80 protein-coding genes, 1 tRNA gene, 4 pseudogenes and 5 riboswitches are annotated in these 86421 nt (G+C 57.6%); of the genes and pseudogenes, 8 read left to right on the forward strand and 77 right to left on the reverse strand.

What is annotated here, in order from left to right; genetic code table 11:
* The 5 genes from GFC01_RS19275 to GFC01_RS04745 form a co-directional block, all read right to left on the reverse strand.
* The coding region (locus GFC01_RS19275) for a response regulator (protein WP_243137254.1) at positions 1 to 1223 on the reverse strand (1223 nt) is incomplete at its 3' end.
* A 170-nt stretch (positions 1224 to 1393) separates the two neighbouring features.
* A complete protein-coding gene (locus GFC01_RS04730) occupies positions 1394 to 3658 on the reverse strand; it encodes a chemotaxis protein CheA (protein ID WP_152945494.1) in 2265 nt (754 codons plus the stop codon).
* 246 nt (positions 3659 to 3904) lie between these two features.
* On the reverse strand, positions 3905 to 4399 hold the full coding sequence (locus tag GFC01_RS04735; RefSeq protein ID WP_152945495.1) for a chemotaxis protein CheW: 495 nt from the start codon (positions 4397 to 4399) through the stop codon (positions 3905 to 3907).
* 169 nt (positions 4400 to 4568) lie between these two features.
* Entirely contained in the window at positions 4569 to 5366 is a 798-nt protein-coding gene (locus GFC01_RS04740; RefSeq protein ID WP_152945496.1) for a flagellar motor protein, read from the reverse strand.
* 25 nt (positions 5367 to 5391) lie between these two features.
* Positions 5392 to 6195: an OmpA/MotB family protein gene (locus tag GFC01_RS04745; RefSeq protein ID WP_152945497.1), complete on the reverse strand. Its 804-nt coding sequence runs from the start codon at positions 6193 to 6195 to the stop codon at positions 5392 to 5394.
* A 442-nt stretch (positions 6196 to 6637) separates the two neighbouring features.
* Between GFC01_RS04745 and GFC01_RS04750 the strand changes: the two genes are divergently transcribed.
* Complete coding sequence (locus GFC01_RS04750; protein ID WP_243137258.1) at positions 6638 to 7300, forward strand: tetratricopeptide repeat protein; 663 nt, start codon at positions 6638 to 6640, stop codon at positions 7298 to 7300.
* Between the two features lie 68 nt (positions 7301 to 7368).
* Here the strand turns inward: GFC01_RS04750 and GFC01_RS19940 are convergent, their stop codons facing one another.
* From GFC01_RS19940 to GFC01_RS04790, 8 genes are all read right to left on the reverse strand, one after another.
* A complete protein-coding gene (locus GFC01_RS19940) occupies positions 7369 to 8256 on the reverse strand; it encodes a methyl-accepting chemotaxis protein (RefSeq protein WP_341473754.1) in 888 nt (295 codons plus the stop codon).
* A gap of 109 nt (positions 8257 to 8365) precedes the next feature.
* Positions 8366 to 8563 (reverse strand): diguanylate cyclase, encoded by a 198-nt coding sequence (locus tag GFC01_RS04760; RefSeq protein WP_152945499.1) that lies wholly within the window; start codon positions 8561 to 8563, stop codon positions 8366 to 8368.
* 519 nt (positions 8564 to 9082) lie between these two features.
* Entirely contained in the window at positions 9083 to 9532 is a 450-nt protein-coding gene (locus tag GFC01_RS04765) for a type II toxin-antitoxin system VapC family toxin (RefSeq protein WP_152945500.1), read from the reverse strand.
* Positions 9525 to 9821: a type II toxin-antitoxin system Phd/YefM family antitoxin gene (locus GFC01_RS04770; protein ID WP_152945501.1), complete on the reverse strand. Its 297-nt coding sequence runs from the start codon at positions 9819 to 9821 to the stop codon at positions 9525 to 9527. The genes GFC01_RS04765 and GFC01_RS04770 overlap by 8 nt, the downstream gene beginning before the upstream one ends.
* Before the next feature lie 397 nt (positions 9822 to 10218).
* On the reverse strand, positions 10219 to 11235 hold the full coding sequence (splB, locus tag GFC01_RS04775) for a spore photoproduct lyase (RefSeq protein WP_152945502.1): 1017 nt from the start codon (positions 11233 to 11235) through the stop codon (positions 10219 to 10221).
* A 577-nt stretch (positions 11236 to 11812) separates the two neighbouring features.
* A tRNA-Val gene (locus GFC01_RS04780) sits at positions 11813 to 11887 on the reverse strand.
* Between the two features lie 138 nt (positions 11888 to 12025).
* Positions 12026 to 12862 (reverse strand): 2-phosphosulfolactate phosphatase, encoded by an 837-nt coding sequence (locus GFC01_RS04785; RefSeq protein WP_152945503.1) that lies wholly within the window; start codon positions 12860 to 12862, stop codon positions 12026 to 12028.
* Positions 12863 to 12873: 11 nt separating this feature from the next.
* Positions 12874 to 13776 (reverse strand): heme o synthase, encoded by a 903-nt coding sequence (locus GFC01_RS04790; protein WP_152945567.1) that lies wholly within the window; start codon positions 13774 to 13776, stop codon positions 12874 to 12876.
* A gap of 594 nt (positions 13777 to 14370) precedes the next feature.
* Here GFC01_RS04790 and GFC01_RS04795 point away from each other — a divergent pair.
* Entirely contained in the window at positions 14371 to 16047 is a 1677-nt protein-coding gene (locus GFC01_RS04795; RefSeq protein WP_152945504.1) for an ABC1 kinase family protein, read from the forward strand.
* A gap of 108 nt (positions 16048 to 16155) precedes the next feature.
* Positions 16156 to 16314, forward strand: a complete 159-nt coding sequence (locus tag GFC01_RS04800) for a DUF1540 domain-containing protein (RefSeq protein WP_152945505.1) — start codon at positions 16156 to 16158, stop codon at positions 16312 to 16314.
* A gap of 616 nt (positions 16315 to 16930) precedes the next feature.
* Here the strand turns inward: GFC01_RS04800 and GFC01_RS04805 are convergent.
* From GFC01_RS04805 to spoIVA, 6 genes are all read right to left on the reverse strand, one after another.
* The gene (locus tag GFC01_RS04805; RefSeq protein ID WP_152945506.1) at positions 16931 to 17749 is read right to left on the reverse strand and encodes a LysM peptidoglycan-binding domain-containing protein; all 819 of its coding nucleotides are present in this window, start codon (positions 17747 to 17749) and stop codon (positions 16931 to 16933) included.
* Positions 17750 to 17916: riboswitch (cyclic di-AMP (ydaO/yuaA leader) on the reverse strand.
* A gap of 155 nt (positions 17917 to 18071) precedes the next feature.
* Positions 18072 to 18383, reverse strand: a complete 312-nt coding sequence (locus GFC01_RS04810; protein ID WP_152945507.1) for a hypothetical protein — start codon at positions 18381 to 18383, stop codon at positions 18072 to 18074.
* A 176-nt stretch (positions 18384 to 18559) separates the two neighbouring features.
* Entirely contained in the window at positions 18560 to 19795 is a 1236-nt protein-coding gene (locus tag GFC01_RS04815) for an aspartate kinase (protein WP_152945508.1), read from the reverse strand.
* Between the two features lie 76 nt (positions 19796 to 19871).
* Positions 19872 to 20777 (reverse strand): homoserine kinase, encoded by a 906-nt coding sequence (gene thrB / locus GFC01_RS04820; protein WP_152945509.1) that lies wholly within the window; start codon positions 20775 to 20777, stop codon positions 19872 to 19874.
* 26 nt (positions 20778 to 20803) lie between these two features.
* A complete protein-coding gene (locus GFC01_RS04825) occupies positions 20804 to 22093 on the reverse strand; it encodes a homoserine dehydrogenase (RefSeq protein WP_152945510.1) in 1290 nt (429 codons plus the stop codon).
* A gap of 93 nt (positions 22094 to 22186) precedes the next feature.
* On the reverse strand, positions 22187 to 23665 hold the full coding sequence (spoIVA, locus tag GFC01_RS04830) for a stage IV sporulation protein A (protein WP_152945511.1): 1479 nt from the start codon (positions 23663 to 23665) through the stop codon (positions 22187 to 22189).
* 312 nt (positions 23666 to 23977) lie between these two features.
* On the opposite strand from spoIVA, the gene GFC01_RS19290 reads away from it, so the two are divergent.
* Positions 23978 to 24772 carry a C40 family peptidase gene (locus GFC01_RS19290; RefSeq protein WP_152945512.1) on the forward strand — a complete coding sequence of 265 codons (795 nt, stop codon included), beginning with the start codon at positions 23978 to 23980 and terminating at the stop codon, positions 24770 to 24772.
* Positions 24773 to 24857: 85 nt separating this feature from the next.
* On the opposite strand, the gene GFC01_RS04840 is transcribed toward GFC01_RS19290, so the two are convergent.
* The 28 genes from GFC01_RS04840 to GFC01_RS04980 form a co-directional block, all read right to left on the reverse strand.
* A complete protein-coding gene (locus tag GFC01_RS04840) occupies positions 24858 to 25916 on the reverse strand; it encodes an NAD(P)H-dependent glycerol-3-phosphate dehydrogenase (RefSeq protein WP_341473755.1) in 1059 nt (352 codons plus the stop codon).
* A 111-nt stretch (positions 25917 to 26027) separates the two neighbouring features.
* Positions 26028 to 26600: a glycerol-3-phosphate 1-O-acyltransferase PlsY gene (gene plsY, locus GFC01_RS04845; protein WP_152945513.1), complete on the reverse strand. Its 573-nt coding sequence runs from the start codon at positions 26598 to 26600 to the stop codon at positions 26028 to 26030.
* Positions 26601 to 26615: 15 nt separating this feature from the next.
* Positions 26616 to 27935, reverse strand: coding sequence for a ribosome biogenesis GTPase Der (gene der / locus GFC01_RS04850; RefSeq protein WP_152945514.1), 1320 nt, complete (start codon positions 27933 to 27935; stop codon positions 26616 to 26618).
* A 177-nt stretch (positions 27936 to 28112) separates the two neighbouring features.
* Positions 28113 to 29447: a DUF512 domain-containing protein gene (locus tag GFC01_RS04855; RefSeq protein ID WP_152945515.1), complete on the reverse strand. Its 1335-nt coding sequence runs from the start codon at positions 29445 to 29447 to the stop codon at positions 28113 to 28115.
* 70 nt (positions 29448 to 29517) lie between these two features.
* On the reverse strand, positions 29518 to 29697 hold the full coding sequence (locus GFC01_RS04860) for a capping complex subunit for YIEGIA (RefSeq protein WP_152945516.1): 180 nt from the start codon (positions 29695 to 29697) through the stop codon (positions 29518 to 29520).
* A 46-nt stretch (positions 29698 to 29743) separates the two neighbouring features.
* A complete protein-coding gene (locus GFC01_RS04865; protein WP_152945517.1) occupies positions 29744 to 30640 on the reverse strand; it encodes a YIEGIA family protein in 897 nt (298 codons plus the stop codon).
* An 11-nt stretch (positions 30641 to 30651) separates the two neighbouring features.
* A complete protein-coding gene (gene spoIIP / locus GFC01_RS04870) occupies positions 30652 to 31920 on the reverse strand; it encodes a stage II sporulation protein P (protein WP_152945518.1) in 1269 nt (422 codons plus the stop codon).
* On the reverse strand, positions 31920 to 32660 hold the full coding sequence (locus tag GFC01_RS04875) for a DUF1614 domain-containing protein (RefSeq protein ID WP_152945519.1): 741 nt from the start codon (positions 32658 to 32660) through the stop codon (positions 31920 to 31922). Before GFC01_RS04875 ends, spoIIP begins: the two co-directional genes overlap by 1 nt.
* Before the next feature lie 575 nt (positions 32661 to 33235).
* Positions 33236 to 35482: a bifunctional 4-hydroxy-3-methylbut-2-enyl diphosphate reductase/30S ribosomal protein S1 gene (locus GFC01_RS04880; protein ID WP_152945520.1), complete on the reverse strand. Its 2247-nt coding sequence runs from the start codon at positions 35480 to 35482 to the stop codon at positions 33236 to 33238.
* An 8-nt stretch (positions 35483 to 35490) separates the two neighbouring features.
* Positions 35491 to 36072, reverse strand: a complete 582-nt coding sequence (locus tag GFC01_RS04885) for a lysophospholipid acyltransferase family protein (protein WP_152945521.1) — start codon at positions 36070 to 36072, stop codon at positions 35491 to 35493.
* Positions 36072 to 36749, reverse strand: coding sequence for a (d)CMP kinase (cmk, locus tag GFC01_RS04890; protein WP_152945522.1), 678 nt, complete (start codon positions 36747 to 36749; stop codon positions 36072 to 36074). The genes GFC01_RS04885 and cmk overlap by 1 nt, the downstream gene beginning before the upstream one ends.
* 106 nt (positions 36750 to 36855) lie before the next feature.
* Positions 36856 to 38148: a 3-phosphoshikimate 1-carboxyvinyltransferase gene (gene aroA, locus GFC01_RS04895; RefSeq protein ID WP_341473756.1), complete on the reverse strand. Its 1293-nt coding sequence runs from the start codon at positions 38146 to 38148 to the stop codon at positions 36856 to 36858.
* A 78-nt stretch (positions 38149 to 38226) separates the two neighbouring features.
* Entirely contained in the window at positions 38227 to 39324 is a 1098-nt protein-coding gene (locus GFC01_RS04900) for a prephenate dehydrogenase/arogenate dehydrogenase family protein (RefSeq protein WP_341473757.1), read from the reverse strand.
* On the reverse strand, positions 39317 to 40351 hold the full coding sequence (gene aroF / locus GFC01_RS04905) for a 3-deoxy-7-phosphoheptulonate synthase (RefSeq protein WP_152945523.1): 1035 nt from the start codon (positions 40349 to 40351) through the stop codon (positions 39317 to 39319). The genes GFC01_RS04900 and aroF (GFC01_RS04905) overlap by 8 nt, the downstream gene beginning before the upstream one ends.
* Before the next feature lie 347 nt (positions 40352 to 40698).
* A complete protein-coding gene (locus GFC01_RS04910) occupies positions 40699 to 41337 on the reverse strand; it encodes an MBL fold metallo-hydrolase (RefSeq protein ID WP_152945524.1) in 639 nt (212 codons plus the stop codon).
* A gap of 206 nt (positions 41338 to 41543) precedes the next feature.
* Positions 41544 to 42419, reverse strand: coding sequence for a 3-deoxy-7-phosphoheptulonate synthase (aroF, locus tag GFC01_RS04915; protein WP_152945525.1), 876 nt, complete (start codon positions 42417 to 42419; stop codon positions 41544 to 41546).
* A gap of 186 nt (positions 42420 to 42605) precedes the next feature.
* On the reverse strand, positions 42606 to 43418 hold the full coding sequence (gene trpA / locus GFC01_RS04920) for a tryptophan synthase subunit alpha (RefSeq protein ID WP_152945526.1): 813 nt from the start codon (positions 43416 to 43418) through the stop codon (positions 42606 to 42608).
* Entirely contained in the window at positions 43415 to 44611 is a 1197-nt protein-coding gene (gene trpB / locus GFC01_RS04925) for a tryptophan synthase subunit beta (RefSeq protein ID WP_152945527.1), read from the reverse strand. Before trpB ends, trpA begins: the two co-directional genes overlap by 4 nt.
* Positions 44612 to 44756: 145 nt before the next feature.
* The gene (locus tag GFC01_RS04930) at positions 44757 to 45389 is read right to left on the reverse strand and encodes a phosphoribosylanthranilate isomerase (protein WP_152945528.1); all 633 of its coding nucleotides are present in this window, start codon (positions 45387 to 45389) and stop codon (positions 44757 to 44759) included.
* Positions 45390 to 45629: 240 nt separating this feature from the next.
* Positions 45630 to 46490: an indole-3-glycerol phosphate synthase TrpC gene (trpC, locus tag GFC01_RS04935; RefSeq protein WP_152945529.1), complete on the reverse strand. Its 861-nt coding sequence runs from the start codon at positions 46488 to 46490 to the stop codon at positions 45630 to 45632.
* Entirely contained in the window at positions 46487 to 47521 is a 1035-nt protein-coding gene (trpD, locus tag GFC01_RS04940) for an anthranilate phosphoribosyltransferase (protein ID WP_152945530.1), read from the reverse strand. Before trpD ends, trpC begins: the two co-directional genes overlap by 4 nt.
* 118 nt (positions 47522 to 47639) lie before the next feature.
* Entirely contained in the window at positions 47640 to 48281 is a 642-nt protein-coding gene (locus GFC01_RS04945; protein ID WP_152945531.1) for an anthranilate synthase component II, read from the reverse strand.
* A 331-nt stretch (positions 48282 to 48612) separates the two neighbouring features.
* Positions 48613 to 50409 carry an anthranilate synthase component I family protein gene (locus GFC01_RS04950; protein WP_243137256.1) on the reverse strand — a complete coding sequence of 599 codons (1797 nt, stop codon included), beginning with the start codon at positions 50407 to 50409 and terminating at the stop codon, positions 48613 to 48615.
* 280 nt (positions 50410 to 50689) lie between these two features.
* Complete coding sequence (locus tag GFC01_RS04960) at positions 50690 to 51130, reverse strand: universal stress protein (RefSeq protein ID WP_152945532.1); 441 nt, start codon at positions 51128 to 51130, stop codon at positions 50690 to 50692.
* 34 nt (positions 51131 to 51164) lie between these two features.
* Complete coding sequence (locus GFC01_RS04965) at positions 51165 to 52340, reverse strand: cation:proton antiporter (protein ID WP_152945533.1); 1176 nt, start codon at positions 52338 to 52340, stop codon at positions 51165 to 51167.
* Between the two features lie 65 nt (positions 52341 to 52405).
* Positions 52406 to 52466, reverse strand: a riboswitch (Fluoride riboswitch).
* Between the two features lie 324 nt (positions 52467 to 52790).
* Positions 52791 to 53330 (reverse strand): Chromate resistance protein ChrB, encoded by a 540-nt coding sequence (locus GFC01_RS04970; protein WP_152945534.1) that lies wholly within the window; start codon positions 53328 to 53330, stop codon positions 52791 to 52793.
* 103 nt (positions 53331 to 53433) lie between these two features.
* Entirely contained in the window at positions 53434 to 54603 is a 1170-nt protein-coding gene (locus tag GFC01_RS04975) for an MFS transporter (protein WP_152945535.1), read from the reverse strand.
* Between the two features lie 216 nt (positions 54604 to 54819).
* A complete protein-coding gene (locus GFC01_RS04980) occupies positions 54820 to 56001 on the reverse strand; it encodes an MFS transporter (RefSeq protein ID WP_152945536.1) in 1182 nt (393 codons plus the stop codon).
* Between the two features lie 142 nt (positions 56002 to 56143).
* Positions 56144 to 56205: riboswitch (Fluoride riboswitch) on the forward strand.
* Positions 56206 to 56257: 52 nt separating this feature from the next.
* On the opposite strand from GFC01_RS04980, the gene GFC01_RS04985 reads away from it, so the two are divergent.
* A complete protein-coding gene (locus tag GFC01_RS04985) occupies positions 56258 to 56395 on the forward strand; it encodes a hypothetical protein (RefSeq protein ID WP_152945537.1) in 138 nt (45 codons plus the stop codon).
* A 12-nt stretch (positions 56396 to 56407) separates the two neighbouring features.
* On the forward strand, positions 56408 to 56842 hold the full coding sequence (locus tag GFC01_RS04990) for a HEAT repeat domain-containing protein (RefSeq protein ID WP_152945538.1): 435 nt from the start codon (positions 56408 to 56410) through the stop codon (positions 56840 to 56842).
* Between the two features lie 222 nt (positions 56843 to 57064).
* Here GFC01_RS04990 and GFC01_RS04995 read toward each other — a convergent pair whose 3' ends face one another.
* From GFC01_RS04995 to GFC01_RS05050, 12 genes and pseudogenes are all read right to left on the reverse strand, one after another.
* Positions 57065 to 57835: a beta-ketoacyl-[acyl-carrier-protein] synthase family protein gene (locus GFC01_RS04995; RefSeq protein WP_152945539.1), complete on the reverse strand. Its 771-nt coding sequence runs from the start codon at positions 57833 to 57835 to the stop codon at positions 57065 to 57067.
* A 58-nt stretch (positions 57836 to 57893) separates the two neighbouring features.
* Positions 57894 to 58541 (reverse strand): annotated as a pseudogene (locus GFC01_RS05000) (AMP-binding protein); the annotation flags it as partial.
* A gap of 88 nt (positions 58542 to 58629) precedes the next feature.
* Positions 58630 to 59904, reverse strand: a complete 1275-nt coding sequence (gene eno / locus GFC01_RS05005; RefSeq protein WP_152945540.1) for a phosphopyruvate hydratase — start codon at positions 59902 to 59904, stop codon at positions 58630 to 58632.
* 200 nt (positions 59905 to 60104) lie between these two features.
* Positions 60105 to 60791 (reverse strand): DUF6062 family protein, encoded by a 687-nt coding sequence (locus GFC01_RS05010; protein WP_152945541.1) that lies wholly within the window; start codon positions 60789 to 60791, stop codon positions 60105 to 60107.
* Positions 60792 to 60956: 165 nt separating this feature from the next.
* Positions 60957 to 62969, reverse strand: coding sequence for a sodium-translocating pyrophosphatase (locus tag GFC01_RS05015; RefSeq protein ID WP_152945542.1), 2013 nt, complete (start codon positions 62967 to 62969; stop codon positions 60957 to 60959).
* 128 nt (positions 62970 to 63097) lie between these two features.
* Positions 63098 to 63160, reverse strand: a riboswitch (Fluoride riboswitch).
* An 18-nt stretch (positions 63161 to 63178) separates the two neighbouring features.
* A complete protein-coding gene (locus tag GFC01_RS05020; protein ID WP_152945543.1) occupies positions 63179 to 65086 on the reverse strand; it encodes a dynamin family protein in 1908 nt (635 codons plus the stop codon).
* Between the two features lie 59 nt (positions 65087 to 65145).
* Positions 65146 to 65207: riboswitch (Fluoride riboswitch) on the reverse strand.
* A 79-nt stretch (positions 65208 to 65286) separates the two neighbouring features.
* The gene (aroH, locus tag GFC01_RS05025; RefSeq protein ID WP_152945544.1) at positions 65287 to 65664 is read right to left on the reverse strand and encodes a chorismate mutase; all 378 of its coding nucleotides are present in this window, start codon (positions 65662 to 65664) and stop codon (positions 65287 to 65289) included.
* 42 nt (positions 65665 to 65706) lie between these two features.
* On the reverse strand, positions 65707 to 66126 hold the full coding sequence (locus GFC01_RS05030; RefSeq protein ID WP_152945545.1) for a HutP family protein: 420 nt from the start codon (positions 66124 to 66126) through the stop codon (positions 65707 to 65709).
* A gap of 230 nt (positions 66127 to 66356) precedes the next feature.
* On the reverse strand, positions 66357 to 66821 hold the full coding sequence (locus GFC01_RS05035) for a hypothetical protein (RefSeq protein WP_152945546.1): 465 nt from the start codon (positions 66819 to 66821) through the stop codon (positions 66357 to 66359).
* Between the two features lie 114 nt (positions 66822 to 66935).
* The gene (locus tag GFC01_RS05040) at positions 66936 to 67709 is read right to left on the reverse strand and encodes a pseudouridine synthase (protein WP_152945547.1); all 774 of its coding nucleotides are present in this window, start codon (positions 67707 to 67709) and stop codon (positions 66936 to 66938) included.
* Positions 67710 to 67867: 158 nt separating this feature from the next.
* On the reverse strand, positions 67868 to 68104 hold the full coding sequence (locus GFC01_RS05045; protein ID WP_152945548.1) for a HEPN domain-containing protein: 237 nt from the start codon (positions 68102 to 68104) through the stop codon (positions 67868 to 67870).
* The gene (locus GFC01_RS05050) at positions 68094 to 68639 is read right to left on the reverse strand and encodes a nucleotidyltransferase domain-containing protein (protein WP_207707580.1); all 546 of its coding nucleotides are present in this window, start codon (positions 68637 to 68639) and stop codon (positions 68094 to 68096) included. Before GFC01_RS05050 ends, GFC01_RS05045 begins: the two co-directional genes overlap by 11 nt.
* A gap of 275 nt (positions 68640 to 68914) precedes the next feature.
* Between GFC01_RS05050 and GFC01_RS05055 the strand changes: the two genes are divergently transcribed.
* Both GFC01_RS05055 and GFC01_RS05060 read left to right on the forward strand, forming a co-directional pair.
* Positions 68915 to 69061 (forward strand): hypothetical protein, encoded by a 147-nt coding sequence (locus GFC01_RS05055; RefSeq protein WP_152945549.1) that lies wholly within the window; start codon positions 68915 to 68917, stop codon positions 69059 to 69061.
* A 202-nt stretch (positions 69062 to 69263) separates the two neighbouring features.
* Positions 69264 to 70915, forward strand: a pseudogene (locus GFC01_RS05060) (IS1634 family transposase).
* A 145-nt stretch (positions 70916 to 71060) separates the two neighbouring features.
* On the opposite strand, the gene GFC01_RS05065 reads toward GFC01_RS05060, so the two are convergent.
* The 18 genes and pseudogenes from GFC01_RS05065 to GFC01_RS05145 all read right to left on the reverse strand — a co-directional run bounded on the left by GFC01_RS05065 (position 71061) and on the right by GFC01_RS05145 (position 85356).
* Complete coding sequence (locus tag GFC01_RS05065; RefSeq protein ID WP_152945550.1) at positions 71061 to 71273, reverse strand: hypothetical protein; 213 nt, start codon at positions 71271 to 71273, stop codon at positions 71061 to 71063.
* A gap of 226 nt (positions 71274 to 71499) precedes the next feature.
* A complete protein-coding gene (locus GFC01_RS05070) occupies positions 71500 to 71895 on the reverse strand; it encodes a hypothetical protein (protein WP_152945551.1) in 396 nt (131 codons plus the stop codon).
* Entirely contained in the window at positions 71850 to 72530 is a 681-nt protein-coding gene (locus GFC01_RS05075; RefSeq protein ID WP_152945552.1) for a helix-turn-helix domain-containing protein, read from the reverse strand. The genes GFC01_RS05070 and GFC01_RS05075 overlap by 46 nt, the downstream gene beginning before the upstream one ends.
* 100 nt (positions 72531 to 72630) lie before the next feature.
* Positions 72631 to 72948, reverse strand: a complete 318-nt coding sequence (locus GFC01_RS05080; protein WP_152945553.1) for a transposase — start codon at positions 72946 to 72948, stop codon at positions 72631 to 72633.
* 475 nt (positions 72949 to 73423) lie between these two features.
* On the reverse strand, positions 73424 to 73966 hold the full coding sequence (locus GFC01_RS05085) for a spore maturation protein (protein ID WP_152945554.1): 543 nt from the start codon (positions 73964 to 73966) through the stop codon (positions 73424 to 73426).
* 6 nt (positions 73967 to 73972) lie between these two features.
* Positions 73973 to 74563 carry a nucleoside recognition domain-containing protein gene (locus GFC01_RS05090; RefSeq protein ID WP_341473758.1) on the reverse strand — a complete coding sequence of 197 codons (591 nt, stop codon included), beginning with the start codon at positions 74561 to 74563 and terminating at the stop codon, positions 73973 to 73975.
* A gap of 58 nt (positions 74564 to 74621) precedes the next feature.
* Entirely contained in the window at positions 74622 to 75911 is a 1290-nt protein-coding gene (locus GFC01_RS05095) for an FAD-dependent oxidoreductase (protein ID WP_152945555.1), read from the reverse strand.
* A 275-nt stretch (positions 75912 to 76186) separates the two neighbouring features.
* Positions 76187 to 76408, reverse strand: a complete 222-nt coding sequence (locus GFC01_RS05100) for a DUF2283 domain-containing protein (RefSeq protein WP_152945556.1) — start codon at positions 76406 to 76408, stop codon at positions 76187 to 76189.
* Positions 76405 to 76665: a DUF4258 domain-containing protein gene (locus GFC01_RS05105; protein ID WP_152945557.1), complete on the reverse strand. Its 261-nt coding sequence runs from the start codon at positions 76663 to 76665 to the stop codon at positions 76405 to 76407. Before GFC01_RS05105 ends, GFC01_RS05100 begins: the two co-directional genes overlap by 4 nt.
* A 169-nt stretch (positions 76666 to 76834) precedes the next feature.
* Positions 76835 to 77215, reverse strand: a pseudogene (ytfJ, locus tag GFC01_RS19295) (GerW family sporulation protein); the annotation flags it as partial.
* Positions 77216 to 77677: 462 nt separating this feature from the next.
* Positions 77678 to 78736: pseudogene (locus tag GFC01_RS19300) on the reverse strand (recombinase family protein); the annotation flags it as partial.
* A 2-nt stretch (positions 78737 to 78738) separates the two neighbouring features.
* Positions 78739 to 78882 (reverse strand): hypothetical protein, encoded by a 144-nt coding sequence (locus GFC01_RS05115; RefSeq protein WP_152945559.1) that lies wholly within the window; start codon positions 78880 to 78882, stop codon positions 78739 to 78741.
* Positions 78883 to 79095: 213 nt separating this feature from the next.
* Positions 79096 to 79305 carry a hypothetical protein gene (locus tag GFC01_RS05120; protein WP_152945560.1) on the reverse strand — a complete coding sequence of 70 codons (210 nt, stop codon included), beginning with the start codon at positions 79303 to 79305 and terminating at the stop codon, positions 79096 to 79098.
* Complete coding sequence (locus GFC01_RS05125) at positions 79298 to 80047, reverse strand: EAL domain-containing protein (protein ID WP_152945561.1); 750 nt, start codon at positions 80045 to 80047, stop codon at positions 79298 to 79300. Before GFC01_RS05125 ends, GFC01_RS05120 begins: the two co-directional genes overlap by 8 nt.
* A gap of 59 nt (positions 80048 to 80106) precedes the next feature.
* Positions 80107 to 82233: a VirD4-like conjugal transfer protein, CD1115 family gene (locus tag GFC01_RS05130; RefSeq protein WP_152945562.1), complete on the reverse strand. Its 2127-nt coding sequence runs from the start codon at positions 82231 to 82233 to the stop codon at positions 80107 to 80109.
* Between the two features lie 406 nt (positions 82234 to 82639).
* Positions 82640 to 82789 carry a hypothetical protein gene (locus GFC01_RS05135; protein WP_152945563.1) on the reverse strand — a complete coding sequence of 50 codons (150 nt, stop codon included), beginning with the start codon at positions 82787 to 82789 and terminating at the stop codon, positions 82640 to 82642.
* Positions 82786 to 83907 carry a site-specific integrase gene (locus GFC01_RS05140; protein ID WP_152945564.1) on the reverse strand — a complete coding sequence of 374 codons (1122 nt, stop codon included), beginning with the start codon at positions 83905 to 83907 and terminating at the stop codon, positions 82786 to 82788. The genes GFC01_RS05135 and GFC01_RS05140 overlap by 4 nt, the downstream gene beginning before the upstream one ends.
* Before the next feature lie 255 nt (positions 83908 to 84162).
* Positions 84163 to 85356 (reverse strand): hypothetical protein, encoded by a 1194-nt coding sequence (locus tag GFC01_RS05145; protein ID WP_152945565.1) that lies wholly within the window; start codon positions 85354 to 85356, stop codon positions 84163 to 84165.
* Positions 85357 to 86421: the final 1065 nt, after the last annotated feature.

An 86421-nucleotide genomic window follows, 5' to 3' on the forward strand; every position in this document is an offset into this window, starting at 1 on the left:
GGGGTGCGGCGGGCGGCAGCCGCCGTGGTACTGGCCATGGTACTGGCGGGTCCGGGGGCTGCAGTGTCACCGGCGGCGGCCGTCGTGGTGCTGCCGGGGCCGGCGGCGGTTGCCGTGCTGGGGGCGGCAGCTGTCGGAGCACTGCCGGAGCGGGCGGCTGTGGTGCGGCGGGCCGGCACGGGGACGCCACCGCCGGGTGCCGGGCGCCGCCCGTAAAAGGGGCGGCTCTTCCTTTCACCGGCTGCCGTAGCGGAAGGGGCCGGGCCCGCCGGAGTCGGCTCCAAAGAGGTGGGGGCCGCATCCGGGCCGGCAGGGAAAGGCCGGCCATTTTTTTCATCCACCGGGCCGGCGGTGGATCCAACCGCTTCCGTGACCCGGTCACCTTTAGTTAATTCAGCGGGTGCAGTGACCCCTCCGGCGGCCGGTTGACCGGCGGCGGGTGCACTGACCGGGGTATAATCCGGTTTCATCTCGGAGAGAGCGGGTGCCGGGCCGACCTTTCCCCCCCCAGGACTGCCGGCGGGTTGGGGTGCAGAGGCGGCAGGATGCGGCTCCGTTTTTCCCGCAGGGCTGCCTGATTGATGAGGCACGGCCTTTTCCACGGGACCGGCGGATTTAACCGCACCTGCGCCCCGGCCGTCCTGCTTTGCCCAGGCGGGTCCGGTTGCCACCGGGGGTGAAGAGAACACAGGTTGTTTCTCTTCCTCCCGGGCAGCGGGGGAAACAGCGGCCGGACCGGCGGCTGCATCATGGTCCGCCGCCCCCTTTTCCTCCGCCGGCCGGTGGGTCATGGCCTTCTGCAGCAGGGTGCGCAGCAGCCGGCCCGTGTTCACCCCGGCCGCCGTGCGCAGCTTTTCCGCCAGTTCGTTGACCATGGCGTCCAGCTGGCCCGGGCGGGAGGGCTTGGCCACGAAATCTACCGCCCCCAGGGAGAGGGCCTGCATGGTGGCCTGGGCCCCGGCGGTGGTGAGGGAACTGAGCATGACCACCGGCACGGGGCACTGCCGCATCACCCGCCGCAGCACTCCCAGGCCGTCCAGAACGGGCATTTCCAGGTCCAGGGAGACCACGTCGGGCTTCAGGGCGCAGATTTTCCGCACCGCCTCTTCGCCGTCCACGGCGGTATCGATGATCTGGAACTCTCCCCGGCTTTCCAGCAGGCGGGTGATCACGCGGCGGATGAGGGCCGAGTCATCCACCAGCAGTACGCGTATCGGTGTCATTGTTGCCCCCCGGTTTAAAATGTGATTGGTGACATGCCCGTGGCGGATGAGGGCCGGAACCCTTTAGAAACCCTTATAACTCAGGCGCACAGGTCCTTCTAGTTTTTTAGAACTCCCACGGCGAATTTTTGCCGCGAGCAAAACCGCTTTTACCAGGCCGGTGCACCCGTTTACCCCGCCCGGTGCACCTCGTAAATAACCTCCTCCACCCCGGCGTCCTTGACGATGCCCCGGGCGTCCACGATCAGGGCCACCCGGCCGTCGCCCAGGATGGTGGCTCCCGAAAGGCCGGGTACCTGGCCCAGGTAGCTGCCCAGGGATTTGATCACAATTTCCTGCTCGCCGATGAGCCGGTCCACCACCACGCCCACCTTCCTGTCCCCGGAGCCCAGGATGACCACGGACAGCTTGCCTTCCTCCCGGCTCTTCTCCTGGAACAGGTGGGCCAGCCGCACCAGGGGCAGGACGTGCCCCCGCACCACAATTACCTCGGCGTGGCGCACCCGGCGGATTTCCCCGGGCTTTAAGGACAGGGTTTCCACCACGTTGGTCAGGGGGAAGGCGTAAACATGGTCCCCCAGGGCCACCATCAGCGCCCGGATGATGGCCAGGGTCAGGGGCAGCTTGATGGTGAAGGTGGTGCCCTTTCCGGGGGCGGTGTTGAATTCCACCGAACCGTTGATCTGCTCGATCTGGTTGCGCACGATGTCCATGCCCACGCCCCGGCCGGAGATGTCGCTGACCGTGCCGGCGGTGGAAAAGCCGGGGGTGAAGATCAGGTCCAGAATTTCCCTTTCGGAAGCCCGGGCGGCCTGCTCCCGGGTCATCAGTCCCTTTTCCACGGCTTTCTGCCGTATTCTTTCCGGGTCCATGCCCCGGCCGTCGTCCTTTAAGGTGATGACAATGTGACTTTCCACATAGGCGGCCTTCAACAGCACCCGGCCGGCCCGGGGCTTGCCCAGGCGCACCCTTTCCTCCGGCGGCTCGATGCCGTGGTCCACGGCGTTGCGCAAAAGGTGGATCAGGGGATCGCCGATGACCTCGATGACATTGCGGTCCAGCTCCGTCTCCCGGCCCTCGATGATAAAGTCGATTTCCTTGCCCATCTTGTGGGCCAGGTCCCGCACCATGCGGGGCAGGCGGTTGAATACCTGGGCCACGGGCAGCATGCGCGCCTTCATGATTTCTTCCTGCAGGTCGTTGGTCACCTGGCCCAGGTGGTTGGAGATCTCCACGATGTTTTCCGCCAGATCGTCGGAGCCGTACTTGCTTTCAAAGACCTCCACAAAGCGGTCCAGGCGGGTGCGATCGATGACCAGTTCCCCCACCAGGTTCATCAGCGTGTCCAGCTTCTGCACGTCCACCCGCACCGTCTTTACGCTGCTTTTCCCGTTAGCCGGCTGTTCTTTCCTGGCGGCCTGTTCCACCCGGTCCCCCGGCGCCTGAACCTTTTCCGGGAACTGCAGCCTGATGGGGTGCACCTCCACGCTGCTTACCTCGGCAATGGAGAAAACCAGGTTATGGATCTGGCCCGCATCTTCCCTGGTGATCAGAACCACGGTGAAGCCGGGGCCGTAGCGCCCTTCCTGCAGGTCTTCCGCCGCAGGCACGCTCTTGATAATCTCGCCGGTCTGCTGCAGCGTTTCAAATATGAGAAAGGCCCGGACACCCTTCATCTGGCAGCCCTGGTCGATGCCGATGTCCACCTGGTAGGCCTGAAAGCCCCGCACCTCCGCCTCCCGGATCACATCTTCCACCGCTTCCTCCAGGGTCAACTGCAGCCGGTAGGGGGCCTGCCCGGCCGGTTCCCCCGGAGCGGGCGGCACTGGAGCGGAAGTGGCGCTGGAGGCGGCTCCGGATGCCGGCTCCAGCGGCGACCCGGCAGCAAAGGACGCCGGCATCCCGCCGGAGGCGGTGGGCGGCGTTGAGCCGCGGATGGTGCCGGCGTTTTCCCCGGGCGGGGTCGCCGGGGGTGCCCCCTCCTCCCGGAAGGTAACGGAGGCGGCTGCCGCTTCCGGCGCGGCTGCCTTTCCGGGAGCGCCCTCCAGGGGGGCGGGGCAGCCCTGCTGGCACTGGCGCAGCTTTTCCATCACCGGGTCGATGTCCACCTCGTCCGTCCCGGCCAGGATCTCTTCTTTTAACAGTTTCAGTGCATCCAGGGCTTCAAAAAGGGTGTCCACCAGGGTTTCGGTGACGGCCATGGTACCCTGCCGCAGGCGGTCGAAAAGGTTTTCGATCTCGTGGGTGAGGGTGGACATTTTTTCATAGCCCATAACCGCCGAAGAGCCCTTGATGGTGTGGGCGGCCCGGAAAATCTCCTGGATGACCTCGGGGCTGCCCCCGTCCCGTTCCAGGAGCAGGACGTTGTCATTTATCACCTGCAGCTTTTCTTCCAGTTCTTCCATAAAGACGGCAATCTCTTCTTCCGTGAACAATGGTGATCACCTTCCTGTTGCCCGCCGCTGCCGCGGTACGGTTGTTTTTGTGTCCGGTCTGTCCGGGCCGGCCGGCACCCTTTGCGGGCGGGTCCGGCCTGCAGGACGTTCCGGCAGCCGGCTTCTCGGGCAGTTCCGGCAAAGTGCCATTCCGGGGAATCGGCCGGGTTTTTGGCCGGTCCCGGCATCCAGCCCCCATCCCGGCATGCCGCCGGGTTTTCCGGTCCTTCCGGCATCCGGCCCCCCTTAAGAAGCCGCCTTATTTTCCAGCTGACCGGCCAGTTCCTGCAGTGCCTCCTTTTCTTCCCGGCGGAAGACCCGGGTGGTATCCAGGAGGATGATCAACCGCTCGCCCACCAGGGCGATGCCCTGCAGGTAGGCGGCGCTGACCCCGGCCACCATGGCCGGCGGCGGCTGTATGGATTCCCGGGACAGGCGCAGTACCTCCGACACGCCGTCCACCATCATCCCGGCGGTGGCGCCCCCCACTTCCACGATCACTATGCGGGTGTGGTCGGCCACGGCGGTGGGGGCCAGGCCCAGGCGGCGGGCCAGGTCGATGACCGGGATTACCCTGCCCCGCAGGTTGATCACCCCTTCCACAAAGGAGGGTGCGCCGGGGATGGCGGTGATGTCCGCCGCCCGGATGATTTCCATGACATGGCCGATGTCCACACCGTATGTCTGCTCTTTTAAGCGGAATACAACCAGTTGCAGTTCGCCCTCATGACCGTCGGCCAACGGGCTCACTCCTTTCTTGATGGCATAAAACTAAACCGGCAGGGTGTTGAAGCTTATGGGCAAAGGCCTTTTTTCTCATTATATGGGATAGATTAAAGGTGCCAGACTGATCAGGCGAAGCCGGCACCATGAATTGGCAAAGTAATGCATGTCCCGGAGCCGCTGCAGGCTATTCCGCGAATCTCTCGCGGGTTTCAAACTCTTCTTCCCGGGCTTTGCGGGATTCGGGCTTCAAAAAGGCGGTCAGGCGCTCCCGGATCAGTATGGGGTTGTACCCCGCCTGCAGGGAAACGATGCCCTCCAGCATCATCTGGCGGTTGAGCATTTCCTTTTTGCTCAGGTTCTGCAGCTTGGCCGCCAGGGGCAGCCAGAAGATGTTGGCGCTGGATACGCCGTACAGGGTGGCGATGAAGGCCATGCCGATGGCCGGCCCCAGGGTTTCCGGAGAACTGATGGAGCTCAGCACATGCACCAGGCCCATCACCGTGCCGATAATGCCCATGGTGGGGGCGTAGCCGCCGGCGGCTGCAAAAATGCCCGCCCCCACCTGGTGGCGCTCCTCCAGGGAGTAGAGCTCCGCTTCCAGGATGCTGCGCACCAGTTCCGGGTCGGTGCCGTCCACCACCAGCTGGATGCCTTTGCGCAAAAACTCGTCGTTCACTTCGTTCAGGCGGTTTTCCAGGTACAAAAGGCCTTCCCGCCGGGCTTCGTCGGCCAGGCCGACAATGAGTTCGATGGTCTCCGTGGGCTCGGGCACGGTGCGGGCAAACCCCACCCGGAAGAGCCGTGGTACCTGTTTTAAATCGCTGAAGGAAAAGCTGAAAATGGTGGCAAAAATGGTGCCCCCAAAAACGATCAGAGCCGCGGTGGGCTGGAGGAGGGCGGTGGCATGACCGCCTTCCAGCACAAAGCCTCCTACCAGTGCCACCACGGCACCGATAAAACCGATAAGGGCCGTTAAATCCATGGTCATCCCTTTCCCGTCACAGTTTTTATGGCTGCGGGGCGGGCGCCGGCGTGGTCCCCGGTGTATTTACCGGCACGGCCCCCGGCGTGGACCCCGGCTCGGCGCCGGTATATTTGCTGCGCAGGATTACCACGTCCACCCGACGGTTCAACTGGCGGTGCTCCTCCGAGTCGTTGGGCACCCGGGGGCGGTACTCCCCATACCCCACTGCCGACAGGCGCTGGGGCGGGAAGTGGGCCTGGTTGATCAGTTCCCGCACCACCGTCAGGGCCCGGGCCGTGGACAGTTCCCAGTTGGAAGGATACTGGGGCGTATGAATGGGCAGATCACAGGTATGCCCCTCAATGCGTATGTAGTTGGGGGTTTTCAGCAGGACCGGCGCGATGCTGGTGATGGCCTGCCGCGCTCCCCCGGTGAGCTCGGCCGAACCCCGCTTGAAAAGAACCTCCTCCTGGAAGCTGACCACAATACCCCTTTCTTCATTGGTGGCCGTTACCCTGGCCGCCAGCCCCTCCTGCTGGATCTGCCGCAGCAGTTCCTGGCGGATGTTTTCCATTTCCCTCTGGTCGGCAATGTCCTCCCGGGGCACTTCCTGCTGGGTGCCGCTGATGCCCGGGACCACCGACGGTCCCATGTTTTCCAGAATCACTCCCCCGCCACCCATGGCCTTATTTAATGATTCGGCCAGATAGCGGAATTTCTTGATATCAATCTGGCTTAAAGAATACATGACGATGAAAAATATGAGCAGCAGGGTGATCATGTCGGCATAGGTGATCAGCCAGCGTTCCATGCTGCCGTATTCGGTCTTGCGGTTGTGCCGTTTCATGGGACGGGCTCCTTTCTGCAAGGGCGTTAATGGGTCATGGGGAGGGGGAATATGGATCCGTTTTGTCGATGTAACCAGAATTCGCCCTTCCTGGAAAAGTTCCTTCCGGTTTATTGTTAAAAGTTTGCTAAACCCCCCGGGGGGAAAAAGGGGACAGGCTCCCTTTTTCGGAAAGGAGTCCGCCGGATCTCATTTCTTTTTGACGGCTGATGGACGGGTGGAGGATTTTTTTGCGCCGGGTTGAAGTAATATCACTGGAGCTGCCCTCGGGGCGGCTAAACCCGACGGGCGGGGACTATTCTCACGCCTCTGCAGGTACATGGCCTGTCACAAGCCAATCGTGGCGGTTTAATTCCAAATGACCGGTTGCCCGGGCGGTCATTTGTTCCCTTATGTGTATACTATGTAAACCCTTCGGCGGGGAAGTGATCCTTTGAAACGAATGCCGATCTTTTTGCTGCTTTTTCTGGCCGCTGGCGCTTCCATCTGGCTGTACGGCCACTGGAGGACGGGCGGATCTTCCCCTTTCGCACCGGCTGCCGGATCGAAAAATACGCCCCGGGCGGAGCAGGCGCCGGAACCGCCCCGGGAGCCTGCCATGACGGAAGCCGGGTCAAAGGCCATGGAAATTTTTGAGCAGGGCCTGCAGGCCTATAACAGCCGCCGTTTCGACGAGGCTGTCGGCTATTTCGACCGGGCGCTGCAGCTTGATCCCAACTGCTACCCGGCCCTGAGCTACAAGGGGGCGGCCCTGGCCTTCAAGGGCGATTACCGCGGAGCGGTGCAGTTGCTGGACAGGGCCATTGCCCTGAAGCCCGATTGCGACGGGGCCTACTTTAACAAAGCCCTGGCCCTGGAACTGGCCGGGAAATACGACCAGGCCCTGGACTGTTATGACCGGGCTCTGGCCATCAACCCGCGGAACCCCTGGTCCTATTACGGCAAGGCCAGCATCTACGGCCGCCTGAAAAACGTCGGTGCTTGCGTGGAGAATTTGCAGAAGGCCATAGACATAGACCCTTCCACCAGGGAACATGCCAGAACCGAAGCCGATTTCAACAACGTACGCAATGCCCCGGAATTTCAGCGGCTGGTTTACCGTTAAGCCGGTGGCGGTACGGGTTCGAACCGCCGGGGTAAGTGGTCCGTACTATGCTCACGGCCACTTGCCCCTTAAGATAAAAGCTCATCGGCTTGTCTTTTTAGATCCGCTGCCACTGCTCCCAGTTCATTAACTGCAGCGCTGATTTCCTGCGCCGAAGCCGCCTGCTGCTGGGTTGCCGCCGACATCTGCTCAATGGAATGGGTCAGCTCCATTATGGACCGCTGCATTTCCTGCAGTGTCTGCATGATTTCTTTTACCGAACGCTGGGTATCCTGGGACATCTTGCGAATTTCACCGGCCACCACGTTAAATCCCCGACCGGCCTCACCTGCCCGGGCCGCTTCTATGGCTGCATTCAATCCCAGCATATGGGTCTGTTCGGCAACCTCCTGGATCAGGTTTACTATGTCATCGGTTTTTTTAATTTCATCCCTGATATTCTGTGCCCCGCTATTCAAGTTCTCCATGGTGGCCGCCAGTTCTTCTGCTGTAGCTGAGAGGTTGTTAATGGCCATGGACATGGTACTAATCTGATTTTCCATATTATCTGCCGCTGCCATTAACTGCTCCTGGCGTGTAATGGGAGCGGTCATGCCAAGTGCGCCGATTATCTTTCCCGAATCGGGTGCGTTAATGGGACAGGCCGTACCGATGTAAGGAATTCCGTACACTTCCTTTTCCACCCTGATAACGGCCCTTTGGCCATTGCGCAGGGCCAGATCCGTCACGCTGCCTTCTTTTATGTAATCACCCGGTCTTAAAGAGAGGGATACACTGCCGGGAGCGCAGTATATATACCGTTCCAGGTCAGAAACATATACTCCCACTTCCTCACCCAACAAATTCTTGATAAAGGGTGCCAGTTCCAGAGCATTTGCCAGGAAATCCCTTTCTGCCTGAGCTGGTCCTCCGGTACCGGTTTCCTCCCCGGGAGCCGGTGGGATTTTTTCTATCACTGTATCTTTCACTGTATCGAAAGAGGGTTCCATAGACGAACGAGTTCCTTTTTTCTTAAGCAGTGGTAAACTCATACATTCACTCCCTTTCATTAGTCCTCAACTGTACTTAACGGCCGAGGAGTGGCTCCATATCGTCCGCAGCCGTTTGCAGCCGGTTACGGCCCTCCTTTTTGGCCTGATACAGGGCGCTGTCGGTAAACTGAACCAGGACGCTTATATCCCGGGTGCTTTGGGGATAGGTGGCCATGCCGATGGAAACAGTGACCCTGCCCCGGGGTAGGCGGATACCGGAAATATGGCGCATCAACTTAACTTCTTCCCACTCCGCAGCGGCAAGTTTGCCCGGCTTTAACAATATGGTGCTATCAATGCCCGGCTTGCCTATGTCGTGCAGCAGGCCCGCTAAGTAGACCCGCTACAGAAAAAAGCTCCACCATGAGCCAGAGATGTTACTGTTCATACAGGGTTAAACTGAACGGGGAAAATATTTTATGAAGGATTTATGGAGGGGAACGCAGGTGGGAATGAATAGAAAGACAGAACCGGATGGGGAAGGATGGCTTTGGTAGTAATGCGTGGTTTACCTGCAAGTTTATGCTAGTTATAAGGTTATTTACCCCCCCCCCCCCCGGGGGAACATTTGTTTTAACTGTGTCTGCAACATCATTAAAAAAATCACCTTCTGCTCATAAGCTCCAGGTACTTTATTCTACAAATACTCTAAAATCCCTTTTGAAATCACAGGCAGCGCCAGGAAAACGACGAATAAGTAGAACCTGAACATTATGAACTACCCCATTATTTTAGACGCCGAAAACCAGGGTCAAGTTCCCAACAGCTTCACATATTTTCTTTTACCACCCAATATGTTAACCAGCTTTTCATCCGCCGTCCAATACTCGCATTCTTCCCCTGTTCTTTCCGCAACCACCTCAGCTACAGCCATAAAAGCAGCATCGTACATGGTGGGCAGGTCAAAGTAGCGGCTGATCTTCCACGCCCGGTCCATGATCACATCGTCACCCAGGTACTCCACTCCTGGGAATTGCCGGAACTCCAGCCACAGGTCGTCTGCTTCCTGTACGGCCAACTCGCCCCGCCTGCGCTTTTTTCGTAAAACGCTTCCCACTTCCGCCCAGGCGAACGCGGGCAGGACAATGAGTTGCCTGTCGCGGATTACCCTTTGCAGCAGAGCAGTGGCTTTATCGCTGCCTTCCTCCCCGGTAAGAAACTTGACCAGCACGGAAGTATCCAGACAGATATAGTTACTCATGGCGGCCCAGTCCTTCCCGCATCTCGCGTATTAACGGGGTGGAATCGCTTTGCGCCTTTTTTGTCACCTTGGCCCTCAGTTGCAGTATCCTGTCCAGGCTGTCCTTCCTGCCTTTTGTGAGCAAATCAGTTTCATCGGGCCGCTGCATTTTCTCGAAGGTTTCCGGATCAACCAGGTAAGCGGCGGGCCTGGAGCGTTGCAAGATTACCACCGGTTCCTTCGTTTTGGCTATTTCAGAAAGAATTTCACGGATGTTAACTCTTACATCTGTTACGTTTACCATGCGCATCGCAACCACTCCTAATACTATTGTTAAATGTAATTATATCACCAGGTGGAAATGATTGCAACACATGGAAAGGAAATTTTCTGAAAACCTTCTCAACAAAAAAACAGCCCGCAGGCTGTTCCGGTAATTTTGTCTATGATGTTGCGCTGGCCTGGTGCTGGTACGGAACCACTATTTCCAAATCCGGGTGCAGGACGTACTTAAGGTCGTCCGGATTTCTGGTGTATAGCGGTAATCTGCAGGCTATGGCTGTGGCCGCTATATAGCAGTCCTCTATATGGTGGTCACGGTACCCGGCAGATTGCCGGGATAACAGGCCAGCAATATGAGCGATTCTTTTTGTTGTGGGCAGGATAAGGGAAAACTTGGGCAAAACAGTTTGGTGTCTGTGAAGGTTTTATACAATATACTCGATATGTGATGCGGGAAAAAGTTCCATTACTTTTGCCGATAAGATACTTTTTATTTTCCCCATTAAATCGTCTGTATAGACGTATTTACCATATCCAAACTGGCCAAATTTAAATTTTCTGTCCTCGTTCCCCATTGGCAGGGTGGTGGCGGGGAAAATCTCTGCTATTTTCTTCCTGGCCCGTTCAGTAAAACGGTGCGTAACGAATTCGAAAGAAAGTTTTTCAATATTGTTGCATCTGGCTTTAACGAACTCCAGCAGTTTTATGTAATCATCCTGCCAACCTTCATAGACGATGACCGGGGCGATCATGAAACCAAGAGGATAATTGGCCGCGGCCATCTTTTGAGCCGCTTCCAACCGTTCTTCCAGAGAGGGAGTTCCGTGTTCAAATTTTTTAATTACCGCCGGCGTGTTCAGGCTGAACCGGCAAACAGTATGATCGTTATGGCTGATACCGAGCAGTGAATCAACGTCGGTAAACTTGGTGACAAAACGGAAACGGCCGTATTTTTGTCCGGCAAAAAACGTAATGGCCCTGGCCAGCGCGCCGGTATATCTTTCTACCGGAATTGGATCAGAGGTTGCCGAACCTTCGAATATGGTTACTTCAGGTTTTCTTTGGTCAATGTAATTGCCGGCCCGGTCAAGAATCTCATCTATATTTACATATGCTCTGATATAGGGTTTTTCCGGCAGGCTGCTGATTAGATAACAATACTCACATTTGCCCGGACAGCTTGTTGTTAAAGGTAATTGAAAATGGGCTGAAGGCTTACAGGTTTGAAATGTCAGGTTTTTCCTGACCCCCAAAACAAGAGTTTTTTTAGCTTCCCGGTATTTTTCCTGTGGGGTCTTACCCGGTATACCGCCAACCCTGTTATGAGAGCCGATTATAGCAAGCTCCACGGGCTGTGATTTAAAATAATCATACAGCGAACGCCCGAGCGGATAACCTAACGCTTCCCTTTCAATCATTACCCTGTTCGGGATAAATTCCATAATACCATCAGGACCTTTTTGAGTAAATTATCTTTACTGTTTTTTTCGGTTAAGTTATTCTGCCCATCGTCGAAAATAATACTCCAACCGATAGACCAAATATTGGCCGGGCAACCATTTTTATACTACCTTACTTCATGTCTTTTTCGGGGGAGCCGTAATAATAACCAGTGTATCCTTGATGTCGCCGGGTAGCGAAAAAAACGATTCTTGTAAATTTGGCACTTCTTACCATTCCTTTCTAAAATTAAGCCGGGCGCATTAAGCCCGGCGGATTATCCTTTGCCTAACGTCGAAGGCGTGTTAACCAGTCAAAATGGTAAGAGAAGCTAATTAAGTGGGAATGCTGAATCGGGCCTCCGGCAGGTTATTCCGCCACCGCCGCCCATCCCGAAACCAGCGGTTTCCATTCACAAAAAAAACGGGCGAGTGCCCGGCTATCATCAGCCTGTATTATCATAAAAACGGCAGCCGTCAGGACCCCCCCTGGCGGCTAAAACTTTTCCCCGTTTTAGTACTGTTTTAGTAAACCGCTATATTTTAGCGGGCTCCGATTTCCCGGAGCCCTTGTCTTTCCTGGTGGGCACGGCTGGTTTCGAACCAGCGACCTCTTGAATGTGAGTCAAGCGCTCTCCCGCTGAGCTACGCGCCCGTTTTCTTTTTTCCCGAGGGATATCCCCCCGCTGCACCACTTATTTTATCATATTCGACCGCCGGATGCAAGGGGAATTTTGCATAAGCCCGGGTACGCTGGCGTAAAGCAAGGCAACTGGCGGAGCCCGGTGGGGATTTACGACGGGGGGTCAGACCCCTTCTGGGTTATCCGGCCGGTATTATTTTCATCCCTGTTTGTGATAACAGACAGCAAGTCCCCTTCCCCCGGTTTCACCACCGGTACCACCGGGAAGACGTTGAGCCGGGCGCACCAGTCCAGGTCGTCCGCCAGGCCCATGGCGGCCAGCCTGCGCCCGTGCCGGGAGTGGTCGAAGGCGGCGCGGGGGTTGTCGCGGTAGGCCCGGGCCAGGTGCAGGGCAGTTACGGTCAGATCGGACAGGTCCAGGGGAAGAAGTTTTAATGACCCCTCTTCCGGCCTGTTGCCGGATATTAGTTCCACAAGTTCCAGCACTACCATCCCCGCCGCCAGGGTGTCCTCCAGGGAAAAGCGGCCTTCGCTGCCGGCGCAGATCAGGGTGATGTCCTGTCCCAGGCGCAGCAACTCCCCGGCCACGGCCCGGGCGTTCAAAAGGCTGCCCGCCAGTACGGTGCGGGCTCCCCGGGCGGCCGCCGCCAGCGCCCGGGTGCCGTTGCTGGTGGTGAGCACCAGGGTTTTGCCTGCCGCCACCTCGGGAGGGAATTCCAGGGGGGAATTGCCGTGGGGAAAGCCGTCGACCTTCCGTCCCCCCCTTTCCCCCGCCAGCAGGACTGGTATGCCTTTATTTTCCAGCATGGCCGCTGCCTGCCGGGCTTCCTCTACTTCCACCACGGGCACTACCGCCCGGCAGCCGTTGGTCAGGGCAGTAGCCATGGTGCTGGTGGCCCTCAGCACATCAAAAACCACCGCCGTGCGGCCGGCCAGATCCTCCGGGTTGATGCTTTGGACAACAGGGATTACATCTATAATTTTCATTGTTCGCCCTTTCACCTCAGCCACACATCCACCATCATACCCAGGAAAAGCAGGAACAGGTAGGGACTGGAGAACTTGAACAGAAGCCAGGCGTTTTCCCGGGTGGGGCGCAGGTAAACGTATGCGCTTAAGATCAGGGCCGCCAGGCCGGTGAGCACCGCCGTAAACAGGTAGGTGTTCCCCCAGGGGCCGGCCAGGTATATCCACAGGGAGAAGAGGACCATCAGGATGACCGTGGACAAAAGGCAGTGCAAAGCCCTCCTGATCTCACAAACCACCGGGAGCATGGGTACTTTTACCCTGGCGTAGTCATCGCTGTAGAAAATGGCCAGGCTCCAGATGTGGTTGGGAATCCACAGGACTACCAGGGCGGCAATGAGCACCGGCAGCAGTGACACCCGTCCGGTGGCCGCCGCCCAGCCAAAAAGGGCCGGCAGGCCGCCGGAAAAACCGCCCAGGATGATGTTCCAGGAACTGCGGCGCTTCAGCCACAGGCTGTATATGCCCACGTAACCGAGCAACCCCCCCCAGAGGCAGACGAAGGCAATGGGGTTGAGCATCCAGCCCAGGACGATGGAGGCCAGAAACAACAGAAGTCCCCAGTACAGCGCCCTTTCCGGCGGACAAATTCTGCCCTCCGGAATGGGGCGTTTTTTGGTCCGGTCCATGGTGGCGTCCAGGTCCCGGTCCACATAACAGCTGATGGTGTTGGCCCCGGCGCAGGCCAGGGTGACTGCCGCCATGGCCACCAGGAACCGGGATGCCGGCACCGGGCCATCAAAGGACGCTGCCACGACCATGGTGGCCAGGGCGGTGAAAACCAGCAAAAGAACGGAGCGGGGCTTGGTCACTTCCAGGTAGGCCAGGGCTGTATTCCTGAAATCGTAACGGGGCCTTGCCAGGCCGCTTTCCATGTTCACCGGTTTTGCCTCCCTTAACCAATATGTTGTTAATGCCGGCACATAATACCTTTTACCAACCGCCCGTGATAATTGTTTTCACAACCCATGGACGAAAACATACCAGTCGGATCATCCCCCGGGGGGGCTGTCCCTTTATGTTATTGCTTTCACTTTTCATCTGTCTGCTTCTCCTCACTTCCAGTGGGACGGTCGGTTCATACAAAAAAATTATACAATCCCGTGGGCAATTTGACCATGGATAATATTCCTTATTGTTCATTCGTCGTTTCCTGCCTTTTTCCTGCCGGCTGCCCCGCCGGAAAAGGGTTTTCCGGGCCGGTTGTGGAAACACTAAGGCGAGGAAACTTTTTACTTTGTCATCTATCCGGGGACTTTTACCACCATATCGCCGACGACCGGCGATTATTTCCAGGGGAGTCGTCCATGAGAACGTTTATTCCCTTCCCGGTACTCACAGATGTTCGGATGTTGCCGGGAAAATATACACGGATTAGCACAATTTACTTCGAAAATTACCTATTCCGGTGAATGCTGGGCCGCTTAACCCGACGACCGACAACTATTTTCTCGAGGAGCAATTCTTCCATGCAACTCCATTTACGCAAGCGTTATAAACATTTCACCCGCTACCGGGAAATTGCCCAGGTGCTGGTGCGCCACGGCTTCGGCTACCTGGCCCGCCAGCTGGGCCTGGGGGAGTTTCTGGGCCTGGCCCGGCAGACCCGGGACGGGGATGACGCAAGGGCTCCGGAAAGTCCTTCCCCGGCCGAAAGGGTGCGCCTGGTGCTGGAGGAACTGGGTCCTACCTTTATCAAACTGGGGCAGGTCCTTTCCACCCGCCCGGACCTGCTGGCGCCGGAGTATATTGCTGAACTGGAGAAATTGCAGGACCGGGTGCCCCCCTTCCCCTTTGCTCTGGTCCGGGAGCAAATCCGGATGGAACTGGGGCTGCCCCTGGACGGGATTTTCACCCAGTTCGACCCCACCCCCCTGGCCGCCGCTTCCATCGGGCAGGTCCACCGGGCTGTTTTACTGGACGGGCGGCCGGTGGTGGTCAAGGTGCAGCGGCCGGAAATTGAAAGAATCATTTCCACGGACATGGAGATCCTTTATGATGTGGCCCGGCTGGTGGACAGGCACGGTCCCTGGCGGGATCTCTACCGTTTTGAGGAAATGGTGGAGGAGTTTGAGCGGATTCTCAAGGAAGAGCTGGATTTTACCGCGGAGGGGCGCCATGCCCGCCTATTCCGTCAGAATTTCGCCGGTGACGACACGGTATATTTTCCGTCCGTCCACTGGGACTACACCACCCGCAGGGTGCTGACCTTGGAGTATGTATCCGGGGTTAAACTGACCCGGCCGGAGGAACTGGACCGGGCGGGCATCGACCGGCGGGTGGTGGCCAGGCGCCTGGCCGACGCCCTGCTGCGGCAAATTTTGCTGCACGGCTTCTTTCACGGGGATCCCCACCCGGGCAACCTGGCCGCCCTGCCCGGAAACCGGGTGGTTTTTATGGATTTTGGCATCGTGGGGCGCATGGATGATCAGTTGCGGGAGGGAATGGGGGACCTGATTCTGGGGCTGGTACGGCGGAGCACCCCCCAGGTGGTGCGGGCGGTGGAAAACCTGGGGGTGGTGCCGCGCCATGTGGACCGGACCGCCCTGCACCGGGATATTGATGCGTTGCGGGAAAAGTATTACGAAATTCCCTTGAGCCGGATCAGCCTGGCCGATTCCCTGGGGGATGTGATGGCGGTGGTCTTTAAACACCGCATCCGGGTACCCACGGAGCTCACCCTGATGGTGAAGTCCCTGGTTACCGCCGAGGGGGTGGCCGTACAGCTGGACCCGGAGTTGAGCATAGTGGAGATAGCCCGTCCCCTGGGCCGGCGCCTGCTGGCCCGCCGCTTCAGCCTGCCGGGATTGAAGAGGCTGGTGGCGGAACACCTGGAGGATTATCACCAGCTTTTCACCACTCTGCCCCACCGGCTGGACCGGGTGCTGGACCTGGCCGTGTCCGGCGAAATCAAAATAAAGGCGGTGAACCCGGATATGGATCGCATGTTCAGCCGTTTCAACGCCATGGTTAACCGGCTGGTGCTGGGCATTCTCCTGGGTTCCCTGATGGTGGGCTCATCACTGCTGGCGGGACGGGGCTACACCGTGCTGTGGGGGCTGCCCGTGGCCGAGGCCGGTTTCCTGGCCGGCGGGATTCTGGGGGTGGCGCTGATCATTTCCATATTGCGTTCCCGGCGGTTTTAGGGTGCATGAAACAGGTTATAATACATCCGGGCTTTAACCGCCCCAAAAACTCACCCGGCCGGGCCGGCCGGGCGGGAAAGCATGCATTTATGAATCAGGGGGGTCTGTATGGAACAAAGGATAAAGTGTCTGGTCGAGGAATGTGTCTATAACGATTGCAGGCGCCGGATCTGCCGGGCGCCGGCCATTGAAGTGCGGGCCAGCGGCGACCGGGCGGTGTATACCGCCGACGGCTGCAAGTGTCATACCTTCAAACCGCGGCCGTAAAACCGGCTGGCCGGTGTATCCGGCGCGGGGACGCTCGCCGTCCTGAACCGGTGCGAGCAATTGGCCCTTCGCGGGAAGGCCTGTTCCGGTGCATAAGAACACGGGCAATGACGGCAGAATTGTTACGTTCCGCCTGCAAAGGGCTTCACGCCGGCGCACCGGGTGGAACCGACCACTTTGGTCCGGTGACAGCCGGCTTTCAGCAATGCTCCCCCGGTCAAGGGTATTGTTAAATAACCGGGGGTCTCAAGCCCGGGACCATGATCACCATTAAGGCCAGCAGCAGGACAAAGAGAATAAAACGATACACCCTGGCAACACCTCCATCTGCGGGACCCCGTTATAATCAGTTACGCCATCGTAACGGCGCGTGGTCGGGGTGTGCCCCCTCCCACGAAGGATCCCATTAATAATCAATAATGCCATCGTACTCAGCCACATCCCGCCCGCCCGGTTTTTTGTCGCCTGCGGGTATATTCAAACTCCCATTGTAATCATTTTACCCCATAAATGTGTACAATTTACTACGGTTACGTTAATTTTTTGTTAAATAACAGGACGCCCGCCTTGAAGCGGGCGTACCGGGGTTTTTACGCAGTTATTTCCGGTTGTTTTATCAGTAAGTGAAGGTAAAGCTGTCCGAAACCATGCTCACGGGCCGCGACTGCAGCCAGCCGTTGGGCACCCAGGATTCAAAGAAATACAGGGCGCCTCCGGTGGGGTCCACCCCGTTCAAGGCGTCCAGGGCGGCCCGGCGGGCTTCGTCGCTGGGCGGACGGTTGATCCAGCCGTTTAATACGGGCTCGAACTGGTAGGACCCCGTTTCGTCCACCTGGTAGACCACCCCCTGGATGGACCGGGGGAAAATGCCGCTTTTAACCCGGTTCAGCACCACCGCCCCCACCGCCACCTTGGTGATATAGGACTCGGAGTCGGCTTCGGCGGTAATCAACCGGGCCAGCAGATCAAAGTCGGAACGGCTATAGTCAACTGGACCGGAAGTAATGCTGCCCCGGCTGACCTGGGCCGGACCTGTCCCACCACGGGCGGCGGACGGGATGACCAGTTTTTGTCCGGGGTAGATCACATCGCTTCCCAGGCTGTTGGCTGATTTGATTTCTTCAATGCTTGTGGCGTAACGCCGGGCGATCAGGTAGAGGCTGTCCCCCGGCTGTACGGTATATGTTCCGGTATTATCTGTGTGTCCGCCTTTTCCCGGGATGCATAGCTGCTGTCCCGGGTAAATCAGGTCGTTGTATATGCCGTTGGCCTGGCACAGTTCATTCAAGGATACGCCGTAATACCGGCTGATGGAGTAAAGGGATTCGCCGGCGCTGACGGTGTGGGTGGCGGCCGCGGCCATGCCGGCGGGCAGTAATAACGCGGCCGCTAAAGCGGCCACCAGGCAGCGGCCCCAAAAGGACAGGCGACTCATTTCTTCCCTCCCTTTTGCCTCCGGGGTTAGCTGATGGGTTCGGGTAGAGGGCACCCTACCACGGGTCTTTTATTTCACCTCCCGGGACGCCGTGGATTCACCCCGCACCGTATGTATTCCCCCGTACCCCGGGTTCTGTCTTTCCGGGGATTCGGCCTCTGGAAAATTAGTTTGTACATTTTAATTATACAGGCCTGCCCCTGGAAATGCCAAGTGGTAAATAATGACAGGTTGGCTGTATGAAAGATTCCAATTATTCACGTATCATATTTGTTGGATGGGTTATTTTCCCGGGTTTTGTTGCGGTAATTATGGACCGTTTTTATAAACGGCGGCGAAAGGGGCCGGGAAACCAGCCCTTTTCTGCCGGCGGTGCGGTTGGAGGAATAATCAGGGCGATGGTGATCCCCGGAAAGGGAGGGTTGTAGCCTTCGGGTTCCCCCTCACCGGGGGTAACCGGCCTTTCCGGCGCGGCCGGGCCGCCCTTCCCCGGCGTTATGCGGGCCGGGGCGGTTTGACGGTCGTTCCCACGGCGCCCGCTGCCGGGGGAAGGGTTAGGTGCTCCGGACTGCCAGGTTATGAGCATGACGGTGGCAAACAGGGCCAGAGATACCAGCAAAAGGAGGTAAACCATAGATCCATTCCCTTCCAGTGGTTTACCTCCAGTATGACCGTTCAGCCATCTGTTTATTCGTGAATAATCAACCACGTAAATGCGCCACAAAACTGTTCTGTTTAAAAAGGAGCAGGGCGGCGGCCGCGGCTATCCCGTAAACGTACCTTCCGGTTGCAGTACGGTGTTTTCCCTTTCTAGGCGCTGGCCACGCAGTCCTCCTCCCCGGACAGGCCGAACTGGCGGTGCAGCGCCCGCACCGCCCGGGCGGTTTCGTGGGCTTTGATGATGCAGGAAACCTTGATTTCCGAGGTGGAGATCATCTCCAGGTTGATGTTTTCCCGGGCCAGGGCTTCGAACATCATGGCCGCCACGCCGGGGTTGGTCACCATGCCCGCCCCCACAATGGATACCTTGGCCACGTTTTCGTCGTAGGTGTAGCCGGCTATGCCCACCCGGTCCTTGATCTTCTCCACCACGGCCAGGGCCTTTTTCAAATCGCTCTGGGAAACGGTGAAGGAAATGTCGTTTATCCCGTCCCGCATGGCGCTCTGGATGATCATATCCACGTTTATATTTTCGTCGGCCAGGGCCCGGAAAATGCGCCAGGCGATGCCGGGCCGGTCGGGTACGTCGAAAAGGCCGATTTTGGCCACGTTCAGGTCATGGGCCACGCCCGTGACCACCATTGCTTTTTCCATGTTGCCGACCTCCTTGACTATGGTGCCCAGATTATGGTTGAAACTGCTGCGCACATGTATGGGTATGCCGTGGATTTTGGCGCATTCCACCGACCGGTAATGGAGTACCCCCGCGCCCAGGTGGGCCAGTTCCAGCATTTCATCGTAGGAGATTACCGGAAGCTTGCGGGCGTCGGGCACCAGCCGCGGATCGGCGGTAAAGACGCCGTCCACGTCCGTGTAGATTTCACACAGGTCGGCTTTCAGCGCCGCCGCCAGGGCCACGGCGGTGGTGTCGGAGCCGCCCCGTCCCAGGGTGGTGATGTCGTTGGCCTTGTTTATCCCCTGGAAGCCGGCCACCACCACAATTTTGCCCGCAGCCAGTTCGGCGTTGATGCGGTCCGTTTTAATTTCCAGAATGCGGGCTTTGGTGTGCACGTTATCGGTGAGGATGCCCACCTGGGGCCCGGTGAGGGAAATGACCTGCTCACCCAGATTGTTGATGGCCATGGCCAGCAGGGCAATGGACACCTGCTCGCCGGTGGACAGGAGCATGTCCATTTCCCGCTCGGGCGGATTATCCGTAATTTTATGCACCAGGTTAATCAGTTCGTCGGTGGTGTCGCCCATGGCCGAGACCACCACCACCACCCGGTGTCCCTGCCGGTGCACCTCCACCACCCGCTGGGCCACCCGCCGGATGCGCTCCGGTGTGGCCACCGATGTTCCGCCGTATTTCTGCACTACCAGCAACTAAGATCTCCTCCAGTGAAAAAGTTTGGTGTAACGTCCAGGATAATTATCACCCAACCCGCGAAGAAAAACAACCTTACCTTTTTACTTCCAGGGCGCGGGCGCCCACCGGGCTGGGCTCCAGGACCAGCGCCCGGGCCTTGATGCCGCTTTCCAGGAAGGTGTCCTTCATCACCCGGGCGATCAGCTCCAGGTTGCTGTCGGCAAAGGCGATCAGGGTGGGCCCGGCACCGCTCAAGCAAACCCCCCGGGCGCCGGCCAGGCGGGCCGCCGCCAGCACCTTTTTCATCCCCGGCACCAGGGTGGAGCGGTAGGGCTGGTGGAGGCGGTCCTCCATGGCCGTGGATAAAAACTCCAGCCGGCCCTGCTGCAGGGCGGCCACCAGCAGGGCCACCCGCCCCAGATTGAAAACGGCGTCGGCCATGCTCACCTGCTGGGGCAGCACTTCCCGGGCCGAGCGGGTGGAAAGGGGAAAATCGGGTATGGCCACGGCCACCTTCAGGCCGGGGGGCGGATCTATCTTCAGGTAGCGGACCTCCCCTTCCACCAGGGTGGAGATGATAATGCCCCCCAGCATGGCCGGGGCCACGTTGTCCGGGTGACCTTCCACGGCCGCGGCCAGGGACAGAAGCTCCCGGTGGGAGAGCCGGCTGCCGGCCAGGATGTTGGCGGCAATCAGCCCGCCCACAATGGCCGATGCGCTGCTGCCCAGGCCCCGGGCTACGGGGATGTTGTTGATCAAACGGATGCGCAGGCCGCCGGGGTCGCAGTTCACCTGTTTGAACAGGCGCAGGGCCGCCCGGTAGACCACGTTGCTTTCATCCCGGGCGATGTCAAAAGCGCCCTCCCCGTGCACTTCAATGGACAGGCCGGCGCCGGTGCGCACCATTTCCACGGTGTTATATAATTTGAGGGCCATGCCCAGACAATCGAAGCCCGGTCCCATGTTGGCCGTGGTGGCCGGAACCTGCACGCGGACCATCTTTAAAACCCCCCGTGGCTCAACCATCAATTGCCTTCCACCCGGATGCAGTTGGAAATCTCGTTCACCGCCGATAACCTTTCCACCAGGCGCAGGGCGTCCTGGAGGTTTTGTTCCCGCACCCGGTGGGTGACCAGGACGATCTCGGCCTTTTCCCCGTCGGTATGTTTTTGCAGCACCGAGGCCAGGCTCACTTCCTTGTCCCCAAAGGCGTAGGCAATGGAGGCCAGTACCCCCGGCCGGTCGGCCACCTGCAGGCGCAGGTAATACATGCTTTCCAACCGGCCCATGGGTTTGACGGGCTTCTGCTCGTAACAGGTGCAGCCCACAATGCCCGGCACCTTATGCAGGATGTTCCGGGCCGCGTCCATCACGTCGGCCGCCACGGCGCTGCCCGTGGGCATCTCCCCGGCGCCCCGGCCGTAGAACATGGTTTCACCCACGGCGTCTCCCCGCACGAAGATGGCGTTGAAAACATCGTTCACCGCGGCCAGGGGGTGGCTTTTGGGTACCATGGTGGGGTGTACCCGCACTTCAATGCCTTCCGGCGTCTCCCTGGCGATGCCCAGAAGCTTGATCACATAATTTAATTCCCCGGCGTAGGCAATGTCCCGGGCGGTGATGCGGCTGATCCCTTCCACGTAAACGTCATTGATGGTGATGCGGGAGTTGAAGGCGATGGAAGCCAGTATGGCCAGCTTGCGGGCGGCGTCCAGCCCCTCGATGTCGGCCGAAGGGTCGGCCTCGGCATAGCCCCGGGCCTGGGCCTCCTGCAGCACCTGGTGGAAGTCGGCCCCCTCCAGGGTCATTCTGGTGAGCATAAAATTGGTTGTTCCATTGATAATGCCCATGATTTCCTGAATGCGGTTGGCCGCCAGGCACTGCTTCAATGGCCGGATGATGGGAATGCCCCCGGCCACGCTCCCTTCGAAAAGCAGGTCGGCGCCGCTGGCTTCGGCGGCGGCAAAGAGTTCCCGGCCGTGCAGGGCGATCATGTCCTTGTTGGCGGTGACCAGGCTTTTGCCCCGTTCCAGGGCGGCCAGGGCGTAATCCAGGGCCGGGTGGATACCCCCCATCACTTCCACGATAATGGCTATATCCGGGTCTTCCAGTATGGCGGAGAAGTCGCCGGTCAGCAGTGACCGGTCTACCTCCAGACCCCGGTCCTTATGGGGATCCCGGACCAGTATGCGGGCAATGATCAGGGGGGCGCCCACCTTGTGGGCGATATTTTCGGCGTTGTCCGTGAGAATGCGGTAGACCCCGCGCCCCACCGTGCCCAGGCCCAGGAGGGCTATTTTTACAGGTGAGTGCAAAATCCTCTCCCCTTCCTGCGGTGAATCAAGACATCATGAATATTTTATCATCCCTGGTCAATCCGGGCAAACAAAAAACCGGTCTTTGACCGGTTAAATAATGATGCAGATCAGTCCGCCGCTTCCGTCGTTGACAATACGCTGCAGCGTTTCCTGGAGCTTTACCTGGGCGTTTTCGGGCATGCGGTAAAGTTTGTTTTGAATTCCCTCCCGGACCAGGTCGTGGACCGATTTGCCGAAGATTTCCGACTGCCAGATTTTTTGCGGGTTGGATTCAAATTCGTTGAGCATATAACGGACCAGTTCTTCGCATTGCCTTTCGGTGCCGATGATGGGCGTGATTTCCGTGGCGATATCGGCCTTGATCATGTGGATGGAGGGGGCCGTGGCCTTCAGCTTCACGCCGAAATGGCTGCCCTGGCGGATGAGCTGCGGCTCCTCCAGGACCATCTCATCCAGGGTGGGGGTGACCACCCCATAGCCGCTTTCCCGTACCTCGGCCAGGGCCCGGGCCACCTTGTCGTATTCCCGCTTGGCCACGGCCAGTTCCTTTACCAGGCGGAAGAGGTCGTGGTCGCCTTCGATGGGCAGGCCCGATTCTTCACTGAGCACCCGGTAGTACAGCTCCTGGGGGGAGGTTATTTCAATGGCCGCCACCCCGGTGCCCATATCCATCCTGGTCAGGTTGACCGACTGGATAAAATCGTAGTCAGCCAGGTTTTCCACCGCCCCGTGCACGTCCCGCAGGCGGCGCACATTCTGGATGGTTTCCCGTACCGTATTTTCAAACTGCTGCCGCAGCCAGTGCCTGCTTTCCAGTTCCTCCACCCACAGGGGCAGGGCAATGTTCACTTCGTTCACCGGGAATTCCATGAGTACCGTTTCCAGGATGAACAGGGCGTCCTGCTGGCTCAGCTGCAGGCAGTCCACAGGCAGGACGGGCACGTCGTATTTGTCGGCCAGTTCCCCGGCCAGGGCCAGGGTTTCCTGGTCCCGGGGATGGGTGCTGTTCAAAAGGACCAGGAAAGGCCGGTTGATGTCCTTGAATTCGGCAATCACCCGCTCCTCGGCCTCGATGTAGTTTTCCCGGGGGATGTCGGTAATGCTGCCGTCGGTGGTGACCACAATGCCGATGGTGGAGTGGTCCGAGATAACCTTGCGGGTGCCGATCTCCGCCGCTTCCTGGAAGGGAATGGGTTCTTCGAACCAGGGGGTGGTGACCATACGGGGGCCGTCTTCCTCTTCATAGCCCAGGGCACCTTCCACCCGGTAGCCCACACAGTCCACCAGGCGCATTTTAACCTTTAAGTTGGGGGAAAGGGTGATTTCCACCGCCTCATTGGGCACGAACTTGGGTTCAGTGGTCATGACGGTGCGGCCGGCGCCGCTCTGGGGCAGTTCATCCTTGGCCCGTTCCCGGTCGTAGGGGTTTTCAATATTGGGGATCATCAAAAGTTCGGCAAAACGTTTGATGAAGGTGGATTTGCCCGTGCGGACGCCGCCGCTCACGCCCACGTAAATATCGCCGCCGGTGCGTTCCGCCATATCCCGGAAGATGTCCAGCTTTTCCATGAACGTGCTCCCTCCTCAAATCAAATTTTCTTCCGTTGCCCGTTTATATAAAAGTTGTACAACGTGATCGCATCCCCCCCTGGTCAAGGCAGGGTCTATTTTTTTCCAGTGGCATACATTAACAATATATATATATTTCCTGCGGGATGGAATATGACCGGGGAAATTTTTTTGTTTCGCCGGTTTCGCCGGACCCCCGGGTGCCGGGTTTTGATTTTTTTGGAGAAAGATTTCCCACTGCCGGCAGGAATCCTTGTCCCGGTGTCGAACAATCTTATTGACCCGAATAAGTTGTCGGAAGGAGAGTGATGAATGAAAGGGTCGGAGAAGAGTGCGCGTGCACACAAAATCCACCGGTGGCCCGTTCCGGCAGTGGTCTTTTTGTTTTTCCTTTCCCTGCCGGCCTTTGCCTGGGCTGCCGGTAACCATGGGATTGTCACCGGTACCGGTTGCGCTGTCAGCCAGTCCCGGGATGCCACCGCCCCGGCAAAAGCGGTTTTGGTGGCTGCCCGGGACACCGCGGCCGGTGGAGTTGAGTATACGGTTTGTCCGGGGGATACTTTATACAGAATAGGGCTGCGTTACGGGGTGAGCTACGAGGCCATCATGGAAGCCAACGGGCTGACCTCCACCCTGATTTATCCCGGCCAGGTCCTGTCCATCCCCGCCAAAGGTGAGGGGGCGCCCGCCCGACCGGCGCCGCAGGAACAGGAGGTATCCCGGGCCGGGGGAACCGATGAGCGGGGCATACTGGCCAAGGCCGCTTCCCTGCTGGGCAAGCCCTATGCCTATGGCGCCAGCGGACCTTCTTCCTTTGATTGTTCCGGTTTCACCGCCTATGTGTTCCGGCAGGCCGCCGGCATCAACCTGCCCCACAACGCCGCCGCCCAGGCGGAACTGGGCCGTCCGGTGAGCCGGGACCAGTTGTCCCCGGGAGACCTGGTATTCTTCGGCTATTACGGCAGCAGAGGAATCGGTCATGTAGGTATTTATGTGGGAGAAGGCCGCTTTATTCATGCTTCCACCAACAGGGGGGTAACCTATTCCTCCCTGAGCGATACCTATTACGCGAACAACTATAAAGGAGCCCGCCGGATTATCCGTTAGTTTGTTAAAAAACCCCGCTTAAGCGGGGAGTAACAGGTGGTTCAAACTCAAACAGCCCGGCAGGGCTGTTTGTTTTATAAGGGGTTTATCCCGGCCGGGGGCCGGTCTGCCAGCGCACCAGGGCGGCGGCCATGGCCACCTCCTCCATTTCGTGGCGGCGGCCCCGGGTCATCAAATTGGTCACTGCCGCCCTGGGGGACAGCCCTTCAAAGAGCACCCGGTATATCTGCTCGGTGATGGGCATTTCCACCCGGTATCTGGCGGCCAGGCGGTAGGCGGCGCGGGTGGTGCGCACCCCTTCCACCACCATGTGCACGCTGGCCACCGCCTCGGCCAGGCTCTTCCCCCGGCCGATTTCCATCCCCGCCCGGCGGTTGCGGCTGTGCATGCTGGTGCAGGTGACGATTAAATCCCCCACCCCGGCCAGGCCGGCGAAGGTCAGGGGGTTGGCCCCCAGGGCCATGCCCAGGCGGGTAATTTCCGCCAGCCCCCGGGTCATCAGGGCCGCCCTGGTGTTATCCCCGAAGCCCAGACCATCGGCAATGCCCGTGCCCAGGGCGATGATATTTTTCAAAGCCCCTCCCAGTTCCACCCCGGTCACATCGGGATTGGTATAAACCCGGAAGCTGGGGGTCATAAACAGCTCCTGGGCCCTGCCGGTGGTTTGCGGGTCCCGACCGGCCACCACCACGGCTGTGGGCAACCCCCGGCCCACTTCCTCCGCATGACTGGGGCCGGAAAGGACCACATAACGGCCCGCATTATCCTCCCCGGCCTCTCCGGTAAAAACCCGGGACAGGGGCTGCAGGGTGTCTTCCTCGATACCCTTGGCGGCGTTGATAACCATCACCCCGGGGGGCAGGAGGGGCAGCGCCTGGCGCAAAACCGGGCGGAAGGCATGGGAAGGGACACCGCAGACCACCGCTCCGGCCCTTTCCAGCACCCGGGGGAGATCCACGGTTACCTGTATTTCCGGCGGCACGGCCACCCCGGGCAGGTAACGGCCGTTTTCCCCCGCTTCCCTTATCTGCCGGGCCAGGTCTTCCCGGCGGGACCACATGCTCACCTGCATTCCCTTCCCCGCCAGGAGTACGGCCAGGGCCGTGGCCCAGCTGCCGGCCCCTAAAATGGCCACCTTGTCCACAAAACTTCCCTTCCCTTCTAAAAAGGGGACACGCTACTTTTTTTACGGTGTCCTCCCCTTTTTTTCTAAAATGTAAAATAAGGGCTGTCCTCTTTTGCTCCTGTCCCCTTTTTAACCTATTTTGGGTTCGGTGCCTTCCAGCAGCCTTTTTATATTGGACCGGTGTTTGTAGACGGCGATCAGGGCGACCAGGACGCCAAAGGCCACGTACGGGGCCGGCTGGTGCAGCATAAACATCCACAGGGGCACCGACAGGGCGGCCACCATGGAACCCAGGGAGACGTAGCGAAAAAGGGCCACCACCACCAGCCACAGGCCCAGGGCAAAGAGGGCGGCCAGCGGTGCCAGGACCAGGAATACTCCCAGGCCGGTGGCGATGATCTTTCCTCCCTTAAAGCCCAGGAACACCGGCCAGCTGTGCCCGGCCAGGGCGGCCAGGGCGGTGGCCAGTTCCAGGCCGTGCCCGCCAAAGTGACGGCCCAGCCAGACGGCCAGGGCCCCTTTCCCGGCGTCGCCCAAAAGGGCCACGGCTCCGTAAACCGGACCCAGGGTGCGCCAGACGTTGGTGGCCCCGATGTTACCGCTGCCGTGCTGCCGGATGTCCACCCCCCGGGCACGGCCCAGGAGATAGCCTGCGGGAATTGAGCCAATCAGATAGCTGGCCACCACGATCCAAAAGGCCATTTCCCCGTCCCCCCTTTACTGCCGCTCCCGGCGGCGCAGTATGAAACGGATGGGTGTGCCTTCAAAGCCATAAGCCTCCCGCAGTTGATTTTCCAGGTAGCGCAGGTAGGAAAAGTGCACCAGTTCCGGATCGTTGACAAACAGGACAAAGGTGGGCGGCTTAACCCCTCCCTGGGTGGCGTAAAGGATTTTCAACCGCCGGTTTTTGTTTGCCGGTGGCGGGTTGTGCATAACGGCCTCCCGGATCAGGGCGTTGAGGTCGGCGGTGTTCACCCGCAGGCATTGCTGTTCGGCCACCAGATTCACCAGTTCCATCACCCGGGGCAGGCGCCTTCCGGTCAGGGCGGAGATAAAGACCACCGGGGCGTAGGTCATGAAGGCCAGTTCCCGGCGGATCGCTTCGGTAAAGCGGGCCGCGGTGCGGTCGTCCTTTTCCACCAGGTCCCACTTGTTCACCACCAGCACGCTGGCCTTGCCCTGTTCATGGGCGTAGCCGGCGATGCGCTTGTCCTGGTCGGTGACCCCTTCCACGGCGTCCAGCACCACCAGGGCCACTTGGCAGCGGTCCACGGCCTTAAAGGAGCGGATGACGCTGTATTTTTCCGTGGGCAGGTCGATGCGGCTTTTGCGCCGGATGCCGGCGGTGTCCACCAGCAGGTAACGGCGGCCGTTCAGGGTAAAGTATGTATCAATGGCGTCCCGGGTGGTGCCGGGAATTTCACTGACGATGACCCGTTCCTCGCCCAGCAGGGCGTTGACCAGGGAGGATTTGCCCACGTTGGGGCGGCCGATGACGGCAATGCGCAGGGTGTCCGGCTCCTCTTCGTCCTCCGCCGCCGGGGGCAGCACGGCCACCAGGCGGTCCAGCAGGTCGCCGGTGTTCATGCCCTGGGCGGCGGAAACGGGTATGGGTTCGCCCAGGCCCAGGCGGTAGAATTCCGTCCATTCCCCGGCCCGCTGGAAATTTTCTATCTTGTTCACCACCAGCAGGACCGGTTTTCGGGTGCGGCGCAAAAGGGCGGCCACTTCCTGGTCGGTAGGGGTCAGTCCCGTGCGCCCGTCCACCAGGAAGAGGACGGCGTCGGCTTCGTCAATGGCCAGTGCCACCTGCCGGCGCACCCGGCCGGGGATGTCCCCCGCTTCGGCCAGGTCCAGCCCCCCGGTGTCCACCAGGGTGAAGGTGCGGCCGGCCCATTCGGCGGTCTGGTAGAGGCGATCCCGGGTGACGCCGGGCTGGTCTTCCACGATGGCCACCCGGCCGCCCACTATGCGGTTGAACAGGGTGGACTTGCCCACGTTGGGGCGGCCCACTATGGCTACTACCGGTTTGGGCAACTGCTTACCAGCCTCCACGTTAATATAATAAAAAACCCCGGCGGGGGAGAAATGTTTTATTTATTTCAGCCAGCTTAATTTTACCATGTACGCTGGTGAAACCGCAAGGAAAGACTGTTTTGCAACCAATGTTTACCGGGCAGATGAATTAAGTTAATAAGGGTGCCAGGCACCTTTTTAACTTATCTCTTCCGGGAGCGGCCGGCCCAGGCAGGCGGCGGCCAGTTCCGCCGGCCCCTCCGCCACCGCCACCGGGCGGTCCAGTTTCCGGGAAAGCTCACCCACCGTCATGTCGTCCAGAAAGACCGCTTCCCCCCGGCGCAGCATCACCGGCGGGATGATCAGGGGTTGCCCCGGGTCCTTGCCCCGCAACGCGGCCAGGATGTCCCCGCCGGAGATCAGCCCGGCCACCGTCACCTGTTCCCCGAAAAGGCGGTTGGGGATAACGGCCAGCTCCACGGACAGGTTCCGGATCCGGTTTAGCCGGTGTATAACCGGGGCCAGCACCTTTTCGCCCAGCACCCCCGTGGCCACGGTCACCCGGCGGGGGCGGGACATCTGCCGGGGCAGGCGGCGGGCCACCTCCTGCCACCCGTCCAGGAACAGGCGCACCAGGCCCACCCCGTTTTCCGTCTGGGGAAAATCGTCGTAATGGGAGGCCGGGGGCACCGGTACGCCCGCCAGCAGGTAGAATTCGTCGCTGGCAAAGACCACGGCCTCTTCCCGCCGGGCCAGGCACCGGTCCCGCCACCGGCGCACCCGCTCCACTATTTCCCGGGCTTCCCCCGGTGTAAAGGTGCGCAAGGGGTAAAGCCCCTCCCGGTGGCGGGTCAGTCCCACCGGCACAATGGCCACGGATCTAACCGCATGACCCAGGGAGAGGAGGTCCTCCACCGTACGTTCCAGTTCGACACCGTCGTTAAGATCCGGGCAGAGCACCACCTGGGTGTGCAGGGCAATGCCGGCCCCGGCCAGTTGACGTAACCGGGACATGATTTCCCCCGCCCGGGGGTGGCGGAGCATTTTTTCCCGGAGCTGCGGGTTGGTGGTATGTACCGATATGTACAGGGGACTCAAGCGCAGGCGGATGATCCGCCGGAAGTCCCTTTCCTGCAGATTGGTCAGGGTGATAAAGTTGCCCTGGGTAAAGGAAAGGCGGTAGTCGTCATCTTTTACGTACAGGGTGGGACGCAGGCCCGGGGGCATCTGGTCCACAAAGCAGAACAGGCAGCGGTTCTGGCAGCGGCGGGTGGGGCCCAGCCCTCCGCCGGCCAGGGTGATGCCCAGGTCTTCGTCGAAATCCTTTTCTATTTCCAGGAGCCATTCTTCCCCGTCCGGCTTGATCAGGACCAGGGCCAGCTCTTCGTCAGAGGTGAGAAAACGGTAATCCAGGATATCCTCCACCGGCTGCCCGTTGATATCCGCGATGCGATCCCCCGGCTCTACACCCAGTTGAGCGGCGATGCTGCCGGGGGCTACCCCTTCCACAGCCAGGCCCCGTCCGTTGGTCATGAAAAGTCTCCCTTCCGCACGGTTCAATGTGACATGTTCATTATCTAATAGTCGCCAGCTTTAGTCAAGGTTAATGCCGCACAATGAAATAGGTGCCGTCGGGCAGGATGTGGACGGTGGCATCCAGGGTTTTGGCCAGGGTGCGGGCCATTTTTTCCTGCTCTTCGGGGTTGGGGGCAAAAAAAATGGGCGCCCCCCCGGCCACATGATCCATATTTAAGGTTACAATGGCCAGAATACGGCTTTCCATAAAAATCCTCCCTCTAAAACCGCCTGAAAAGGGGACGATCCCCTTTTCAGGGCCGGGCGGCCAGGCGGCCGGCTTCGGTTTTCAGGGGGCGGGAGCGGGCGCTTTCCAGCACCGGCGCGCGCTTCACCGCCAGGATGAGGGCTTCCATGTCCTTCTCCACCGGCACGGTGTACAGGCCCACTTCCCCGGTGTCGGGGTTTTTGCGGGCCATGGGGGTGTACTCGGGCAGGTCCACATCCTTTTTGGTGCCCAGGAGCACCGCCACGGTGTGGGCGATGGCCTGGCGCTGCCCCAGGTCGTGGATGGTGGCCCGGGCGTCGGCGTTTTTGGGCCTGATGAGCACGGCCAGCCCTTCGGCTTCGATCTTCTCCCGCATCTCCCTTAAGCCGATGTTGACAAAGCCGATGTCTTCCACCATCAGCACCCCATCCTTATTAAACCATAACCGGGCCGGCACCACTTCACAGATATCCCCGATGGTTTCCCCGGCCATAAACGCCCGGGCAAATAAAATGGCCAGCACGGCCAGGACAAGGGCGGCCGGCCATTTGCCCAGTTCATGGGCGATGCTGGTTAAAAGGGCGGTGGCCATGACCAGGTAATTGCGGGCTTCAAAGGTGCGGGCAATGCCTTCGATGTAGTCGCTGCCCCGCCCGACCAGTTCATTTTCTTCCAGGTTTTCCAGGGTCTTTCTCTCTATGCTCCTGATTTCCCGGAACTGGCTGGCCGCCAGGGCCAGGAAGGTTACGGCGGTGAAATCGGGTTTTAATATGGCCGGTACGGCCACCGCCCCCAGGGCCGCGGCAATGAAGCCCAGGGACAGGTGGGAAAGGTAGCCGTGGGGGTAACCGGGATACTGGCGGTAGTCCAGGTGGAGCATGAACAGCCGCGCCAGGGTGCCCGCCAGCGTCCCGGCAATGATGGTGCCCAGGTACTCCTGCAAAAAGACCACCCCTAGTCCTGGCGGATGCGGCTTAAGTGATCCCGGTCGGCCTCGCTGGCGTCGGGGTCCCTTTTACCCGGGACGGTGGCCTTCTCAGAGGCATCCAGGGCCTTTCTTTCCCGGCGGGGGCCCAGGAAGCTGGCAAATTCCCGGCCGAAAAAGTGGGCGAGGCGGGCACTGGCCCTGTCCCAGCCGCCGGCGCTGATGACCAGGAAAGCGCCGCTGCCCAGAACGGTGAGAATGATGATCCAGGCCAGGGCGTTCCAGCTGCCCGGAGTGGCCGCCGTGCGGTCGGTGACCGGTTTGGGCGCACCCGGCGGTGCCGGGGCGGTTATGCCCAGGATCACCGGCACGGCGTCGGCCAGCAGGGCAATGCCCCGTTCCGCCTCTTCTCTGGTGTTGGTGTGGGTGCCGGCCTCAATGAGCACGGCGGTGGGCATGAGATCCTGGTTGTAATTTCCCTGGCCCATGAAGATTTCCTTTACTATGGGCTTGTGTACGCTGTTGGCGTAGGACATGAGCCGCTTGGCAAAATCCAGGTTGGCCTGCATGCGGGGATTCTCCCGTCCGATGACCAGGCGGGTCTGGGCCACGTCCTCCTGGGATATATTTTTCCGGTAATAACCGGGGTCGGGGATGCCGTCCCGGTGCACGTCAAAAAGGGCGATAGGGTTGTTTTTCATTAAATTGGCCGCCGTGCGCCGGGAGCGGTAATAGGCGTTGTCGTCGTGGGGGTCGTGGGGCGTTTTGTCATAATCCACCCGGGTCCCCTTTTTCTGCAGGCGGTCCACCAGGGACTGCCCCACCTGGTAGATCCCCCCATGGAAGGGGATGGCCTCCGACCCGTCGGAAGGTACATAGGATTCGTCACTGTGGGTATGGTAAATGCCCACCGGCTGGGTGGTCCGGGCCACCCGGCTGACGGGTACCGTCATCTGACTGTAAAATTCGTTGTAGGCCAGCAGGTCCCTGTCCAGGCCCAGGAAACGGGCGCGGGCCGTATTGCCTTCCACCCGTACCACCCGGTAGTGGTTTCCATCGGCGGTGATGATCTCATCGTTCACCGACACCCGGCGGCCCACCTGGCTGATTATCCGCCCCTGTTCGTCCTGGATGGTGCATACGTAACCGGCTATATGATCCCTTTCCCCTTCCCCCAAAAGCGCCCGGGGGTTCCACACCGGGCCGGAAACCCGGGAGTAGGTGTAAAGGGCCATCAGGGTCAGGCCAAGGATGATAAGACCGGTACCCCAAAAGATTTTCCGCCGCGCCCGGCTCATTACCAAGAACCTCCTTTATCACCCGGTTTGTCATCGTTGCCGCCGGTATCCGGCACCGGCTTGCGCAGGCCCCGCAGCAATGGTTCCGGCCGTCCTTTCACCGCCGGCCCGCCCTGCAGGCGTTCCCGGACTTCGCCCACCACCTCGGACAGCAGCACGGCCAGAATGCCGGCCATAACTATGGCGTCAAAGGCGCCGGCCCCCCCGATGAGCACCCGGCCGGCGGGAGCGCCCCGGCCTACCAGCCAGAAGTAATAGCCCACATCCATGGCCAGCACCCCCAGGGTGGCCGCGATAAACGCCCCCCGCCGGGAGCGGCCGGCCAGGTAGCCCACCACGGCCGCCACCAGGGGGTAGACCCACAGGGCGTCCAGGATTTCAAACCGCCCTCCCGGCTCCGGCAGGCCGCGCATAACCAGGGAACCGACGGCGTAAAGAGCCAGGGCGGTCACGGCCGCTCCCAGGATGGCCCGGGTGCGCTCCCGGGCCGTACCCGCTTTGGCCAGCAGATAGACGGCCAGGCCCAGGGGAATCAGCCCCCCTCCCAGGTTCAGGGAGACGGGATAACGGCCGCCCGGGATGGGAATATTGATGAAACTGCCCACGATCATGGCCAGGATGATCACCAGGGCTCCCCGGTCCGACAGACGCATGCGGTCCAGGGCCCGGTGGGCCAGTCCGAAGAAAATAAGCAGGGATACAACGATCAGTGCAGTGATACCCAGGGGAAAACCGGTCATGGACAAACCTCCTTTAATAAACCTCCTTCGAAAATTCCTTCGTGGTGCCGCTATAGCGGCATGAAGGACTCCTTAAAATAGTAGTCGGACTTTGGTCATCGGGTTAAGTTGAAATCCGCTAAAGTGAATTCCATTGATTGCGGAGGGTTTGGCTTATCCTACGGGGGAACCGGACCATTATCTATCCTTAGACTGCCCCGGCAGAGGATAAATATGCAAAAAAAAAAGCGGCATCCATGCCACTTGGGGTTCCAAGAAACGCTTTTTACTTTACGCCATAAGACCGGCGGGCCTGTTGACGCACCATTCCTGCCCGTTGCAAGAAACGCTTTTATCCTGCGCCAGCCGGCCACCGGGCCGGCGGGACCCGGTGACATGCCCTTCCTGCCGGTGGTTTCAAGAGATGCTCTTCATTTCACATCACCGCGGCAAAGAGCATAACCCGTTCGCCGGTGTGCAGCTGCAAAAGCGCCTTCGGCTTTGCGCCACGGGACACACAGCCACCCTTTGTGATGGCAGGGTGTGCCGGAAAATGTGTGTCCCGCTGCGTTCATTGCCCGGCTGTCAATAAAAGCCTATTTGTCGAAAATATCCCCCACCATTTCGCCGATGGTTACCGTGCCGCCGTTATCGTCGTTGTGCTGGTGCTGGTGCCTTTGCTCTTTGAACCGCCTGTTTTCTTTTTCCCGGGGAGCCCGGTTTACTTCCCGGATGGACAGGCGGATGCGTTTTTCCTCGGGGGCCACGTTCAGGACCTTGACGTCCACTTCGTCCCCCTCCTGCACCACTTCGTCGGGTGTGGCCACATGATGGTCCGCCAGGTGGGAAATATGCACCAGACCTTCCACCCCCGGCTCCAGCTGGACAAAGGCACCGAATGGAGCCAGCCGCACCACTTTGGCACGTACAACACTGCCCACGGGATACTTTTCTTCCACATTGTCCCAGGGATTGGGCAGCACCTGTTTCAAGCCCAGGGAAATCTTTTCGTTCTCCCGGTCCACCTTCAGCACCATCACGTCCAGTTCATCGCCCACGCTGACCACTTCGGAGGGATGGTTTACCCGGTACCAGGCCATCTCGGAAACGTGCAGCAGGCCGTCCACGCCGCCTACGTCCACAAAGGCGCCGAAGCTGGTCAACCGGCGCACCACACCCCGGACCACCTGTCCCTCATGCAGGTTTTCCAGGGTCTCCCGCCGCATGCGGACCGCTTCCTCTTCCAGTACCGCTTTGCGGGAAAGGATCACTTTCTTGCGGTTGCGGTTCAGCTCAATGACCCTGGCCTGGATGGACTGGCCCACGTACTTGCTCAGGTCTTCCACATAGCCCCTTTCCACCAGGGAGGCCGGCAAAAAAGCCCGCAGGCCCACATCCACCAGCAGGCCGCCCTTGACCACTTCCCGGACGACGCCTTCCACCGGTTCGCCGCTTTCCATATGCCGGTCCAGCGTCTCCCAGGCCCTCTCGGCATCGGCCCGTTCCTTGGAAAGGATCAGCCGGCCTTCGTTATCTTCGGATTTGACCACCGCTACTTCTATTTCATCCCCTACCTTGACCACGTCTTCGGGGGATTGCACATTGTAGCAGGAAAGCTCCCTTAAGGGAATGACGCCTTCGGATTTGGCCCCCACGTCCACCATTACTTCATCGGGACCTACCTGCACCACCACGCCCTTGACAATTTCTCCCGGGCGCAGGGATTTTACCTCCACCGCCTCTTTCATTTCCTCCACCGGCTCGGCGGCGGTTTCCCGGGGCGTTTCCGGTGCGGCTGTTTTTGCGCGTGTTTCCGGAGAGGCGGCATCTTCCTTTGCCTCTTCTTCCGCTGCCGCTTTTTCCTGTTCTTCCGCGGCGGCGCCGTTCACCGGCGTTCTGGCCCCTTCTTCCCCGGCCGCTCCGTTTCGCCCGCTGTTTTCACCCTCAGGCACCGTTTCAGCTGCAATTACGTTTTCCTTCATGTTGTCCTCTAACTGTGTCATCTCGCCCAACTCCTTCATCCGTCTTTCAACCTCCTCTATAATCCAGTCAGGTGTGGATGCGCCGGCCGTCAGTCCCGCCACTTTCACCCCCTTGAACCAGACGGGATCCAGTTCCCGGGCCGTTTCCACCTGGTAGGCGGGTTTGCCGGACTGCCGGCACAGGGCGGCCAGTTTTCTGGTATTGGCGCTGGCTGCGCCGCCAACCACCACCATTACGTCAACCTCCCGGGCCAGTTCCAGGGCTGCCTGTTGCCTGGCTCCGGTGGCATGACAGATGGTATTGTAAACCTGCAACTGCCCCGCCTTTTCCTGCAGGACATCCACCACTGCCTGGAAGTTGGCCAGCGGCTGGGTAGTTTGGGCGAGAACGGCCATTTTCTCCACCACCGGCAAACGTCGGGCTTCTTCCGGTCCGTCCACCACTACCGCCTGCCCACCGGTCCAGTCCACTATACCCTGAACCTCGGGGTGTCTTTTATCACCCACGATTACCACCGGCGTTCCACCGGAGGCCAGCTCGCGGGCCAAACTCTGCGCCCTGCCCACAAAGGGGCAGGTGGCATCCACTACCTTCAAATTCCTGTCCCTGGCCGTATCCAGAACGCCGGGGCCCACACCGTGGGAGCGGATAATCAGTTTTCCCCCGGGCGCTGCCTTTTCCACCCGGTCGATTTCCTGCACACCCTCTGCGGCCAGCTTTTGCATCACCTGCGGGTTGTGTATCAGGGGGCCCAGGCAATACACGGGCCCGTCCCGTTCCCTGACCGTTTCTTCCGCCAGTTTGATTGCCCTTTTTACCCCAAAGCAGAAACCTGCCCTGGATGCCAGACGTACCTGCATTACTTACCTCACCAAGCGCTATCCATCAGTTTGGCAATTTCCCGCATTAATTCCCGGCTGACCGTTTGATAATCCTGCCGGGCGGCCAGGCCCGCACGGGAGAAATACAGCGGTTTGCCAATATGTACCCGCACCCTGCCGAACACGCCCCGGGTGTTCAGCACCGCCACCGGTAGCACCGGCACCTGCGCCCGCAGGGCCAGCATGGCCGCTCCCAGGTGGGGTTCCATGAGCTCACCGGTACGGCTTCTGGTGCCTTCGGGAAAAATGCCCACCACCCGGCCCTGTTTCAACAGTTCCAGCGCCCGGCGGATGGCCTGACGGTCGGCGCCGCCCCGGGCTACGGGAAAGGCGTCCAGCCGGCGGATGACCGGGCCCAGCACCGGGAAGTGGAAGAGTTCCGCCTTGGCCATAAAGTGGACCTGGCGGTCCAGGGCGCAACCCACCACCACCGGATCCCAGTAGCTGGCGTGATTGCTGACCACCAGCACACCCCCCCGCCGGGGCAGGTTTTCCGCTCCCACCACCACCCAGCGGCGCAGCAGGAGCAGGATCAGGCGGCATACTGCCCGGGCGAAGCGGTAGAACATCAGGTAACCCTCCCCCTGATCCGGCCGATAATCATCTCCACCACCTGGTCCGTATTCAGGTGGGAACTATCGATGATCCAGGCATCGGGAGCCGGGACCAGGGGGGCCACCTCCCGGGAGCTGTCCAGGCGGTCCCGTTCCCGGATTTCCTGGATGAGCTGCTCCAGAGACAGATGGTGTCCTTTGGCCAGCAGATCCCTTTGCCGGCGCCTGGCCCGCTCTTCGGGGGAAGCGGTAAGGAAAATTTTCACTTGCGCCCCTGGTAGAACCACCGTGCCCACATCCCGCCCTTCCATGACCACGGCGCTGTTTTCGGCCATTTCCCGCTGGCGCCGGACCATATTTGACCGTACCCCGGGGACCCGGGCCACCAGTGAGACATTGCGGGAAACCGCCGGCTCCCGGATGGCTTCGGTGACTTCTTCACCATCCAGGAATATCCGGCATCCGCCGCCGTAACCGGCAGTTAAATCAATCCGGCTTTCCCGGGCCAGGGCTTCCAGCGCCGGCTCATCGGCCGGGTTGATGCCCCGGCGCAGGGCCTTCAGGGTGAGGGCACGGTACATGGCCCCGGTGTCAATGTAGAGGAAGCCCAGTTGCCGGGCCACCTCCCGGGCTACGGTGCTTTTTCCCGCCCCGGCGGGGCCGTCGATGGCAATGGCTATCCGGGGACCCATAGACATCTCCTTTAATTATAATAACACGAATACCCTGGTTATTTCGACACAACTAAGTTTTTTCCTTCAAAAAGAAAAAGATGCCGGGTAAAACTTCATCCCGGCATTATTCTACCCGCAGGGAAGCTAAAATACCGTCAAATCCGGGAAAGGAAACATCCACGCATTCCGCGCCCTGAATTACTGTTTTGCCCCGGGCCGCCATGCCGGCCACCGTCATGGCCATGGCTATGCGGTGATCGCCGTGGCTTGCGCACCGGGCGCCGGTGAGGGGCCGGCCGCCCCGCACCTGGAGCCCGTCGGGCAGTTCCTGGATGTCCACGCCAAATTTTTTTAACTCTACAGCCACCGTGGCAATGCGGTTGCTTTCTTTTACTTTTAGTTCCGCCGCGTCCCGCACCACCAGTTCTCCTTCGGCCAGGGCGCCGGCCACGGCCAGAACGGGAATTTCGTCAATCAGGCGGGGAATGAGGGCACCGGTTACCGTCACGCCCCTGAGCCGGGAGTGGCGCACCCGTATGTCGGCCACCGGCTCGCCGCTCTGCTCGTGGATGTTGAAAATTTCTATATCCGCACCCATTTCCTTAAGCACCTGGACAATGCCGTCCCGGGTAGGGTTGACCCCTACTTCCCGGATGGTGACGGCGGATCCGGGCACCACCGCCGCCGCCACCATGAGAAAGGCGGCGGAAGAGATGTCCCCGGGCACCGTCACCGGCCGGGCCTGCAGGGTCTGGCCGCCGGTGATGCGGGTGGTACATCCCGTCCGGTGGACGGCGGCTCCGAAATACTGCAGCATGCGCTCGGTGTGATCCCGGGAAAGGGCGGGCTCAGACACACTGGTCCGCCCGGCAGCCAGAAGGCCGGCCAGGAGAAGGGCCGACTTTACCTGGGCGCTGGCCACCGGGGAGGTATATTCCATGCCCTGCAGTGTTCCCCCCCGTACCGCCAGGGGGGCCAGGTTGCCCTCCTGCCGCCCCCGGATGTCCGCCCCCATCATGGACAGGGGGCCGGTGACCCTTTTCATGGGCCGGCGGCGTAAGGACGCATCCCCGGTGATGACACTGAAAAAAGGCAGACCGGCCAGGATGCCCAGGAGCAGGCGCATGGTGGTACCGGAGTTGCCGGCGTCCAGCACATCCTCCGGCTCCCGCAGGGCGCCGGCGCCCCGGCCGTGGACGGTGAGGCGCCCCTGATCATCGGGGCCGGTAAAGGACGCCCCCAGGGCGGACAGACAGCGCACCGTGGCCAGGCAATCGGCACCCATGAGGAAGTTTTCTATGCATGTGTCTCCTTCGGCCAGGGCGCCCAGCATCACCGCCCGGTGAGAGATGGATTTGTCTCCGGGCACCCGCACTTCCCCTTTTAAGGCCCGGGGCGGAGTAATTTCCAGATCCACTGAGATACTCCTTTCGCTTCCACCGGGGCAGGGCGTTGTTCCTGCCTGCTCCGGGGTTTAGCGTCGTTAGCACCATAGCTACCTTTTTACCACCTGATACCCGGCTTGCCGCAGGATAACGGCAGCCTGTTCCTGTTCCTTTTCGGTGGCGAAGGCCAGGCGGATGGACCCCCCTTCGCCCTCGCGCACCCTTAAGATTTCTATGTCACATATATTAATGCCCTGGTCGCCCAGGCTCTTGGCCAGGCCGGCAATCATGCCCGGGCGGTCGGGGACGGCAGCCACTATTTCATGCATCACCGGCAGGTAGCCCCGGGTACCATCACGCATGGCCCGGCGAAAGGCCCGGGCGTCTTCCAGAAGCGCCCGGATGCCTTCGCCGTTACCGGCGGCGATCATGCCTTCCAGGCGGTTCAGCTGTTCCCGGAAAACCTTTATTGACTCCAGAACCGCACCCTGGTTGGAAAGGAAAATATCCCGCCACATCAGGGGGTTGCCGGCGGCTATGCGGGTGGTGTCCCGGAAGCCGCCGGCGGCCAGGGGAACAAAGGATTCTCCCTCCGGCAGGTTCATCAAAGTATTTACCAGGGCGGCGGCCACCAGGTGGGGCAGGTGGCTGACGGCAGCCACCGCCCGGTCGTGTTCCTCCGGGGTCATTTTAACCGCCCGGGCGCCCAGGCCGGTGACCAGCCCTTCCACCCGTCCCACAACTTCTCCGGGGGTGTCCACCCGGGGGGTTAGAATGTAAAAAGCATTTTCGAACAGATAGGGGTCGGCTCCGGCCATGCCCGAGCATTCCGACCCGGCCATGGGGTGCCCCCCCACAAACCAGGTTCCCGGGGGCATGATTGACACCGCCAGAGCACAGACACGGGCTTTGGTACTGCCCACGTCGGTGACCACCGTACCCGGGGAAAGATGGGGGCGCATTTCCTCCAGCACCGCCGGGGTCTGCCCCACCGGGGTGGCCACCACCACCAGTTCCGCCCCGTCCAGTACGGTTCGGTCCACCCGGGAGGCCGCCCGGTGCACGGCCCCGGCCTCCAGGGCCAGCCGTCGATTTTCCGGCTCCGGGTCCACCCCCACCACCCGGCGGGCCAGGCCGCGCCGGGTGGCGGCCAGGCCCAGGGAGCCGCCCATGAGTCCCACGCCGATGATGGTTATCTGTTCAAGCACCGGCCGCTACCCCCGCCAGCCGGCGACCCACCACCGGGGCCGTTTGGCGCAAATCGGCCATCATGGCCGCAAAGTTTTCCGGCGTCAGGGATTGGGGACCGTCACAGAGGGCTTCGGCAGGGTTCGGGTGCACCTCCACCAGCAGGCCGTCGGCTCCGGCCGCCACGGCCGCCCGGGCCATGGCCGGCACAAAACGCCACTTGCCTATGGCGTGACTGGGGTCCACAATAACCGGCAGGTGACTGAAATATTTTACCACCGGAACGGCTGCCAGGTCCAGGGTGTTGCGGGTATAGGTTTCAAAGGTGCGGATCCCCCGCTCGCACAGGATCACCCGCTGATTGCCCCCGGACATGATGTACTCCGCCGCCATCAGCCACTCTTCAATGGTGGCCGAAAGGCCCCGTTTTAAAAGCACGGGTTTGTCCACCCGGGCCACTTCCCGCAGAAGAAAGAAGTTCTGCATGTTCCGGGCGCCAATCTGCAGTATGTCGGCGTATTCCGCCACCAGGGGCAGGGTGCGCACATCCATTACTTCCGTCACTATTTTCAGCCCGGTTTCTTCCCGGGCTTCAGCCAGGAGCTTCAGGCCCTCTTCCTCCAGTCCCTGGAAGGAATAGGGGGAAGTGCGGGGTTTAAAGGCCCCTCCCCTTAAAATGGTGGCCCCGGCTCCCTTCACCAGCCGGGCCGTTTCCAGCAGCTGTTCCCGGCTTTCCACGGCACAGGGGCCGGCCAGGATATGAATTTCTTCCCCGCCGATGGCCAGGTCCCCCACCATGACCACACTGTCCTCCGGGTGAAAGGCCCGGCTGGCCAGTTTGTACGGCTGGAGGACGGGCATGACCTTTTCCACGCCGGCCATGGCCTCCAGGAATTCGTCCTGTAAACGGGTGCGGTCGCCAATGGCACCGATGATGGTCCGTTCCACCCCCCGGGAGAGGTGCACCTGAAAACCATTCTTGTCCAGACGGGCCACCACCGCATTTATCTGTTCTTCCGTAGCGTCCTGCTGCATGACCACAATCATTATTTTACCTCCCATCCTGCCGTGCTGCTATTATTTTACCCGCAAAACCAAACAGGGCACCTGTTTTGCCGGAGGTGCCCGCAGGGTCAATAAAACAAGACCTATCCCTCCCCCCTGCCGTACTACCATTCTGCATCATACTACATTTCTATCTTAACACATGCCCGGTACGGGGGCAACCCGTTTTTTCCCGACTGAAAAGCAGGTAAATGTTTGGTAAAATGTTTACCATAAAATTAAGCACCCCTTTAGCGGGGTATCTTTGATGAAAAAGCTTGGTCCCAATGTAAGTTGGGTGCCACCGGTTACTCAAAAAGTCCTCAACCAGTGTCATTTATGTCTACCGGTTATTTTTTAAACAGGGTGAGCCTGACCACCCGCATTTGCACAGGGAGATTACCTGCCTCCACGATCAGCACTTCCCGTTCTTCGTGCTCCGGAAAGTACCGCAGGAAATGATCCACTGGAGCTATGGGCAGGTCCAGACTGGCTGTTTTATAATGCATGGGCAGCACATACGCCGGCGCCAGCTGTTCGACCACTGCCGCGGCTTCGGCGGCGTCAATGGTGTAATAGCCGCCCACCGGGATCATCAGGATATCAATTTCCCCCAGGGCTTTCACCCGGTCATCTTCCAGCCGGTGGCCCAGGTCGCCCACGTGGCACAACCGCAGGCCTTCCGTTTCGATGACGAATATGATATTCTCGCCCCGCTGGCTGCCCCGGCTCTGATCGTGATAGGAAGGGTGTCCGGTGATTTTGATGTCGCCAAATACATGCTCTCCCGTCTCCTGCACCACCGCCGGACTGCCGGGCACCACCTGCACCGCATTATGGTCGAAATGCTGGTGGCTGACTGTGACTATGTCCGCCGGTACTGCCGGCGGCGGGTAGCCCACCCGCTGGTCAAAGGGGTCCGTGATGATCCTTTTCCCGCTGCCGGTGGTCACCAGGAAACAGGCATGTCCCAACCAGTGGATTTGCATGCTAAATTAAAAACCCCCTTTAAAATAGTCGCTGGCGTAAATGTTCAGTGAACCTGCCCGGGTGCCGCATTGTCCACGCTCACTCCAGTGCTTCGCGCTGACAAAAGATTCTAACGCCAAAGCTAATAATTCCCGCGGCAGCGGCATCAAAAAAAGTGGCCTGACCCGAAATAAATCGATGCCGCTGCCATATTGATGATTTTATTTTATACCACCCGGTGCCGGTTAACAATATCTCTCCCGGATTTTTCGTAAGCGGGGTTCACCATTTGCCGGCCAAGGGCTCCCGCCAGGGAACGCAGTTCGGCCAGCAGTCTCTCCAGCTGGGCGGGTAAAAGGGACTGGGGGCCGTCGGAAAGGGCTTCTTCCGGCCGGGGGTGCACTTCCAGCATCAGGCCGTCGGCGCCGGCCGCCACGGCGGCCCGGGCCACCGGGGCCACCAGGGAGCGGCGGCCGGTGCCGTGGCTGGGGTCGGCAATCACCGGCAGGTGGGACAGTTCCTTCACCGCCGGGATGGCATTTATGTCCAGGGTGTTGCGGGTGTATGTTTCAAAGGTGCGGATGCCCCGCTCGCACAGCATGACCCGGCTGTTGCCTTCGGACAGGATGTATTCGGCGGCCAGAAGCCACTCCTCAATGGTGGCGGAAAGCCCCCTTTTGAGCAGCACCGGCTTGCTCACCCGCCCCACTTCCCGGAGCAGGACGAAATTTTGCATATTCCGGCTGCCGATCTGGATGATGTCGCTGTAACGGCAGACCAGTTCCAGGCAGCGCACATCGGTGACTTCGGTGATTACCGGCAGGCCGGTGGCTTCCCGGGCCCGGGCCAGGATGCGCAGGCCTTCTTCGCCCAGGCCCTGGAAGGAGTAGGGGGAGGTGCGGGGCTTGAAGGCACCGCCCCTCAAGATGTGTACCCCCATTTCCTTGAGGGCCAGGGCCAGTGTGATCATCAGGTCTTCATTTTCCACGGCGCAGGGGCCGGCAATGATGACCACCTGTTCGCTGCCCACCCGGCAGGTGGGCAGCTCAATAACGGTATTTTGCGGCTGGTGTTTCCGGCCAGCCAGCTGACAGGCAGGCAAGGGACCATACCTCCTAAAACAGAAGTCGGAAGTCAGAAGTCGGAAGTCGGTATTGTTGGAATTCACCGGGGTGAATTCCAGAACGGACTTGCTTTATCCTTATGCTTTTATGATCAACACCGGTTTTAATGAAAGCTTGCAATCGGAATAAACCTCAATTCCCACCCCGGGTTGGTTAACAGAGGTTCAGGCTTTAACCATGCCGTCAATGGCCTTGCGGATCTCCCCTACCAGCGCTGCCACTGCCGGGGCGGGGTCGCTGCCCTTTGCCCGGGCCACCAGGTTGACGATGGCGCTGCCCACCACCAGGGCGTCACAGTGAGGGGCCACCCGGGCGGCGCTTTCCGGCCCGGAGATGCCGAAGCCGATGGCCGCCGGCAGGGAAATGTACTGCCGCACGCGATGCATAAATTTCGCCAGGTCGGTGTGGATCTCCTGCCGGGCACCGGTGACCCCGGTCACCGAGACGCAGTAGACAAATCCCCGGGCCAGGGGAGCCATGGCGGCCAGGCGGGCGGCGGTGCTGGTTGGGGCCGCCAGGGGGATAAGAGCCAGCCCGTATTGATCAGTATGCCCCAGGAGTTCCCCGCTTTCTTCAATGGGCAGGTCGGGTACAATCAGGCCGTCCACGCCGGCTGAAGCGGCGTCCCGGGCAAAATCTGCCAGGCCGTATTGAAAGACGGGGTTGTAGTAGGTCATCAGGATCAATGGGGCGGTGACGCGCTGCCGGACGGCGGCGCACATGCGGATGATCTCCCTCACCCGCACCCCTTTAGCCAGAGCCCGGGCCGAGGCCTGCTGGATGACCGGGCCGTCGGCCACGGGGTCGGAAAAGGGTATGCCTATTTCTACCATGTCCGCTCCGGCGGAGACCATGGTTTCCACCAGGCGGGCGGTGGCCGCCAGGTCCGGGTCACCGGCGGTTATATAGGTGATCAGGCCCTTTTTCCCCCGGCGGGCCAGGCCGGCAAGGCATAGGGTTATACGGTTCTCGCTCATGGCTGTTTCCCCCCATCCAGTATGCCGGCCACGGTTTCCACGTCCTTGTCCCCCCGGCCGGAGAGGTTGACCACCATGATGGATTCCCGGGGCATTTCCGGGGCCAATTTTACCGCCCGGGCCAGGGCGTGGGCGCTTTCCAGGGCTGGAATGATTCCTTCGGTGCGGCTTAAAAGCTGGAAGGCCTCCAGCGCCTCCCCGTCGGTGACGGTGGTGTACTCCACTCGGCCGGTTACTTTTAAGTAGCTGTGTTCCGGCCCCACCCCGGGGTAATCCAGCCCGGCGGAAATGGAGTGGGCCAGGTTGATCTGGCCGTCCTCATCCTGCAGCACGTAGCTCATGGAACCGTGCAGCACCCCGGGGCGGCCCCTGGTGAGGGTGGCGGCGTGTTTGCCGGTTTCCAGGCCGCGTCCGGCCGCCTCCACACCAATCAGTTTTACCCCTTCGTCCTCCAGGAAGGGGTGGAAAATGCCCATGGCGTTGCTTCCCCCGCCCACGCAGGCCAAAATCACATCGGGCAGCCGCCCTGTCGCCTCCAGGATCTGCCGGCGGGTTTCCACGCCGATGATGCGCTGGAAATCCCGCACCATCACCGGATAGGGGTGGGGGCCGGCCACGGAACCCACCAGGTAGTAGGTGGTTTCCACGTTGGTCACCCAGTCCCGCATGGCCTCGTTCATGGCGTCCTTGAGGGTACGGCTGCCGGCGGTCACCGGGACCACCGCGGCCCCCAGCAGGCGCATGCGGAAGACGTTCAAAGCCTGGCGGGCCATATCTTCCTCCCCCATGTACACGGCGCACTCCAGGCCGAAAAGGGCGGCGGCGGTGGCGGTGGCCACCCCGTGCTGCCCGGCCCCGGTTTCGGCGATCACCCGTTTTTTGCCCATGCGCCGGGCCAGGAGGATCTGGCCGATGGTGTTGTTTATTTTATGGGCGCCCGTATGGTTCAGATCCTCCCTCTTGAGGTAGATCCTGGCTCCCCCGCAGTGGTCGCTCAAGCGGCGGGCAAAATATAAGGGGGAGGGGCGCCCCACATACTGCCGCAGGTAGTATTCCAGTTCCTTTTGAAAGGCGGGGTCTTGACTCGCCTGCCGGTAGGCCGCCGTCAGTTCCTCCAGGGCCGGCATCAATGTTTCCGGCACGTAGCGGCCGCCAAAGGGCCCAAAATAACCCCTTTCGTCGGGTAAAGACATAAATGTTTCCTCCATGAGTAAATTTTCAGTGCAACCCACCCCAGCGCCGCATTCTCACGCGCCGGCGGCACCACGGCGGGCAATGCGACCGGGCCAGCGGCGCCGCAAATGCGGCATGATCCTCGAATGGTGGATGGTTGCCGGTTCAGTCGCTTGCCGCTGGTTTACAACCCCTGGCCGCGGCAATGAAGCGGCGGATTTTGTCGGGATCCTTGATCCCAGGCCGGCCGTCCCTTTCCACACCGCTGCTCACATCCACCCCGTAGGGGCGCACGGTGGACACGGCCCGGCCCACATTCTCCGGGTTGAGGCCGCCGGCCAGGATCAGAGGGCGGGGCAGGTTTAAACCGGCCACCAGCTGCCAGTTGAAGGTGCGGCCGGTACCCCCGGCCTTTCCCGGTACGGCGGTGTCCACCAGAAAGGCATCCGCCGGATAACCGGCAAAGTCCGGCAGGCCCCCGCCGTCCTCAATCCGGAAAGCTTTGATGACCCGGCAGGGCAGCAACCGGCAGTATTCCGGCGGTTCCTGGCCGTGCAGCTGGACCGCATCCAGGCTGCAAAAGTGCACCATTTCCCGTATGGTTTCCAGGGGTGCATCCACAAAGACACCCACCCGGGTAACGAAAGGGGGTAGTGCCCGGCTGATCCGGCGGGCCGTTTCCGGTGCAATATATCGGGGGCTGCCGGCAAAGACGAAACCCAGGGCGTCGGCGCCGGCTTCCGCCGCCAGCAGGGCGGTTTCCAGGTCTGTTATGCCGCAGATTTTTACCCTGATCATACGAACAAACCTCCTGATGATCCCTGCCTGGACTGCAGGAGCAAAATAACCCTGTTCCTTTATCAGGATACCCGGTGCAGGTGCTTCCCCCGTTCCCGTTCTGGTGTTATAATGGGACAAACGGTGAAAGGTGGCGGGAGAATGCTCAGCTGCAGGGTGCGTAACGCCTTCATCATCCTGGGACCCCTTTTTATCATCGCTGCGTTTACCAATCTCTTCGGATCGATCTTAAGCCTGATTTTAATGGCCTTTGGTGTTTCCATGGTCATGATGCTCATTTTCCGGGGGCGCCACTGAAGGGACTAGTTCCGGCCGGCCGTTGGCCGTGCCCAGCAGTTCCTTAACCTTTTCCCCGGGGTCGGACGCCCGGACCAGGGCTTCCCCCACCAGGACCGCATCCACCCCGCAGGCCGCCAGGGCCAGCATATCCCGGCGGGTGTGGATGCCGCTTTCACTGACCACCAGCACCCGGGGGTCGGTTATTTTTTCCCGCAGGCGGCAGGTGGTGGACAGGTCGGTTTGAAAGGTGCGCAGATCCCGGTTATTGATCCCGACGACAGTGGCCCCGGCGTCCAGGGCGCGTTTTAACTCCTCCGCCGTATGAACTTCTACCAGGGCGCTTAAACCCAGCTCCGCCGCCAGCTGTTGAAAACCGGCCAGCCGCCCGTCGTCCAGAACGGCGGCAATGAGCAAAACGGCATCGGCTCCCAGGTAGCGGGCTTCGTAAATCTGGTAGGGATCAATGATGAAATCCTTGCGCAACAGGGGCAGCGGGCTTTCCCGACGTACCAGGGGTAAAAAGGCCCGGTGACCCCGGAAGAAACGGTTGTCGGTAAGTATGGAAATGGCCGCCGCCCCGGCCCGCATATAGGTGCGGGCCAGTTCCACCGGCCGCAGGCCCTTACGGATCCAGCCTTTGGACGGTGAGGCCCGCTTGATCTCGGCCATGAGGGCCACCTCCCCGGGCCGGCGCAGGCTCCGGTCCAGCGACCGGACGGGGGGCAGGGCGGGCCACCGATCAAGCATCCGGGCCAGGGGATAAAGCTCCTTTCTTCTCCGCACTTCCTCTTTTTTATGGGCCACGATCCGGTCCAGAATCAAATGCCGGCCACCTGCCTGCCCGCCCGGCGGGTGAAGGCCACCAGGTGCTCCAGTCGATCCCTGGCGGCGCCGCTGTCGATGCTTCCGGCAGCCGTGGCCAGGGCGCTGGAAAGGTCCCCGGCTCTGCCCGCCGCCAGCAGCCCCAGGGCGGCGTTTAAAATTACCGCGTCCCGCTGCGGTCCGGGCATTCCCTGCAGTATTTCCCCGATCATGGCGGCGTTCTGCTCCGGAGTGCCGCCGGACAGGGCCTGCACCGGGTACCGGGAGAAACCGTAATCCGCCGGGTCCAGGGTATATTCCCGCACTTCTTCGCCCTGTACCTCGGCCACCACCGCCGGCCCGGCCAGGGAAATTTCGTCCAGCCCGCCGGCACCGTGAACCACAAAAGCCCGCCGCACGCCCAGCCGGGAGAGCACCCGGGCCACCCGGGGGACCAGATCCACGCTGTAGACCCCCACCACCTGGGCCGATGCCCCCGCCGGGTTGGTTAAGGGGCCCAGAATGTTAAACACCGTGCGGATGCCGATTTCCCGCCGGGGTCCCGCGGCATGCTTCATGGCTTTGTGCAGTGCCGGGGCAAACAGAAAGGCGATGCCCACCCGGTCCAGGCATTCCGCCATGGCCGCCGGGGACAGGTCCAGGTTCACCCCCAGGGCTTCCAGCACATCGGCCGACCCGCAGCGGCTGGATACGGAGCGGTTGCCGTGTTTGGCCACCGGCACCCCGGCCCCGGCCAGCACCAGGGCCGCTGCGGTGGAAATGTTAAAGGTATTGGCCCCGTCTCCGCCGGTGCCGCAGGTGTCCACCAGCACCGGGTGGCCGGAACGCACCGGGGTGGCGTGCCGGCGCATGGTCCGGGCAAAGCCGGTGATTTCCTCCACCGTTTCCCCCTTCAGGCGCATGGCCGTAAGCAGGGCGGCGATCTGGGCCGGGCTGGCCTGCCCGGTCATGATCTCGTCCATCACCTGTTCCGCCTCGGCCTCGCTCAAGTTTTCACCACCAACCACCCGGTTGATTGCTTCCCTGATCATCTCTACTCATCTCTCCTCCGCTAAAATGTGTGTCAGTGTGTCAGTGCAGCAGTGTGTCAGGGGACGGTTCTTTGACACACTTTTGTGACAAGGAACCGTCCCCTGTCACAGTCCCCTGTCACACAGTCCACCGGCCGCCGTTAAGGCGCAGGAAGTTGGCCAGCAGTTCCATCCCGTGCTCCGTGAGGATGGACTCGGGGTGGAACTGCACCCCTTCCACGGTAAACTCCCGGTGGCGCAGGCCCATGATTTCCCCTTCCGCCGTCCAGGCGCTGATTTCCAAACAGGCGGGCAGGGTGTGCCGCTCCACCAGCAGGGAGTGGTAGCGGGTGGCGGTAAAGGGGGACGGCAGGCCTTGAAAAATGGTCCGGCCGTCGTGCCGGATGGCCGAGGTTTTGCCGTGCATCAGCCGTCCGGCCCGCACCACCCGGCCGCCGAAGACCTGGCCGATGGTCTGGTGGCCCAGGCAAACCCCCAGGATGGGTATTTTCCCGGCCAGGTTACGTACCAGGGCCAGGGAAACACCCGCGCTGTCCGGGTTGCCGGGGCCGGGGGAAATAACCACATGGGTGGGCTGCAGTTCCTGGATTTCCTCCAGGGTGACCCGGTCGTTGCGCCTGACCTCCACGGTCACGTTAAGTTGTCCGAAATACTGCACCAGGTTGTAGGTAAAGGAGTCGTAGTTGTCAATCATCAGCAGTTTAACCGGCTGTTCTGCGGAAGGAAAAGGAAATGGCCTCTGAACCGCGGCAACAGACATCAAACCCCCCCTTGCCATCTTGCGGATTTGCCATCGTTACCATCATCGCGCTTTCTTACTTTTCTACCCAGTTTGTTACTATTACATCTCTAATGCTCGTTTGTGCCGGCGCCCCGGGAGCCGGTACTCAATAAAAGGTTTGTTTTACGAAGAAACTACTGTTCGCCGGGTCATATATTGTCATTCGGCAGTCATAGGACCGTTGAGTGCTAAACTCCAACTTGCCGGGTGCCGTTTCCGGCTTTCCCCAATGTCGTTTCCTGTGAGTGCCGGGCCGTTCCCCGGGAATTAATCATACTGCTTTAATGAACATTTACAAGTACCCGGTTGGTTAACTGGCCTGGTTTTCACTGGCGGCCAGGGTTTGTAAGAGCGCGCGGGCCTTGTTCAGGGTTTCCTGGTACTCCCTTTCCGGGTCAGAATCGGCCACAATCCCCGCCCCGGCCTGCACATAAGCGTAACCCCGGTGAAAAACAATGGTGCGGATGGTGATGGCTGTATCCAGGTTGCCGTTGTAGCCCAGGTAACCCACGGCGCCGGCGTATGGGCCGCGGCTTTCCGGTTCCAGTTCTTCGATGATTTCCATGGCCCGTACCTTGGGCGCCCCGGACACGGTGCCGGCGGGGAAACAGGCCTTCAGGGCGTCAAAGGCGGTCCGTCCCTCAGCCAGGTTGCCCCGCACCGCAGAGACCAGATGCATCACGTGGGAGTATTTTTCCACCACCATGAACTGGGGCACGGTCACCGTTCCCGGTTTACACACCCGGCCCAGGTCGTTGCGGCCCAGGTCCACCAGCATCACATGTTCCGCCCGCTCCTTGGGGTCGTCCAGCAGTTCCGCCGCCAGGGCTTCGTCGACCCCGGCACTGGCTCCCCGGGGACGGGTGCCGGCAATGGGCCGGGTTTCCGCCATCCCGTTTTCCACCCTTACGAGCATTTCCGGAGAAGACCCGGCGATGGCCACATCCCCCAGGTCCAGGTAATAAAGATATGGCGAGGGGTTAATCCGGCGCAGCCGGCGGTAGACCTGGAAGGGATCCCCCGCAAAGGGCACCTGTAACCGCTGGGAGAGAACCACCTGTAAAATATCCCCCTGCCGGATGTATTCCTTTGCCCGGCGGACCAGGGACTGGAACTCCTCCCGGGTGACACCGGACGGCAGTTCCTGCAGTGCAGCTTTATTCATGGGCTCTCCGCCCGTAACGAAATCTCCTTCACCGCCCGGCGCCGGCCCGTTTCCTTCCCGTAAACTGCCGTAAAAACCGTCAGCCGGTCTATCCACGGAACTCACCGGCCCGTTAATAAGCCGCCAGATGTGTTCAATGCGCTCCACCGCCCGCCGGCGGGCGACCTCCGGCCGGGACCCCGGCAGGGTGTTGACCACCACCCGCAGGGTATGTCTTAAGTGATCCATAACCAGCAGGGTACCGGTAAACAGCAGAACCATATCCGGCAGGTTCAGGTCGTCCCCGGTGGTGGAAGGCAGCCGTTCCAGCCAGCGGACCAGATCATAGGCAAAGTAACCCACCGCGCCGCCGTAAAAGCGGGGCAGTTCCGGCAGGACCGGTCCCCGCCAGTAATCCATCAACTGCTCAACGATGGTGAAGGGATTGCCGGCCATTTCCAGGCAGGCCGTATTTTCCCGCCCTGGATCCTCTGTGCCTTTACAATTAATCCGGGAAGCGTTATCTCTTTGCCGGATGGTCATATTTCCCTGCCTGTGTTCCCCTGTGCCGGATCCGGCCGGGTTTGCACACCCGCAGGGTGCACACGGCCCTTTTCCCGGCTGTACCGGTAGACACGCACACCTTGCGTCCGCCGGGCGGCAAATAATGTCCCGGTTCTGGAAAACGGCCATTAGATCCCGGGAATATTCCTCCGGCAGGAAGAGCTGCCCCGACACTCCCTTATGCCGGTAAATGGCCAGGGGCTCAAGGCCGATAAAGGAATAGCGGGCCAGTTTTTCACCACCCTCCCCGCTCTCCAGCAGAAAAGCCGGCTTTAAGGCAGACAGCCGGGTGAAGAGGGAGATGGGGGTCTCCATGTCCGCCCCCCATTCGGCGCTGACGGGAACCAGCCGGTACCGGCGGGCCAGTTGTAAATAGTCATCTTCCCCAGGGAAAATCAAAGCCGTACCTCCGTTCAAAGACGCAAAAAAGCCGGCGCTCCAATGAAACGCCGGCGTAATAACAAAAACGCCCTCGCCTCCACTGCAGCTAAACTCATGCTAAACTCCACTCATCTCAACTCTACCGGTATGCTGTTTTCACAAACATAAACTACCATAGCCGGGCTATGGATGTCAATACCTTTTCAGTATCCCGGATACAAATTTTTGCTACCGGTTCGTTAGCTCCGGGGGTTGGCCGGTTTTCAACCGGAATCAAAAAGTGAGTGGTTCTATTCGATTATTTTCCATTATTTTCCGTCCCCTTTTCCACCAGCACCGGGCAGTGGGCGTGCCGCACCACATAGGTGGAAACGCTGCCCATCACCAGACGCTGAACGGCGCTCCAGCCATGGGAGCCAACGATGATTAAGTCAAAATTTTCTTCCCGGGCAAAACGGACAATGGCCTCCCCCGTATGGCCGTAAATGATGTGAGTGGTTAAATGGACGTTCTTTCCCGCCGCCCTGGCCGCGGCCTTTTCCAGCTTTTCACTGTAAAAAGCCTTTGCCCCGGAAGCCATGTCGTCCACTTCCGACACCGTACCCGCATAATCGGGCAGGTGTACGGCCGCCGCTGCATGGAGCTGGCCGCCACAGCAGCGGGCCAGCTCGATTCCCGCCGTCAGGGCTTTATTGGCATGGGGCGACCCGTCGTAAGCCACCAGTATTTTGCGGTACATACGCCTCACCTCATCGATAAAAAATTATAGAGGTTTATTCTTCCGTTGCTGCCGGCTGTGTTTTGCGTATGGAAACTGCTTCCTTCATCGCCTCCGGCACCACCTGCGGCCGGAAGAAGGTCTGGGCGATGATGGTAGGAATAACTCCACTGGCTATCACCACCGTCACCAGGATGGTATATTGCTGCTGGTTGATCAGGTTGTGGCTCAACCCGAAGAGGGACGAGATGGTGCCGAAGGTGAGGCCGGTGGACATGAGCAATGTGGTATACATGCCGTCTTTGGGCGAATAACGGAACAGCCAGGTGAGGGGCCAGACTCCGACAAACTTGGCGGCCACCTTCACCAGCAGCAGGATCAGGATCAACCCCAGAGCCGCGCCCACCGCCGGCAGGGAGACAAAAAGCCCGGCCTTTAAGAAATAAAAGGGAGTGAGAAAGGCAAAGGCCGCCGCCCGGATGCGCTGCAGCAATTCCTTTTCCTGCTGGAAGAAGCCGGCCAGGGCCAGGCCCAGCAGGTAGGCAGGCAGCACCGCTTCGCTGTTGGCCTTGCCGGCCAGCCCGCCCAAAAGCAAAAGGGCAAAAAGCACATACTTGACCTCGATCTGGCCCACCCGGGCGCCGAACCGGTGCTGGAACCAGGGGGTGATTTTATACATCAGGAAGAGTACAATTACCGTAGCCCCAATAAAGATCAGCATCCAGTAATCGTAATTGGCGAACAGCACCCCCAGGGCCAGTACCGTGCCCAGGTCGGTGATGAAACAGGCGGCCAGAATGATCTGCCCCAGCTGGGTTTCATTCAGGCGGGTCTCCACCATCACCGCATAAACAATGGCCACGGAAGTTGTGGAAAGGGCGATGCCGGCGATCTGGGCCGCCTGCAAACTCCAGCCGGCTACGTAATAGGTATAGGCAAAAGTAGCCAGAAACGGGAACAAAAACGAGACCAGGCCCATGGAGGCGCTTTCCTTGAACTTGTTTTTAAGCACCGCCGGGTCCACCTCGGCCCCGGCCAGGAAGGTGAGGATGATTGCTCCCAGCCCGGCCAGGAAGTTCACCCACTCGTTTACCGCCAGCCCCAGGAAATTGCCGCCTATCACTCCCACCATGATCTCCACCATGGCCACCGAAATGCCGGTGCGCACGGAGATCATGCCGGCCGCCAGCGCCAGTCCTACCCATGCGCTGGCCACCAACCACGTGTTCAACTTTACTTCCCCCTTTCTTGCCCGAAATGGGCACAAATAAAGCCCCTACCAAAACTTCGCTTCGAATTTTGGTAGGAGCTATTAGCCGTACAGGCATTTGAGGCGAGCTCCATCGCCATGACGAACACCCAATGGTTATTATAACCACAGATAAAACTCATGTCAAGGTTAAATCCCCTTCTGATACCTACTTAAAATTTTACACGACCGAAGAGATTGAACTATATTTCATAAGTTTTTGGGGACTGTTTGAGCATGACTCCATTTTTTGGTTATTCCGGGTGGGTATGCCTTTGCAACCCGGGCCACTGCATCGCTACCAGTTCCAAGACGGGCAGAATCCGATTATGGTAAGGTCTTCGACCTCAAAGGTGGGTATGATATCTATACACACTATTGGGTAATTTTTCAGACCAACCATAAGTCTTAAGGTCTGGCCTTACCGGGAAATTAAGGTTTTTTTTGCATGGAATCTTCACATGTGAAAACCATATCGGCGAATTCATCGAGCCGGGTACGGCACTCCTGTAATAATTCTTTTGTTTTTTCCGCCAGGCTGGCCTGGAAAAAGTCTCTTTCCATAACCTTTTTCAACCATTTTTCCAGTTTAGCCAGATCCTCTTCATTTTCTTCCAGCTCGGCGTAAGTAAAATGCCGGCTTTCAGTTTCAGCTTCTATTTCCTTGAAAAAATCCTCGCAGCGGTCGATGATTTCCGCGTACTCTTCGTCCCGGGCCATATTGAATAATTTTATTATCCCTTCTGCAGGCGCCAGCAATGTTCCCCTGATCAGGAATGCCTCACCCCCGTAATCCTCGATCTCCTTCCACAACATCCTGAACTGTCTTTCGGTGTCACGCCCGTAAGGCAGGACACAGACGCCGTTTTGCAGGTAAACCGCCCCCAGGGACTTGATCCGGCGCCAGACCGCCGCCCGGTAACGGGACGGCTCGGAAGGTATTTTATAAACGAGCAACAGCCATTCCTGCATCGACAACACTCCTTGAATACCTCTTTGACCATGTCCCTGCCGATACACGCATACCCTCGCGTTCCGCTGGGGATACACCCTGCGCTAAGGTGTGTTTCATGATCTATACCCTTCCCTGTCTTAACGCCGGTTTCTCCCCGGACAGCACCACGGCTACGCCCAGAGCGGCCAGCAGTCCCATGATGCCGCCAAAATAAAAGGTGGCCGGCGCCCCGAAAAAATTCCACAGGGCGCCACCCAGCAGGGAGGCCGGCAATAGCCCCACTCCCACCAGGGTGGCGTGCAGGCCGATCAAGGTGGCCTTTTGCTCCGGCGGAGCGATCTCCGCCACCAGCGCCTTTTCCACGCCCTCGGTGACTGCATTATAGACGCCATACAGGGGAAAGAGCACCCAGAGGAACTGCCCTCGCTGGACCAGGGCAAAGCCCAGATAGACCAGACCGTAAAATACGTAACCCGCCACCAGCAAAACCCGCCGTCCAATGCGGTCGGAAAGGGCGCCGGCCGGAAAGGAAACCACAGCGTAAACCAGGTTGAAGGCCAGATATAAAAGTATCACGTCCGGGGTGTTGAACCCCAGGTCATGGGCGCGCAAAAGGAGAAACTGGTTGGAGGAGTTTCCCAGGGCGAAAATAAAGACCACCACGAGAAATTTCTTTAACCGCGAATCCAGGCCGGACCAGGAAAGATCGAGTTTCTTGCCTATCTTACTGCTTTTTTCACCCGTTTCTTTGACCAAAAAAAGAATGCCCACTCCCAAGAACGCCGGCACCAGCGACCAGGCAAAAACGGTATGGTAGCTGCCGTGATAGGAGGTAAAGAAATAATAGGCCAGAACCACCCCCGCAGCCGCTCCCAGGGTATCCAGCATGCGGTGCAAACCGTATGCCCATCCCAACCTATCCCCGGGGGAGGATTCTGCAATCAGGGCGTCCCGGGGGGCGGTGCGCACCCCCTTGCCGAAACGGTCACCGATTCTCCCCCACAGTACCCAGGTCCAGGAAGTGGAAAAAACGATCAGGATTTTCGCCAGTGCCGAGAGGCCATAGCCGCCTATGGCCGGCGCTTTCCGGCTTTGAAACCGGTCGGAATAATAACCGGAAAATACCTTCAGCAGGCTGGCCAGGCTTTCCGCCATCCCCTCGATGAGTCCCACAATGGCCGGCGTAGCCCCCAGCCGGTTGACCAGATAAATGGGTACCAGTGGATAAATCATCTCGCTGCTGATGTCGGTAAACAAACTGGTCAGACCCAGTAGAATGATATTGATCAATAAACTAAACCTCCATTTCATCTGTTAACAATGCCGGGGACTTGTCCGGCCCCGTGATAAATGACTTAACATTAAATTCATCATTATTTCTATTTTCCCTGCTGAAAAATTAATTCGAGGTCCGCCCATCCTGATCCCAAAATCTTCTGACCATACAGCCGCCGTTACCGCCGCCAGTCGGGGCCATCATATAATATTGCAACTTAAAACTACATTTCACACTGAAACTTTACTTTGAGTCTGTCTTCTTACTAGGAAAAAGAGTGGGATGGCAACGGATTCGGCAACCAGGCTGAAGGCAATGAGCAGGGGCAGCGATACGCTATAGAGGTAGCCAATCAATGCACTCCCCAGAAACCAGAAGATTCCATAACCAGCCGTGAAGAGGCCATACGCCGAAGCGCGCCTTTGCACCGGCACCATCAAGGCCACTGCGGCAGGGATGATTGACTCATGGACACCCATGCCCAGGCCCCAGAGGGCAATCCCGACAAGTGCCGCCCAGAAGCCCCCCAGAAACACCAGCGGAGCAAACAAGGCTGAGAGGATCGTTAAGGGAACCAGGATGATAATGCCAAACCGGTCAAAGAGGCGTCCAAAGAGCAGGGACCCTGCACCACTCACGCCCATCGCCACCGCGTAGAAGACCGGAATCATAGAAGGGGAGACAATGGACGTCTTCTCGAAGTGGTACGCCATAACGGGAAAATCGGCGAATCCGGCGGCGACAAGCACTGCTCCCGCAAGATAAAGCCAAAACACACGAGGAAGACCCTTAGCCTCTATATTGGGAGGCGTACTTTCCAGATCCTCCGGATGGGGATAGGTCAATCGTGCGACAGCCAGGAGAGAAAGCATGACGAGTGCAGGGATGAGCAACACGGCAAAGGCCAACCGGTAATCCCCCCGGAAGGCCAGGACGACCGCGGCAGCCAGCGGGCCGAACAATGCTCCGAATTGATCAAGCGCTTCATGCACGCCAAAGGCCCAGCCATATCCCATTTCCCTGGCGGCATGGGAGAGCATGACATCACGCGGTGGATTACGGGTCGCCCGGCCAAAGCGCTCCAGTATAATGAGCACGGCTGCCATCTGCCAGCTCCCTGCCAGAGCAAGCAACGGCACCGAGGCCATCTGGATAACATAACCAAAGATCGTAATTGGCCAAAATTTACCGGTCCTGTCGGCAAGCCCCCCCGAAACAAGGCGCCAGGCATACCCGAGGAGTTCACCAAATCCGGTAACGAAAGCAACCGTAAACGCACTGGCACCAAGTAAAGCCAGATATGGTCCGATTATCCCTCGCGAAGCCTCATACGTAAAGTCCGCAAAAAAGCTCATGACGCCGATCAGCAGAACAAACTTAAGGGCTCTGGACTTCCTGGATGACGGTTTCATCGCTTTCCCACCTTTCCTTTAAATATTCGTTACGATTATACATGTAACAATTGTTATAATATATTTATCACATTTGTTGTTTTTTAGCAAGCCCCAAAATTACTTTAATTCCTCTTGCCCGAGGAAACTTTTTAACATATAATCTGATCAAGGCGATGGAGTTCGCCCCTTTGCCGTCGAACGGCTAATGACTCCTACCGTATTTTTTGCGGCGGGAGTTTTATTTTTCTCTACAATTTTTAGGGAGGGGATGTCAATGGATGCTTATAGCGCTCAGAAGATCCAGCTGCTTACCGCCGTCAACACACTGGCCGAACTGGTCAAAAGAAAAGAAAACCAATTTGCCGCCGAATTACTGCGCCGCTGGTATCCGATTGACACCCGCCTGTTTTAAGGAGGGAACTCCATGGAACCTCCAGACAGCTATGTGAAAAAATTGATCGCCTCCCTCAAACACGAAGATCCCACCATCCGCCGGCGGTCGGCATGGCTGCTGGGAAAACTGCAGGTAAAGGCGGCAGTTTTCCCCCTCCTCCAATGCTTGCAGGACAACGATGACGACCCCTACATCCTGGCCGATACGGCCCGGGCACTGGGGGAAATTGGCGACGCACGGGCCACGGCACAACTGGTGTCTTTGCTGCACGGTTCCTTTCTGCCGGCCCGCCTGGCCGCCGCCGAAGCCCTGGGCAAACTGGGCGGCGACCAGGCCAGGGAGGCACTCACCAGCGCCCTGGCGGACCGGAACCAGGTGGTACGCCAGGCCGCCGGGGAGGCGCTGCATGAACTTGATTTTAGAAAATCAATACTGGAAGCCGCGGGGAAAAGAATAATTGATTAAATCACGATCTTGAGGGTCAAAAGTTCATTCAAACCCTACCTGGGGGGTATGCATGTCCCCGCGGGAAACTTTCGACTGTTCAATCATGATAAACCTTCCGGTAAAGGTTCCCGGAAGGTTTATCATACTCATTATCAAATTTTTGTACATTTCAGAAGCCGGCCGAAAAATGTTTCACTGTACCCCGCATTTAATCATGGCGTTCAACCGTCCGGGACGACTTTACACAAACCGGCGCACCACCAGGCAGGCGTTCTGCCCGCCGAAACCAAAGGAATTGGACATGGCCACCCGTACATTCACCCGGCGGGGCCGGTTGGGTACGTAGTCCAGATCGCATTCCGGATCTGGCTCTTCGTAGTTGATGGTAGGCGGCACAATACCTTCTTCAATGGCTTTAACACAGGCAATCAACTCGGTTACGCCGCCGGCCCCCATTAGGTGACCGGTAGCGCCCTTGGTGGAGCTAACGGGAATCTGCGCTGCCCGGGAACCGAAAACGGTTTTGATGGCCAGCGTTTCCACCCGATCGCCCAATGGGGTGGATGTGCCGTGGGCATTAATATAGTCTATGTCCCCGGCTGCCAGACTGGCCTTTTCCAGGGCCTTGCGCATACACAGGACTTCCCCCCGCCCGCCGGGTTCAGGTGCCGTGACATGATAAGCGTCGCCGTAGTTGGCGTAACCAATCAATTCCGCCCTGATCCGGGCGTTCCGGTGCCGGGCGTGGGAAAGGGTTTCCAGGATCAGGGCGCCGGCACCCTCCCCCATAACCAGCCCGTCCCGCCGGCGGTCGAACGGCCGGCTGGCCTTTTCCGGGGCGTCGTTGCGGGTGGATACGGCCCGGGCGGCGTGCAGCCCGGCGATTACCAGCGGGCAGAGAATGGACTCCGCCCCCACCGCGACCATCACATCGGCTTCCCCTTGCTGCAAAAGCATGGCCGCCGTACCCACCGCATCGGCCCCGGCCGAGCAGGCGGTGCTTACGGTCATGCTGGGTCATGGTTTTGTCCCGAGGCGACAGGGGGAAGTGCATGATCACGTCGTGGGCGGACAGAACCTCGTTTATATTGTTGATGGGCACCCCCTTGGGCCTGCCTGTGGTTCCGGATGTGTAGAGCCTGGTGGTTTCATCGTATATATGCTTGGGCCGGGGGATGTTTGGATCATGCTCCGGCCGGTTCTTAACATAATCTTCGAAGGTTATGGAACCGGCAAAGGGCTTGTCTTTACCCCAGGGATCCACCATAACCACCCGGCGGGGTCTGTGCCGGGCCATGGCCAGTGCTTTTTCAGCCGTTCTTTTAACTTCCACATCGTAAAAGAATACGACCGGTTTGCTGTCGTCAATAATGTAAGCGATTTCTCCACAGGCAAGCCGGAAATTTATGGGGCAGTTGATAGCACCAATCTTTTGTGGAGCCAGATAGAGAAAAACAAATTCCGCGCTGTTAAGCAACTGGTACATGACCACATCGTTTTTACCCACTCCGTCAGCCAGTAGCGCATGGGCCAGCCTGTTACTTTCCCGGTTAAGTTCGGCGTATGTCCAGGTTTTTCCCCGCAGCGGGCAGGTAAGTGCCGGTCTTCCGGAAAACCGGTGCACGTTGCGCAAAAAGCCGTTCAGATAGGTAAATTCGTACTCAAAAGTGTCTTTAAACATGCGCGTATCGTAAGTGCGTTCCTCATCGTTCATCATTCCACCCTCCAACTTTTCCAGCTGGCTTTTGCCCCATCCTTCGGAATTCACATCCCTTGTAAATGGCCTGAAATATAACCGGCAGGCACTACCGGATATATTTTCTGTACATTTCCACGCCCGGATAAACAGCTTCTTTTAAAGTCTCTTCGATGCGCATGAGCTGGTTGTACTTGGCCACCCGCTCCGAACGGGACAGGGAACCGCTTTTGATCTGGCCCACCTGGGTACCGACAGCAAAATCGGCGATAAAAGTATCCTCGGTTTCCCCGGAACGGTGAGAAAGGACGGTGGTGTATCCGGCTTTTCGGGCCAAACGCATGGTGGCCAGGGTTTCGGTGATTGTACCGATCTGGTTCAGCTTGATTAAAACAGAGTTGGCAACGCCTTTATCTATTCCCCTTTGCAAAATGGCCGGGTTGGTAACAAAAATATCGTCACCTACCAGTTGTACCCGTTCCCCCAGTTTTTCAGTCAATATTGACCACCCATCCCAGTCGTCTTCGGCCAACCCGTCTTCGATTGAAACAATAGGGTACTTTTGCACCAAATCTGCGTAGTACTCCACCATTTGCGATGCCGTCATGTCTTCACCCTCAAAATGGTAGATACCGTCCGAATAAAATTCGCTGGCCGCCGGGTCAAGAGCCAGGAAAATGTCCTTGCCTGGCACATAACCGGCACGGGACGCCGCATGTAAAATGGTTTCAATGGCTTCCTTACTGGACACCAGGTTGGGGGCAAAGCCGCCTTCATCCCCGACGCTGGTGCTATAGTTCTTTTCTTGAAGCACTTCTTTCAGTGTATGGAAAACTTCAGCTGCCATTCTGACAGCTTCGGAGAAACTGGACGCCCCGGCCGGTACGATCATGAATTCCTGGATGTCGATGTTGTTATCGGCGTGCCTGCCCCCGTTGATCACATTCATCATGGGTACAGGCAATTCTCCGGCCGTAACGCCGCCCAGATACCGGAAAAGCGGTAGATCCAGCGATACCGCTGCCGCCCGGGCCACGGCCATGGAAACGCCCAGCAGGGCGTTGGCACCCAGACCGCTTTTATCCGGCGTGCCATCCAGTATAATTAATTTCCGGTCGATAAATTCCTGGTCGAATACCGATAACCCGATGAGTTCCGGCCCGATAATTTCCATGACATTGGCAATGGCCTTTCGTACTCCCCTGCCTTTAAAGCGCTTCGGATCCTTGTCCCGCAATTCCAGCGCCTCCCGGGAGCCGGTGGAGGCACCTGACGGCACGGCGGCGCGGCCAATACTGCCGTCATCCAGGAACACTTCCACCTCAATGGTGGGGTTGCCCCGGGAATCCAGAATTTCCCGGGCATGCACTTTTTTAATAACCATCTTTTCAACCACCTTTCATTGTATTTTCCACAGATAATGTTTTCCAATGGCAAAGTACACCATATACTGACCGTAACTATACTGTTCCGCCCCGTCCGCCGGATGCTCCCTCACGCAAAGTACCACCATTATAACCCTTAAAAGGCGGATTGATGGCGAACTCCATCGCCTCAATAACGATTATGTATATTTGTTTATGTTTATTTGTCTGTACACCCGGTAAAAAATTTCAATGCTTTCAACCATGCATGTTGTTCCCCCCCTTTCGGTTCGTGGGCGTACCGGTAATCCATTTTGCGGAAGTACTCTGCGAAATCCTTCTCCCATCGCGCCAACTGTTTTCGGTGGCAGTCGGCCAGGAAAAGGGCCACTTCCGGCTCAGACACGACCAGTACGTCGCTCATGTGCGTCCAGCAAAGTGCCGGCAAATTGCTATATTGATCCCGATTAGCCTCAGCTTTCAAAAAATCCGCCATTTTCATGACGCCGAACTGGCGGGCCTCATGTTCCGTTGTACAGGCCGGACATAAAGTTTCGAAAGACAAAAGCCTTTTCAGCTTTTTCTGATAGCTTTTCCGAAGTAAGTTAAAAGTTTTTCGCCACCGGTTTTCCCGGAACGCCAGGACCAGTTTAGAAACCTCCTCCATCCTTTCCCGGCGCTCTTTGGTAATGTATTCGTATGTACGGGCCAGCTTTGAACCGATTTCCGCTATCCGGTTTCCATGGCGGGGGCAAAACCCTCCCCGGGCCAGCAGTTCCATCATGGTAAATTCGTGACAGTATTCAATGTCGAACCAGCGAAAGAAGAGCTCCACCCGGTTATTTATTTCAAGGCACACCGGACATTTTTGCTCCCTTAAAGCACGTTCGATTTCCGCAACCGACAAATCACGCCGCACTCCTCATTATATATTGAGTTATGACCCATTAAAAAAGTCGCTCCTGCAGGATATAATACCCTGCAGGAGCCCGCCATCGCCGGTGGCGGAAATTTGGGGATGAGGAAAGCCGGGGAAAAGAAGGGTCGCTTCTTTTCCCCAACAGTGATTTCCCTACCGGACGATCAGGGCCACATAGCCCACAATAAGTAGAGCGACGATATTGACCACCTTGATCATCGGGTTGATGGCCGGACCGGCGGTATCTTTGCAAGGGTCGCCCACCGTGTCGCCGGTAACTGCCGCGGCGTGGGCCGGCGTGCCCTTGCCGCCGTACTGTCCTTCCTCGATATATTTCTTGGCATTGTCCCATGCACCGCCGCCTGCGGTGAGCATCACGGCCAGGAAAAAGCCGGTGATGATCACGCCCATGAGCATGCCACCCAGGGCCTTGGCTCCCAGCAGGAAGCCCACCAGCAGCGGGGCGGCCACGGGGATGATGCCGGGAGCCATCATTTCCTTCAACGCCCGCTTGGTTACGATGTCCACGCAGCGGCCGTATTCTGGCTTCGCCTTGCCCTCCATCAGTCCGGGGATCTCCCGGAACTGGCGCCGCACCTCGTTAACCACTTCATAGGCCGCCTTGCCCACAGCACCCATGGCCAGAGCACAGAAAATAAAGGGTAACGCTCCGCCAATGAGCAGTCCGGCCAGCACCCAGGGGTCCTGTACCATGAAAGTAAGCTTGTCTATAATGCCGGCGGCTTGCCGCACCCGCTCAATTTCCTGTGTGTAGGCGGAAAAGAGCACGATGGCCACCAGGCCGGCGGAACCGATGGCGTAGCCCTTGGTCACCGCTTTGGTGGTATTGCCCACGGCATCCAGAGGGTCGGTGATGGCCCTGATTTCCGGGGGCAATTCAGCCATTTCAGCGATGCCGCCGGCGTTATCGGTAATCGGTCCGTAGGAGTCGATGGCTACCACGATCCCGGTCATGGAAAGCATGGCCATGCAGGCAATCCCCACTCCGTAAACGCCGCCGATCACATAGGAGATCAGAATTCCGGCAACAATGGTGAACACGGGCCAGATGCTGGCTTCCATGGCCACTGCCAGACCGGCGATGATGTTGGTGGCGTGGCCGGACTGGGAAGCCTGGGCGATGGTTTTAACCGGCCGGAAACGTTTGGAGGTGTAGTAATCGGTGATAAACACGATGATCAGGGTGACCACCACACCCACCAGGGCATCCCAGAAAAACTTGTTGTCTCCAAAAATGTACGTAGTGGCCGGATAAAACCCGATCAACGCCAGTATGGCCGAGGCGAAAAGCCCTTTGTACAGGCCGGTCATTATTTCCTGCCCCTGGGACAGGCGTACGAAATAGGTACCGATGATGGTAGCAATGATGGCAATTCCGCCCAGAACCAGGGGATAGATCATGTACATGAGCCGGCCGTGGAAATAAATCTCGCCCAGCAACATGGCGCCGATGGTGGTGATGGCGTAGGTTTCGAAAAGGTCGGCGGCCATACCGGCGCAGTCTCCCACGTTATCCCCCACGTTGTCGGCGATCACCGCCGGGTTGCGGGGATCATCTTCCGGGATACCGGCTTCCACTTTGCCCACCAGGTCTGCGCCCACATCGGCGCTCTTGGTGTAAATGCCGCCGCCCAGACGGGCAAAGACGCTGATCAGGCTGGCGCCGAACCCCAGGCCGACCAGGGAGTTGGGGTCATGAAAGAGCGTAAACATACCGGCTACGCCCAGCAGCCCCAAACTCACGCACATCAAGCCGGTCACTGCGCCGCCCTTGAAAGCCACCAGCAGGGCGTAGGGCAGACCTTTCTTGGCCGCCTCCCCCACTCGCACGTTGCTGCGCACGGCAACGTTCATGCCCACATAACCACATAGTCCGGAGAAAACGGCACCCACCACGAATCCCAGGGCAGTCACCGCACCAAGGCTGAAGAAAAGGACGATGACGATGATAATCCCCACGATGGCAATAGTCCGGTACTGCCGGTTCAGGTAGGCGCCGGCCCCTTCCTGAATGGCCGCCGAGATTTCCTGCATGCGCGGCGTGCCCATGGGACGGCGCAGCACCCAGGAAGTAAGGTAGCCGGCAAAAAGGATGCCGATTATTGCCGCTGCGACGGACAGGTACTCAAAGATGGTTTCCGACATAAGCTCCCTCCTCAACAGATATTTTGAACACAGGCTCCTGGAATAAATCACCTCCTTTCTCCGGCAGGCACGGAGCCGGAACCTGCCGGGTTAAAACAAAAAGCTCCTACCCTTCCGGAAACATCCGGTGCTTGGTAGGAGCTATCAGCCGTAAAGGCGGTTTCATGGCGAGCCCCATCGCCTAATAGTCCATTGATCACCGATGATGTTCAGCATTGAACCTGCTCCTTTAAATAATCGTTGGTCGTCGGACCTGCCGCAGTTCCTGGCTTTGCCGCAGCATCCTGCAGCATAATTTTTACCCGGCATAATGTATCATCAATGGCCTTCAGGCGGTTCAACTGGCCGGCCAGCCGTTCCCGGGCAATCGCTACTTCCGTCTGGTTTTTCTCCCTTTGTTGCAGCGTACGCCGCAATATTTCCCGGGTGCCGGCAATGGTGGCGTCAAATTTATCATCCAGCTGCCGGCGGAACTGCTGCAGGCTTTTGAGAATGCGTTCGGAAAGGTCGTACCGAACCCGCCCGCAGTTGCGGTCCACCAGCACGTCGATACGCCGCCGCATTTCCCCTTTGAGCAGGGGACCGAAAATAAAACGGGGCAGCACGGACGAAATTTTCACCGGATCCGGGGTCAAAAGGGTCCGTTCCTCGGCAAATACATAATAAAGACGGCTTTCGCTCTCCAGAGGTTCCACTCCGGTGAACCCCTGTACCGGCAGGTTGAACAATTGTGCCGACTGGCGCACCACTTCGGCGATCAGCTGGTTGGTACGCCCGGTAAAGCGGGTAACCAGGCGGGTAAACCCTTCGCCGGCCTGCTTTTCCAGCAGCGGCCGCCACTGATCCAGGGCTTGCTGCAGTTCGGTTTGCAGGTAATCTTCCATGGCCTGCAACAATTGACGGTTGGATAGCCGGCTGCCCTTCTCCTGGTACAGGGAGCGCATTCCGGCCAGCAGTTTTGCGTTTTGTTCTTCCTGAAAACGGACGATATCCTGTTCCATCCGCTCCAGCAGCCGGTCCAGTTCACCCTTCAGGATATAGGCATTATCCTGCCGTTCCTGCTCCATGGAAGCTACCATTTCTTCAAAAAGCCGGATTTTGTCCTGCAACTCCTGCAACGGTGTGTCCAGGGCACGCAACTCCATTTCCAGACCCAGCTTTAATTCACCCAGGGCGTTATCGGCCCTGGTGGCGGCGGCCTCCAGCACGGTACGGCCCTTTTCTTCCATCAAAAAGGTCTCCAACCGCCGGGTAAAGGCCGGCAGCTGGCTGGCCTCAAGGGCCTCTTCGTCACCCGCCAGCTGTGCCTCCAGGGCCTGCCGGGCGGAGAGAGGGTAAACCACCGCGTCGGCCAGGCCGGCCCGTTCTTTCAACACCCGGCGGGCAAAATCAATGGCTTCCCGGCGTTCGGCCGGGGACAGGTAGTCAATTTTGTTCATAATGAAGAACATTTTGGCGGCGTATTGCCGGGTGTCGTTAAGAAACTCCACTTCGGCCTGGCTGATGGGCTGGTCGCTGGACAAGAGGAAAATGGCCGCATCCACCATGGGCAGGTATTTGTAAGTTTCATCGGTATTGTTCCGGTAAATGGAACCCACACCGGGCGTATCGATAAGCACCACCCCGTTCCGCAGATAGCGGGAGGGATAATGGATCACCACCTGGCGCACTTTCTTTTCATTCCCCGGGTTGCCTTCCTCGGTAATGTAGGCGGGCAGGTCGGTCACGCCTGTTTTCTGCCGATGGCCGTCCTGGAAATGTACCGTTATATCCAGTTCTTTTCCATACTCCAGTAACGTCACAATGGAGGTCAGGGGAACCACCGCCGTCGGCAACAGGTTTTTCCCCAGAAGGGCATTCACAAAGGTGGTTTTTCCCCGTTTAAACTGTCCCAAAACCACCAGGTGGAAACGGTTGGCCGTTAATCTGGCAGCCACTTCCCCGGCATAACCGGTCAGGGAAGGCACATTTCTTTCCATGGAAAGGGCACGGATTTCCCGCAGGACTGCCAGCAGTCTTTCCCGCAATTCACTAAAACCGGCAGTGCCGGGGAAATAGCCGGATGGACCTGCAACACGGACCGGTTCCTTCGATTCACTGAAGCCGGTAACAGCCATCTTTAATCACCCCTTTATTTAAATCCGGTTAAAAAATCAAGCTCCTGCTGGAAAAAACAGATCCAACAGGAGCTATCAGCTCATAGAGCATTTAAAGGCGAGCTCCATCGCCCTGATCTTTGATTTTATTATATTTTATGATAGCCGGTTGTTATTCAGGTGTCAATATGGCCCTGCGCAGGCGAAAACATTTTTCCAACCTATTGCGGCAGCAGATCGGTGCGCAGCCGGGTGGCTTCCCGCAGGTAGACGTGCTTGATTTCCCGCTGGGAGCGTGTGGTGTTCACATGAACCAGCACCCGGATGCACCGGGGCAGGCGGTCGGGTACATCGATTTCCCTGGCGCATAAAAGAGGGACGTATTTCCAGCCCAGCAGTTCCCGGGCGGCGGTGGCCGGGAATTCGGCGTTCAGATCATCCGTGACGGTGAAAAAAGCGCTGGCAATATCCTCCGGCTGCAGTTCATTTTCATCCATGATAGCCTGGAGCAGTTCCCCCGTGGCCTGAATGATATCCTCGGCCCTGTTCCGTTCTACCGTGATCGCTCCCCGGATGCCCCTTACGTAAATTTTGTCCATCCTTCCATCCTCCCCAATCTATTCTTCCCAATGAGCGCAACTTCAAGAGGAAACCGCCCGGTGCCCCAGCCCCACGGCCACTTCATCCAGGTGCAAAAGGCCCACACCAAAAAAAACGGCCACGCTGATATGATCGTGATAACGGGCGATGCCGATTTTACCCCCCACATTCAACCCGATGGCCTTGAACATGACCTGGGAGAGGGCCTCCCGGGTGGCACCGGCTACGGCCCCTTCTTCGGCGTGAACCTCCCGGATCACCCCTTCCCGTTTGGCGGCCACCACCGCCCGTTCGGTAATTTTGTTCACCGAAGTAACAAAATCACCGCCGTAATCCACCGCCGCCGTTTTAAACCCTTCCCGGGAATAACAGGCCTTTAATTCCCGCTCCTGTTCCCTGTCCTCGCTTAGAGCCATGGTCAGGGCCACCCGGGCCACCTGCCGGCTCCCTTGAAAGGCCATAGCACCCACCCCCAGATTGTTTTACCACTGCCCATGCACCTGTAAGGTTCATTATAAGCCCCTCCCGGTGAAAATACAACGGACCGGTAGAAAAACCAAAAATAAAGGTGGGACCGTAAATAGTTTTCCGGTCCTGAAAATCCGTCCCCCTTTGGGGGTTGGTAAAATGGAAGTCATTCTGGCAGATATGTATTTACATAATTACCGTGTCAAACAGTGGCGCCCTCTTTTTATTTAATATTGTATTTCCGCTCCAGGTTCTGACGATATTTTCTCACTTCTTCCGCCACGCGAAACATTAACCTTTCCAGTTCCACTTTTTGCAGGCTAATGGCGGCGGGGGAAATTATTTCGATTTTACGGAATTCCTCCCTGACGGCAAAACGAACCAGATCTTCAATGGTGTCGGCAATCAGTTCCAGAACCGCGGGTGCATAGGCCACTTCCTGGTTGTTTACATCGTCGTAAATGGTATAGAGTTCCAGACTGAGATCCACATCAAGTATATGTATGCCCTGAACTGGAATATTGCGCAGCATGGCCGCTTGCTGCTCCCGCATTTCTTCGGCTGCTTTTTCGGTGGATTTGCCACCGAAAAAGAGACGTCCCGGCCGCCCCACACCTTTAAAGTCCAGCCGTACCTTTGCCCTTATATCTCTTTCAGTGGAGTTTTCCCCGGATGCCGGACCAGTCAAAACTTCACCCCCCAGCAAAAAATACCATATCTTTACTTAATTCGCTGGAAGGCAAAGAAATTCCTGCCGGATTCGGTGAACAAACGGCTTTTCCGCAGCAGGAATGAATCCGGGTCATCGGGATTGACCGTTCCCCGGGGATGGCTCCGACACCGGTACCGGAGCAGCATTCAGCCCGGCCGCCCGTCTTAATAAGGCAACTTCCGCCGGTGTTAAAAAGCGGAATTGGCCCGGTTTCAGTCCCTGCAAAGTCAGGGGACCCAGAGCCGTTCTCTTCAGGCGGCGCACCGGGTGGCCGATTTTGTCGCACATCCGGCGCACCTGGCGGTTGCGTCCTTCGTGGATGGTTATTTCCAGCAGGGCGTTTCCCCCTCCCTTTTCCACCAGGGCCACCCGGGCGGGGGCGGTGGGTCCGTCATCCAGTAAAAGCCCCCGGGCCATCTGTGCCAGTTTGTCCGGGGAGGGAACCCCTTCCACCCGCACCCGGTAGGTCTTGGGCACCCGGTGTCCGGGGTGGGTGAGGGCGTGGGTCAGCTCACCGTCGTTGGTCAGCAGCAACAGACCTTCGCTGTCGTAGTCCAGGCGGCCCACGGGATAAACCCGGCCGCCCACCCCCCGCAGCAGGTCCGTCACCTTGCGCCGTCCCCGGGGATCGCTCAGGGTGGTGATATAGCCCCGGGGTTTGTTCAGTAAAATATAAACCTTCCTTTCCTCCCGGGGAAGGACCCGTCCGGCCACTTCTATGCGGTCCTTTTCCGGGTCCACCCGGACACCAGGGCGGGTGATCACCCGACCGTTTACTTTTACCAGGCCGGCGGCAATCATTTCTTCGCAGTGGCGCCGGGAGGCCACCCCTGCCCGGGCCATAACCTTTTGCAGTCGTTCCATGGACAATCATCCCGGGAAAACCGGGTGCATTCCCCTTTACAACGGTTAGCCGTCTCGCGTATTAAAAGCATTTTATCACAAAAGATGCCTTTGTAAAAACAGTCTCAAAAGGTCCGGGGAGTTGCTGAAAAGTTCAGTCCTTACCAATATTAGAAAATTTATTGTATATTCGGCCCGTGTTGACCCATGACATGATTTTCCGCCGGGGGCTGCGTACGGGGAATTTGCTGTCCTTGAAAGGCCAAAAAAGCTTTCAAAAATTTTTCTATTGCCTGCTGGCAGTGAAAACAGGCAGTGTCGAAAGGACCTTCACTGGCCAGCATCCGGCGGGCAGTCGCCAAATCACTTTCCGCTTTCAGGACCCATCCTTTCGCCAATTCGTTTTTATCCTTCATACAAAATTTTCCCTTCTCGCAAGATCGTTGTAATAAAGGCGTTGGGGACCGCTTTCCACTCCTCAATTTCTTCAGGTGTGTACACGACAATGTCCTTAGTCGGAAACAGGCCAGTTAATGCCCGGCGAATTGGCGCCGGACGCTTCCACCGGGGTAAATCGGAGTCCATTACAATAAGAATATCCAGGTCGCTATCCGGCCTGGAATTTCCCCTGGCACGGGAATCAAACAAAGCGATCAGTTTTGGCTTTTTGGTTACCGAAAGAATCCTTTGTACAACTTCAGATAGCAACTCTTCGGTAACCACAGGAGAACTCTCTTTGCCCAATGTTTTCCACCCCTTTCCTGATAGTATCGACAATTCCCTGGGATCCATAATCCCTGTGGGTATTTTGCTCATTTCTATACTGCCTTTTGCGTGCTCCTCATCGCTTATGTAGGCAAGATGATTGCCGGATTCAATAATACTGGCAATAGGCAGGATTAAAGTTTTGCTTCGGTTGATAATGCTTAAAAGCTCCTCTTCCACTTCCATATATAAATTATGAACCCTCAGCAAACAGCACAAGAAGTGTCCAAGAAATGTACCTGCCTCAATTACCCGATCTCCCTTCGGCCCACAGCATCAGGTCCTCCTTCTTTTTAGCGGCAGCAGACTGTAAATTGACCAGCCCTTGCGCCACACCAGATTCCCGTAGACGGTTATCCTGCTCATGCTTCCAGTTTAACATAAACCAGCGAAGAAAAGCAGGAAAAATTTGCAGATGTTTCAGGTTCGGGACTTTCCACCGGTGGGAAGGATCTTGCCCTTTGGCTGGTAACGTCTTCGACCGTAGTGTAAAGGCCCTGGCCCGGCGCTACCCCCAACCTTTCGTCAAAGTGGCCCTGGGGCTCAATCAGGAGATCCGCCAACGAGAGCGAGTAATCCGGATCTTCCCTAATGAGAAGTCCAACTGAAGATATAATTTATTCTTTTAGTTAAAACTTCATTTACTCAAGTTTGAAACTTTAGCGCCCCATACATTTCCAATTAAGCTAGAAATCCAGTAAAATCGAGGGCCTTAGTTGGCGGAATCCCTAAAAATGGCGAAAGTGTAGTGCCACGTCTATAAACATTTGCGTTTTTCGGTCCGTTTTAATATGGTATAATAAATATGCCATGTATGCCAGAACAAAAACATTCACCAACAAGGACGGCTCCAAAAGAACTTATGTCCAGATAGTCGAGGCCGTCAGAGAACACGGCAAAGTGCGCCAGAGAGTGGTGGCCAACCTGGGCCGGATAGACGAACTGCAGGAAGGCAGCCTGGACCGGCTCATCGCCAGCCTGGCCAAATTTTCCAAACAAAAGTGGATTCAGGCCGAAGCTGAGAAACTACTGGTACACAGGGCCAGGGAATGGGGGTTGGATCTGATCTTTCGGCACCTGTGGGAGCAACTTGCCTGGACTTCATCCTGCAACGGCACTTTTCCGGCGCATACACCTGCAAGCAGCTGGCAGAAGCCGTTTATGCCATGGTATTGAACCGGATCAGCGATCCCCTTTCCAAGCGGGGCGTAAACGAGTGGCTCACAGAAGTATACCGGCCGGCCTTTGACCAGCTGGAATTGCACCACCTTTACCGGGGGCTTGATTTTCTGGCTGAATACAAAGAGAAAATAGAAATCGACCTCTTTGACTCCATCAAAAACCTGTTCGATCTGGAAGTGAACATGGTTCTCTGGGATACCACCTCCACGTACTTTGAGGGCAACGGCCCCGAAGAACTGGGCCGCTACGGTCATTCCAAAGATCACCGTCCGGATAGAATCCAGGTGATGGTGGGTGTATTGATGACTCGCTCCGGTATACCTGTTGCCCATGAGGTCTTCCCCGGCAATACGGCCGACGTTAATACCTTCAGTCAAATTATTGCCGATGTGCGCCGGCGCTTTAACCTGACCCGGGTTATCTTTGTCGGTGATCGGGGCATGGTCAGCAAGGATTTACTGGAGCATCTGGACAAAAATCACATCGAATACATCGTGGGTATGCGCATGCGCAAAGTAAAGGACGTTGGGGCAGTGCTCAAAACGGGCGGCCGGTACCGGACAGTAAAAGACAATCTGAAAGTAAAGGAAGTCTGGTACGATGCCGACCGCTATATCGTCTGCTACAACCCGGTCCAGGCCGCACACGACAAGATGGCCCGCGAAGAAATGTGCCGGAAACTGGAAGAACAGCTAAAAAACGGCGGCATTAAATCACTGATTGGCAACCGGGGTTACCGTCGGTATCTTTTATTGAACAAGGATGCTGTGGTCGGCATCGACCAGGAAACCCTGCAAGAAGAAGCCCGGTATGACGGTAAATATGTCCTGCGCACCAACTCCCAACTATCCACCGACGAAGTGGCCCTGGCGTACAAAGACCTCTGGCGGGTGGAGCGGGCCTTCCGGACAATGAAAACCAGTCTGGATCTACGGCCGGTATACCACTGGAAAGACAGCCGAGTCCGGGGACACATCATGGTCTGCTTCCTGGCCCTGGTCCTGGAATCGGCCCTGCAGAGAAAGCTGGCCGAAAAAGAAATAGAACTGGAGTACGTCTACCTGCTCAGGGACCTGCAACAGTTGAAAGCAGTGGAACTCAGTATCGGCGAAGATAAGTACCTGTGCCGCACGGAACTGGTGGGCAACGCATATGAAGCCTTCAAAGCACTGGGCATACGTCCACCCCTAAAGGTAGCCGAAATCAAAAACGACAGTAACGGCACTTGCAAACAAAGCGCTCGGACATCCGGTGATTACCACACACCCTCATTATTGTAAAATGAAGGAAAGTGTAGTGGTACGTCTTTAATTATTGCCCCGGAGCCCTTGATTTTCGGGAGGTTTTAATTTGAAAGTTTCAAACTTCGAATTTAGAAAAAGCCGACCGGTTTAAAAAACATTTTTTGGATTAATTTCGATTTCTTTAATTCCCTGTTTGCCGGGGCCCGTCCAACCGTTTCAAATGTTCAATCGCCTGCCGCGGCGGGAGCCCGCCCTCGGTAATTACCGTGCCGTTGATAACTACCATCGGCAATTTTCCGCCAAAAGCACAGCCGGTAGCCTGCCGGTAGATCAACTCCACCCGGCTTCCGTAGAGACGTTGCAAAACTCCTTCTAAAAGCCGGTATTGGAACACCAGATCGCGTTCACCTAACGCGCATCCTTCCTGCGCTCATCCTGATGGTTGCCCCTGCTCATTGGCCGGGATGCTCCCGTAGACTTCCACAATCAGTGGCATATCCGCCATCCTTTTCGCCATTTCCTCTCACTTCCGCCCCATTCTTCTCGCTGCCCCATTAGTCCGGTGGATGTCAAGTGCGCCGGTTTCCAAAGCGTAGTGAGCCAGAATCAGGTGTAAATATTTACCTGGGTTTTAATTGAATTACTTTTTGTTTTTTATTTGCAGGTTTGTCCAGATTAATAACTCCATTAACCTTATCGTGCCGGTATAATTTTTCTTTTATTTTATCCTGGCTTTCTCCGGCCATCAAAGCCAGGATCGCTTCGCATTTCAAACGGTTACCCGCCTGCGACTTCTTAATTTCTTCCAGCAACTTTAACTCATTCTTTGCCCGGTCAGAGACGTTACTTTTCCGGCTTTCTTTTACGATTATATCATCACAAACGTCCATTGCTTCCAGCAGTTCTCTTTGATCGAGACGCAGGCCCTGCAGAAAATAAGAGTCAGTCAGACTTTTCCTTGGGAATTCCGCTATTTTTTGCAACAACAGCAAAGCCTGGCCCCAGTTAAAAACCAATCTGAACCTCGCTGGAAGTGGAAGCCAATCCGGTTATAATTTACTTCGGGGATAAACTTGCCGGCAAAGGCTTTATTCAAACGCTCCTTTAAATCATCCAGAATCTTTGTAATTACCTCTTCGGATAAGACTTCCCCAGGATGAAATTCCTGGTACATCAGATTTGCATCTTTGATCACCTGCTCCCGGCAACTCTTCACAAAATTATCCACTCCTTCAGGAAGCGCCTTGTTTAACAATTCCCGGCCTTCATTATTAACGCGGGCCAATTCTTTTTCGAAGAGTGGTCTGACTTTCTCCGGTATCCACCTTAGCTGGTTAGAAGCAGTCACCAACCGGTTCCGGGTCAGTTTTCGTGGGTAATGTCTGTTAATTTTCCTTTGAGGGCGCAGGATTGCCAATTCCTTACACAGACGATAAACCTTTTTCTTATTGATTATCAGGTTAAACTTTTTGCGCAAACAATAGCTCAACTTCAAGTAACCGTAGGCATATTCTTCACCGGCGATCAGCTCACAAATCCATTCTTTAACCTGTTCGTTGCTGACAATGGCACCGGATTTCGTCAGGGTGTAGTGAGATTTAGGGCGACCACCGGTATGAATACGGTTTTTAGGTTTTGGTCTCTTGTGCATTTTGTGGTAATACGTGGAACGGCTAATTCCAATAATTCTTAGTACAAGAGATATTTTGTAACCTAAAGATATCCATTTTCTAGCAATATCTATTTTATCATCAAGTGTGGGTTTGTTTTTTTAGCAGGTCACGGAGAATGGCAATTTCCAGGTCTTTTTCTCCGAGGAGTTTTTTGAGCTTTTCATTCTCCTGTTTAACTGCTTTATGTTCTTTGGGGGAACATGATATCCTTAGCGTCTCCCCCTTTTCCTGGCCTGTCGGGTGAAGGGTTCCATGCTTCTTGTAGGTCCTTACCCAACGACTGATGAGGGATGGAGCAACATCATACCTGCGGCCAACAATAGAAGCGTTACCTGTTTCCATGGCCTCCTTAACAATTTGCATTTTTTGCTCTGGTGAGTACTTTTTTCTAGTCATTCAGGACTACCCCCCTACTGCATAATGTAACAGATTTAAGTCAAACTGTCCAATACAGTTAGGGGGCTTGAGAGGAAGAAGTTAAGGTACCGCCAAGTCTTTTCTTTGGTGTCGTAAACGGACGCATCGACATGGCCACAGGCAGGACAGTCAAATGTACTTCCGGTGGGATAACCTACCCAAATGTCCAGCCGATTTTGGTCTGCAGAAAATTGTATGTCAAGTACCTGCCAGGGGGGTGTTAAACCTAAGGCGGCAGCGAATAGAGATCTATAATCCATCACCATCATCATCGGAAGAGCCTCTCAATAAGGATTTTAAGTCAAGATTCGTTATGGCAAGAAGCTCTTCCTGCAAAAACTAATGAATGACAGTTTATGCCATAAATACCATGCCAATTCCTAATATTATTTCCTTTTTTAGTTTGGGTACATTTGTACGCCCACACGATCTAGCGAGGAACCAAATTTTTAAATTAACCACCCGCCCCGAAAACCTTCTGCACAATAAACACTGACGCCACCAGGCTGGTGAAGTCTGCCACCAGCCCGGATATGATGGCGTAGCGGTAGCGGGATATGCCCACTGAACCAAAATACAGGGTCAGGACATAAAAGGTGGTGTCGGTGCTGCCCTGCATGGTGGAAACCAGGCGGCCGATGAAACTGTCCGGCCCGTGGGTGGCAATGATGTCCGTGGCCACACCCAGGGCCGCCCCGCCCGAGAGGGGGCGCATTATGGCATGGGGCAGCACTTCCGCCGGGAAACCCAGGGGATCCAGCAGGGGGGAGAGGACCCGCACCAGCACATCCATGGCCCCCGAGGCCCGGAAGATGCTGATGGCCACCAGCATGGCCACCAGGTAGGGTATGGTTTTGATGGCCGTGGCAAAACCCTGGGCCGCCCCTTCCACAAAGGTTTCAAAGACGGAAACGCCCCTGAGCATGGCCGCCAGGGGCACCAGCAGCAGGGTCAGGGGTATGGCCCAGCGGGAAATTTCATTGATTATTTCGTACATGAACGATCACCCCTGCCGGCCGTAAAAAAAGCGTAAAATCCGGTCCACCACCACGGCCACGGTCATACCGCAGGCGGTGGCAAAGATGGTGGTGCCCACAATGGCCGTGGGATCGGTGGAACCGTACATCACCCGGATGCCGATAATGGTGGTGGGGATCAGGGTAAGACAGGAAGTGTTCAGGGCCAGGAAAGTGCACATGGCATTGGTGGCCGTTTTAGGATCCCCCCGGTTTAACTTTTGCAGTTCCTGCATGGCAATGAGCCCCATGGGGGTGGCCGCATTGCCCAGTCCCAGGATATTGGCGCTCAAGTTCATGATGATGGCGCCCATGGCCGGGTGATTGGCCGGAACATCGGGAAAAAGAAAACGGCTTAAGGGACGCACCAGACGGGCCAGCGCCCGCACCAGGCCGGCCGCTTCGGCCAGTTTCATAATCCCCAGCCAGAAGGTGATAATGGCAATCAGGTTTAAAGAGGTTTTCACCGCCTTGTCGGCGCCCTCCAGAGCGGCCCGGGTGACCACTTCAATCTGCCCGTTGGCCCCCGCCACCAGAATACCGAAAACGATCATTCCCAGCCAGACGTAATTGACCACTACCCGCACCCCCGCTTGTCGGCCTGTCTGATCTTTTTTTATGTGGGACGGGCCGGGATTAGAACCGGGGGTTTTTTAATAGCTTTTGGCGGTATATATTCCGCAACCCCAGTTTTTCCACCCGTTCCCGGACGACCTGCACATCGGTGGTGTACAGGCCCCTTTCCTGCATGCGCTGGAAATAGACCGAGCCGGAAAAGGTGTATTTTTTCGTTAATCCATCCGGGGTTTTCATCTCCCGGTGCATGAAGGCTATAATGTCCCCCACAGCCAGGTCAACGGGCAGGACCAGCGGTTTTAATCCGACCATATAACGGGCGGCGTTGTGACCGGCCAGAAAACCGGTGGCAATGGCCTCGGTGTGCCCCACCAGCAGGCCCGTCTTTTCCCCGGCACAGAACAGGTTCTCTACACCGTGTACCTGCAGGGCGTCATCACAGGGAGCAATGGCCATGAATCTCACGGAGTTGCCCCGGCCGCCGGAATAGGGATCGGCGTAACGGGCCTCCTGGAACCCGTCCAGTTTGCGCAGTACCTCCAGGGGAAAATAGGGGGTCATCAGCTTGGCGTGACCCGTGTCCAGCAAAATCAGGTTGCGGGCGAACTCCTCCAGGTTGTATTGCTGGCAGGCCTTGCGGCTCAGCAATTCATGCTTCTGGATGTGGGCGGGCAGGGGCAGCACCACCTTGCCTTCCCTCTCCAGACGGTCCACCAGCCAGGTGGCCAAGGATTTTTTGTCCAGCTTGCAGGAGCCGCTCATGGCCTCGAAATGGGGAAAGCCGTCCCCGGCCCGGATTTCTTCGATACCGGCCTTTTCCGTCAGACTGACCCGGGGACCGAAGGTGGGGCAGCGCAGGATACACATGGCGCACCCGGAACCATGGCGGGTACAGTTTTTAATCGGTCCGGCCGAACCGGTGGTATCGATAAATACATCCCCGGGGTGGTTTTTTCCCCGGGCCGTATAAATCTCCGTAAGCCGGGGGCCCTTTTTTAAAACGCCCACCACCCGGCTCTGGAACTGCACCTCGATGCCCATGTCCAGCAACGCCCGGCGGATTACCGGTTCTATTCTGGTGACGTCATAGAGGGTGGCGTGGCGGTGGCCGGGAAAGTCCAGCCAGCGGTGCCTGGCCACCCCTTCGATGTGGCGTATAAAGTCACCGCCCCCCATGGCCCATATTTCTTCCAGGGCGGTAAACCGGCCGTTGTTGCGCATGATGCCGCCCACCAGGCCCGTGCCCAGCAGCATGTCGGTTTTCTCCAGCAGGGTGACTTTTGCCCCGGCCAGGGCGGCGGCAAAGGCGGCGGCGCAGCCGGCCCATCCACCACCAACTACAATTACCATTACCCACTCCCCCTAAAAAGGGCCGGAAAGCACCTTTTTGCCAGTATATTCCGTCAAAAGGGGAATGGTCATTTTCCTGCCGGGCATGGTCGATAAATCTTCCCTGGTGGGCAGAGGATGGCCGAGGTATGTTTTTCCTGCAGTGTAAATATATGACCGCAGGATGGCATGATGTTTTACTCATATATCTTTCTTTGTCCTGTAACCTATAGCATTATCCCTGGAGCGAATAAAGCGCAAAATGCCCGTTCTCGGGCCGAACAGGCGATAAAAGGCTATAACGCTTTCTGCTTCCGTGTTTCAGGAATCTCAAGTTCAACAGTTAAAGGTGGTTTTCCCAGTTTGATGGAGGCGTATAAAATCTCCAACCCCAGAGGATTTCCATTTGCGTCCAGATCAAGCAACACACCTGGCGAGACTTCATCAGTTTCTTCGATTTTGCCTTCTTTGAAACGAATGTATAGAGCATCCGCTTCGGGGTCGTAACGTAATCTCAACGGTCACCCCTCCAGTATTTCCTTATTTTTGAGGTCCGGTATACTGTTAAAACTACTGATATATCGGCTTCAAATTTCACCGCAACGCGTAGCAGATAATCTTTTTCCCTTTCACGATAAATTTTTTGCAAAATAAATATACCCTCTGCCTGAGAAACCATTTGATCAGGATTAACTATGGTTTCATCCACAAGCGCTTTAGAGATTCCCCGTTCCAGCATCTGTTTTTGCGCATGATATGTATAGCGGATGGACAAAAACGCGCCCCCAATTTAATGATATAGCCTATTATAGCCTGTTTTGCTTACTCTTTAAAGACTAATTTAATGTGATATTTGAACAAATTTTTTCAAAAAACCAGCTTTAATGCAGTTTTATACCTGTAAAATAAAAACCCGCCCTTTTATGGACGGGTGCCATACCGGCTTACACCGGCGGGATGGTGGCGGCCGGAGGCGGCGGTGGCGGGGAGCCCATTATGGCTGCACGCTGGTGGTCATCCCGTTTGAACATGGACTGGATCTGGGAGAGTACCTGCGGAGCCAGGTCGATGATCCGGTCGATAATTACGTTGCTGTCCACGGGCAACAGGCGTATCTGGCCCTGACCCACCACCAGAAAGCCCACCGGCTGCACTGAAACTCCCGCTCCGCTGCCGCCGCCGAAGAAGGGCATCTGTTCCCCCTCGCCCATCTGGCGCCCCTCGGGTTCCAGTTCCCCGCCGCCAGCGCCAAAGCCGCAGGCCACCCGGGAAATGGGTATGATTACCGTCCCGTCGGGCGTTTCCACGGGATCCCCCACCACAGTGGGCGATCCACTGTACCTAAAAGCTTCCCTGGGTACTCTACCTTGAATTTCCACGCGGGTATCGGTTACAGTGACTCTTTCTACGAGGAGATGGACTATCCGGCTCTTTTCTTCGAATGTGAGTTCATCAATACGGCCGGCGTATTTCATAGCCAACTCTTTCAGGGATTCCAGATCTTCTCCCGTCGGGTCCACTGTTGAGAGTTCTTCTTGGAGTCTTGCCAGGCGGGCGGCCAAACTTTCCTGCCGCCTCTTTATTTCACGGGCCACTTCCATGTACATTTGTTCGTCCACAAGCCCTTTAGTGTACGCCGCAAATGCTCTTTTTCGTTCTGCGCTAACTGTGGTTATTTCCTTGACTATTTCCTTGATCTGGCATTCTATTTCAGCCTTTCTTTCGGGACTCCGCATTTCATTGAGTAGTTTTTCCGGATTGCAAAGCCACCCGGCAACCACGCCCCAGACTACATCATCCAGTGGTGCAGCCTGAATATGGGACATATTGCAACTCATAGCCTGCTGTCGATCGAAATTGTTTTTTTTGGATGCGCAGAGATAGTATTTATACGTCTTGCCGTTTTTGCCCCGGTAAGATGTTCCCCATACGGGTTGCCCGCACACCCCGCAGCGGACCAGACCGGAGAGAAGGTACTGCTCGTTGATCATTTTGCGCCTTCTCGCCCGGGCTGCCTGTGCTCGTTCCCAGGTGATGGCATCTACAATAGCGGGCACCGCGAGAGGTATCCATTCCTCATGAGGCCGTTCGCGCTTCCTGAGTTTCTGACCCGGCGGCAGGTACTTGTTATTTAAAAGGCCGGTGCAGTCGTAGCGGTTAACGTACATTAACCCCATGTACGCCGGGTTTTTAAGTATGCGGGCGATAACGCCCCGGTACCATTTACCTCCCCGCGGTCCCGGTATCCCCATCTCCGTTAACCGTCTGGCTATCACATGCGGCCCGTCTCCTGCCGCCGCCCAGGCAAACATCTGGCGTACTACGCTTGCTTCCTGATCATTTATCACCAGTTTCCCCGGTTCCTCCCGGTAGCCGTAGGTCGGCAGGTGATGGGGCTTTTCACCCTTTTTTGCCTTGGCCAACCTGCCCATCTTTGACCGGGCTACAATTTTCTCTTTTTCGTACTCGGCAATGGCTCCGCGCAGGGAGTAGAAAAGTCTGCCTTCCGGAGTGTCCTTCCAGTCGAAGTTTACGAACTCCAGCCGGCAGCCGGCCTTTTCAATCTCTTCCGTGATAATCAGCTGATGGGCCAACTTTCGAGAAAGCCGGTCAGGGTCAAGGCACACGAACAGTTCAGCGCGGCTCTCCTTTATTGCCTGTAAAGCACTTTCCAACCCCGGACGGGCTAATATCTCTCCCGACACCCCTTCATCGGCGAAATCTTTTATCTCTTTCGCGCCAAGCGAGTACGCTTTTACTCTACATGCTTCACGCTGAGCATCGAGACTGTAACCGTGCTTTGCCTGCTCTTCTGTGCTCACCCTTACATAAACAATTGCCAGCATGGTTAAGACGCTCCCTTTGCTTTGTCTTTACGGACCAGACATTCAATCAGATATCTTCTGGCCTCGCTCAGTAACTTCCCCCCGTCCTTACTGTCGCTGTATTTCACCACGACAAGTCGGGGTTTCCAGGTAATTCTCCGTTCCAACCCGCCCATCCTCCTTTCTTCTCATATTCCCTGTAGATTCCAGTTCCACCATCGGGACAAAATTGCAGCATTCGCCGTCTTTTGGAAATTCCTTGCTGACGAGGCACTTATTTAACGCGTTCAGGTAAAACACACAACAACAACAAAGCATAAGGCAGACACTCCCTCCTGGTTAAATTTTGTGTTAATTGCCATTTCTTTATACCCCGCAATCTAAAACAGCACCGGCCCTCGGTCCCTCTCCCTTTTCAGCGCCTCCAGGCAGGCGTGGAAAACGGCCCGGCCCACTTTCTCCCTGGGGATGTTTTTGTAGCGGCCGTTCTGGGAGAGACGACAGATGGCCAATACCCTCTTTTCGCCGTTTTGTATGCGGTCTGTGGCGGCCAGCAGTTCGTCCCTGATCGTTATGGTCAACTCATCCACGATATACCGCCTGCCTTTCCTTTACGGGATTTTGCGCCCAGTATTCCGCCGGCCGGGGTTTGCCGAAGTAGAAGCCCTGCACCAGATGGATGCCGGCCATGACGGTTTCCAATAGCTGCTTTTCCGTTTCCACGCCTTCGGCGATCACTTCGATGCCCGCCCGCTGGGCGTAGTCCACCAGGGTGCGGACCATGGACCGGTAGCGGTCGGCGGCGCCGTTCTTGGGTTTCATGAGCCCCTCGATGAAGGAGCGGTCCAGTTTTAAAAAGTCGGCCTGAAATTCGCACATGTTGGCCAGGGCGCGATCACCTGCGCCCACGTCGTCCAGGGCGATGCGCACGCCGGCCGCGCGCAATTGTTCCTGTGCTTTCGCACACGAGCGGATCTGGCCGGACGATTCGGTTATTTCAATCACCGCCCGACGCCGCAGGCCGCCCAGGCCGTCCAGGATGGCTTCCCAGTGCCCGGCCAGGGTAAGGGGGTGAAAGTTCAGAAACAGCAGCTTCCCGGGCGGAAGGGAACCGGCATTGTTCAGCGCTTCGCGAAAGCAGGCCAGTTCCAGTTCGGTCCGCAGGCCGTGAGACGCGGCTGCAGTAAAAAGATCGGCCGCCGCCTGCAGCGGCCCGGCCGGCCCCCGGGTGAGGGCTTCGTAACCCATGATTTCTCCTTTGCGCAGGTCGTGGATGGGTTGGAAAAGAGTGCAGATTCTTCTTCCGGCGATGATCTCCCGGATTAAATCCATATTTATGCCTCCTCCAGCGTACTTAAAAAGGGACCCCCTGCAGGGCCCCTTCGGTCGGTTTACCACGGTACGACTGTTCGGCCGGTTCCGGCGGCCGGTGGCTCCGGTTCTTTCACGGCATTTTTGTTTTTCATTTCATACCCCGGATCTGTTGGCGCCGGCGGCGGGGGGGTTGGGGGTTCCGTTTGTACCGGTTCGATCTGTTCACGGCCCACATTTTCAGGGATTGATGTCACGGAATGCGCCGGGACCAGGCGTTCCGCCGGTTCATCCGGGCATACCGGCGTTTCCGGTTCGCGCTCCTGCAGGCTGGCCGCCCGGTTCCGTGGTGTTACCTGGTTTAGTTGTTTCAACTCCGCCGCTTCGGGGAATTCGGTGTACCCGAGGGTCGATAGAAGTGCCGGGACCCGTTCCCTGTCGTTGGGGCTGGGCAGGAAGACTATGCACTGGCTGGCCGGCATGCGGATGATCTCGTCGGGCGTCATCAGCGGCCGGGCGGTCACACTGCGGTTTTCCCGTTCGTCGAAGATGGCCGGCCCGGTCAGCGGCCTGATTTCCCGGCTCCGGTTGCTGGTCTCGACCGTGGTTTTGCCGAGCTGCCTGCTCACGTAATCCGCAGTGTAGTCGTCCTCCACCTTCAGCACCACCACGGTGCTGCAACAGGCGCGGATTTCCTGCCAGGAGTCCCGCCCGTAAACCCTGATGAGCTGGGGCAGGCTCTGGATGATGACGTGGCATTCGATGCCCCGGCTGCGGGCGGTGGCAATTTTTTTTTCGAAATCCGGAATGCTGACGATGTTGGCAAATTCGTCCAGCAACATCTTCACCGGCACCTCCAGCCGGCCGTTTTTGTTCGCGTCCGCCTGCTCGATGAGGCGGATGAAGGTGAAAGTGAAAAACAGGGACGCCAGGAAGTTGAACGCCGGGTGGGTGTCCGGCGTAATGACGAAGTAGGCGCACTTTTCTTTTCCCGGCAGGTTCAGGTCGATTTCCGATGCTTCCGTTATGCGCCTCACTTCTTCCTGCTGGAACGTCTGCAGCCTGGTGCCCAGGCCGATGATGATATTGCCCCACACGTTTTCGCCGGCCATTTTGGATATCATGTACGGTCCGTAGGCCGGGTGGTTGTGTGGCAACTTTTCGAATTTGCGGTTGACCGCATCCTTGTCACCCGAGGCGATGAGGTCGTATATTTCGCCCATGGTGCCGCGCCGGCGGTCGCCGTTTTCGTCGTAGCAGACGTACAGGGCCAGGGCTTTCAAAAGGTTTTGCTCCGCGCGGTCCCAGAAACCGTCCCCCCCTTTCTTGGGGCCGCCTTCGGTGGTGGCGATGACCACCTGGGCGAATACGTCCGCGTCCAGGGGGGTGCGGATCTCATCGAGAAAGTTCTTGACGTGGGATTCCCACATACGCACCAGGTTGAGGACTTTGACGACGTACCCCTTGCTCTTGAGAAAGGCCGCCATGTCCCGGTACAGTTCGCCCTTGGGGTCCGTGACGATAATGCTTTCACCGCCGCGCACGGCGGTGAAAATGTTGGAGCGCACGTAGCTGTAGCTTTTGCCGCAGCCCGGGCTGCCGATGACCAGCACGTTCTTGTTGTGCCGCGCTTTGAGCTTTTGCGGGATGCGCACGGGTTTGTTTTTGTGCTTGCCCAGAAGGATGCCCGGGCCGAAGCCGAATTCCAGCACCCGGGCCAGATCCCGCGCTTCCGCCCAGCGGGCGCTGCCGTGGGTGGCGTCGCCGGGTTTCATCCTGATCCCGCTCCATCCTGTTCCACAGCGGTATCTTCTCCCCAGCCACCAGCTGAAAGCGCCCAGGGCGGCAAAACCGTGCAGATACAACCAGACCTTTCCAGGCCCGGGGTTGGTTAATTCAGACCCGGTCAGCCAGGCCCGGGCCGTGCTAAAGGGGTGGTGCCAGTACCAGGACACGGCATCGAAGGCATGGGCTGCTGCGGCCTTCTCAGCCGGAGTGGCAAATATGGATTGCCCCTTCAGCCAAGTCCCGAGGCCGTGCAGCCACGCGGCCGCCGTGCCCAGGGTCCAGACGTCCAGGACGTATGCGCCGGCCAGGCCCAGCGCCGAGGCGCCGGCGACGGCCGCGGCCTTTCGGACCGGGGAAAAGTCCCGGAACCTGGATAGGATATTATCGCCGGCATGGGAAAGGGTTTCGATTGCCTTCATAAAAACCACCTCCAATGAAAAAAGCCCGGCTCTAATGCCAGGCGAAATGGTTGACAATCCGATTGCAGCGGTATATTATGATCTTAAACAAGTGGGAATACTGGAAATGCGGTGGGTCCGCCTCACATGTCGGGGCTTTCACTGAGACCCTTGGAACCGTTGCCGCGGTCTCAAGGGTTCTCGGCTACTTGCGCCGTTCAGTCATGTGGACGATGAGGGTGAGAAAAAGTATAACCGCGATTACGATTTGGATTGCGTCTGATGCCGAAAGCATTCCTGCCCCACCCCCTTTCGGAAAAACTTCCCCGGCAGGTGAGGCCCGTATTCCAGTGTTCCCGGGATAATTATACCATGCTTTGCCGGTGATTCGGCAAATTTTTTATTTACCGGTATAGACCGTGGTTACTCAATTTACCGCGCAAACCGTGTCCACCTTCACGTCTATCGTTTTTGCCAACACGGGCACAGCAATACCAGGTAAAGCAGAAATCTGGGGGTTCACACTCGGTAGAAAATAATCAGGTCTTTTTTGATCTTTATTTTCTAAAGTTTTCATTCTTTTTTGCCCCCTCTTAAATTCCCCTTCCTTGGAACATAAGCATAAGTGACATCAAGCCGGTTGTGCCCCAAATCCTTACTGAGTTTCAACCTGGCCAGACAATCCATCTCTCTAGCCAGACGCCGGCGCTCTTTGGTGTTTCGACCGGCTTTCGCCCACCCTTCCACGATATCCTTTGCCTTTCGTTCGCTTACTCCATACTCATTGCTTAACCCTTGCCAGTTTTTTGACTGCACCAGGCTACGGACCTGGTCTAAATATTCCGCGTGCCGGCGCACGGCAAACTCCTTCCGGAAGCCGTGCAGTCCCCGCCCGGTGAATCCTTCCTTCTCCGCCGCCTCCTTCACCACCCGGTGCAGAAAGCAGGCTGCCCGCTTTTTTTCTTCCCGCATCTGCTCCGCCATAGGGCGCTCCCCGGGTACATTCGAATCCTTGAATAATCCTGCGAAAAGGGGACTATCCTTGTTTTCCACCCGGGCGACAAGTCTCTCCATGAAGTCCTGGTAGCGTGAATCGTATCGCACCGTCCTCCACTTGCCGCCCTTTTCCAGAAGTGTTACCGTCCCGTTTTTAGTGTTGATCCTCGAAGCGCGAACTCCTTTTTCACCGATGTCCACGAGGGATTCCAGCCGGCAGCCGGTGGCCCGGCAGAAGCGGAGGGCGTCCGCCACCTTCGGACCATACCTTGCTTCCACTTCGCTCACAATGCGATCCGCCTGCCGCTGTGTGTAAGCAGGACCACGCTGGGGCGTATTTTCGCCCCTGATCCTTTTGGGCAAACCCCATTTTTCACGGCGTGCGCATCTTTTTGTGGGGATTTTCCAATCCACCCGGCCGTAATAGTGATTGACCAGGTTTTCTATCTTTTTCAGGCACGAAATATCCGTCTGCAGCGTCGCTGCGGTGATTTCCCCGTTTTTATACTGGCCAAGGCGCTTTTCAATGTAGCCATTTATGTCTTCTGCAGTTACCGTTACCATCTTGAAGACCGGCGTACCTTTTTGCTCCGCCAACCAGTTGGCAAAAGACATGCCGACCGTGCGCACTTTCTCATACGTGTTGGCATGATAAATGGATATGCTCCGGATCTCCGCCGAGTCATCCCTTTTTGACATCCCATATCTCCGCGCTCGGTTTACCAGAGTCTTCACCTGCATGTAAATTGTCTTTGACCTGCTGCCGCGCCCCATGTTGTTGTTAGCCCCCCCCTTTTTTTAATTGCATAAAAAAACGGCCTGAAAGGCCGCTGCAAACCACTGCCCGATATGTATACATTGTTCAGGAAGCCCCTCGGATAGGCAAACTAGGTTACCACGGTATACCACAGTTAAGTCAAAGGGGGCAGGATATATCGTCTTTACGGCAAGTCTTTACACCCGCGTGACCCGCACTTCCATGCCGGCCGCCAGGGCGTCGTCAATGCCTTTCTTTTCATCCCACACCGCCCGGCTGACCGCCAGGCCGTGTTTTTTCAGTTCCACTTTCAAGGTCAGGTACGCCCTCGCCACTTCCGGGTTTGTTTCTACGTCCTCGAGCGCGATCACTACCTCTTTCGCTCCCAACTCTTGGATGACCGGTATCACTGGTCGCCAGGTGCAGGCGCTCAACGCGCCCACCACGACGGCGCCCAGGTGCTTGCTGGCGATGTCCGCCTTTAGCGGTCCTTCGGTGATCCAAATCCGCCGGTCTTTGATTTCCGCCGGTATGGCTACGTGAGCCGGGGTGCCGCAGGAGCAGCCGCCCCGGCTCTGATGTCCTCTATTCTTTCGAGCTAATATTTCCTTTTTTGCTTTACAAATATAATATTGAACCTTTCCTGATGGCATAATTCCTTTTTTCACGACTTTTACATATTGACCTTTTAAAAATCCCGACTCCCATTCACTTACATATTCAGGTTCATCCCAAACGATGTCAATGATACTTTTTAAAACATTCTGTATTTCCTCCAAAGTCAGGTTTATCGAATCTTCTTTTATCTCTTTTTCCAAAGCATAATTTGCCATTTTTGACCTATGCTCAGGGCACAGTCCATGTTTTTTTATGGCTAATAAATGTTCTTTAACAGGATAACCCTTATTCTTTGCAAAGTCATATTCAGGATATAATTTACTTATTTCACGCATTTTTTCATCGCATGTAGCTTTTGCCACAATAGCTGCCGCTGAAACATTATCATATTTTCCATCAGCATTCTTTATGGCTTCATGATTACTCTTTATCCAGCTTATTTTTTGTCCGCCATCCAAAATAATTTTAATTCCTGGATAAACTTTTAATACACTTTTCGCACATTTACTCCAAAGTGAGTATCTTGCATTTTTCCACCCCATTTCATCTACTTCAGAAGGACCTTTAAAGAATACTTTGCAAAACAACGCTTTACTCCTAACAATGGACGCAATTCTTGAAATAGTGCTGGATTTAAGTAATTTACTATCCACAGGCAATTCATTAATACCATGATCTTCTGGTAAGACAACTACACAAGCAACCATTGGACCTGCAATAGAACTAACCCCAACCTCATCTATTCCCGCATATAATTTAGAGTCGCATTTCATAACGCCAAATCTCCTTATAACGTCTCCTAATGTGAACTAACTGATTTACAATACAATTCTCTCAATGGCTGCATTATTCCTGCTTGGATCTGCCCATCTTATTCTTTTCTTGATCTATTTTTCTGCCGGCCCTGCCGGGCCGAAAAAAGGCAACGGCAAAGCAGAGCTTTGCTGTTTTTTTGCGCCGCCGGCTGGCGACGTTTATTCGCTCCGCTACGCTTCACGAATAAACGTCGCCTTCGGCTCCGGCGCCCCTTGCGGGGCGGCTCCGCTCCAGAGAGCTCCGCATTGCCGCCGCAGGCGGTGCGCGCCGCGTCCTCGCGGGGTAGCGCCCTTCCTGCTGCGGTTCGCCTTTACCAGGCTCCCTTCGCCGCCACCCGGGAACGCTCCCCGGACGCTGCGCGAAGTGTGCGCCTGACGGCGTTTTACCCGCCGTTCGCCCGGCGGAGTATGTAGTTGTCCTTCCTTCCCGGTCCCTCCAAGCCCGCTTGCAGCGGGTGTAACAATTTTGTCCCGTTGAGCCTATGGCGGGGAATTGCCTCAGCCGTCCGGGAGTTAATTGTCTTTTCGGGCAACACATCCGGTCCCGCACTTGCGAATAGTGCGGTAAAATGCGCTCTCGCCGCGCCGGGACACCCTCTGTCCAGCACGGGTCATCGACGTTGACCTACCACGCGCAAGCTGCTACTTAAGCAGCCGGGGGTAATCGGTCATCAAGAAGGGTTGAGGGTGCCAAATTACCCGGAAGGGGGTAATTCGTGCCCAGAAACAAAGCCCCTGAGCCAGGCATTAAGTTGATTAGTTAATTATCGTTCCAAGGGAACCGGCCTCAAAGCCGGCTCCCGTCATCAACCAGAGATCCCGGTTAGCGCCCGCTTCAGCGGGCGGGGAAGGCGCCGGTCTTAAAACCGGCATCCTTCGTAGTTAGTTGATTGCGGTGTTTTCGATTAGGGAGCCGGCCTTGCAACCGGCTCCCCTCGATTCTCAAACTTCCACAAGCAACTCCCGGTAATCGCTTTTGTTGAACTCGTCCAGGCTGCCGTCATCGTATTCGACTTCCAGGTA

Origin of the sequence: Desulfofundulus thermobenzoicus (assembly GCF_009428905.1) — a bacterium.
GTDB lineage: Bacteria > Bacillota > Desulfotomaculia > Desulfotomaculales > Desulfovirgulaceae > Desulfofundulus_A > Desulfofundulus_A thermobenzoicus.

Coding starts and splice junctions, on each gene's coding strand:
- GFC01_RS05080 (WP_152945553.1), bottom strand. CDS start 72,948: ATGACTAGAAAAAAGTACTCACCAGAGCAAAAAATGCAAATTGTTAAG.
- GFC01_RS04980 (WP_152945536.1), bottom strand. CDS start 56,001: ATGAAACCGTCATCCAGGAAGTCCAGAGCCCTTAAGTTTGTTCTGCTG.
- GFC01_RS05020 (WP_152945543.1), bottom strand. CDS start 65,086: ATGGCTGTTACCGGCTTCAGTGAATCGAAGGAACCGGTCCGTGTTGCA.
- spoIIP (WP_152945518.1), bottom strand. CDS start 31,920: ATGAGCCGGGCGCGGCGGAAAATCTTTTGGGGTACCGGTCTTATCATC.
- GFC01_RS04810 (WP_152945507.1), bottom strand. CDS start 18,383: ATGGTTTACCTCCTTTTGCTGGTATCTCTGGCCCTGTTTGCCACCGTC.
- cmk (WP_152945522.1), bottom strand. CDS start 36,749: ATGGGTCCCCGGATAGCCATTGCCATCGACGGCCCCGCCGGGGCGGGA.
- GFC01_RS04885 (WP_152945521.1), bottom strand. CDS start 36,072: ATGTTCTACCGCTTCGCCCGGGCAGTATGCCGCCTGATCCTGCTCCTG.
- GFC01_RS04970 (WP_152945534.1), bottom strand. CDS start 53,330: ATGCAGGAATGGCTGTTGCTCGTTTATAAAATACCTTCCGAGCCGTCC.
- GFC01_RS04875 (WP_152945519.1), bottom strand. CDS start 32,660: ATGACCGGTTTTCCCCTGGGTATCACTGCACTGATCGTTGTATCCCTG.
- spoIVA (WP_152945511.1), bottom strand. CDS start 23,665: ATGGAAAAGCTGGACATCTTCCGGGATATGGCGGAACGCACCGGCGGC.
- GFC01_RS05050 (WP_207707580.1), bottom strand. CDS start 68,639: ATGGAAGTGGAAGAGGAGCTTTTAAGCATTATCAACCGAAGCAAAACT.
- GFC01_RS05045 (WP_152945548.1), bottom strand. CDS start 68,104: ATGAAGGATAAAAACGAATTGGCGAAAGGATGGGTCCTGAAAGCGGAA.
- GFC01_RS04745 (WP_152945497.1), bottom strand. CDS start 6,195: ATGAAACGGCACAACCGCAAGACCGAATACGGCAGCATGGAACGCTGG.
- GFC01_RS05075 (WP_152945552.1), bottom strand. CDS start 72,530: ATGCACAAGAGACCAAAACCTAAAAACCGTATTCATACCGGTGGTCGC.
- GFC01_RS04945 (WP_152945531.1), bottom strand. CDS start 48,281: ATGTCTGTTGCCGCGGTTCAGAGGCCATTTCCTTTTCCTTCCGCAGAA.
- GFC01_RS04740 (WP_152945496.1), bottom strand. CDS start 5,366: ATGGATTTAACGGCCCTTATCGGTTTTATCGGTGCCGTGGTGGCACTG.
- GFC01_RS04855 (WP_152945515.1), bottom strand. CDS start 29,447: ATGACCAACGGACGGGGCCTGGCTGTGGAAGGGGTAGCCCCCGGCAGC.
- trpA (WP_152945526.1), bottom strand. CDS start 43,418: ATGAGCGAGAACCGTATAACCCTATGCCTTGCCGGCCTGGCCCGCCGG.
- GFC01_RS04860 (WP_152945516.1), bottom strand. CDS start 29,697: ATGGAAAGCCGTATTCTGGCCATTGTAACCTTAAATATGGATCATGTG.
- GFC01_RS04960 (WP_152945532.1), bottom strand. CDS start 51,130: ATGTACCGCAAAATACTGGTGGCTTACGACGGGTCGCCCCATGCCAAT.
- GFC01_RS04995 (WP_152945539.1), bottom strand. CDS start 57,835: ATGACCGTAAGCACCGCCTGCTCGGCCGGGGCCGATGCGGTGGGTACG.
- GFC01_RS04930 (WP_152945528.1), bottom strand. CDS start 45,389: ATGATCAGGGTAAAAATCTGCGGCATAACAGACCTGGAAACCGCCCTG.
- GFC01_RS04765 (WP_152945500.1), bottom strand. CDS start 9,532: ATGAGTAACTATATCTGTCTGGATACTTCCGTGCTGGTCAAGTTTCTT.
- GFC01_RS04790 (WP_152945567.1), bottom strand. CDS start 13,776: ATGGAAAGCGGCCTGGCAAGGCCCCGTTACGATTTCAGGAATACAGCC.
- eno (WP_152945540.1), bottom strand. CDS start 59,904: ATGGTTATTAAAAAAGTGCATGCCCGGGAAATTCTGGATTCCCGGGGC.
- plsY (WP_152945513.1), bottom strand. CDS start 26,600: ATGGCCTTTTGGATCGTGGTGGCCAGCTATCTGATTGGCTCAATTCCC.
- trpD (WP_152945530.1), bottom strand. CDS start 47,521: ATGATCAGGGAAGCAATCAACCGGGTGGTTGGTGGTGAAAACTTGAGC.
- GFC01_RS04795 (WP_152945504.1), top strand. CDS start 14,371: ATGCAACTCCATTTACGCAAGCGTTATAAACATTTCACCCGCTACCGG.
- GFC01_RS04985 (WP_152945537.1), top strand. CDS start 56,258: ATGGATGCTTATAGCGCTCAGAAGATCCAGCTGCTTACCGCCGTCAAC.
- GFC01_RS04785 (WP_152945503.1), bottom strand. CDS start 12,862: ATGAAAATTATAGATGTAATCCCTGTTGTCCAAAGCATCAACCCGGAG.
- splB (WP_152945502.1), bottom strand. CDS start 11,235: ATGGAATTTATCCCGAACAGGGTAATGATTGAAAGGGAAGCGTTAGGT.
- GFC01_RS05130 (WP_152945562.1), bottom strand. CDS start 82,233: ATGAAGGCAATCGAAACCCTTTCCCATGCCGGCGATAATATCCTATCC.
- aroF (WP_152945523.1), bottom strand. CDS start 40,351: ATGATTGTGGTCATGCAGCAGGACGCTACGGAAGAACAGATAAATGCG.
- GFC01_RS05085 (WP_152945554.1), bottom strand. CDS start 73,966: ATGTACGAAATAATCAATGAAATTTCCCGCTGGGCCATACCCCTGACC.
- GFC01_RS04910 (WP_152945524.1), bottom strand. CDS start 41,337: ATGCAAATCCACTGGTTGGGACATGCCTGTTTCCTGGTGACCACCGGC.
- GFC01_RS05145 (WP_152945565.1), bottom strand. CDS start 85,356: ATGAAATGCGACTCTAAATTATATGCGGGAATAGATGAGGTTGGGGTT.
- GFC01_RS05135 (WP_152945563.1), bottom strand. CDS start 82,789: ATGAAAACTTTAGAAAATAAAGATCAAAAAAGACCTGATTATTTTCTA.
- GFC01_RS05040 (WP_152945547.1), bottom strand. CDS start 67,709: ATGGAACGACTGCAAAAGGTTATGGCCCGGGCAGGGGTGGCCTCCCGG.
- GFC01_RS04760 (WP_152945499.1), bottom strand. CDS start 8,563: ATGCGCCATATTTCCGGTATCCGCCTACCCCGGGGCAGGGTCACTGTT.
- GFC01_RS05015 (WP_152945542.1), bottom strand. CDS start 62,969: ATGTCGGAAACCATCTTTGAGTACCTGTCCGTCGCAGCGGCAATAATC.
- GFC01_RS04805 (WP_152945506.1), bottom strand. CDS start 17,749: ATGAGTCGCCTGTCCTTTTGGGGCCGCTGCCTGGTGGCCGCTTTAGCG.
- GFC01_RS04800 (WP_152945505.1), top strand. CDS start 16,156: ATGGAACAAAGGATAAAGTGTCTGGTCGAGGAATGTGTCTATAACGAT.
- GFC01_RS05030 (WP_152945545.1), bottom strand. CDS start 66,126: ATGGCCTTTCAAGGGAGCCGGCAGGTGGCCCGGGTGGCCCTGACCATG.
- GFC01_RS04750 (WP_243137258.1), top strand. CDS start 6,638: ATGCCGATCTTTTTGCTGCTTTTTCTGGCCGCTGGCGCTTCCATCTGG.
- GFC01_RS04990 (WP_152945538.1), top strand. CDS start 56,408: ATGGAACCTCCAGACAGCTATGTGAAAAAATTGATCGCCTCCCTCAAA.
- GFC01_RS05140 (WP_152945564.1), bottom strand. CDS start 83,907: ATGTCAAAAAGGGATGACTCGGCGGAGATCCGGAGCATATCCATTTAT.
- GFC01_RS04770 (WP_152945501.1), bottom strand. CDS start 9,821: ATGCGCATGGTAAACGTAACAGATGTAAGAGTTAACATCCGTGAAATT.
- trpB (WP_152945527.1), bottom strand. CDS start 44,611: ATGTCTTTACCCGACGAAAGGGGTTATTTTGGGCCCTTTGGCGGCCGC.
- thrB (WP_152945509.1), bottom strand. CDS start 20,777: ATGGTCCGCGTGCAGGTTCCGGCCACCACGGCCAACATGGGACCGGGC.
- GFC01_RS04880 (WP_152945520.1), bottom strand. CDS start 35,482: ATGCAGGTACGTCTGGCATCCAGGGCAGGTTTCTGCTTTGGGGTAAAA.
- GFC01_RS19290 (WP_152945512.1), top strand. CDS start 23,978: ATGAAAGGGTCGGAGAAGAGTGCGCGTGCACACAAAATCCACCGGTGG.
- aroH (WP_152945544.1), bottom strand. CDS start 65,664: ATGGACAAAATTTACGTAAGGGGCATCCGGGGAGCGATCACGGTAGAA.
- GFC01_RS05125 (WP_152945561.1), bottom strand. CDS start 80,047: ATGGATTTAATCCGGGAGATCATCGCCGGAAGAAGAATCTGCACTCTT.
- GFC01_RS05095 (WP_152945555.1), bottom strand. CDS start 75,911: ATGGTAATTGTAGTTGGTGGTGGATGGGCCGGCTGCGCCGCCGCCTTT.